Origin of the sequence: Tissierella sp. P1 (genome assembly GCF_002266425.1) — a bacterium.
GTDB classification, from domain to species: domain Bacteria; phylum Bacillota; class Clostridia; order Tissierellales; family Tissierellaceae; genus Tissierella; species Tissierella carlieri.
On sequence record NZ_NPMN01000002.1, the window covers coordinates 1 to 115,343 of the forward strand.

138 protein-coding genes, 6 tRNA genes, 2 pseudogenes, 1 riboswitch and 2 other annotated features (1 of these 149 running past the window's edge) are annotated in these 115,343 nt (G+C 30.3%); of the genes and pseudogenes, 127 read left to right on the forward strand and 19 right to left on the reverse strand.

Features of this window, described 5'->3' with window-relative positions:
• Nucleotides 1-118 precede the first annotated feature (118 nt).
• From CIW83_RS01515 to CIW83_RS23495, 17 genes and pseudogenes are all read left to right on the forward strand, one after another.
• The gene (locus CIW83_RS01515; RefSeq protein ID WP_094898914.1) at nucleotides 119-1,114 is read left to right on the forward strand and encodes an AIR synthase family protein; all 996 of its coding nucleotides are present in this window, start codon (nucleotides 119-121) and stop codon (nucleotides 1,112-1,114) included.
• A 112-nt stretch (nucleotides 1,115-1,226) separates the two neighbouring features.
• Nucleotides 1,227-3,308, forward strand: a complete 2,082-nt coding sequence (locus CIW83_RS01520; RefSeq protein ID WP_094898915.1) for an N-acetylmuramoyl-L-alanine amidase family protein — start codon at nucleotides 1,227-1,229, stop codon at nucleotides 3,306-3,308.
• A 51-nt stretch (nucleotides 3,309-3,359) separates the two neighbouring features.
• Complete coding sequence (locus CIW83_RS01525) at nucleotides 3,360-3,881, forward strand: DUF2179 domain-containing protein (protein WP_201259633.1); 522 nt, start codon at nucleotides 3,360-3,362, stop codon at nucleotides 3,879-3,881.
• A gap of 69 nt (nucleotides 3,882-3,950) precedes the next feature.
• Complete coding sequence (locus tag CIW83_RS01530; RefSeq protein ID WP_158219979.1) at nucleotides 3,951-4,940, forward strand: GerMN domain-containing protein; 990 nt, start codon at nucleotides 3,951-3,953, stop codon at nucleotides 4,938-4,940.
• A 165-nt stretch (nucleotides 4,941-5,105) separates the two neighbouring features.
• Nucleotides 5,106-5,717, forward strand: coding sequence for an XTP/dITP diphosphatase (locus CIW83_RS01535; RefSeq protein WP_094898918.1), 612 nt, complete (start codon nucleotides 5,106-5,108; stop codon nucleotides 5,715-5,717).
• Between the two features lies 1 nt (nucleotide 5,718).
• A complete protein-coding gene (locus tag CIW83_RS01540; RefSeq protein WP_094898919.1) occupies nucleotides 5,719-6,198 on the forward strand; it encodes a metallophosphoesterase in 480 nt (159 codons plus the stop codon).
• 90 nt (nucleotides 6,199-6,288) lie between these two features.
• A tRNA-Gly gene (locus CIW83_RS01545) sits at nucleotides 6,289-6,362 on the forward strand.
• 9 nt (nucleotides 6,363-6,371) lie between these two features.
• Nucleotides 6,372-6,448 (forward strand) — tRNA-Arg (locus CIW83_RS01550).
• 20 nt (nucleotides 6,449-6,468) lie between these two features.
• Nucleotides 6,469-6,545, forward strand: a tRNA-His gene (locus tag CIW83_RS01555).
• A gap of 184 nt (nucleotides 6,546-6,729) precedes the next feature.
• Nucleotides 6,730-6,805: transfer RNA gene (locus CIW83_RS01560), tRNA-Lys, on the forward strand.
• A gap of 23 nt (nucleotides 6,806-6,828) precedes the next feature.
• Nucleotides 6,829-6,912: transfer RNA gene (locus tag CIW83_RS01565), tRNA-Leu, on the forward strand.
• A gap of 47 nt (nucleotides 6,913-6,959) precedes the next feature.
• Nucleotides 6,960-7,035 (forward strand) — tRNA-Arg (locus CIW83_RS01570).
• Between the two features lie 210 nt (nucleotides 7,036-7,245).
• Entirely contained in the window at nucleotides 7,246-7,809 is a 564-nt protein-coding gene (gene dcd / locus CIW83_RS01575) for a dCTP deaminase (RefSeq protein WP_201259634.1), read from the forward strand.
• Between the two features lie 270 nt (nucleotides 7,810-8,079).
• Nucleotides 8,080-8,505, forward strand: a complete 426-nt coding sequence (locus CIW83_RS01580) for a hypothetical protein (RefSeq protein WP_094898921.1) — start codon at nucleotides 8,080-8,082, stop codon at nucleotides 8,503-8,505.
• Nucleotides 8,506-8,585: 80 nt separating this feature from the next.
• Nucleotides 8,586-9,113, forward strand: a complete 528-nt coding sequence (locus CIW83_RS01585; protein ID WP_094898922.1) for a GrpB family protein — start codon at nucleotides 8,586-8,588, stop codon at nucleotides 9,111-9,113.
• Nucleotides 9,114-9,375: 262 nt separating this feature from the next.
• Nucleotides 9,376-10,181: pseudogene (locus tag CIW83_RS23490) on the forward strand (Na/Pi cotransporter family protein); the annotation flags it as partial.
• A 192-nt stretch (nucleotides 10,182-10,373) separates the two neighbouring features.
• The gene (locus CIW83_RS23495; RefSeq protein ID WP_255374253.1) at nucleotides 10,374-10,964 is read left to right on the forward strand and encodes a PhoU domain-containing protein; all 591 of its coding nucleotides are present in this window, start codon (nucleotides 10,374-10,376) and stop codon (nucleotides 10,962-10,964) included.
• Nucleotides 10,965-11,013: 49 nt separating this feature from the next.
• Here the strand turns inward: CIW83_RS23495 and CIW83_RS01600 are convergent, their stop codons facing one another.
• Genes CIW83_RS01600 through CIW83_RS01615 form a run of 4 tightly spaced genes read right to left on the reverse strand, consistent with a single transcriptional unit; the run spans nucleotide 11,014 to nucleotide 15,540 of the window.
• Entirely contained in the window at nucleotides 11,014-12,372 is a 1,359-nt protein-coding gene (locus tag CIW83_RS01600; protein ID WP_094898925.1) for a YjiH family protein, read from the reverse strand.
• 26 nt (nucleotides 12,373-12,398) lie between these two features.
• Nucleotides 12,399-13,301, reverse strand: a complete 903-nt coding sequence (gene rocF, locus CIW83_RS01605; RefSeq protein WP_094898926.1) for an arginase — start codon at nucleotides 13,299-13,301, stop codon at nucleotides 12,399-12,401.
• Between the two features lie 50 nt (nucleotides 13,302-13,351).
• Entirely contained in the window at nucleotides 13,352-14,368 is a 1,017-nt protein-coding gene (locus CIW83_RS01610; RefSeq protein ID WP_094898927.1) for a C-terminal binding protein, read from the reverse strand.
• Nucleotides 14,369-14,379: 11 nt separating this feature from the next.
• A complete protein-coding gene (locus tag CIW83_RS01615; protein ID WP_094898928.1) occupies nucleotides 14,380-15,540 on the reverse strand; it encodes a pyridoxal phosphate-dependent aminotransferase in 1,161 nt (386 codons plus the stop codon).
• A gap of 181 nt (nucleotides 15,541-15,721) precedes the next feature.
• Here CIW83_RS01615 and CIW83_RS01620 point away from each other — a divergent pair, with 181 nt between their 5' ends.
• The 8 genes from CIW83_RS01620 (at nucleotide 15,722) to CIW83_RS01650 (ending at nucleotide 21,942) form a co-directional block, all read left to right on the forward strand.
• Complete coding sequence (locus tag CIW83_RS01620) at nucleotides 15,722-16,489, forward strand: IclR family transcriptional regulator (RefSeq protein ID WP_094898929.1); 768 nt, start codon at nucleotides 15,722-15,724, stop codon at nucleotides 16,487-16,489.
• A gap of 111 nt (nucleotides 16,490-16,600) precedes the next feature.
• The gene (locus tag CIW83_RS01625) at nucleotides 16,601-17,422 is read left to right on the forward strand and encodes a ribonuclease Z (RefSeq protein ID WP_235601190.1); all 822 of its coding nucleotides are present in this window, start codon (nucleotides 16,601-16,603) and stop codon (nucleotides 17,420-17,422) included.
• A gap of 8 nt (nucleotides 17,423-17,430) precedes the next feature.
• On the forward strand, nucleotides 17,431-17,559 hold the full coding sequence (locus CIW83_RS24155) for a hypothetical protein (protein ID WP_255374248.1): 129 nt from the start codon (nucleotides 17,431-17,433) through the stop codon (nucleotides 17,557-17,559).
• A 77-nt stretch (nucleotides 17,560-17,636) separates the two neighbouring features.
• Entirely contained in the window at nucleotides 17,637-18,482 is an 846-nt protein-coding gene (dapF, locus tag CIW83_RS01630) for a diaminopimelate epimerase (RefSeq protein ID WP_094898930.1), read from the forward strand.
• Between the two features lie 19 nt (nucleotides 18,483-18,501).
• Entirely contained in the window at nucleotides 18,502-19,749 is a 1,248-nt protein-coding gene (locus CIW83_RS01635; protein ID WP_094898931.1) for a dicarboxylate/amino acid:cation symporter, read from the forward strand.
• Between the two features lie 264 nt (nucleotides 19,750-20,013).
• Nucleotides 20,014-21,219 (forward strand): cation:proton antiporter, encoded by a 1,206-nt coding sequence (locus CIW83_RS01640; protein WP_094898932.1) that lies wholly within the window; start codon nucleotides 20,014-20,016, stop codon nucleotides 21,217-21,219.
• Nucleotides 21,220-21,241: 22 nt separating this feature from the next.
• Nucleotides 21,242-21,583 (forward strand): hypothetical protein, encoded by a 342-nt coding sequence (locus CIW83_RS01645; RefSeq protein ID WP_094898933.1) that lies wholly within the window; start codon nucleotides 21,242-21,244, stop codon nucleotides 21,581-21,583.
• A gap of 65 nt (nucleotides 21,584-21,648) precedes the next feature.
• The gene (locus CIW83_RS01650; protein WP_201259635.1) at nucleotides 21,649-21,942 is read left to right on the forward strand and encodes a hypothetical protein; all 294 of its coding nucleotides are present in this window, start codon (nucleotides 21,649-21,651) and stop codon (nucleotides 21,940-21,942) included.
• Nucleotides 21,943-21,981: 39 nt separating this feature from the next.
• Here CIW83_RS01650 and CIW83_RS01655 read toward each other — a convergent pair whose 3' ends face one another.
• A complete protein-coding gene (locus CIW83_RS01655; RefSeq protein ID WP_158219980.1) occupies nucleotides 21,982-22,848 on the reverse strand; it encodes a S41 family peptidase in 867 nt (288 codons plus the stop codon).
• Between the two features lie 18 nt (nucleotides 22,849-22,866).
• Complete coding sequence (locus CIW83_RS01660; RefSeq protein WP_094898936.1) at nucleotides 22,867-23,442, reverse strand: hypothetical protein; 576 nt, start codon at nucleotides 23,440-23,442, stop codon at nucleotides 22,867-22,869.
• 249 nt (nucleotides 23,443-23,691) lie between these two features.
• On the opposite strand from CIW83_RS01660, the gene proC reads away from it, so the two are divergent.
• From proC to CIW83_RS01690, 7 genes are all read left to right on the forward strand, one after another.
• Nucleotides 23,692-24,474 (forward strand): pyrroline-5-carboxylate reductase, encoded by a 783-nt coding sequence (gene proC, locus CIW83_RS01665; RefSeq protein ID WP_235601191.1) that lies wholly within the window; start codon nucleotides 23,692-23,694, stop codon nucleotides 24,472-24,474.
• 197 nt (nucleotides 24,475-24,671) lie between these two features.
• Entirely contained in the window at nucleotides 24,672-25,385 is a 714-nt protein-coding gene (locus CIW83_RS01670) for a LiaI-LiaF-like domain-containing protein (protein WP_094898937.1), read from the forward strand.
• A 129-nt stretch (nucleotides 25,386-25,514) separates the two neighbouring features.
• On the forward strand, nucleotides 25,515-25,877 hold the full coding sequence (locus tag CIW83_RS01675) for a GntR family transcriptional regulator (protein ID WP_094898938.1): 363 nt from the start codon (nucleotides 25,515-25,517) through the stop codon (nucleotides 25,875-25,877).
• Nucleotides 25,877-26,170 carry an ATP-binding cassette domain-containing protein gene (locus CIW83_RS23500; protein WP_235601192.1) on the forward strand — a complete coding sequence of 98 codons (294 nt, stop codon included), beginning with the start codon at nucleotides 25,877-25,879 and terminating at the stop codon, nucleotides 26,168-26,170. Before CIW83_RS01675 ends, CIW83_RS23500 begins: the two co-directional genes overlap by 1 nt.
• Nucleotides 26,171-26,223: 53 nt before the next feature.
• Complete coding sequence (locus CIW83_RS23505; protein ID WP_235601193.1) at nucleotides 26,224-26,574, forward strand: hypothetical protein; 351 nt, start codon at nucleotides 26,224-26,226, stop codon at nucleotides 26,572-26,574.
• Between the two features lie 10 nt (nucleotides 26,575-26,584).
• Nucleotides 26,585-27,433, forward strand: a complete 849-nt coding sequence (locus CIW83_RS01685) for a hypothetical protein (RefSeq protein WP_094898939.1) — start codon at nucleotides 26,585-26,587, stop codon at nucleotides 27,431-27,433.
• Nucleotides 27,434-27,609: 176 nt separating this feature from the next.
• Nucleotides 27,610-28,608 (forward strand): 3-oxoacyl-[acyl-carrier-protein] synthase III C-terminal domain-containing protein, encoded by a 999-nt coding sequence (locus tag CIW83_RS01690; RefSeq protein ID WP_094898940.1) that lies wholly within the window; start codon nucleotides 27,610-27,612, stop codon nucleotides 28,606-28,608.
• A 26-nt stretch (nucleotides 28,609-28,634) separates the two neighbouring features.
• Here the strand turns inward: CIW83_RS01690 and CIW83_RS01695 are convergent, their stop codons facing one another.
• Both CIW83_RS01695 and CIW83_RS01700 read right to left on the reverse strand, forming a co-directional pair.
• The gene (locus CIW83_RS01695) at nucleotides 28,635-28,991 is read right to left on the reverse strand and encodes a hypothetical protein (protein WP_094898941.1); all 357 of its coding nucleotides are present in this window, start codon (nucleotides 28,989-28,991) and stop codon (nucleotides 28,635-28,637) included.
• Nucleotides 28,992-29,088: 97 nt separating this feature from the next.
• Nucleotides 29,089-31,275: a hypothetical protein gene (locus CIW83_RS01700; protein ID WP_094898942.1), complete on the reverse strand. Its 2,187-nt coding sequence runs from the start codon at nucleotides 31,273-31,275 to the stop codon at nucleotides 29,089-29,091.
• Nucleotides 31,276-31,415: 140 nt separating this feature from the next.
• On the opposite strand from CIW83_RS01700, the gene CIW83_RS01705 reads away from it, so the two are divergent.
• The 11 genes and pseudogenes from CIW83_RS01705 (at nucleotide 31,416) to CIW83_RS01750 (ending at nucleotide 41,564) form a co-directional block, all read left to right on the forward strand.
• A complete protein-coding gene (locus CIW83_RS01705; protein WP_094898943.1) occupies nucleotides 31,416-32,579 on the forward strand; it encodes a HEAT repeat domain-containing protein in 1,164 nt (387 codons plus the stop codon).
• On the forward strand, nucleotides 32,569-33,984 hold the full coding sequence (locus tag CIW83_RS01710; RefSeq protein ID WP_094898944.1) for a glycosyltransferase: 1,416 nt from the start codon (nucleotides 32,569-32,571) through the stop codon (nucleotides 33,982-33,984). The genes CIW83_RS01705 and CIW83_RS01710 overlap by 11 nt, the downstream gene beginning before the upstream one ends.
• Before the next feature lie 69 nt (nucleotides 33,985-34,053).
• Complete coding sequence (locus tag CIW83_RS01715; protein ID WP_094898945.1) at nucleotides 34,054-35,283, forward strand: M48 family metallopeptidase; 1,230 nt, start codon at nucleotides 34,054-34,056, stop codon at nucleotides 35,281-35,283.
• A gap of 75 nt (nucleotides 35,284-35,358) precedes the next feature.
• Entirely contained in the window at nucleotides 35,359-35,748 is a 390-nt protein-coding gene (locus CIW83_RS01720; RefSeq protein ID WP_094898946.1) for a GntR family transcriptional regulator, read from the forward strand.
• A gap of 15 nt (nucleotides 35,749-35,763) precedes the next feature.
• The gene (locus tag CIW83_RS01725) at nucleotides 35,764-36,879 is read left to right on the forward strand and encodes a DUF1648 domain-containing protein (protein WP_094898947.1); all 1,116 of its coding nucleotides are present in this window, start codon (nucleotides 35,764-35,766) and stop codon (nucleotides 36,877-36,879) included.
• A 277-nt stretch (nucleotides 36,880-37,156) separates the two neighbouring features.
• Nucleotides 37,157-37,273: riboswitch (FMN riboswitch) on the forward strand.
• Nucleotides 37,274-37,460: 187 nt separating this feature from the next.
• Complete coding sequence (locus tag CIW83_RS22565; RefSeq protein ID WP_201259636.1) at nucleotides 37,461-37,775, forward strand: bifunctional diaminohydroxyphosphoribosylaminopyrimidine deaminase/5-amino-6-(5-phosphoribosylamino)uracil reductase RibD; 315 nt, start codon at nucleotides 37,461-37,463, stop codon at nucleotides 37,773-37,775.
• On the forward strand, nucleotides 37,748-38,548 hold the full coding sequence (ribD, locus tag CIW83_RS01730) for a bifunctional diaminohydroxyphosphoribosylaminopyrimidine deaminase/5-amino-6-(5-phosphoribosylamino)uracil reductase RibD (protein WP_235601206.1): 801 nt from the start codon (nucleotides 37,748-37,750) through the stop codon (nucleotides 38,546-38,548). Before CIW83_RS22565 ends, ribD begins: the two co-directional genes overlap by 28 nt.
• Nucleotides 38,549-38,554: 6 nt before the next feature.
• Nucleotides 38,555-39,207, forward strand: a pseudogene (locus CIW83_RS24740) (riboflavin synthase).
• Nucleotides 39,208-39,219: 12 nt separating this feature from the next.
• Nucleotides 39,220-40,419 carry a bifunctional 3,4-dihydroxy-2-butanone-4-phosphate synthase/GTP cyclohydrolase II gene (locus CIW83_RS01740; protein WP_094898948.1) on the forward strand — a complete coding sequence of 400 codons (1,200 nt, stop codon included), beginning with the start codon at nucleotides 39,220-39,222 and terminating at the stop codon, nucleotides 40,417-40,419.
• A 16-nt stretch (nucleotides 40,420-40,435) separates the two neighbouring features.
• Nucleotides 40,436-40,897, forward strand: coding sequence for a 6,7-dimethyl-8-ribityllumazine synthase (gene ribE / locus CIW83_RS01745; protein ID WP_094898949.1), 462 nt, complete (start codon nucleotides 40,436-40,438; stop codon nucleotides 40,895-40,897).
• Nucleotides 40,898-40,901: 4 nt separating this feature from the next.
• Nucleotides 40,902-41,564 carry an HAD family hydrolase gene (locus CIW83_RS01750; RefSeq protein WP_094898950.1) on the forward strand — a complete coding sequence of 221 codons (663 nt, stop codon included), beginning with the start codon at nucleotides 40,902-40,904 and terminating at the stop codon, nucleotides 41,562-41,564.
• A gap of 28 nt (nucleotides 41,565-41,592) precedes the next feature.
• Here the strand turns inward: CIW83_RS01750 and CIW83_RS01755 are convergent, their stop codons facing one another.
• The 4 genes from CIW83_RS01755 to CIW83_RS01770 form a co-directional block, all read right to left on the reverse strand.
• Nucleotides 41,593-41,901, reverse strand: coding sequence for a hypothetical protein (locus CIW83_RS01755; RefSeq protein ID WP_094898951.1), 309 nt, complete (start codon nucleotides 41,899-41,901; stop codon nucleotides 41,593-41,595).
• Nucleotides 41,902-41,977: 76 nt separating this feature from the next.
• Nucleotides 41,978-42,190 (reverse strand): DUF3787 domain-containing protein, encoded by a 213-nt coding sequence (locus CIW83_RS01760; RefSeq protein WP_094898952.1) that lies wholly within the window; start codon nucleotides 42,188-42,190, stop codon nucleotides 41,978-41,980.
• Nucleotides 42,191-42,258: 68 nt separating this feature from the next.
• Entirely contained in the window at nucleotides 42,259-43,179 is a 921-nt protein-coding gene (locus CIW83_RS01765) for a VanW family protein (RefSeq protein WP_094898953.1), read from the reverse strand.
• 155 nt (nucleotides 43,180-43,334) lie between these two features.
• Nucleotides 43,335-43,757, reverse strand: coding sequence for a ferritin-like domain-containing protein (locus CIW83_RS01770; RefSeq protein WP_094898954.1), 423 nt, complete (start codon nucleotides 43,755-43,757; stop codon nucleotides 43,335-43,337).
• Nucleotides 43,758-43,922: 165 nt separating this feature from the next.
• Between CIW83_RS01770 and speD the strand changes: the two genes are divergently transcribed.
• The 19 genes from speD (at nucleotide 43,923) to CIW83_RS01870 (ending at nucleotide 57,099) form a co-directional block, all read left to right on the forward strand.
• The gene (gene speD, locus CIW83_RS01775) at nucleotides 43,923-44,717 is read left to right on the forward strand and encodes an adenosylmethionine decarboxylase (RefSeq protein ID WP_094898955.1); all 795 of its coding nucleotides are present in this window, start codon (nucleotides 43,923-43,925) and stop codon (nucleotides 44,715-44,717) included.
• Nucleotides 44,718-44,740: 23 nt separating this feature from the next.
• Nucleotides 44,741-45,589: a polyamine aminopropyltransferase gene (speE, locus tag CIW83_RS01780; RefSeq protein ID WP_094898956.1), complete on the forward strand. Its 849-nt coding sequence runs from the start codon at nucleotides 44,741-44,743 to the stop codon at nucleotides 45,587-45,589.
• Between the two features lie 117 nt (nucleotides 45,590-45,706).
• The gene (locus CIW83_RS01785; RefSeq protein WP_094898957.1) at nucleotides 45,707-46,189 is read left to right on the forward strand and encodes an AI-2E family transporter; all 483 of its coding nucleotides are present in this window, start codon (nucleotides 45,707-45,709) and stop codon (nucleotides 46,187-46,189) included.
• A 4-nt stretch (nucleotides 46,190-46,193) separates the two neighbouring features.
• On the forward strand, nucleotides 46,194-46,784 hold the full coding sequence (locus tag CIW83_RS01790) for an HD family hydrolase (RefSeq protein ID WP_094898958.1): 591 nt from the start codon (nucleotides 46,194-46,196) through the stop codon (nucleotides 46,782-46,784).
• 115 nt (nucleotides 46,785-46,899) lie between these two features.
• Complete coding sequence (locus CIW83_RS01795; RefSeq protein WP_094898959.1) at nucleotides 46,900-47,994, forward strand: hypothetical protein; 1,095 nt, start codon at nucleotides 46,900-46,902, stop codon at nucleotides 47,992-47,994.
• 176 nt (nucleotides 47,995-48,170) lie between these two features.
• The gene (locus CIW83_RS01800) at nucleotides 48,171-49,088 is read left to right on the forward strand and encodes a GGDEF domain-containing protein (RefSeq protein WP_094898960.1); all 918 of its coding nucleotides are present in this window, start codon (nucleotides 48,171-48,173) and stop codon (nucleotides 49,086-49,088) included.
• A gap of 117 nt (nucleotides 49,089-49,205) precedes the next feature.
• A complete protein-coding gene (locus CIW83_RS01805; RefSeq protein WP_094898961.1) occupies nucleotides 49,206-49,892 on the forward strand; it encodes a hypothetical protein in 687 nt (228 codons plus the stop codon).
• Between the two features lie 178 nt (nucleotides 49,893-50,070).
• Nucleotides 50,071-50,814: an AAA family ATPase gene (locus CIW83_RS01810; RefSeq protein ID WP_094898962.1), complete on the forward strand. Its 744-nt coding sequence runs from the start codon at nucleotides 50,071-50,073 to the stop codon at nucleotides 50,812-50,814.
• A 23-nt stretch (nucleotides 50,815-50,837) separates the two neighbouring features.
• Nucleotides 50,838-51,410 (forward strand): flavodoxin family protein, encoded by a 573-nt coding sequence (locus CIW83_RS01815; RefSeq protein ID WP_094898963.1) that lies wholly within the window; start codon nucleotides 50,838-50,840, stop codon nucleotides 51,408-51,410.
• A 78-nt stretch (nucleotides 51,411-51,488) separates the two neighbouring features.
• Nucleotides 51,489-52,277, forward strand: coding sequence for a glutamate racemase (gene murI, locus CIW83_RS01820; protein ID WP_094898964.1), 789 nt, complete (start codon nucleotides 51,489-51,491; stop codon nucleotides 52,275-52,277).
• A 34-nt stretch (nucleotides 52,278-52,311) separates the two neighbouring features.
• Nucleotides 52,312-52,791, forward strand: coding sequence for a GNAT family N-acetyltransferase (locus tag CIW83_RS01825; protein WP_094898965.1), 480 nt, complete (start codon nucleotides 52,312-52,314; stop codon nucleotides 52,789-52,791).
• 22 nt (nucleotides 52,792-52,813) lie between these two features.
• Nucleotides 52,814-53,413, forward strand: coding sequence for an HD domain-containing protein (locus CIW83_RS01830; RefSeq protein ID WP_094898966.1), 600 nt, complete (start codon nucleotides 52,814-52,816; stop codon nucleotides 53,411-53,413).
• Nucleotides 53,414-53,427: 14 nt separating this feature from the next.
• Nucleotides 53,428-53,895 carry an N-acetyltransferase gene (locus CIW83_RS01835; protein WP_094898967.1) on the forward strand — a complete coding sequence of 156 codons (468 nt, stop codon included), beginning with the start codon at nucleotides 53,428-53,430 and terminating at the stop codon, nucleotides 53,893-53,895.
• A gap of 38 nt (nucleotides 53,896-53,933) precedes the next feature.
• Nucleotides 53,934-54,548, forward strand: a complete 615-nt coding sequence (locus tag CIW83_RS01840) for a non-canonical purine NTP pyrophosphatase (protein WP_094898968.1) — start codon at nucleotides 53,934-53,936, stop codon at nucleotides 54,546-54,548.
• 16 nt (nucleotides 54,549-54,564) lie between these two features.
• A complete protein-coding gene (locus CIW83_RS22570) occupies nucleotides 54,565-55,329 on the forward strand; it encodes a GNAT family N-acetyltransferase (RefSeq protein ID WP_201259637.1) in 765 nt (254 codons plus the stop codon).
• A 44-nt stretch (nucleotides 55,330-55,373) separates the two neighbouring features.
• Nucleotides 55,374-55,682 carry a hypothetical protein gene (locus CIW83_RS01855; RefSeq protein WP_094898969.1) on the forward strand — a complete coding sequence of 103 codons (309 nt, stop codon included), beginning with the start codon at nucleotides 55,374-55,376 and terminating at the stop codon, nucleotides 55,680-55,682.
• A gap of 5 nt (nucleotides 55,683-55,687) precedes the next feature.
• Nucleotides 55,688-56,185 carry an NUDIX domain-containing protein gene (locus CIW83_RS01860; RefSeq protein ID WP_094898970.1) on the forward strand — a complete coding sequence of 166 codons (498 nt, stop codon included), beginning with the start codon at nucleotides 55,688-55,690 and terminating at the stop codon, nucleotides 56,183-56,185.
• A gap of 73 nt (nucleotides 56,186-56,258) precedes the next feature.
• On the forward strand, nucleotides 56,259-56,495 hold the full coding sequence (locus CIW83_RS01865; RefSeq protein WP_094898971.1) for a DUF2164 domain-containing protein: 237 nt from the start codon (nucleotides 56,259-56,261) through the stop codon (nucleotides 56,493-56,495).
• Between the two features lie 175 nt (nucleotides 56,496-56,670).
• The gene (locus tag CIW83_RS01870; protein ID WP_235601196.1) at nucleotides 56,671-57,099 is read left to right on the forward strand and encodes an N-acetyltransferase; all 429 of its coding nucleotides are present in this window, start codon (nucleotides 56,671-56,673) and stop codon (nucleotides 57,097-57,099) included.
• Between the two features lie 249 nt (nucleotides 57,100-57,348).
• Here CIW83_RS01870 and CIW83_RS01875 read toward each other — a convergent pair whose 3' ends face one another.
• Complete coding sequence (locus CIW83_RS01875; protein ID WP_094898972.1) at nucleotides 57,349-57,963, reverse strand: hypothetical protein; 615 nt, start codon at nucleotides 57,961-57,963, stop codon at nucleotides 57,349-57,351.
• 691 nt (nucleotides 57,964-58,654) lie between these two features.
• On the opposite strand from CIW83_RS01875, the gene CIW83_RS01880 reads away from it, so the two are divergent.
• From CIW83_RS01880 to CIW83_RS01915, 8 genes are all read left to right on the forward strand, one after another.
• Nucleotides 58,655-59,452, forward strand: a complete 798-nt coding sequence (locus tag CIW83_RS01880; protein ID WP_094898973.1) for an AAA family ATPase — start codon at nucleotides 58,655-58,657, stop codon at nucleotides 59,450-59,452.
• Nucleotides 59,453-59,559: 107 nt separating this feature from the next.
• Entirely contained in the window at nucleotides 59,560-60,546 is a 987-nt protein-coding gene (locus tag CIW83_RS01885; protein ID WP_094898974.1) for a phosphotransferase, read from the forward strand.
• Nucleotides 60,547-60,741: 195 nt separating this feature from the next.
• Nucleotides 60,742-61,728 (forward strand): phosphotransferase enzyme family protein, encoded by a 987-nt coding sequence (locus CIW83_RS01890; RefSeq protein WP_094898975.1) that lies wholly within the window; start codon nucleotides 60,742-60,744, stop codon nucleotides 61,726-61,728.
• A gap of 115 nt (nucleotides 61,729-61,843) precedes the next feature.
• Complete coding sequence (locus CIW83_RS01895; RefSeq protein WP_094898976.1) at nucleotides 61,844-62,701, forward strand: aminoglycoside 6-adenylyltransferase; 858 nt, start codon at nucleotides 61,844-61,846, stop codon at nucleotides 62,699-62,701.
• 20 nt (nucleotides 62,702-62,721) lie between these two features.
• Nucleotides 62,722-63,747, forward strand: a complete 1,026-nt coding sequence (locus tag CIW83_RS01900; RefSeq protein ID WP_094898977.1) for a hypothetical protein — start codon at nucleotides 62,722-62,724, stop codon at nucleotides 63,745-63,747.
• A gap of 14 nt (nucleotides 63,748-63,761) precedes the next feature.
• Nucleotides 63,762-64,631: a DUF4846 domain-containing protein gene (locus CIW83_RS01905; RefSeq protein ID WP_094898978.1), complete on the forward strand. Its 870-nt coding sequence runs from the start codon at nucleotides 63,762-63,764 to the stop codon at nucleotides 64,629-64,631.
• 168 nt (nucleotides 64,632-64,799) lie between these two features.
• Complete coding sequence (locus tag CIW83_RS01910) at nucleotides 64,800-65,702, forward strand: peptidylprolyl isomerase (RefSeq protein ID WP_094898979.1); 903 nt, start codon at nucleotides 64,800-64,802, stop codon at nucleotides 65,700-65,702.
• A 447-nt stretch (nucleotides 65,703-66,149) separates the two neighbouring features.
• Entirely contained in the window at nucleotides 66,150-66,749 is a 600-nt protein-coding gene (locus CIW83_RS01915) for a DJ-1/PfpI family protein (protein ID WP_094898980.1), read from the forward strand.
• A gap of 55 nt (nucleotides 66,750-66,804) precedes the next feature.
• Here CIW83_RS01915 and CIW83_RS01920 read toward each other — a convergent pair whose 3' ends face one another.
• From CIW83_RS01920 to CIW83_RS01935, 4 genes are all read right to left on the reverse strand, one after another.
• A complete protein-coding gene (locus tag CIW83_RS01920; RefSeq protein WP_094898981.1) occupies nucleotides 66,805-67,569 on the reverse strand; it encodes an ABC transporter ATP-binding protein in 765 nt (254 codons plus the stop codon).
• Nucleotides 67,535-68,434 (reverse strand): ABC transporter permease, encoded by a 900-nt coding sequence (locus tag CIW83_RS01925; protein ID WP_094898982.1) that lies wholly within the window; start codon nucleotides 68,432-68,434, stop codon nucleotides 67,535-67,537. The genes CIW83_RS01920 and CIW83_RS01925 overlap by 35 nt, the downstream gene beginning before the upstream one ends.
• Before the next feature lie 17 nt (nucleotides 68,435-68,451).
• Nucleotides 68,452-69,441, reverse strand: a complete 990-nt coding sequence (locus tag CIW83_RS01930) for an ABC transporter substrate-binding protein (protein ID WP_094898983.1) — start codon at nucleotides 69,439-69,441, stop codon at nucleotides 68,452-68,454.
• Between the two features lie 103 nt (nucleotides 69,442-69,544).
• Nucleotides 69,545-69,784, reverse strand: a binding site (T-box leader).
• A gap of 150 nt (nucleotides 69,785-69,934) precedes the next feature.
• Nucleotides 69,935-70,927: an ABC transporter substrate-binding protein gene (locus CIW83_RS01935; protein ID WP_094898984.1), complete on the reverse strand. Its 993-nt coding sequence runs from the start codon at nucleotides 70,925-70,927 to the stop codon at nucleotides 69,935-69,937.
• Nucleotides 70,928-71,053: 126 nt separating this feature from the next.
• Nucleotides 71,054-71,290, reverse strand: a binding site (T-box leader).
• A gap of 429 nt (nucleotides 71,291-71,719) precedes the next feature.
• Here CIW83_RS01935 and CIW83_RS01940 point away from each other — a divergent pair.
• A complete protein-coding gene (locus CIW83_RS01940; protein ID WP_094898985.1) occupies nucleotides 71,720-72,259 on the forward strand; it encodes a DUF5698 domain-containing protein in 540 nt (179 codons plus the stop codon).
• Between the two features lie 86 nt (nucleotides 72,260-72,345).
• On the opposite strand, the gene CIW83_RS01945 is transcribed toward CIW83_RS01940, so the two are convergent.
• Both CIW83_RS01945 and CIW83_RS01950 read right to left on the reverse strand, forming a co-directional pair.
• A complete protein-coding gene (locus CIW83_RS01945; RefSeq protein ID WP_094898986.1) occupies nucleotides 72,346-73,110 on the reverse strand; it encodes a response regulator in 765 nt (254 codons plus the stop codon).
• Nucleotides 73,098-74,822: a sensor histidine kinase gene (locus tag CIW83_RS01950; protein ID WP_094898987.1), complete on the reverse strand. Its 1,725-nt coding sequence runs from the start codon at nucleotides 74,820-74,822 to the stop codon at nucleotides 73,098-73,100. The genes CIW83_RS01945 and CIW83_RS01950 overlap by 13 nt, the downstream gene beginning before the upstream one ends.
• Before the next feature lie 181 nt (nucleotides 74,823-75,003).
• Between CIW83_RS01950 and CIW83_RS01955 the strand changes: the two genes are divergently transcribed.
• The 56 genes from CIW83_RS01955 to CIW83_RS02215 all read left to right on the forward strand — a co-directional run.
• The gene (locus tag CIW83_RS01955; protein ID WP_235601197.1) at nucleotides 75,004-76,788 is read left to right on the forward strand and encodes a flavocytochrome c; all 1,785 of its coding nucleotides are present in this window, start codon (nucleotides 75,004-75,006) and stop codon (nucleotides 76,786-76,788) included.
• A 389-nt stretch (nucleotides 76,789-77,177) separates the two neighbouring features.
• Entirely contained in the window at nucleotides 77,178-78,200 is a 1,023-nt protein-coding gene (locus CIW83_RS01960) for an SPFH domain-containing protein (RefSeq protein WP_094898988.1), read from the forward strand.
• A 27-nt stretch (nucleotides 78,201-78,227) separates the two neighbouring features.
• Nucleotides 78,228-78,404 (forward strand): Arc family DNA-binding protein, encoded by a 177-nt coding sequence (locus CIW83_RS21895; protein ID WP_143598499.1) that lies wholly within the window; start codon nucleotides 78,228-78,230, stop codon nucleotides 78,402-78,404.
• A 130-nt stretch (nucleotides 78,405-78,534) separates the two neighbouring features.
• Nucleotides 78,535-78,690 (forward strand): hypothetical protein, encoded by a 156-nt coding sequence (locus tag CIW83_RS23520; RefSeq protein ID WP_235601198.1) that lies wholly within the window; start codon nucleotides 78,535-78,537, stop codon nucleotides 78,688-78,690.
• 95 nt (nucleotides 78,691-78,785) lie between these two features.
• Nucleotides 78,786-78,974 (forward strand): hypothetical protein, encoded by a 189-nt coding sequence (locus CIW83_RS24745; protein ID WP_369819347.1) that lies wholly within the window; start codon nucleotides 78,786-78,788, stop codon nucleotides 78,972-78,974.
• Nucleotides 78,975-78,991: 17 nt separating this feature from the next.
• Nucleotides 78,992-80,440: a putative manganese-dependent inorganic diphosphatase gene (locus tag CIW83_RS01970; protein ID WP_369819348.1), complete on the forward strand. Its 1,449-nt coding sequence runs from the start codon at nucleotides 78,992-78,994 to the stop codon at nucleotides 80,438-80,440.
• A 442-nt stretch (nucleotides 80,441-80,882) separates the two neighbouring features.
• Nucleotides 80,883-81,689 (forward strand): sugar nucleotide-binding protein, encoded by an 807-nt coding sequence (locus CIW83_RS01975; RefSeq protein ID WP_094898990.1) that lies wholly within the window; start codon nucleotides 80,883-80,885, stop codon nucleotides 81,687-81,689.
• A 384-nt stretch (nucleotides 81,690-82,073) separates the two neighbouring features.
• A complete protein-coding gene (locus CIW83_RS01980; protein ID WP_094898991.1) occupies nucleotides 82,074-83,150 on the forward strand; it encodes a hypothetical protein in 1,077 nt (358 codons plus the stop codon).
• Nucleotides 83,151-83,371: 221 nt separating this feature from the next.
• Nucleotides 83,372-83,989: a GNAT family N-acetyltransferase gene (locus CIW83_RS01985; RefSeq protein WP_094898992.1), complete on the forward strand. Its 618-nt coding sequence runs from the start codon at nucleotides 83,372-83,374 to the stop codon at nucleotides 83,987-83,989.
• 327 nt (nucleotides 83,990-84,316) lie between these two features.
• Nucleotides 84,317-85,132: a hypothetical protein gene (locus CIW83_RS01990; protein WP_094898993.1), complete on the forward strand. Its 816-nt coding sequence runs from the start codon at nucleotides 84,317-84,319 to the stop codon at nucleotides 85,130-85,132.
• 115 nt (nucleotides 85,133-85,247) lie between these two features.
• Nucleotides 85,248-85,757: a hypothetical protein gene (locus CIW83_RS01995; RefSeq protein WP_143598500.1), complete on the forward strand. Its 510-nt coding sequence runs from the start codon at nucleotides 85,248-85,250 to the stop codon at nucleotides 85,755-85,757.
• Between the two features lie 421 nt (nucleotides 85,758-86,178).
• The gene (locus CIW83_RS02000) at nucleotides 86,179-86,673 is read left to right on the forward strand and encodes a GNAT family N-acetyltransferase (RefSeq protein ID WP_094898995.1); all 495 of its coding nucleotides are present in this window, start codon (nucleotides 86,179-86,181) and stop codon (nucleotides 86,671-86,673) included.
• A 61-nt stretch (nucleotides 86,674-86,734) separates the two neighbouring features.
• Nucleotides 86,735-87,364 carry a nucleotidyltransferase family protein gene (locus tag CIW83_RS02005; protein ID WP_094898996.1) on the forward strand — a complete coding sequence of 210 codons (630 nt, stop codon included), beginning with the start codon at nucleotides 86,735-86,737 and terminating at the stop codon, nucleotides 87,362-87,364.
• A 296-nt stretch (nucleotides 87,365-87,660) separates the two neighbouring features.
• Nucleotides 87,661-87,843, forward strand: coding sequence for a TfoX/Sxy family DNA transformation protein (locus CIW83_RS02010; protein ID WP_201259638.1), 183 nt, complete (start codon nucleotides 87,661-87,663; stop codon nucleotides 87,841-87,843).
• A 154-nt stretch (nucleotides 87,844-87,997) separates the two neighbouring features.
• Nucleotides 87,998-88,555 carry a GNAT family N-acetyltransferase gene (locus CIW83_RS02015; RefSeq protein ID WP_201259639.1) on the forward strand — a complete coding sequence of 186 codons (558 nt, stop codon included), beginning with the start codon at nucleotides 87,998-88,000 and terminating at the stop codon, nucleotides 88,553-88,555.
• 42 nt (nucleotides 88,556-88,597) lie between these two features.
• On the forward strand, nucleotides 88,598-89,389 hold the full coding sequence (locus tag CIW83_RS02020; protein WP_094898997.1) for a flavodoxin family protein: 792 nt from the start codon (nucleotides 88,598-88,600) through the stop codon (nucleotides 89,387-89,389).
• Between the two features lie 62 nt (nucleotides 89,390-89,451).
• On the forward strand, nucleotides 89,452-90,012 hold the full coding sequence (locus tag CIW83_RS02025) for a nitroreductase family protein (protein ID WP_094898998.1): 561 nt from the start codon (nucleotides 89,452-89,454) through the stop codon (nucleotides 90,010-90,012).
• 132 nt (nucleotides 90,013-90,144) lie between these two features.
• On the forward strand, nucleotides 90,145-90,588 hold the full coding sequence (locus tag CIW83_RS02030; RefSeq protein WP_094898999.1) for an MBL fold metallo-hydrolase: 444 nt from the start codon (nucleotides 90,145-90,147) through the stop codon (nucleotides 90,586-90,588).
• A 26-nt stretch (nucleotides 90,589-90,614) separates the two neighbouring features.
• Nucleotides 90,615-90,872 (forward strand): hypothetical protein, encoded by a 258-nt coding sequence (locus CIW83_RS02035; protein WP_143598501.1) that lies wholly within the window; start codon nucleotides 90,615-90,617, stop codon nucleotides 90,870-90,872.
• Between the two features lie 336 nt (nucleotides 90,873-91,208).
• The gene (locus tag CIW83_RS02040; protein ID WP_094899001.1) at nucleotides 91,209-91,934 is read left to right on the forward strand and encodes a hypothetical protein; all 726 of its coding nucleotides are present in this window, start codon (nucleotides 91,209-91,211) and stop codon (nucleotides 91,932-91,934) included.
• A gap of 104 nt (nucleotides 91,935-92,038) precedes the next feature.
• Nucleotides 92,039-92,965, forward strand: a complete 927-nt coding sequence (locus CIW83_RS02045; RefSeq protein WP_094899002.1) for a carboxylesterase — start codon at nucleotides 92,039-92,041, stop codon at nucleotides 92,963-92,965.
• 160 nt (nucleotides 92,966-93,125) lie between these two features.
• Nucleotides 93,126-93,602, forward strand: coding sequence for a GNAT family N-acetyltransferase (locus tag CIW83_RS02050; protein WP_158219981.1), 477 nt, complete (start codon nucleotides 93,126-93,128; stop codon nucleotides 93,600-93,602).
• A 364-nt stretch (nucleotides 93,603-93,966) separates the two neighbouring features.
• Nucleotides 93,967-94,689, forward strand: coding sequence for a hypothetical protein (locus CIW83_RS02055; protein ID WP_094899004.1), 723 nt, complete (start codon nucleotides 93,967-93,969; stop codon nucleotides 94,687-94,689).
• 72 nt (nucleotides 94,690-94,761) lie between these two features.
• Nucleotides 94,762-94,971, forward strand: a complete 210-nt coding sequence (locus CIW83_RS02060) for a class I SAM-dependent methyltransferase (protein ID WP_094899005.1) — start codon at nucleotides 94,762-94,764, stop codon at nucleotides 94,969-94,971.
• 17 nt (nucleotides 94,972-94,988) lie between these two features.
• The gene (locus tag CIW83_RS02065) at nucleotides 94,989-95,441 is read left to right on the forward strand and encodes a class I SAM-dependent methyltransferase (protein ID WP_235601207.1); all 453 of its coding nucleotides are present in this window, start codon (nucleotides 94,989-94,991) and stop codon (nucleotides 95,439-95,441) included.
• A gap of 60 nt (nucleotides 95,442-95,501) precedes the next feature.
• Nucleotides 95,502-95,936, forward strand: coding sequence for an NUDIX domain-containing protein (locus CIW83_RS02070; RefSeq protein WP_094899007.1), 435 nt, complete (start codon nucleotides 95,502-95,504; stop codon nucleotides 95,934-95,936).
• A gap of 269 nt (nucleotides 95,937-96,205) precedes the next feature.
• Entirely contained in the window at nucleotides 96,206-96,898 is a 693-nt protein-coding gene (locus CIW83_RS02075; RefSeq protein WP_094899008.1) for an isoprenylcysteine carboxylmethyltransferase family protein, read from the forward strand.
• A 136-nt stretch (nucleotides 96,899-97,034) separates the two neighbouring features.
• Nucleotides 97,035-97,175, forward strand: a complete 141-nt coding sequence (locus CIW83_RS22055) for a hypothetical protein (protein ID WP_158219982.1) — start codon at nucleotides 97,035-97,037, stop codon at nucleotides 97,173-97,175.
• 151 nt (nucleotides 97,176-97,326) lie between these two features.
• On the forward strand, nucleotides 97,327-98,052 hold the full coding sequence (locus CIW83_RS02080) for an HAD family hydrolase (RefSeq protein WP_094899009.1): 726 nt from the start codon (nucleotides 97,327-97,329) through the stop codon (nucleotides 98,050-98,052).
• A gap of 143 nt (nucleotides 98,053-98,195) precedes the next feature.
• Nucleotides 98,196-98,678 (forward strand): GNAT family N-acetyltransferase, encoded by a 483-nt coding sequence (locus CIW83_RS02085; RefSeq protein ID WP_158219983.1) that lies wholly within the window; start codon nucleotides 98,196-98,198, stop codon nucleotides 98,676-98,678.
• Between the two features lie 283 nt (nucleotides 98,679-98,961).
• Complete coding sequence (locus CIW83_RS02090) at nucleotides 98,962-99,648, forward strand: HAD family hydrolase (protein WP_094899012.1); 687 nt, start codon at nucleotides 98,962-98,964, stop codon at nucleotides 99,646-99,648.
• A 243-nt stretch (nucleotides 99,649-99,891) separates the two neighbouring features.
• On the forward strand, nucleotides 99,892-100,524 hold the full coding sequence (locus tag CIW83_RS02095) for a VanZ family protein (protein ID WP_094899013.1): 633 nt from the start codon (nucleotides 99,892-99,894) through the stop codon (nucleotides 100,522-100,524).
• A gap of 319 nt (nucleotides 100,525-100,843) precedes the next feature.
• Nucleotides 100,844-101,506 carry an HD domain-containing protein gene (locus CIW83_RS02100; RefSeq protein ID WP_094899015.1) on the forward strand — a complete coding sequence of 221 codons (663 nt, stop codon included), beginning with the start codon at nucleotides 100,844-100,846 and terminating at the stop codon, nucleotides 101,504-101,506.
• Between the two features lie 129 nt (nucleotides 101,507-101,635).
• Nucleotides 101,636-102,142, forward strand: coding sequence for a GNAT family N-acetyltransferase (locus CIW83_RS02105; protein WP_094899016.1), 507 nt, complete (start codon nucleotides 101,636-101,638; stop codon nucleotides 102,140-102,142).
• Between the two features lie 104 nt (nucleotides 102,143-102,246).
• The gene (locus CIW83_RS02110; protein ID WP_094899018.1) at nucleotides 102,247-102,795 is read left to right on the forward strand and encodes a GNAT family N-acetyltransferase; all 549 of its coding nucleotides are present in this window, start codon (nucleotides 102,247-102,249) and stop codon (nucleotides 102,793-102,795) included.
• A 159-nt stretch (nucleotides 102,796-102,954) separates the two neighbouring features.
• Nucleotides 102,955-103,620: a hypothetical protein gene (locus CIW83_RS02115; RefSeq protein WP_094899020.1), complete on the forward strand. Its 666-nt coding sequence runs from the start codon at nucleotides 102,955-102,957 to the stop codon at nucleotides 103,618-103,620.
• 234 nt (nucleotides 103,621-103,854) lie between these two features.
• Nucleotides 103,855-104,085 carry a PF20097 family protein gene (locus CIW83_RS02120; RefSeq protein ID WP_094899021.1) on the forward strand — a complete coding sequence of 77 codons (231 nt, stop codon included), beginning with the start codon at nucleotides 103,855-103,857 and terminating at the stop codon, nucleotides 104,083-104,085.
• A 447-nt stretch (nucleotides 104,086-104,532) separates the two neighbouring features.
• The gene (locus CIW83_RS02125; RefSeq protein WP_094899022.1) at nucleotides 104,533-104,853 is read left to right on the forward strand and encodes a hypothetical protein; all 321 of its coding nucleotides are present in this window, start codon (nucleotides 104,533-104,535) and stop codon (nucleotides 104,851-104,853) included.
• A 176-nt stretch (nucleotides 104,854-105,029) separates the two neighbouring features.
• Nucleotides 105,030-105,272 (forward strand): hypothetical protein, encoded by a 243-nt coding sequence (locus tag CIW83_RS02130; RefSeq protein WP_094899024.1) that lies wholly within the window; start codon nucleotides 105,030-105,032, stop codon nucleotides 105,270-105,272.
• Between the two features lie 2 nt (nucleotides 105,273-105,274).
• Entirely contained in the window at nucleotides 105,275-105,442 is a 168-nt protein-coding gene (locus CIW83_RS02135) for a nucleotidyltransferase domain-containing protein (RefSeq protein WP_094899025.1), read from the forward strand.
• On the forward strand, nucleotides 105,418-105,918 hold the full coding sequence (locus CIW83_RS02140; RefSeq protein ID WP_143598502.1) for a hypothetical protein: 501 nt from the start codon (nucleotides 105,418-105,420) through the stop codon (nucleotides 105,916-105,918). Before CIW83_RS02135 ends, CIW83_RS02140 begins: the two co-directional genes overlap by 25 nt.
• Nucleotides 105,919-105,986: 68 nt before the next feature.
• Nucleotides 105,987-106,259: a hypothetical protein gene (locus CIW83_RS02145; protein WP_094899028.1), complete on the forward strand. Its 273-nt coding sequence runs from the start codon at nucleotides 105,987-105,989 to the stop codon at nucleotides 106,257-106,259.
• A gap of 33 nt (nucleotides 106,260-106,292) precedes the next feature.
• A complete protein-coding gene (locus CIW83_RS02150) occupies nucleotides 106,293-106,895 on the forward strand; it encodes a phosphotransferase (RefSeq protein ID WP_304440608.1) in 603 nt (200 codons plus the stop codon).
• Nucleotides 106,896-107,004: 109 nt separating this feature from the next.
• Nucleotides 107,005-107,541, forward strand: a complete 537-nt coding sequence (locus CIW83_RS02155; RefSeq protein ID WP_094899031.1) for a hypothetical protein — start codon at nucleotides 107,005-107,007, stop codon at nucleotides 107,539-107,541.
• Between the two features lie 197 nt (nucleotides 107,542-107,738).
• Nucleotides 107,739-108,347 carry a histidine phosphatase family protein gene (locus tag CIW83_RS02160; protein WP_094899033.1) on the forward strand — a complete coding sequence of 203 codons (609 nt, stop codon included), beginning with the start codon at nucleotides 107,739-107,741 and terminating at the stop codon, nucleotides 108,345-108,347.
• Between the two features lie 49 nt (nucleotides 108,348-108,396).
• Nucleotides 108,397-108,978, forward strand: a complete 582-nt coding sequence (locus CIW83_RS02165; protein WP_094899034.1) for an NUDIX hydrolase — start codon at nucleotides 108,397-108,399, stop codon at nucleotides 108,976-108,978.
• Nucleotides 108,979-109,096: 118 nt separating this feature from the next.
• On the forward strand, nucleotides 109,097-109,621 hold the full coding sequence (locus CIW83_RS02170; RefSeq protein WP_094899036.1) for a GNAT family N-acetyltransferase: 525 nt from the start codon (nucleotides 109,097-109,099) through the stop codon (nucleotides 109,619-109,621).
• A gap of 123 nt (nucleotides 109,622-109,744) precedes the next feature.
• Entirely contained in the window at nucleotides 109,745-110,215 is a 471-nt protein-coding gene (locus CIW83_RS02175; RefSeq protein ID WP_094899037.1) for a hypothetical protein, read from the forward strand.
• Nucleotides 110,216-110,332: 117 nt separating this feature from the next.
• The gene (locus CIW83_RS02180; protein WP_094899039.1) at nucleotides 110,333-110,776 is read left to right on the forward strand and encodes a GNAT family N-acetyltransferase; all 444 of its coding nucleotides are present in this window, start codon (nucleotides 110,333-110,335) and stop codon (nucleotides 110,774-110,776) included.
• 119 nt (nucleotides 110,777-110,895) lie between these two features.
• Entirely contained in the window at nucleotides 110,896-111,414 is a 519-nt protein-coding gene (locus CIW83_RS02185) for a hypothetical protein (protein WP_094899040.1), read from the forward strand.
• A gap of 97 nt (nucleotides 111,415-111,511) precedes the next feature.
• Nucleotides 111,512-112,132 (forward strand): histidine phosphatase family protein, encoded by a 621-nt coding sequence (locus tag CIW83_RS02190; protein ID WP_094899042.1) that lies wholly within the window; start codon nucleotides 111,512-111,514, stop codon nucleotides 112,130-112,132.
• Between the two features lie 48 nt (nucleotides 112,133-112,180).
• Nucleotides 112,181-112,570 (forward strand): DUF6483 family protein, encoded by a 390-nt coding sequence (locus tag CIW83_RS02195; RefSeq protein ID WP_094899043.1) that lies wholly within the window; start codon nucleotides 112,181-112,183, stop codon nucleotides 112,568-112,570.
• 90 nt (nucleotides 112,571-112,660) lie between these two features.
• Nucleotides 112,661-113,302 carry a P-loop NTPase fold protein gene (locus CIW83_RS02200; protein ID WP_094899045.1) on the forward strand — a complete coding sequence of 214 codons (642 nt, stop codon included), beginning with the start codon at nucleotides 112,661-112,663 and terminating at the stop codon, nucleotides 113,300-113,302.
• Between the two features lie 76 nt (nucleotides 113,303-113,378).
• Nucleotides 113,379-114,206: an endonuclease VIII gene (locus CIW83_RS02205; protein WP_094899046.1), complete on the forward strand. Its 828-nt coding sequence runs from the start codon at nucleotides 113,379-113,381 to the stop codon at nucleotides 114,204-114,206.
• 100 nt (nucleotides 114,207-114,306) lie between these two features.
• Nucleotides 114,307-115,134, forward strand: coding sequence for a DUF2785 domain-containing protein (locus CIW83_RS02210; protein WP_094899048.1), 828 nt, complete (start codon nucleotides 114,307-114,309; stop codon nucleotides 115,132-115,134).
• A 120-nt stretch (nucleotides 115,135-115,254) separates the two neighbouring features.
• A protein-coding gene (locus CIW83_RS02215; protein WP_094899049.1) for a DUF523 domain-containing protein crosses the window boundary here: on the forward strand, nucleotides 115,255-115,343 show its 5' end (the start). Its footprint extends 355 nt past the window's final position; 89 of the gene's 444 nt are visible here — the first part of the coding sequence; it begins with the start codon at nucleotides 115,255-115,257; its stop codon lies off the right edge, out of view.

The following is a 115,343-nucleotide window of genomic DNA, read 5'->3' on the forward strand; positions in this document are numbered from 1 at the left end:
AAATTTAAATATGATTAAAATGTATTTTAGAAGTGTATCGAAAGTGTATTAAAAGTGTTATACATATGGTACAATATAGTTAGTTAAAATATAGAAAAGCATTATGGGAGGTAGCAAAATGGAAATAGGAAAATTGCCTAATGATGTTTTGGAAAAAATAGTTTTATCAAATATAAAAAATAAAAGAGAAGAAGTATTAGTAAGGGCAGCAGTAGGGGAAGATAATGCTATTATTGATTTTGAAAATAATTTATGTGTAATGAGTACAGATCCTATTACAGGAGCAACTAAGGATATTGGGAGATTAGCTGTACATATTTCTTGTAATGATGTCTCAACTAGCGGTGCAGAGCCTATAGCAGTACTAATGACCATATTAGCACCACCCAATACCACAGAGAAAGATATAGAAAACATAATGAAGGAAGCAGGAGAAGTAGCAAAGGAAATAAATGTGGAAATTGTAGGTGGACATACGGAAATTACAGATGCAGTAAATAGAATAGTAATAAGTACAACTGTTATAGGGAAACAATCTAAAGAAAAGCTACCAAATTCAAAGAAAATAAAAATTGGGGATAAGGTATTAATTACTAAATATGCTGGGATAGAAGGAACATCTATAATCTCAAAGGAATTAGAAGATCAATTGATTGATAAAATAGGCAAAAATAAACTTGATGTGGCACAAAATATGGACAGCATGCTTAGTGTAGTCAAAGAAGGTATAATTTGTGGAGAAATTGGCGTTAGATATATGCATGATATTACTGAGGGAGGAGTTCTAGGGGCAATTTGGGAGGCTTCTAAGGCTACGGGAAAAGGAATAGAAATTTCGGAAGAATCTATACCAATTAAAGATGTAACTAGGGAGATTGCGGATATTATAGGTATAGATCCTTATAGATTAATATCTAGCGGTTCTATGTTGATTATAGCAGAGGATGAGAAGGTTTCAGTAATTAATGAAGAATTAAATAAGGTTGGAATTAAAGTTACAACTATAGGTAAGATAATAGAACAAGGTATTATACTAGATAAAAATGGAGAGAAAAGCATTATAGAGCCGCCAGAAGCTGATGAGTTATATAGGGCTTTATCACTTCATAAGTAATATTACATTATGGTTACAAAATTCGTAATTCGTTGACATAATAATTGACTAAATGATATAAATAAAATAGACAAACTTTATTAAGGGTGGAAGGACATAAGGAGGTAGATAAATGAAAAAGTGGAAGATAATGCTGTCCTTGTTTGTACTATTATTTTTATTTAGTCAAATAGGACATGCAGCCAGTAACAAGACAATTCAAGTAAGTATGAACGGTGCTAAAGTTTCTGTAACACAGGTACCCATCATTATGGACGGACAAGCAATAAATACTGAGTTTCCCTCCTTTGTTCATACCAATAGGACACTAGTACCTATTAGATTTGTATCAGAAAGCTATGGGGCGGAAGTTAGTTGGGATCAAAAAACTAAAACTGCTACAGTGGCCTATGGAAACAAGGAAGGAAAATTCACCATAGATAGCAATGTAGCTATAATAAATGGTGAAAAGAGAATATTAGATCAATATGCTATCCCAAGAATAGCAAGTCTAGGTGGTAGTAGCGGAAGAACCATGGTTCCGCTGAAGTTTGTTACAGAAATCTTCGGTTACGAAGTTGGCTGGGATAGTGCAAAAAATGCCCCTTACATTAACTCTAAGCAAGATACTAAGCCAGAAGTTCCGCAAGATGGATCAGGTATAATCAGTAATATTTCAGTGGGAAAGGGAAGTACAGATAAAAATAAACTGATTATAAATAGCAGCAAAAGTATTGATTATGAAACTATGTTTTTGCAAGATTCCAATAAGCTGATTATTGATATCAAAGACTCTAAATTATCATTGGAAAATACTAAAGATGCTGAAGGAACAATAGATGTAAAAGATAGTATTATTGAAAAGATTCAATACTCACAGTTTTCTAAAGAACCTAATATTACTAGAATAGTGGTAACATTAAATCAGATAGTAGAACATAATATTTTACTAACAAATGATGGAAAAGACATGGCAATATCTTTTGGTAATAAGGTAAAATCAATTACAAAAGAATTAATTGATGGTAAAGAAGCTATTGTAGTCCATGGTACATCTGAGGTTAAGGTTAATTTCATGAAACTTAAAAATCCAGAAAGAGTAGTAATAGATTTAATGGATTCTGTTTTAGAAGGAAGTACTTACTATAACTATGATTATGATTTAGGATTTGTAAAAGGAGTTAGAGTATCGCAGTTTAATGTTGATAATAACTATAGTCCTATGGATCAAATTGTTAGAATAGTTTTAGACGTAAAAGATGGAATATCAGATCCTAATGTAAAAGTGGATACCTATGGAGATAAGATAGTAATTTATCCTGAAAAATCTTTTTGGGAAAACATTTCTTATACTTCAGAAGGTGATAATAAAATTTTTACTATTAACAATCTTGTGGAAACAGATTACTCCGTAAACTATGAAACTGGAAACAAGTGGATACAAGTAACGATCCCGACAGATAATGTAGAATTAAATGAAGGGATAGTATCTATAAAAGATGGATTGATAGATGAAATTCAAGTTGTTAAAGATGAAATAGAGACTAGAGTTTTCATTAAATTTAGAAAGAGTATAGAATATGTTCTACTTTCCAGAGAGTCAGACAGTAAAGTATCTTTGATGATAATGAAGGATGAAAATGTAAAAACTTCTGACAGGCTTATTGTTATAGATGCTGGACATGGAGGCAAAGATCCAGGAGCTACATCTATAAACAAAAGGAGAGAAAAGGATTTAAATCTTAGCGTTTCACTGAAACTCAATGATGCACTCAAAGCTCAGGGATATAATACAATAATGACTAGAGATACAGATGAATTTATTGATTTATATGAAAGAGCTAGAATAGCAAATGATAATTATGCAGATGTTTTTGTAAGTATACATGGAAATTCTCATGATAATAAGTCTATTGCAGGAATTCAAGTATTATATTGTCCGGCAACTCAGTCAGAGAAAAAAGAAATAGATCAACATCCATTTGCTAAAATCATAATGGACGAGCTATTAAAGGCTACAGGAGCAGTAGATAAGGGTATAATTCAAAGACCTAATCTAGTAGTTCTTAGGGAAACTAAAATGCCTGCAGTCTTAGTAGAAACAGGATTTTTATCTAATTCAGCAGAAGAAAATCTTTTATTTACTGAAGAGTATCAATATAAAATAGTTAATGCCATAATAAAAGGAATAGAAAAATATTTTGAAATGTATTAATATAATAGGCAAGGGCAACCTTGCTTATTTATTTTTAGGGAGGAGAGAATTATGGAGTTATTATATGGATATTTATTTATTTTCTTTGCAAGGGTGGCAGATGTATCTTTAGCCACTATTAGGACACTTATGGTAGTACAGGGAAGAAGGTTACAAGCTGCATTAATTGGTTTTTTTGAGGTAAGCATTTATGTAACAGCATTGAGTAAAGTAGTTAGTAGCTTAGATAATCCTTTAAATCTTTTATCCTATGCACTGGGATTTGCTTGTGGTAATTATTTAGGAATTACAATAGAAAATAAAATCGCTTTAGGAAATTTGGCGACCCAAATTATTTTAAAAACATCAGATAATAAGGAATTAATTGAAATTCTTAGAGAGAATGGATTTGGAGTAACAGTTATAATAGGTCAAGGATTAGAAGGAAGTAAAGAAATATTAAATGTAGCAATAAACCGTAAAGATTTGACTAATTTAAAGAAAATAGTATATGAATACGATAAAAATGCATTTATTACTGTAAATAATATAAACCCTATTAGTGGTGGGTATTTTGCATCTAATAAAAAGTAAGAGATAAATTAATCATAGTCTGACAACTCTTCTAATATAATGTAATAGTATAATCTAGGAGGGTTGATGATGGTAAATAGGAGAATAATATTATTTGGACTAATAATAGTCTTAGGTCTAACGGTATTAAGTATTGGAAAAAACCTTATTAATAACAGGTTATCAGCTAAGGATGACGAAATACAAATCATTAGATCTGATGAAGAAGAAGTAGTCGTAGCTGAAGAAGAAGGCGTAAGAAAGACAGTTATGTATTTTAGAGATGCAGATGGATATTTAGTTCCTGTAATGCGAAAAATTCCTTGGGAGGAAGGAATTGCGAGGGTAACACTTAATAATATGATAGACAGTGCGGAACTTAGAGAAACTTTGAAGCCTACTGGTCTGTTACCAGTTATACCAGCAGGTACAGAGATTTTAGGAATGTCTATAAATGATGAAACTGGTCTGTGTAAGGTTGATTTTTCTGAGAATGCTTTAAATAATCAATCAGAAAAGGAAGAAGAAAGTTTTATTAAAGGTGTAGTATATACACTGACAGAGTTTCCAGCTATTAAAGAAGTTCAAATACTAGTCGGTGGAAAAGCACTACCTTCTTTAAACTATGGAGGGGATATTAGTAAGCCCCTAGCAAGAGAAAATATTAATTTAGTTGGCAAATTAGAAGATGGTCGTTCTAAAGTAGTCGTTTATTATAAGGGAATGAATAATGAAGAATTTGAATATTTTGTACCAGTAACGATACCTACTTTAGCACCAGTAGCAAATGTATATTCTGCATTGGATATTTTATTTGAAGGGCCACCACAGGATATTGGACTATTTTCAGATATCCCAAGAGATGTCATGCTTCATGGAGTAGAAGTAAAAGATGGTACTGCATATGTAGATATATCCTATGAGAGTTACTCAGATTCATCAGAAGATAAAACCTTTAGTGATATAGTAAAAAATATAGGTCTAACACTAAGTCAATTTGAAGAAATTGAGACCGTTGAGTTACTTATAGATGGAGAAACAATAAATACTACAATTCCAGTTTTTGCAAATGAATATTAATTTCAATTAACAGTTAACAAAGAACAATTACAAATTTAAATATTATCGTGGGGGAGAGCTAATATGCTCCCCTTTTCTTTTTTATTTATAGATAAAAAATTCTATATTTGATAAAATATAATAACAGAGTACAAGATCAGAAAAATAAAGGAGTATATAATTAATATGGAAAAAAGAAAACTTGTAGTATCAACAGGCAATCAACATAAAGTAGAAGAAATAAAAAATATACTGGAGGGTTTATCAATAGAAGTAGTTTCTAAAAAAGATGTAGGATTAGGTGATTTAGAAGTAATAGAAGATGGAGAAACCTTAGAAGAAAATAGTTTGAAAAAGGCTAAGGCTCTAGCTGAAAGGTTAGATTATATGGTTTTAGCAGATGATTCAGGATTATTTGTAGATATATTAAATGGAGAACCTGGAGTTTATTCTTCTAGATATGCAGGTGAAGAAGGAAATGATAAGAAAAATAATAATAAACTATTGGAAGAGTTGGAGGATATACCTTTGAAGGAGAGAAATGCTGAATTTAAGACAGTTATAGTATTAATTACTGAGGATAAGGAGAGCATAATAGTTTATGGAGAATGTAAGGGTAAGGTGGGATTTGAGCTAAAAGGTAAAAATGGATTTGGATATGATCCTTTATTTACTCCAGATGGATATGACAAAACCTTTGGAGAATTAGGAGAAGAAATAAAAAATAAAATAAGCCATAGAGCAAAAGCATTAGAAAATCTAAAGGAAGCTCTAAAGAATATATTAGAGGTAGATTAATATGAGAATAGCAGTAGTTAGTGACACCCATGGAAATAATAAGGGCATTATCGAAAAGTTATCAGAGATAGAAAAACCAGATATTTTATTTCACCTTGGAGATTATGTAACTGATGGTGTTGCAATATCTAAAGCACTAGGATTTGAAACTATAATAGTAAGGGGTAATGGAGATCATCTTCATACTGAATACAATGAAGATGAATTAGTGGAGATTAAAGGGAAGAAAATTTTTCTGACCCATGGACATAAATATAATGTGCAGAATGGAATAGTAAATTTATATTATAAAGGCTTGGAATTAGGATCTGATATAGTGTTATTTGGTCATATACATGTGCCTATTATAGAGAAGATAGAAAACATGATTATAATGAATCCAGGAAGCCCTTCCTTGCCCAGAAATGCCACAAAAATAAAAACTTTTGGCATCATAAACATTGGAAATACAATAGAAACGAAAATAATTGAAATAAATTAATAATATGCTATTGACTTTGTATTTAGAACCTGCTATAATTTTAAATTGTTAGCGAATAAAAGATTAAGTGATCACTGAGTATCGAACTATGCGGGTATAGCTCAGTGGTAGAGCACTGGCTTCCCAAGCCAGCTGCGAGGGTTCGATCCCCTTTACCCGCTCCAACTGTGAGAGCACCTATAGCTCAGTAGGATAGAGCAACGGACTTCTAATCCGTGTGCCGGGGGTTCGAATCCTCCTAGGTGCGCCAGCTTAATAATTTAAAATATGGTGGGTGTGGCCTAGTTGGTTATGGCGCCAGATTGTGGCTCTGGAGGTCGTGGGTTCGAATCCCATCATCCACCCCATATTAACATCGAAGTAATAAACCTAATTTTGCTGACAAAACAAATAATCATGAGCCATTAGCTCAGTCGGTATAAGTAGAGAACCAAAATCGTATTTTTCCATTTTGTGTGAATCACTTAATCCTTGACTAGTGAAACTAGTCAAAGTGATGACCTAACTTCTGCCGATAAAACAAATAATTATGATCCATTAGCTCAGTCGGTAGAGCACCTGACTTTTAATCAGGGTGTCCCGCGTTCGAGTCGCGGATGGATCACCACTAATGCCTTATAAAGGGCATATGCGGGAGTGGCGGAACTGGCAGACGCGCTAGACTTAGGATCTAGTGTCATTGACGTGGGGGTTCAAGTCCTCTTTCCCGCACCATACATAAAAATTGGCATGAGCCAATTTTTTATACGTAATATTAATATGCACCAGTAGCTCAATGGATAGAGCATCTGACTTCGGATCAGAGTGTTGGGGGTTCGAGTCCTCTCTGGTGTGCCAGATACAATGGCTAGAATATAAACATTCTAGCCTGTTTTTATAATGAATAGGAAATTTCTAATTTAATAGTCCATATCATTAGCTCTCCTTAGAATTTGCAAAATTTTTTTAAAACAATTATCTCATAAAAATTTACAGATAGATTTTATAGCTGCTTGTAGAGTTTTTATTGCTTATGATATGATGGATACATGTAACTAGAAATACAAATTGAAGGTTAAGGGAGGCAGCAATATGATATTATCAGATAAAACAATTAAAAAACTGCTAGATAATAAAGAGTTGGAAATCTATCCATTAGATGATATACAGATTCAACCTGCAAGTGTTGATATTCGTTTGGGTAATACATATACTATCGTGGAAGATACTTCTTCCAATATAATTCAGCTATCAGGTGAAATTAGGTATAAGACAATACAATCAGACAAATATCTCCTTATGCCTGGACAGTTTGTTTTGGCTACGACCATGGAATATTTTAAGTTGCCCAATAATATGACTGCATTTGTAGAAGGAAGAAGCTCAATTGGTAGATTGGGGTTATTTATCCAGAATGCGGGATGGGTAGATCCTGGATTTGAAGGAGAGATTACTTTGGAGGTATTTAATGCCAGTCGATGTGCCATTGAACTGCAAGCTGGCCGTCGTGTGGGGCAATTGGTGTTCGCACAGCTAGATCAAGATGCTGATAATCCATATCGAGGAAAATACCAGGGACAAAAGGGTGCGACGGGTTCCCGTATTTATTTGGATAATGAATTGCAGATTTAACTCAATTGTAAAATAAATATATAAGATTTATCACCAAATTTTTTCACTATTATTTCAGAAAGACTGCCACCTACAGATAAAAGTAATTTTATCTGTAGGTGGTTTTTGATTTACATGAAGATGCCTGAAACAAGTGATTTTATATTGCTGAGCACCTTGTCTTATATTGTCTTTCGGATTTTAGAATAGTGTTTTTGATACTTTTGATTTTACTCATACAATGATATAATTAATTTATATTATTTATGTAGTCTAGGGGGAGATAAAAGCATGAAACGGAAAAAGCTTCTTATAGGGGTAAATATACTTTTATTAATTTGGTTTTTCTTAGATATGATAGGAGTAACTTTTGACAACAAGGTTCTAGTCTCAAGGGCATGGAGAGATGATGGAATATTTTTTGTGATATATATTGTAGCTATTGTTTGGTTTTTGGTGAAAGAAAAGTCTGGAAAGTTTGTGCTAACTACATGGTTATCTATGTGGTTTGCAACGCAGCTTTATTCCCATTGGTATTTTACTATATTTGGACCTTGGGAAGGTAAAATTAGATATTTTGCTGATGCAGTTAAACTAATCCCATCGACAACTGTTTATATTCCTGATTTGTATCATATAGTTTTACATATACTTATTTTGATTGCACTTTATAGCACTATGATTTATAGTGTGAAATCATGTAAAGAATCAGTATGATAAATAAAAATTGAAAAAATTTAACAATCATATATTGCTATATGCTACAGATTGATTATTATCTAAAGGGAGAGAGTATATTGGTAAGAACAATGGATGTTGTTCCATATGATATGAAATGGTCTTTCTTATATGAGCAAGAAAAGTCAATATTAATAGAAATATTAAGTAAAATTATTTTAGATATTCAGCATTTTGGTTCTACAAGTGTTGTAGGTCTTTCAGCGAAGCCAATTATTGATATCATGATTTTGGTTAAGGACATTAATGATGTTGATAGATATAATTTATCTATGGAAAAAGTAGGATATATAGCAAAAGGTGAAAATGACATTCCGAATCGCAGATATTTTGTGAAAATGAAAAGTGATTATTCAGAAAAGCATACACACCATATTCATATATACGAAAAGGGAAATCAAAAGGCAGAAGAAGAGTTAATGTTTAGAGACTATCTTCGAATTGATAAAGATGCTTTTAATGAATATCAAGATTTAAAGCTTGAATTGTCTAAAAGATTCTATACAAATCCAACTGCATATACTGATGGAAAATCAGATTGCGTAAATCGGATTATGAACAAAGCGAAACTATATTATGGGAAATGATATTGATTTATGGAAATTATATTCATCTAATGTATCAAAAATAACCTTATACACATGTGTGTAAGACCATTATTTTGGAAATCTAAGGATAAAAATAATTAGCATTGTATTTATAAAATTTTACTGCTAAAATTGATATTATGAACTTATTTTCAAATGATAAAAAATTAATTGCTAATTATTAATTGGAGGTAAACAAATGAAAGAGCTAATATTTGGGCTTATTGGTGGAACGGCTTTATTGATGTATGGTGTTGACATGATGGGTGATGGTCTTGAAAAGGCTTCTGGAGAGACTATGAAAAAGATACTTACAGTATTAACTGGTAAGGTGTGGAGTGCCTTCTTAGTAGGTACTTTTGTAACAGCAATAGTTCAGAGTAGTACAGCAGTTACAGTATTAACTGTTGGTTTTGTTAATTCAGGCTTATGAAACTGCCCCAGGCTGTAGGTATTATCTATGGTGCTAATATTGGAACCACAATAACTGCTCAACTTATGGCATTTAGCTTTAAGTTTAAATTAACAGATATAGCTTTACCTGTATTGGGAATAGGTTTTGCAATTAATTATATTGCGAAAAATAAAAAGCTGAAAAATATTGGTCAGGCAATGATGGGTTTCGGAATGATGTTTTTAGGTCTTAAGATATTAAATGATGGAATTCCCTATATGCAACAAAGCGAATCTTTAAAACATTTTTTCGCTGAATATGCATCTATTCCAGTAGTCGGAGTAATTTTAGGAATAGTTGTAACTGCTATGGTACATAGTAGTGCTGCTACAGTTGGACTTGTAATGGTTCTTAGTCAAGCAGGGCTTTTAGACTTACAATCAGCAATTTGTATAATGCTGGGAGATAATATAGGTACATGTTTTACAGCACAGCTTGCAAGTATGACAGGGAACATAAATGCTAGAAGGACTGCATGGGCCCATACTCTTTATAATGTATTTGGAGTTGTATTAACTTGGATAACTTTACCATTATTTATGAAAATAGTAATATTTGCAACTGATTATTTACATGCTAATGCAGATATATCTGTATACATTGCAAACTCTCATACATTGTTTAATCTGTTAAGTGCTCTAATATTTCTACCTATTACAAAATACTATGTTGATTTTCTTTATAAAATTGTAAAGAGAAAAGGAGATCATAGTAATGGAAAAATATATTTAGATAAACTACTTCTAGACACACCAGTAGCGGCCTTAGAGGCATCAAGGTCTGAAATTATTAGGGGTACTGAGGTTTTGAAAGAAATGGTTTTAGATGTTATGGATATAGTGTATACAGATGATAGAAAGAAGATGACTGAGGTAGTAGATAATGAGGCAGATATAAATCAAATGCAAAAGGATTTAACAAGATATATAGTAGAAATCTCAAGAAGGGAATTGACTGAAAGTCAGTCTCTTATGGTTCCAGCTATGATAAGCAGTATTAACAATATCGAAAGATCAGGGGATAGAGTTATTGAAATATCTTCTTTATGTAATAAGAAGATAGATGGTAATCTTTCATTTACGGACAGTGCTATAAATGAATTAAAGGAACTAGAGAAAGTTGTTATTGAACTATTTAATAATACTATTATTGCCCTTAGAAAAAGAGACAATGAAATTATAAAAAGAATCGTTGAGTTAGAAGATAAAGTAGACGAAATGAGCGAAACTTTCCAAGAAAATCATATAAAAAGACTTAATGAAGGTACTTGCAATGTAGATTCGGGGGTACTCTTTATAGATATGATAGGTCATCTTGAAAGAATTGCAGATCATATATATAAAATAGCTATGTATACTAAAGATGAATTATTTGGAGATAAGAGAAAATATAATTAAAATAAACAACCAGTTGAATTTATCATTCAACTGGTTATTTTACTATATCTTAAAATCTTACAAATATTTTAGTCAGTAATACAATAAATGGGATAGCGATAATTGTTCTTTCTAGGAATATAATTAATAATTCTTTAAATTTCAGTGGTACTTTAGACTGAATTATTATTGTACCTACTTCTGTTAAATATATTATTTGAACTAAAGACAAAGCTCCTAGAATAAACTTAGTTTGAACTGATTCCATGGGAGCTAGTATCAAAGCAGGTATAAACATATCAGCAAATCCTACTAAAGCTGCAGGTGCAGCCTGAAAAGCCTGCTCTACTCCCAATAGATTTAAATAATAACCTATGGGATAGGATAATATTTTAAATACTGGAGTATATTCTACTAAAATTAAGGAGATTGTACCCCAAGATATTATTATAGGTGCTAAACCAAATATTACACTAAATAACATGTCATTTCCCTGAGTTACTATATCACTAAAATTTGAATTTTTAGCTCTCAAGGCTGCTGATTCTACTGCAAATTGGAACTTGGATTTTCCTTCTGGAACCTCTTCATTTACCATTTTCCCAGTTTCATCATTATAACTGTCTGGAACTTTATTTAGAGGTGGAATCCTAGGGGTTATAACTGCTAAAGCAAACCCTACTGCTGTAATAATAATATAAAAAGGTGTAAACAAATGTTGAACATCTAAAATAGAAGCAATAATATAGCAAAATGGTACAGAAACTAATGAGAAGTTTGTCATTATTATTGCGGCTTCCTTAGCCGAATAGTAACCTGTATTATATTGTTTTTCTGTTAATAATACTGCTGCATTTGATGCTCCTAACCAAGAGGTTATAAGGTCTACAGCAGAACGACCAGGTACTCTGAATAAGGGTCTAACAAAATCTTTAATGAGTATTCCTACAAACTCCATTATTCCGAAATCCGTTAATAAGGGCATAGTATAAGATATTACTATAAGTATTGATACTAATGATCTAGTTAAATCTACCATAGTACCACCCGTACTAGGTGAGATAATTTGCTCAGGTCCTATTTGGAAAAAAACAGCCAACATAATTATAGCTCCGAGTATTCTACTAATTAAGTATAGTGGAGTTGTAACTAATGTTCGTTTAAGCCATTTATGTTCTATTATAAATTTGGGTTTGAAAATAAAAGCCACCAAAGAAAAAAAGGCATTTACCGTTACTAAAAATAACATTATATGCATTGTATATTGATGGATATAGGATTTAACTAAGTCTATGATTATTCCTACTGGAATATTGAATCCATCTTGATACTTAATGGGAACTAAAAATAAAAATCCTCCTATTAACGATAGAATTGCGAACTTACTTATATTAGAATTACTTATATGTTTTTCCTTACAGTTATTCACAATATCACTCCCAATATATATTTTAATTATGAAATTAATCTAAATATGTGTTCTAGTATCTCTATACAAGTTGTAACTGTTCTTTCATTATCTTCATCAAGTAAAGGATTTAACTCTACAAAATCCATTGATGTTATAAATCCTTCTCCTAAGAATTTAGTGAAGACTTTCTTTCCCTCTTCTAAATTAAAGCCATTTTCTACAGCTGTACCAGTACCGGGAACAATTGACTTATCAAGAACATCAATATCAAAGCTTAGATGTACTCCATCTACATTAGAAAATTTAATCTTTTCTACTATTTCTTTTAATATATTATCAAGTCCCCTTTGTCTTACTGTATTCATAGTATATATATTGAGATTAAGCTCCTCAGCTAGATCAAATTCACCTGCATCAATATCTCTACCACCGAGAATATAGACATTTTCCGGTCTTACCTTTTGTCCATCATAGTAGATATTTGTCAAGGTATGATGTCCTATATTCATTGATGCTGCCAATGGCATACCATGGATATTGCCTGAAGGAGAAGTTTCATAGGTATTTATATCACCATGAGCATCTATCCAAATTACAGCCAGTTCTTTAAAATATTTACTTGCTCCAGCAATACTGCCGATGCCCAATGAATGGTCTCCGCCCATGACAAATGGAAGATAATCTGCATTTAAAGAACAATAAACCTGTTGAGATAGATTATTGCATATTTCAGCTATAGGATTTAGATATTTCATTTTTTCATGACCATTATATTTTTCCTTTGGAGAAATCTTCGGAATATGTATATCTCCCAAATCATATACAGTATGTCCAAATTTTTTAATTAATTCCACAATATTGTTTTCTCTAAGTTTAGATGGGCCATATTGTGCACCTTCTCTATCACATCCATAATTAATTGGTACACCTATCAAATTAATATTCATTAGTAAAAAACCTCCTATATAAATGGTGTGTAAGATTAATATTGATTAACTTATTTATTTATCCAATCGATGTCATCTAATATTTGAGGATTTCTAACATTATTTGGAAGACTTGAATTTAATATTTTTCCAGCTATTTCAGCTGTAATCCGTATTTGTGAATCTGAAGCTTCTTCTGATAAATAAGCAGAATGTGCAGTAACAATTGTATTAGGTAAGGCTATAATCATTTTGTCAATTTCTTTAGGAGGTTCATTTTCTAATACATCTAAACCCGCACCTTGGATATAATTGTTTTTGAGTGCTTCATAAAGATCTTCATGATTTACTAATCCTCCTCTTGCAGTATTGATTAAAAAAGATGTTGGCTTCATTTTTTTAAATACTTCTTTATTGATAATATTCTTTGTACTATCTAATAAAGGAGTGTGTAGTGATAAATAATCTGACTCTTTAAATAAAGTATCTAAATCAACTTTAGTTACATTTAATGATTTCATATCTTCTTCACTTACAAAAGGATCATATGAGATGATATTGGCACCGAAGCCACTTAACTTCCTAGATACAGCTTTAGGGATGCTGCCAAAACCAAATAATCCTACTGTACTATTTTCAAATCTCTTGATTTTTCCTAATATAGATAGATTCCAATTTCCATCCTTAACATAGGGAATCATAGAATAGAGTTTTTTATTACATCCTAACATCAGCATAAGTGCATGAGTAGCAACTTCATCTACACAGTAATCTACTACATTAGTGACTAATACTTTATTTCTAGTGGCAGCTTCTATATTTGCAGCATTGAATCCTGTACTAGCAGCACAATATGCTCTTAGATTTAATTTTTCATAAATCTCATCATCCATTTCTTGATCCCAAGAAATTAAGATTTCAACATCTTGGCATCTCTTAATTAATTCTTCCTTTTTTAAAACATTTTCGGATAAGAATAAAAATTCTATATTTTCATATTCTTCTTTGATGTATCTTTCCATTTTTTCTATATCTTCTTTATTCATGCCTGGTACGCCACATAAAGCTACTTTTTTCTTGATATTCATTAAATCACCTCTTATTTAAATATTTTCATTCTAGCTATTCTGTCAAAAGCTTCATTTATTTTATCTTCACCAACAGTCACTGCTATTCTTATATATCCTTCCCCATTATTACCAAAGGAAGTACCAGGAAGAACTAGGACATGGGCTTCTTCTAAGATTCTATTAGCTACTTCCTGAGAGGTTAATCCTGTAGCTTTTATATTTGGAAATAGATAGAATGTACCCTTAGGTGGTAGTATTGAAATATTCTTAAGTTGTTTTAGTCTTTCATATGCTGCAAAAGTTCTGGCTTTAAATTCTTTAATCATAGGTGGTTGAATTTCTTTTCTAAGTCCTATGGCATGTATTGCTGCTTGCTGAGAAATTGAAGGAGCAGTAAAAACATTATTCTCATTTATATCCTTGATTATATTTATAATATAAGGTTCAGCAAGGACATATCCAATTCTCCAACCTGTCATTGCATAGTCCTTAGAAAAAGATCCAATTGTAATAGTTCTCTCTCTCATACCTTCGAGGCTAGTAATAGGTATAAAAGGTTCCTCATAGCTAAATATGGTGTATATATCATCTGATATTATTAATAAATCATATTTCTTAGCAATAGCTGCTATATCTTCCAATGTTTTTTTAGTTAGGCAAGTGCCAGTTGGATTATTCGGTGTATTTATTATGATGGCTTTTGTTCTATTTGTTATTAAACCTTCTAATCTATCTATGTTAAGTTGAAAATCTTCTTCTTCAAAGGTCTCTAAAAATACTGGTATACCCCTTGCTAATTTCACTTGCTGTGGATATGGTGTAAAATATGGCGATGGTATTATGACCTCGTCACCATCATCTAAAATAGCCTCTAATGTTAACCACATTGCATGGCAACCAGATGTAGTTATCATACATTCTTCTTTTACTAATTTGTAACTATATTCCTCATCATAAAAATTACAAATAACTTCTCTAAGTTCTCGTACACCATAGAAATCTGTATAATGGGTATGACCGTTTAATGCATCTTCAAAAGCTTTTTTTATAATCCTTTCATCTGTAGTAAGGTCTGGATCTCCAAGACTAAAGTTAATTAGGTCATGATACTTTCCTAATGCACTTGTGCTTTCTCCCATGGGTGTAGATATGGAATTCCAATATCTTTTTGAAATATAAGAACTTTTCAAGTCAATCACTCCTCTAATGTTTTATTTTATGAAACGGCGTTTCAAGATTGACTTGATTATATATTAAATCACAAGAAAATTCAATATATTTTTTAAATTTAAATTATTATTTTAAATTAATGTAAAATTTTTCCTCATATGATATAATTTATTGACAACATTTTTAGTAAAGGAGAATTTTATGGAAAATGACAATAGCTATATAATTCCAATGATAGATAGAGCTTTTGAAATAATAAATTTTATGTATAATTCTACTGACAAAGTAGGTATTTCTCAAATATCTCAGGAATTAGAGCTTCCAAAGGCAACTGTCTATAGAATATTATTTACATTGAGTAAATGGGGATTTGTAGAAAAAAGTGATGCTGATAAATATTTCTTAGGTAAGTCCTTTATCAAATATGGTTCAAAAGTAAAATCAGATATTGATATTTCAACAATTGCCACTCCTTATATTGATTCCTTGGCAAAGGAAGTGGGAGAAAGTGTAAATCTAGGTATTCCATATGAAGATTTTGTCATGACTGTATATAATGCAAAAGGTGAAGATTTTTATCTAGTATCAAAGCTTATACCTGTGAGTCCATTAAATTGTTCTGCCATGGGGAAACTATATCTTTCCCGATATTCAGATGAAGAACTGAGACAATATTTTAATAGTAATAAACCACAATCAAGAACTATAAATTCAATAGTTGAGCTAGAGAAATTTTTAGAGTTAAAAGAGAATATAGAAAATGAAGGAGTTTCATATGATAAAGAGGAGTACGAATATGGACTTACATGTATTGCAGCTCCTATAAAGGATTCTGAAGAGAGTATAGTAGCTGCGGTTAGTATTTCAGGGCCAACTTCAAGATTAGATTATAAAGGATTTGATTATCTAAAAGACAATTTACTTAAAACTGTAACAGAGATTGAAAAATCTTGGAATTATCTATATTAAAGTTAAGATAGCTAAAGAAATTAGTCACCTAGGTATTATGATAGGTGACTTTATTATAGGGCATACTAATGAATAATTAAAATTATTTTAGCTATCAAAGGAGAGATTCTATTGCTTGATATAGTTTTATTAGGGAGTGGAGGTGGAATGCCTATGCCCAATAGGTTTTTATCCTCTATGATTATAAGTTATAAGGGGAGAAAAATCCTCATTGATTGTGGAGAAGGAACTCAAGTAGCCATGAGGAATTTTAAAACAGGATTTAAATCTATTGATATAATATGTATAACCCATTTTCATGGAGATCATATATTTGGATTACCGGGGCTTCTTTCAACTATTGGCAATAGTAATAGGACTGAACCTATTATTATAATAGGGCCTAAGGGGACTGAATACGTACTAAGAGGGCTTATGTCATCCATGCCCTATCTCCCCTATAGTATAGATATAATAGAAAATCCTAGGACTTCTTTAGGTATTAATATATTGGCTGAGAGCATGGAAATAAGACAAGATAGTAAAGGATATTCTAATGATGATATTATTATTTCTACCTTAGAGCTAGACCATTCATCTCCATGTATAGGTTATAGTTTTTACGTAACAAGGAAACCTAAGTTTTATCCAGAGAAAGCGAGGTTGAATCAAGTACCTAAGGAGATATGGGGAAGGCTTCAAGAAGGTGAGAGTGTAATATACAACGAAAAAAAATATATTCCCAACATGGTACTGGGAGAGGACAGAAAAGGAATAAAATTGAGTTATATAACTGATACAAGGTCAATAGATACAATTCCAAATTTTATAAATGAAAGTAATTTATTTATATGTGAGGGAACCTATGGTGATGATGAAGATTTGGAAAAGGCTATAAAGAATAAACATATGACTTTTAGTGAAGCAGCAGAACTAGCTCGTGAAGGAAGGTAGAAGAACTTTTGCTTACTCATTTTAGTGCCTCTATTGATGAACCAGAGCTATATAAGTCAAATGCTCTTCGAGTATTTGAAAATACAACTATAGGATATGATGGATTTACTAAGATGTTGATGTTTCCTAAGGAGTAATAGAATCAAGTATAGATACAATATAAAAATTGTGATATTATTATATATATTTATTACATATAAATGGAGTGATATATATGAAATTTGATAAATATGTAGCAGCAGGTAATGACTTTATCTTATTCAATGGGATAAAAGATACTCAAAAAGATTATAATGAATTAGCTTTAAGAGTCTGTAATAGACATTTTGGTATTGGCGCAGATGGTATTATGGTATGTAAGAAAAGTAATATAGCAGATATAAAGATGCTTTATTATAATTCAGACGGTTCTCAAGGAGAAATGTGTGGTAATGGGATCAGATCCTTTACTAAGTATATTTATGATTATGATATATTTAAAAAGAAAATTATTTCTATAGAAACTTTAGCAGGCATAAAATATATTACAATAGAGACGGATGAATCAGGAAAGGCAAATATGATTAAAGTAGATATGGGAGAACCTATATTTGAAGGAAGTAGAGTTCCAATAACGATGGATAAAGAAAAGGTTATAGAAGAAATAATATCCATAGACGGAGAAGACTATAAATTTTCTGCATTAACAGTAGGCGTACCTCACGTAGTTATTTTTGTAGAAGATATAAAGTCAATTGATATAAATGATTTAGGAAAAAAGATAGAAAATTATCCATTGTTCCCTAAAAAAACCAATGTAAACTTTGTGAAAATCATTGATTATGGCAATATAAATATTTATACTTGGGAGAGAGGGGCTGGTAGAACCTTAGGATGTGGTACAGGTTCTTGTGCTTCTGTAGTTGTAGGAAATCTTCTGCATAAGCTAGGTAACAAAGTTAATGTAAATACTGAAGGTGGTAGTTTAATTGTAGAATTAGAGGAAAATTATAAAATTTTCATGACTGGTAGTGCAACTCATATAGCTAGTGGAGAATTTGTAAATGAATTAAACAAATAAAATATTAAGGGGGTCCGACATGGGAAAGAAAAAAAGCAATATTTGGAAAAATTATAAATTTCCATTAATATTACTATCTTCAATTATTTTAGGTAGTATTATTGGTCTGGTTTTAGGAGAAAAGGCTACAGTTCTAAAACCTTTAGGAGATATTTTCCTAAATTTAATGTTTACAATTGTAGTGCCGTTAGTATTTTTAACTATTTCATCTGCTGTATCCAGTATGGTGGATATGAAAAGACTTGGAAAAATTATTGGAAATATGCTTTTAGTTTTTATAATTACAGGAATTATTGCATCAATTATAATGATTACTACAGTTAAGATTTTTCCACCAGCTCAAGGAGTTAATATTGAATTATCCGAGGCTGAAGATATAGAGCCACTAAGCACAGGCGATCAGATAGTTGCAGCCTTAACAGTGACGGATTTCCCATTGCTGATTTCTAGAAAAAATATGCTCCCACTGATTATATTCTCTATTTTCTTCGGAATATGTGTAAGTCTTTTAGGAGAGAAGACAAAAAAACTTGGGGAAACTCTTAATATTTTATCAGAAGTATTTTTAAAGATGGTTTCAATTATAATGTATTATGCACCAATAGGGCTTGGAGCCTACTTTGCTGCACTAATAGGTGATTTTGGTCCTGAACTACTTGGTTCCTATGCCAGAGCAATGATAGTATATTATCCAATTTGTATAGCATACTTCTTTGTAGCATTTTTCGTTTATTCATATTATGCAGGAGGCAAAGACGGAGTAAGAATTTACTTTAAAAATATATTTCCTGTAGTTATTACATCATTGGCGACTCAATCTAGTATAGCAACTCTTCCTGTAAATTTAGAAACAACAGAAAAAATGGGTGTGCCAAAGGATATAAGAGATATTGTATTACCTATAGGAGCTACAGCTCATATGGATGGTTCTTGTTTATCAGCAATACTAAAGATATCCTTCTTATTTGGAATATATGGCAAACCTTTCATGGGTATGAGTACTTATGTAACTGCTATAATTATATCTGTATTATCTGGGGTAGTAATGTCAGGAGTTCCAGGTGGAGGATTAATAGGTGAAATGCTCATAGTAAATCTATATGGTTTTCCAATGGAAGCGTTTCCTATAATAGCAACTATAGGGTATCTTGTAGACCCGCCAGCAACGATGATAAATGTAACTGGAGATACAGTTGCAGCAATGATGGTGACTAGAATATTAGAAGGAAAAGATTGGCTAAAGAAAAAATTAACTATAAGAGCTTAATCAATATAGACATATTTGATTGAAAAGATAAGTAATTAAGTTTACTTATCTTTTTTTGTTATAACAAATAGGAAAGTTCTATTTTTTATTAATATAAACCTGACTTTAAGTGATTTTCAATAAAGGCTTTTTATACTTTGACGAGGCCTTTGTTATATTGTATAATGTGTATGGGTTTAATTTGAAAATTGTATGGATTTAATTTTAACTATCTCGAAAGAGTTTATATAATAAACAAAAAAATAAATGAGGAGGAATGGCTAATTGGATTTGCTTTTTAAGCTTGGTATAATAATTTTAGTAGGTATTGTGGGAGGAAGAGTAGCTAATTATTTTAAGCTTCCTAATGTATCAGGGTACATAGTTGCTGGTTTAATAATTGGACCATCATTTATCAACTTAGTAAATTTAACTGATATTGAATCTTTTAACATTATTAATGAAATGGCTTTAGCAGCTATTGCATTTTCCATTGGAAATGAATTTTTAATAAAGGATATGAAAAAAGTAGGAAAAGATGTATTATTAATAACAATAGCTGAAGTAATAGGAGCCTTTACTGTGGTTTTTTTAATGATGTATTTTCTACTTAATCAAACTATAGAGTTTAGTCTGATGATAGCTAGTATGTCTGCTGCAACTGCACCAGCAGGTATTGTAATGGTTATTAGAGAGTTAAAGGCAAATGGACCTTTAACTAAAACTATTCTGCCGATAGTGGCTCTTGATGATGCTGTAGGTATTATGGTATTTGGTGTTTGTTTATCATTGGCAAAGATGTTCTCAGGGGTGGCGCAGTACTCAATAGTACAAATTATTATGAATCCCTTATTGGAAATAATGGGTTCTATTCTATTGGGATTTGTAATAGGTGTAGTAATGGCTTATGTAGTAAAGAAAGCAAAACATAATGAAGAATTGCTCATTATGACCATAGGATTTATTTTACTGAGCACTGGAGCTGCTAATTATTTTAATGTTTCTCCTTTACTTACATGTATGATGGTAGGAGCTACTTTAGTTAATTTAAAACGAAATGCACATAGAGTATTTAATGAAATTAATGAATTTACTCCGCCTGTTAATCTTTTGTTTTTCACTATTGCCGGAGCCAGTTTAAATATTAAGGTATTGTTTACCGTAGGAATATTAGGGATCGGATATATTATAGCCAGAGCAACTGGTAAATATATAGGGGCAACTTTGGGGGCAAAAGCAGTAGGTTCTGAGGAAAAAATAGTTAAGTATTTGGGTATGAGCTTACTTACTCAAGGTGGAATTTCCATAGGATTATCTATGGTGGTTAGAAAGGAATTGCCCCATCTTAGTGATGGTATAATTACAGTAATATTATTTAGTGTATTAGTATATGAAATAGTAGGACCAATATTAGCCAAAATTGCAATTACAAAGGCCGGAGAAGTAGATGGTATGTCAAGAAAAAAGAGTAAGAGGCAAATAACAGCTTAAACTGGAAAGGATAGGTGAGAATATGAATATTTTATTTTTAGTCCTTAATGAAGTTGAATATTTAGATGAAATTCTAGATGCATTTGTAGATGTGGGTGTAAGGGGAGCTACTATATTAGATAGTCAAGGTATGGGAAGTGCATTAACTAATGGCGGTAAGGATCTACCATTTTTTGGAGCATTAAGAAACTTGCTTGATGATTCGAGACCATATAATAAAACCATATTTACTGTTATTGAAGATGAAAATGTATTAAATGATGCTGTTAAGGCTGTTAAGGAAATATTAGGAGACATGGAAAAGCCTGGAGTAGGATTGATGTTTACTTTACCAGTTGGAAAAATCTATGGAATGAGAGATTAATAGGAATATCCTCTTTATTATAATCATAAAATCATATAAAGATGCAATTCGGGGAGGGGGCTCAATTGTTCAATGATTTTATGAGTGTGGATATTTTAAGGACCTTTGTAGGTCTGACGACTGCGGTGACAGTCATAGTCCAATTTACTAAATCCATAGTAAAAAAGAAATTCGGAGATTCAATGGTGAGATTATATGCATTTGTTGTAGCTTTGATACTTACTTTTATATTTGCAAGAAGTTCTAATGGCATTCAAGGGATAATTGTTTCAATCATCAATGCACTTATGATAACGGCGGCCAGTATGGGAGGATACGAGGTTTTATCAGATCCCATGGCACAAAAAATTAGAAGGTAGAATAAGGATACCTCAGACTATAAAAGAGTCGAGGTATCTTTATATATTATTTATATATTTAACTATTCTATCTAAAGATTGCTCTGGTTTTATCCATAAATCTGGAGAAAGCCCTAAACCATCAATATTAGTAAAATTTTTATTTAAATATATCTTATGAGATATATTTATAGGTATATTAGAATTTGGAAGATAAGTAGAGTTACAGTTTCCTGTCAGCATACAACCATTTGTATTAGTTCCGACTATAGTTACGTTATCTAATTTTTTTAAATAATAGGTAAAAAATTCTGCAGCAGAAGATGTATTTTTATCTACTAGTATAAATATATTTGCTTTATTTTCCACAGGTCTAAAATCTTCATATTCTATAGGACTCCAACCTGGATAATATTCTTCATCTTCATAACTAGATATTTTTTCTAGACATTTATCCTTCACATCATCAGGTTCATTTTTCTTTGATTCAAATTTATCTTTAGATAGACTAATGCTTGTATTCGTATATAGGCCTGACTCAACTATATCTTTTCTAAGCTTTGTTCCAGTAAAGCCTTCATACCATTCCTCCATACTAATTAAGCTGCCGCCATTGTTATTTCGTAAATCTATAATTATATTATCCTTTTCTTTTAACTTCTTACTATCTTCTATAAAATCCTCAATAGTATTATCTTCAGGAGTAACCCTACATAAACAATTTACTTCCAATATAGGAATATTATCTATTTCATAATATCTATAGCTATTAGTCTTATCTTTTGCTACTGGCAGATATTCAAATAGACTTACATTTTCTTTTCTTGTATATCCATTAGATTCCAATAGAAGTTGTAGAGATATTGAAACATCATTTGTATCGGATAGAATTCCAAGTTTATATACTATATTACCATCCTCGTCCAAGGATTTTTTAATATAATCTCAAGGTTCTTTGTCATTGATACTTTTAAGATAAAATAATGTGTCATCTATAATAGTATAAAAGCCAATACCATCCTTATGAAATGTAAATTTTCTGCTACTAAAATATTTAGTATAATTACATAGCTTATAATTTCCTATGTCAAAATGAGCATCTTGTATGAAATTAAGCTCTGAATAGATAATATCTAGAAATTTGTCTACGCATATATCATCACCATCTAAGGCTATTACAGACCAGAGAATATTTTCTTTAGCAGAGATGAAGGTGTTATCTCCTCCAAAAAATTCATAGCCCGAATAACCAAATTTTAACAAGCTAAATAAGTATTCTACATCTTCAACTGCTTTATCTTTGTCTATAGAAGATAGATATTCACAGGGATTATTATCATTTTTATGAATTATTACAGGTAGTTCATCGGTGAAATCATTATATTTATAAAGAAAGTTGTTAAATTGGGATTTTATTTCAGACAAGTATTTATTGTCGAGCTTGATATATTTAATATTGAAACTGAGTACAACAATAGCTAATATAATTAGAAATATAGATAAAAGTTTTATCTTATTCATAAAATCACCTCATTGAAAAGGAAAACTTTCTATTAGCTTTGTTAAAATAGAATATCCTATAAGTTATTATATTCACAAATAGACAACCTTGTCAATGGATTTACAAATTAATAGGACTTAATAAAAAATGGGTCTATAGCTGATTTTCTTACTAAATTTGCTAGAAGTGTGATATATTAGTAGAAAAGGATAGTAAATAGTGAATTTACGGAGGTATTATAGAATGAATAAAATTATTGGATTTATAGGATGCGGAAATATGGCAAAGGCAATGATAGGAGGCTGATAAAATCAAATTTAATTGCACCAGAAAGAATAATAGTGTCAGCGAAAACCAAAGAAACTTTAGAAAAAGTAGAAAAGGATTATGGAATTAATGTTACTTTAGATAATAAAAAAGTTGCTAGAGAATCAGATTATTTAATATTAGCAGTAAAGCCTTATATGCATGAATTAGTATTGGAAGAAATAAAGAATGAGATAGAGGAAAGAGTTATAGTTATTACTATAGCGGCAGGTATTAGCATAGATTATATGAAGAAGAATTTGGGTAAAGATATATTAGTAGTTAAAGCTATGCCTAATACCCCAGCCATGGTAGGAGAAGGAGTAACAGCTTTATCCTTTGATGATAGAATAATAGATGAGGAGATGAGAGAAGAAATTATAAGTATATTTAATAGTTTTGGAAGAACTGAGATTTTGGATGAAAACTTAATGGATGGATTCACTGCTCTTTGTGGTTCTTCTCCTGCGTATGTATATATGATGATAGAAGCCATGGCTGATGGAGGAGTACTGCAAGGTATACCAAGGAAACAAGCATATAAGATGGCAGCTCAAGCGGTACTTGGTGCAGCTAAGATGGTTTTGGATACAGAAATTCACCCAGGTGAATTAAAAGATAATGTATGCTCCCCTAAGGGAACAACAATAGAAGCAGTAGCCAAATTAGAGGAGATGGGGTTTAGGTCTGCAATTATTGAAGCAATGAGGGTATGTGCAGAAAAATCAAAAAAAATCAGTGAATAGTGAATAGTGAAAGTGAATAGTGAATAGTGAATAGGTAAAAGTAGTGAATAGTTAAGAGCGAATAATTAATAGTTGAAAAGATTAAAAGACTTCATAGCTTTTAAGTTCTAAACTATTCACTATTCACCATTAGTTATTAGTTGAATTTAACTATTCACTTTTAGTTATTAATTATTCACTAAAAAGGGGGTTGAAAAATGAATGGTAAGTATTTTTGGGGTATTATTCTAATATTAATTGGTGCAGGGTTTTTGTTAGATCAGTTTGCTATTATCTCTTTTGGTGAGATATTTAGTCTTTATTGGCCTAGTATATTAATTTTAGTAGGCTTATTAGGATTTTTAGATAGAAAATCATCTAAATTTGGTAATACAATAATGATAATTATAGGTGCAATGATTCAAATTGATAGATTAGATTTAGTAGATATAAATCTTTATAGATTAATAGGTCCTATTGTATTAATTTTAGTAGGACTGAAAATTATTTTTTCTAGAAGTGGATTTGTAGAAATCACAACTGGCAATGATTCAAGCGAATCTAGTCATAATTCATGGAGTTCAAACAGAAATATAACATTAGAAGATACCATTGATGCCTTTGTAATGATGTCTGGGATAGAAACAAATAATCAATCACAAGAGTTTAAGGGAGGCAGAGCTACTGCTGTAATGGGTGGTATTGACATAGATCTAAGAGGGGCAAAGCTCTATAACAATGAGGCTCATATAGAAGTAAATGCTATAATGGCAGGAGTAGAAATTTTTGTACCAGATGGCTGGAGAGTTGAAGTAACAGGCTTTCCTTTACTAGGAGGATGGAGTAATAAAACAAGATATAATGGAGATCCAGATGCACCTTTATTGAAAATTAAATGTTTTGTCATGTTTGGTGGAATGGATATAAAATAAGCCTAAAGAGGCTTATTTTTTTGTTGCCAGGGGAATCATAAAATTCTAATAAATAACTCTTGACATATAAAGAAACTTAGTGTACTATGTAATTAATACACTAAGACAATAATGAGTGAGGTGAAATAAATGATATTTAATGATAATTTACCAATTTATACTCAGATTATGAATTTGATTAAAAAGAGAATAGTAGTAGGGGAATTAAAGGGGGGAGACAAATTGCCATCAGTTAGAGAATTATCTACAGAACTTAAAGTAAATCCAAATACTATACAAAGATCTTATCAAGAACTTGAAAGAGAAAATCTAGTATTTACGCAAAGAGGTATGGGTACATTTGTTATAGAGGACAAAGGAGTAATAAAAGATTTAAAAAGGAATATGGCTTCAAATGTGATAAAGTCTTTTATTACAGATATGAAATCCTTAGGATTTACTCCAGAGGAAATTATAGAGTTAATTAATGAAAGTGCAAGGGAGGCGAAATAATGGAAAATATTATAGAAATCAAAGGACTTACTAAATCTTATTTTAATAAAAAGGCATTAAATAATGTATCTTTAGATATTAAAAAAGGAAAAGTTGTTGGGATACTAGGACCTAACGGTAGTGGAAAAACCACTATGATAAAAATTATTACAGGTATACTTCGAGAATCTAAAGGTGAGATACTAATAGATGGAAAGAGACCAGGAGTCTATACGAAATCCATAGTATCCTATTTACCAGATAGAAATTTTCTATACAACTGGATGAATATACAAGAAGCTATTAATTTTTAAAAGACTTTTATAATGATTTTGATGAAAATAAAGCTTATGAATTATTAAAATTTATGAAATTAGATAGAAATATGAAGATAAATTCCCTTTCTAAAGGGATGACAGAAAAACTAAATCTTACTTTAGTCTTATCAAGAAATGCTAAAGTATATGTGTTGGATGAACCTATTGCAGGAGTAGATCCAGTAGCTAGAGATCAGATACTCGATGCAATAATAAAGAATTATAATGAAGAAAGTACAATGCTTATTACCACTCATTTAGTTAGAGATATGGAAAATATTTTTGATGATGTAGTGTTTCTGAGAGAAGGAGAAGTTTATTTAGAAGGCAATGCTGAAACTTTAAGAGAAGAAAAAGGTATGCAAATAGATGACCTTTATAAAGAAATATTTGGAGAATAGGAGGGGTAAAATGAGAAAATATATGAAATATGAAATAAAAGGAAGTTATAAATTTATATTAGGTATAATAGCAATAGTATTAATTGCTTCAACTATTATACAACTTAATATATCTAAACAAATAAAATTTGATATGACGGGTTCAGGAACAGAGATTAGAGGTTTCGGAGCATTTATGTTAGTTATATCTATGTTAGTCATATTTGGAGCTTTTCTAACTGCATTTTTTCAGATTATAGGTTCCTTTAGAAAAGAATTATACGAAGATAGAGGATATTTAACATTTACATTGCCCCTTACAGGTAATAAAATATTAGGAGCAAAGCTAATAGTAGCAATTATTTGGTTTACAACCTTAGGTGTTTCAATAGTTTTATATAATTTATTATTTGCTATGATTCTTTATGGTCCTCAGTGGTCAGACTTTGTAAACTTTATAAAAGAAGCAATTAGAATGGTAAATTCAAGTTTTTTATCTGTAGGAATAGTGTCTGGGTTGTCAGCTATAATGACTTTAATTTTAATTTATTTTTCAATGGCTTTAAGTCGTGTAAGTGTAAGAAACAAGAAAATTGGTGGACTATGGTTTATAATATTTATAATATTAAGTTCTCTATCTAGTTATTTAATGTACAGTGTTAGTGAAGCAATTCCATATTTCTTGAGTTTAGATAGTTTTAAGATATTCCATTCTTATGAATTAAACTTTTTATCAAACGTTACTATGGGTCAAGTGATAGTATTTGGAAATAATTTTGATGCATATATAAATATATTTGGTGTTTTATCATTGATAGTAATTAGCATAGGTGCTTTTTTAACTACAGGATATTTAATAGAAAAGAAAATAGATTTATAGGAGTAGTTTGATATCAGAAATAGCCAATAGACTGACTAAAACAATAGTTAGTTTATTGGTTATCTTTTTATACTAGGTATTAGATTTTTCTATAGGACTAAAGACACTAGTACGTTCCAGGAAAAATATGGTAAAATTAAAAATAGCAGATAAATAGATTCTAAGGAGGACATTTAATGAAAGGCATAAAAATTTTATCAAGTTCAATCTATCATCCAGAAAATAAGATTACAAAAGAAGAGATATTAGAGAACTTTGATTCTAAAGGAATTGATGTCAGAGGATTGATGGAGACTCTAGGAAGAAATCAGCTTTATAAGACAAAGAATGAGAATATTATAGAAATGTGTGTTATAGCAGGACAGCAAGCTATTAAAAAAGCAGGCATAAAACCAGAAGACATTGATATGTTAATTTTTGCTTCTGATAATCCTGAATATTTAGCTCCTTCAAATTCACTAATTTTACATAGTAAATTAGGAACAGTAAATGCAAATAATATTTTTGATTTTAATAATAACTGCTTATCTATGGTTAGCGCAATGGATTATGCAGGAAAATATATGATGGCCTCAAAAGATATAGAAACAACTATTATCTTAGGAGGACAAATGATGAATTTCTTCTCAAGAGAAGATGATGCAGTAATAAGAGCTACATCTGGGGATGGGGCAGCATGCTTAATCCTTAGAAAAGAAGAGGTGAAAGATAATAGTGGAATAATAGATTCTATATATTTAACAGAATCTTTTCTTAATGACAAAATGCGTCTTCCAGTATGTGGAATGAGTAATATATTAAATGAAGATATTGATGTAGAGGATAAGAAAGCTTTGTTTATTTCTCATGATGTTAGCTTTTTTACAGAAAAATGGAGCTATTTAATAAAAGAGCTAGTAAAAAGAAATGGTCTAGAAGTTGGTGATATTAGTCATTTTATATTTTCTCAATTTTCTTTAAAAGATATAGAGAATACGCTGGGACTATTAGAGGTAAAGAATCCTAAAGATAAATATACATTTATTGCAGATAAATATGGATATACTGGATCAGCAAGTCCCATTTTTGCATTAAATGAGGCTTATAATCTAAATAGGATTAATGACTCAAATTATATTATATTTTGTACAGTTGGTATAGGATATTCAATGACAGCTTTACTCTATAGAGTATAAAAATTCCTCCATATGGAGGAATTTTTTTAAAGGATTTCAAGTATTTCACTTACAGAATCTTTGAATGTTACATCAAAGTTTTTCTCCTTTACAATTTTAGAAAGTTGAACTTTTGCTATAGCTGATTTAGGATAAGTTCCAAAGTATCTTTTAAAACCAGTATCCATGTACATGGATATAGCCTGTCCTAGAACTGGAAGCATTTCTTGCTTTGAAACAACTAAATTTTCTCCGCCTATAATCATAGAATATTCCTTAGGATTTACTTTAGAAACATTACTCTTATAGTCTGTTAAGAATTGCATTCCTTCTTCCTCTTGTATAAATCCATCTACTATTACAATAAATGCTTTTTTACTTTCATTTACTTCGATTTTATACAATGAAAACACCCCCTTTATGTATGATATTTTCATTATATATAAAAATACAAAAACTTTCAATATTTTACAGAAATGGGGGAATTTGGCAGAAAGGAAGTTATTTTTCAAATTTACTAAATTTATCTTTCAATATATAATATGATCTCTTAAGTCTTTCTTCCACAATAGGCTCATTCCATTCATCCCAAGTATATAGATATATTTCATTACTAGGTATCTTTCCATCTTTTAGTCTAGGAAAAGAATCAAAGAACTCAGGTTTTTTTGTATCAAATGTAGCTATAGCGACTTTAATTCCATCAATATTCTTTCTTGATTCCAATCCATCTACATATATATCACCCATAATCTCTTTAGTACTAGGATCTGTGAAGCCTATAAGAAGCCAAGGGATTCTTATTTCAATTAAATTCTCTTTTTTATTTACATAATAGTCTGCAAGAGAATCATAATCCTGTGAATCAGGATTCCCATTACCATGTCTTAATAGTCCTGTTTCATAATCATTGAATGGTATTTTTTGTTTTGTTTTTGGTATAACTATTTCCTTATTTAAAGCTAGTTTTATAGGATTATATAATCCATTATCTTTATTTTCGAATAAAGGGTTACTTGGTAACATATTTAATAACTTCCCATATTGATAATAATAGGAATCATAATAGCTATCTACTACAACTCTTGAATCACCTATGTCCTTAATTTGGATTATAAATTCTGAGTCACTTTCCATTAAGATGTTTTGATTGTAGGGATTTGTTGTATTACCTTGTTCAGGATTTGTATCTAAGAAAATCAATGTATCTAAGGAAGTAGAGGTTAAATCCTTATATTCTATGGCAAAATAAACATATCTCTCGTCGTGATCCATATATACGTTTTTGATTTTATCAGTATTTTTTTTATCAGAAGTATAGATTGGCTTGGCTTTATTTTTTTTCCAATCCTTCATATCTCCATCAACCCTGATTTTATATCTATCGAAGCCTAAGATACCAAACTGTTGTTCGCAAGTTTGAGCATTGGACCAGTAAGGTCTTCTATCGGGATTATCAAAATCCATTGTATTCCAAGTTCTTTTAAACCATTCATCTTGCCAAGTAAATATAATTCCACCTAGATAGCCCTCATGGACGATATCTTCAAATAGATTTGCTACTATATTTCCTTGTTCTTCTTCTGATATAAAGCCTTGATTCCAGCCGTGAACATTTACATGAGTCATACCCCTAGAGCTGGGAATACCAAATTCAGCTATTAAAACAGGTATTTCATGGGCTTTGATAAGATCTTGCAAATAACCAGCATAATTATTTGCTTTGCCTCTATGATCTATATGTTTAGTATACTTTGGATCAAAGTTTAAGAAGTCTGGATAATAAGGATATACGTGATAAGAAGCAAAATATCCAGTTTCTATATTTTTAAGTTTAATTACATTGGGATTTATACTAGCTATATCTTCTTGTTCCAAAGGTTCATAAGACTGTTTTAACATATCTGTACTTACCCAATTTGTAAAGCTAACAGGCCTTTGCCATTTATACTTTTCCATTTCATATGTTAGAGTATGATCCATTATATCAGCTAACCAATTTTCGAAAGGTTTTGCACCTTCTGTATATACAAAATTTCCATCATAATCTCCTTTGTCCATTCTAGTAGAATTCATGTTATCTACCATATATGGATACCATTCTATTCCTAAAATCCATCCGATTACATAAGGAGATACATCGGCAGTATATTTCCCGCTGGCATGTCCAGGTCTTTCTGGTAAAGTTATATTTCCATGAACTACATCTACAATTCTATTTATCTCTTCTTTAAAGGGTAGCATATTATCTAATTTAAATGCATCTAATGTCTCTTCTAATGGTTCCTCATCTATCCAAACTCCTTGAAATAAGTAAACTTTATTTTCATGTTTCTCATTATACCTTTTCAATTCTTTATAAAATTCCGGGGGATGGATGGTATATGTACGGATAGCATTGGCATTCATCTCTCCAATAGCTTGAAACCATCTAGAATATTCTTCTTTAGATATTCCAGCTTCTCCAGGCCATTTTCCAGGTCTTGTCATTCCGATATTTACACCTTTGATAAGTATATCTTGCCATTCTCCATCTTTTAACACTTGGAATCTATTTCCACTTACTTTACTAGAGAAATTAACTCCATTATTTAAATATACTTCAGATGGCTGTTTTTTAAGATATTTAAAAGAAAAGATAAGTAGTAAAATAAAGATACTAATTAAAATAATAGATTTTTTCCTCATAAAGCATCCCCTCTTTGCTAATTTTTTTAATATATACCCTTTTACAAACTTGATAATTATTCTGTTTTGAAATATTATTAAAGGGAATATATAATGAGTTATATTTTAACTACATTATATCACATAAGGGGATGAATATTATGAATTTTAAAATTCAATTTGTGATCTATGGAGTATATACATTATTGTTATTAAATATAATAATGTTTATATTTTTACTTATACATAAGATTCTAGATAAGAAGATAGGAAAAAAGGATGAAAAGAGTAGAAGATATTATGAAAACATTATTGAGGACTTCATATCAAATAATATAGAAGATATTCCAGAGATAAGTACAAGAAGAGAACTTTTAATTTTTAAATCAGTTTTATTAGAATCTCTTAATAGAAGTAATAAGAATCAACAAGATAGATTATTAGAAATTGCTAGAGAAGTTGGACTAGTAAAAATTGAGATGGAGTATTTGAATAATGGTTCAGAGGCAAGAAAGGCAATTGCAGCATATTTTCTGGGAGAAATAGGAGCTAAAGAGGCTGCAAAGGAGCTCATAAATAATATAGATAGGTCAAACAAAGAATTATCCTATGTTATATGTAGAGCATTAATACTAGTAGGTGGAATTGATTATATAGACATAATAATTGATATATTAAGAGTTGATGATTTTATCATGAAGTCTAGAATCCTAGGTTTGATATCTCTCATATATGAAGAAGATATTTATCCGAAAATGAAAGAATACTTAGAAGGTACAGATATTTTTAAGAGGGTATTGGCTTTAGAAGCTTTAGGTAATAGAAAGGATAAAAGAGTATTTCCTTATATTGGACAAGCAATTAGCTCTAGCGAAAAGGAATTAAAGATATCAGGACTTAAGGCTGTTATTGAAATTGGTTATTTAGATTGTAAAGATATTATATCTGATATAAAAATGTTAAAAGATGATGATGAATGGGAAGTAAGAGCATTTCTTGCAAAGGCACTTGGTGAATATAATGATTGCGGGCATGAAGAAATTATGATTTTAAAAAAGATGGTAGAAGATTTGAATTGGTTTGTTAGGTTTAATTCGTCTGAGAGTTTATTAAGGTTAGGAGAAAATGGTGTAGTTGCACTTTCAGAAATGTTATATAGCTCTGATAAATTTGCAAAAGATAGGGCTTGGGGTATACTTCAAAGAGAAATCGAACTATATAGCTTATTTGATAGAATCAAAGCATATGTAAAGTATGATTATATTTTTAATAATATAGTTAGTTATGAGAAATCAATAAATGGGGGAGCTTTAGTTGAATCTTAGGATAATCATTACAAATTTAATTTTAGGTTATAATAATTTTGCGTTATATTATTTTATATTCATAAATATCTTTAACACTATATTAATATTATTAGCTGTAAGAGGAATAAGAAAATATAGATATAAGTTACAGAACTGGCCATACTATCAGATGATAGCGTCTATTTATGTACCACCAGTATCTATACTTGTTCCATGCTGTAATGAAGAAAAAACTATAGTAGATAATATAGAGTCCCTATTAAGTATAGAATATAATAAGTTTGAAATAGTTGTTATAAACGATGGTTCAAAAGATAATACATTGGATACACTTAGAAAAGCTTTTGATTTAAAAAAACTAGATAGTCCATATAGAAAAAATATAAACACAAAAGAAGTTAGAGGGATTTATTTGTCTTCTAGAGTACCCAATTTAACAGTGGTTGATAAAGAAAATGGTGGAAAGGCAGATGCATTAAATGTAGGTATTAATATATGTAAATATCCCTTATTTACAGCAATAGATGCAGATTCCATATTAGAAAAAAACTCTTTAATAAAGGTGGTTAGACCTTTTATAGATGAACCCGATAGAGTAGTTGCTACTGGTGGAATTGTTAGAGTAGTAAATGGATCAAAGATAAATAGTGGATTTATACAGGAGGTTTCCTTGTCTAAAAAACCTATAGCAATATTACAAACCGTAGAATATTTAAGAGCATTTCTATTTGGAAGAATGGGTTGGTCTGAGCTAAATAGTTTGCTGATAGTTTCTGGAGCATTTGGGGTATTTAAAAAAGATATAGTTTTGAAGGTTGGCGGTTATGCTGAAAATACCATAGGTGAAGACATGGAGCTTGTTATAAAAGTCCATAAGTATTTGAAAGAAGAAAAAATAGATTATGATATAGTATTTGTACCTGATCCTGTATGTTGGACTCAAGCGCCTGAAAGCTTTAATTCTCTAAAAATTCAAAGGATTAGATGGCATAGAGGTTTAATTGATTCTTTGATTAATCATAAAGATATGTTTTTAAATCCAAGGTTTGGATTTATAGGTATTTTAGCTATACCATATTATTGGCTAGTTGAAATGATAGGTCCTATTATTGAAGTATTGGGATATGTAACGGTTATTGCATCATATTTCTTAGGATTATTAAGCTATGAGTTTGCAATTATATTTTTCATAATTTCAGTACTATATGGAGTATTTTTGTCTTTAGCTTCAGTTATGTTAGAAGAGTATAATTTTATGAAATATAATAGGGTAGGAGATTATTTAAAGATGGTATTTTATGCAATTGTTGAAAATTTTGGATATAGACAGTTGACTACATGGTGGAGAGCAAAAGCATTTGTAGGTTATAAAAGAAAACAAAATGAATGGGGTCAAATTCAAAGAAAAGAGTTTGACAATTAAGGAATCATAAACTAGAGTAATTTAGAATAACTATTATTAAAGGATAAAGATACTGATAGGGGTGATATTATGAATAGTAAACTAAAGTTGATAATTATTTTATTTTTTATATTTTTATTAGCTTTTATTGGGGGTGTTTTAGTTAGTGAATATATAAATATGAATAAAATAAGAACAGAATATCCAGATTTGCCTGAGAATGCTTATAATCTCAGAAAGGACAGCTTAAAAGTATGGGCCATTAGGTTAGTTCTTCAATTCCTTATACCTTTATTATTTTTGACATCTAGATTATCCTATAGAATAAGGTATTATGTAGATAATAATAGATCCTTATTTTTCACAGGATTACTATATGGAATTATTTTTTTTACCATAATGTTTTTAGTAAATCTTCCTTTAGATTATTATAGTTCTTTCTACTTAAAGCATAAATATGGGCTATCTAATCAGACCTTTGGAAGATGGATTGAGGTTGCCCTAAAAAGTTTTTTGATAAACGATTTAGTTATTTCATTTTTCATATTTATTCCATTTTATCTTATGTATAGAAGTCCTAAGATTTGGTGGTTACAACTATCATTTTTAGCTATACCTGTTATTATATTTATGGTATTTATTTCTCCTTTTGTTATAGATCCTATATTCAATAAATATACCTCCATGGAAAATGAAAAATTAGGAAGACAAATAACGGAACTACTTCAAGAGGCAAATATACAAGATGCAAAAATATATAAGGTAGATAAGAGTAGAGATACTAAAACTATGAATGCCTATATGACCGGGATATTTCATTCAAAAAGAATAGTTCTCTGGGATACGACTATCAATAATCTAGAGGAAAAAGAGGTTCTTAGTATAACGGCTCATGAAATAGGTCATTATGTGAAAGGGCATATTTGGAAGAATATTATTTTTAGCAGCTTAGGTACTGTATTATTACTATTTTTAGTTTATATTACTGCTACTTGGATACTCAACTTATCAAATGGAACCTTTGGTATTAGAAAACTTCATGATATAGCAGCAATACCACTTTTAATTTTGGTTCTTAATTTTTATTCTTTTATTGGGTCGCCAATTACAAATTATCTCTCAAGGGAGATGGAAATTGAAGCAGATACCTATGAAATAATGCTTACAAGAGACAGAGAATCAGCTATATCTGCCATGGAAAAATTATATAAGGAGAGTTTAGGATTACCTAGACCAAGTAATATATTTAAGATATGGTATTATACTCATCCTACTTTAGAGGAGAGAGTAGATTTTTATAGAAATTATCCTCTTGATTAGCTCAAGAGGTTTTTTCTTGTATTGGTAAAAGAATCGTTATATAATATATATAACAATTTGAGAGGATGAAAAACTATGTTACTTAAAATAGACTTTGAGTCAGAAATGCCAATATATGAACAGCTAAGACGGCAGATTATAATAGGCATAGCGACTGGTGAAGTAGAATTGGGAGAAGAGCTCCCTTCAGTCAGGCAATTAGGTGGAGATATTGGAATCAATCTTCACACTGTAAATAAGACATATAATATATTAAAAAATGAAGGATATTTGATTATTGATAGAAGAAAAGGGGCTATGATAAAGGATAGATTACCAGAGGTCAATGATGATTATATGAATATACTTCAAAATGAATTAGACTATTTAATAGCAGATAGTAAAAATAGGGGAATCCAAAAAGATGAATTTTTAAAACTTTGTAGTGGATTTTATGACAAACTGAAAGATAAAGAAGATAGATAGTATGGGGGTGACAGCATGTCTGAGAGGATAGTTATGGTATTATTTAATTCAGTTGTATTATTGATATTGCTTATAATGCAAATATTAATGCCTAGAATAACAAGAAAAAATATACTTCTTGGAGTGAAAATACCAGAAGAAAAGATGGAAACAGATGAGGTTAAGAACATTATTAAGGGATTTAAAAGGGAAAATCTTATTGTTGGAATACCTGTTTTGGTTATCATTTCTCTTTTAATATATTATATAGATAATATTCATATATTTACATTGTCTGTATTTCTTTATATAGGAATACTTTTTTTAATATATATAAGATGGAATAAAAAGTCAAAAGAACTAAAGAAAGAAAAAGAATGGGATAAGCTGAAAGGAAGAGTAGTTGTTATAGATACTAAGTTTAGTAGAGATAGGGCGAAAAACAGTACTGTATCTCAAGGATGGTTTTTAGTCCCAGTAATTATGATATTAATAAGTACAGTATTATCTTTAATTATGTATCCATCTTTACCAGAGAAGATTCCAACTCATTGGGACCTTAATGGAAACGTAGATGGATATATGAATAAATCTATGTTTGCTGCATTATTAATGCCTCTTACACAAGCATTGATGGCCGTAATAGTATATATATCCTATTATTTTATGATAAGATCGAAGCAGCAAATAAATCCTAATGATCCTGAAATTTCTTTAAAAAAGAATATTATATTCAGAAAGGCATGGTCTATTTATTTTATTGTTACACTAACTTTAATAGAGATTTTATTTACAGCTTTAAATATGATGACATTAGGATTATTCTCAAATATGAAATTATTTAATATTTACAGTTTTACAATCTATGGAATTATAATAATAGGGTCTATAACATTGAGCATAGTATTGGGGCAAGGTGGAGATAGGATAAAATTAAAAGAAGAGGAAAACACTTCCAAAGGATATGATATCGATGATGATAGGCTATGGAAATTGGGAAATACAATTTATTATAATCCAGATGATTCCTCGATATTTGTAGAAAAGAGAATAGGAATAGGATGGACTGTAAATGCAGGAAGACCTTTTGGAATGTTTTTTATGATTTTACCTTTTGTAATGATTATAGTGATATTATTATTAGTTGAATAGAGAGAGTAATATGTATATATTGCATCTATTAGTTGTATTGTTTAGTTTTGCAGGAATTGGTATTAGATATTTTAAGTAGTATTTCCTTATACCAAGAATTCATGAAAACAAATCACCATATATAATCATTAAGACGAAAAAAGCGTATTTCATAATAAATTACAAAGATTCTAATAAAATAATAGAGTTGCATAATAGATTAAAGTGATGGGGACCATCACTTTAATTATCTGTTGACATAATAAAATAAATCTTATATAATGACCTTGAAAACTAAATAATTCTTCAGGGCAGGGTGCAATTCCCTACCGGCGGTATAGCCGCGAGCCTTAGATAGGCATGATTCGGTGAAACTCCGAAGCCGACAGTAAAGTCTGGATGAAAGAAGAACAATATGAATCTTAGTAAATCAATACTATCAATTTTTAGTGTACTAGGCTCTGAAATATTATATATTTCAGAGCCATTTTATTAAGATTATATTAAGAATATTAGTTATTCCTAATATAAAAGCCCTGATTTTTGTAATCAGGCTTTTATATTAGAAATTTGTTTCAGTTAGTATGAATAGGAGGTGTTTTATGCACGAGAAATACATGAAGTTAGCACTAGAATTAGCTGAAAAGGGTAGAGGAAAGGTCAATCCCAATCCTATGGTAGGTGCAATTATAGTAAAAGAAAATAAAGTAATAGGTAAAGGATATCATGAGTGCTATGGCGAAGCACATGCAGAAGTAAAGGCTTTCCAAAATGCAACTGAAGATGTAGAGGGAGCTACTCTTTATGTAACACTAGAACCATGCTCTCATTACGGAAAAACCCCACCATGTGTAGATAAAATAATTGATAAAAAATCAATAGGGTTTTCATTGGTTCACTTGACCCTAATCCTTTAGTTTCAGGTAGAGGAGTTCAAAAACTCATAGATGCAGGTATAGAGGTTACAACAGGAATCTTACAAAAGGAATGCAGAGAGTTAAACGAAATATTTATGAAATATATAGTAGAAAGAAAGCCCTTTGTCATAATGAAAACAGCCATGTCCTTAGATGGGAAGATCGCAACTAAGATAGGTGAGTCAAAGTGGATCACCTGTTCTGAGTCGAGAAATAATGTACATCGCCTTAGGGATCAAGTGGCAGGAATTATGGTAGGCGTGAATACTGTAATAATGGATAATCCAGAATTAACTTGTAGGATTGAAAATGGTAATAACCCTGTAAGAATAATAGTAGACAGTAGTCTTAGGATACCTATAGATTCTAAGGTTTTAGGTAAGCAGCATATAGCAAAAACCATAATAGCTACGACGCCTCAGGCAGATATAAGAAAGAAAATTGAAATTGAAGACAAAGGGGTTAAGGTATTAATTACTGAAAGTCTAAAAGGAAAGGTAGATTTACAAGAACTTATGTCAAAGCTAGCTATGGAAAATATTGATAGTGTATTTCTTGAGGGAGGTTCTACCCTTAACTTTTCTGCTCTTGAACAATCTATAGTTGATAAGGTCCAAGTCTATATTGCTCCAAAGATAATCGGAGGAGACAAATCAAAAACACCAGTGAGCGGTAGTGGAGTTGAGTGCTTAATAAACGCATTTCAACTTCATAGGGTAAGTTATAGAACTATAGGTGAAGATATATTGATAGAAGGTTATATAAGGCGGTGATTTAAAATGTTTACAGGAATAGTAGAAGAAATAGGTAAAGTTCAAGGGATAAGAAGAGGAGAGAGATCATTTACACTTACAATCTCCGGATCTTTGGTTTTAGACAAAACTTTCATAGGAGATAGTATTTGCACCAATGGAGTATGCTTAACAGTTACAAAGATAAACAACAATAGCTTTGAGGCTGATGTTATGGTTGAGACCCTAAGAAGAAGTAATCTAGGAGTTCTCAAAATAGGGAGTTATGTAAATTTGGAAAGAGCATTGGCCCTGGATAAAAGGCTAGGAGGACATTTAGTAAGCGGTCATATAGATGGAGTAGGAGAAATAATCTCAAGAGAAAAAGAAGATAATGCTACTTGGATTACTATAAAGCTTCACCAGACATACTTAGATATATAATTGAAAAAGGTTCTATTGCAATTGATGGAATTAGCTTAACTGTAGCATATGTAGATGAATATGTATTTAAGGTTTCTATAATCCCACATACTAGTATAAATACAACACTCCTAGACAAAATACGAGGTGACAAAGTAAATCTAGAATGTGACCTTATAGGTAAGTATGTTGAAAAATTATTGGGTCTACAGAAACAAGATAAGGTAGTTAATAGCAGAGTAAATGAGGATTTCCTAGAGATTAATGGATTCATTTAAGGAGGGATTAAGATGTTTGAATTTAATAGCATTGATGAAGCTATTGAAGATATTAAAGCAGGAAAAATGATAATAGTAGTTGATGATCCTGATAGGGAAAATGAAGGGGATTTATTAATGGCAGCTGAAAAAACTACACCAGAGGATATAAATTTTATGGCTAAGTATGGGCGTGGGCTTATATGTATGCCTTTAGATGAACAAAGAATAAAAGAACTTGAAATTCAACCTATGGTTGAGAATAATACTGACAATCATGAAACCGCCTTTACAGTATCTATAGACCATGTAGATACTACTACAGGAATTTCAGCCTATGAAAGGGCTCTAACGATACAAAAAGTATTAGATGAAAGTTCAAAGAAAGATGATTTTAGAAGGCCAGGACATATTTTTCCGCTAAAGGCAAGAGAAGGTGGGGTCCTAAGACGAACAGGTCATACAGAAGCAGGAGTAGATTTAGCGAAGCTAGCGGGATTAAAGCCAGCTGGAGTAATTTGTGAAATAATGAATGATAATGGCACTATGTCAAGGACTCCAGAACTCATGGTATTTGCGCAGGAGCATAGACTAAAAATTATAACAATCGCTGATTTAATTTCTTATAGAAGACATAAGGAGAAATTAATTGAAAGAGTTGTTGAAACAAAAATGCCAACAAAATATGGAGATTTTAAAATATATGGATTCATAAATAAGATAAATGGTGAACACCACGTAGCCCTAGTAAAGGGTGATATAACAACTGGTGAACCAATTCTAGCAAGAATTCACTCAGAGTGTCTTACTGGAGACGCCTTAGGATCAAAAAGATGTGATTGCGGGGAACAATATGCTGCGGCAATGGAAAAAATTGCAGAAGAAGGGAGAGGAGTACTACTATATATGAGACAAGAGGGTAGAGGTATAGGACTTATTAATAAACTAAAGGCTTATGCTCTACAGGATCAAGGATTTGATACAGTTGAAGCCAATATTAAACTTGGATTCCCTCCTGATATGCGTGAATATGGCATAGGAGCTCAAATACTAAATGACTTAGGAATTAAAAAACTTAAGTTAATGACTAATAATCCAAGGAAAATAAATGGTTTATCAGGCTATGATATTGAAATAGTTGAAAGAGTACCAATTCAAATGAATCATAACGAGGTAAATGAATTTTATTTAAAAACAAAACAGAAGAAAATGAATCATATATTAAAATATTAAGGTGGAGGTAATTAGAATGAGAATAATTGAGGGAAATTTAGTCGCACAAGGTATTAAAGTTGGAATAGTAGTAGGTAGATTTAATGAATTTATAGTTTCAAAATTATTAGGCGGTGCTCTTGATGGTTTAAAGAGACATGGTGTAGAAGATGAGTATATTGAGGTAGCTTGGGTGCCAGGTGCATTTGAAATTCCATTAGTAGCTAAAAAAATGGCAAACAGCAATAAATATGATGCAGTGATATGTTTAGGTGCTGTAATTCGTGGATCAACACCGCATTTTGATTATGTTTGTGCTGAAGTATCAAAAGGTATTGCCAGCGTAACATTAAGCTCAGAAATTCCAGTTATCTTTGGAGTATTAACAACAGATAGTATTGAACAAGCTATAGAAAGAGCTGGAACTAAAGCAGGTAATAAGGGATATGATGCAGCAGTATCAGCTATAGAAATGGCAAATCTGTTAAAAAGCTTCTAAAACTATGGATAAGATAAAAAATATTATATTTGATTATGATGGTACATTGCATAATAGCATGATAATATATGGTCAAGGATTTAGACAAGCCTATAAATATCTAGTAGAGTTAGGTTATGCACAAGAAAGATTATGGGATGATAATGAGATAAGTAAATGGATTGGATTTAGCAGCAAGGAAATGTGGAATGAATTTATGCCAGAATTGCCAGAAGATGAGAAGAAGAAATGTAGCAATATAATAGGCTCATATATGATTCAATGCATAAATGAAAATAAAGCCGAACTTTATGAAGGGGCAATAGATATTCTTGAATATTTAAAAGAGAAGGGATTTAATTTAATATTTCTCAGCAATTGTAAAATAGAATATATGGAGGCTCAGAGGAGAAGTTTTAATTTGGATAATTACTTTAAAGATTTCTATTGTACAGAAGAATTTGGATTTATACCTAAATATGATATTTTTCATGCAATAAAGGCAAAATATAATGGAAACTTTTTAGTAGTTGGAGATAGGTATCAGGATATGGAAATTGCTAAGGTCTATAACTTAGTTTTCATTGGCTGTAAATATGGATTTGGAAAAGAAGGTGAACTTAAGGATTCAAATTTTTTAATCCATAATATTTTAGAAATAAAAGAAATAATTGAGGAAATTAATTAAAATAAGACAAAGTTAACTTTGTCTTATTTTAGTTGTGTCTACTTGATAAATCATTTAATAAATCTGAGGTTAATTTATTTATATCTTCCATTTGCTTATTTAGTTTATCAAATTTTTTAGATAATTCTCTATCCTTTGTTCTTCCCAAATCATTGGCATTAAGCAGCATACTTATGCTTGTAAAATGCTCCATATTAGAAAAATTATTTTCTTCTATTTTTTTAGCCTGATTAAGTATCTCGGCAATAGCCTTTGGGTTTTCCATACTACTATCCATATTAGATGCATTGCTTAAATCTCTGTTTTGAGCTTGATCCGAAGCTTTTGGATTTTTCATGACATCATCCTTTCATATATCTATAGGATTAGTATGGCATAATATATAAAAATTATCATAAAAAATAGCCCTTAGGCTACTTTTTATTTATATCATCTACCCATTCTTTTGCCTCTACTACTGCATCATATGTCGGTATTGCAACACCAGAATCTGGTATTTTCTTTTCAGTATTGTAGTATACATCCGTTGGAGAATATCCAAAATTAGGATCTTTATGATTTTTATATGAACCAGTTGCTGATTTATATTCTGTATCAGTATTCAAACTTCTTTTGTCTTCCTTCATTTTAATCCCTCCCTAAAAACATTTCATGGATTATAATACTTATACCCAGTGACTTGAAAAAATCCCAATTAATTAGTCTCTATCACTTTAGGTAATGGCTCATAATGGCTAACTCCCATATTTTTTATGATGTAATGTTCATCATTATAGAATATAGTAATAGTTGATTTGACCGTTGCCCCATCCATTCCTCCTAGGATGGTTCTCATCTCGCCCTGTTTTAAATTTTCGTTTTTAATGTGTTTAACAGGAGGAGTGGTAACATTACTAACCTCATGATTCCATATTACTTTAGGAGGCTTTTCGCTGCCATAGAATCCCATATACAATCTGTTACCAATCATTTCTGCCCAAATCAATATTGAATTTTCTGTAGTATTTTTAAATCTAAGGTCTTTTACACCGTAGGCTACAGTTGCATCCTGCCCATAAGGTACATAATTAACTGGCATAGAGTGATTATGTCTTTCTATTACTTCAAGGTTAGATAATACAGCTAGATTATAAAGAGTTGTGGCAATTTTACATACTCCTCCACCTTCAGTCATTATTATATTACCTCCAATATAGGAGGCTCCCTCTCTAAATCCTCTAAGCTTAGTATAAGGACCTATGGCGGAATTTTGAGAAAATATTTTAGAAGATTTAATTACCTGACCTTTAACTTTTTGACTAGCTAAACTAACATTATATTCCTCTCCAGGCAATGGATTTTTAAGAACGGCACAAAAACCAGCTATAAGGGTATGAGTATCATATTTATCCTTAGCCTTTAAAAATTCCTTATCATTTCTCCAAGGCATATTACTTACTTCTCCCGATACTTCAGGAATATCATAGCGTTCATTCCTTTTATTGATCATAAATTCAGGCTCAGAATTAACAATTGTAAATTTATTATCTAAAATTGGATTACTAATAGCATAAGATTTTGTTGATAATAATATAGCTAGACTAATTGGTAGAATAGTTAATTTAAATTTATCCATAAGAACCTCCATATATAAAATAAGATTTATATCCTAGTAATATAGTTTCTTGATTTTATGGATAAAATATTCTAATGTTCATTGCCATTATCTGTTATGTAAGTATGATTTAAAATTTTTAAAAGCATCTAGAGGTAAGCTAGACGCTTCTAAATTTAAAGAGAATTGTAAAGAGTACTAAATTGAGTAGCATGTTCTAGTTCATCTACCATAGCATAATAAAATGTATCTCTGACAAATTGATCGGAGGTTGAAAGCTGTACATCCCTATAAAATTCGCCTGCTTCCAGTTCACCTTTTAATGCTATTAATATTCCTTCCTTGTAATTTGGATAAATTGTGGGGGTAACGACATATTGTGGCATATAACCTGTAAGATAACAATAAAGTCTAGAAAATTTTTCCAAGTGATCCAATTCATCTTCCATAGCATGTCGAATAAACTCTCTATGCAAATCATTTGGGGCTTCTCTTAACAATCTTCCATAAAATTCAGCAGCTGTGGCTTCATCTGCAATTGAGTCATATACAAATTCAACTATTTGTGGTATTTTATGGCATCCCAGTAATGGTAACATTTTATCCCTCCTTAATTTCTTTTCATAATATTTTATTCAGTTTGAGAAATAATGTGAGTAGGTTATGTAGTGATAGAAAGGATTAACTATAGACATAATGGGACAAATAAAGTAAAATTATATGAAGACAAAAGCCTTATATAATATTTAGAAATGGGGTAAGAAATGGAAAAGCTTATGCTATATGGTTTTAATAACCTAACAAAGACACTTAGTTTTAATATCTATGATGTTTGTTATGCTGTGACACCAGAGGATAAACAAAAGTATATTGAATATATTGATGAACAATATAATTCAACCAGATTAACAGAAATACTCGTAGAAATTACTAAAATGATAGGTGCTAATGTTTTAAACATTGCTAAGCAAGACTATGAGCCTCAGGGTGCTAGTGTGAATTTACTAATTACAGAAGAAGCTATACCAATTGTTTCAATCGATCCATCTTGTAATGCTGGTACTTTAATACCTACACCAAGACATGTATTAGGTCATTTGGATAAAAGTCATATTACAGTTCATACTTATCCTGAAAGTCATCCTGATAAGGGAATAATGACATTTAGAGTAGATGTAGATGTATCAACTTGTGGAGAAATATCACCACTTAATGCACTAAATTATCTAATTGAGAATTTTGACTCAGATATTATAATTTGCGATTATCGAATTAGGGGATTTACAAGAGATATAAATGGAAATAAGCATTTTAAAGATCATCAAATTAACTCAATACAAGATTTTATATCTCCAAAAAACCTAAGTTTATATAACAGTATTGACGTTAATGTATATCAAGAAAATGTATTTCATACAAAGATGATATTAAAGGAACTAGAATTAGATAATTATCTATTTGAGATGCAGGCGGAAGATTTGAGTGATGAAGAGAAAAATAGGATATTAAAGAAATTAAATCAGGAAATGTATGAAATCTATTATGGACGTAATTTCTAGAGTGATTTTAAGGAGGTCAACAAATGGATTTATGGTTTAATGAATGGAATACGGATACTTGTAAATTTTCAATAAAGATTAAGGACCCTATATATTCAGAGAAAACACCTTTTCAAAAAATTGATTTTTTTGAATCCTATGATTTTGGAATATTTTTTACATTAGATGGTATGATGATGGTAAATGAGAAAGACGAATTCATATACCATGATATGATAACTCATATACCCATGTCAGTAAATCCTAATATTAAGAGGGTATTAGTCATAGGCGGAGGAGATGGAGGTACGGTAAGAGAGCTTACTAGATATAATAGTATTGAATTAATTCATATGGTAGAAATAGATGAAAGAGTAGTAAGATTATGTCAAAAATATTTACCTGTAACCTCCTCAAAGCTGGAAGATGAAAGAGTTACATTATTTTTTGAAGATGGTATAAAATTTGTAAAAGATAAAGAAAGTTTTTATGATTTAATATTAGTTGATTCTACAGACCCAATTGGTCCAGGAGAAGGGTTATTTACTACTAGCTTTTATAGGGATTGCTATAAAGCATTGAATGAAAATGGGATTCTTATTAATCAACACGAAAGCCCTTACTTCGATCAATATAAGGAAGAAATGTTGAAAGCACATGGAAAGTTAAAAAAGATATTTGATGTATGCGAAGTGTATCAATTTCATATGCCGACCTATTCATCTGGACATTGGCTATTTGGATTTGCATCTAAGGGACTCAATCCAACTAAAGATCACAAACCAGAGGAATGGGAGAACCTAGGTTTAAAGACTAAATACTATAATTCTCAAATTCATCAAGGAGCATTTATGTTACCGACCTATGTAAGAGAATTATTAGAATCAGTATAATTATAAATTGCTCTAAAATGTTAAATATTTTAGGGCTTTTTTATTTACAAGAAGTATAGCTATGATATAATTTCAAATAATAGAATTATTAATGTAAATGTTTAAGGGGAGTAGCCAATGGATAATAAAAAAGATTTTTTGAAACAAATAATGAATGATACTGGAAAAGGTATTAAGGGGTATATGAAAGCTCAAGTTACTCTAATGATTATAACCTTTATAATACTAGGGATAGGACTAACTATTATAGATGCCAAACATCCTATTCTAATATCGGCAGGAATTGCAATATTAGATATTATTCCTGTTCTTGGAGCAGGTATTGTTATGATACCTTGGGTTGTAATCAATTTTATTATAGGCAATAAAGATATGGGGGCAGATTTAGCAACTCTTTATGTTATTTTGGTTATCTTGAGACAATTTATAGAACCCAAAATTGTAGGTAAAGAAATTGGAGTTAGACCCCTTTATACATTTATTGCAACTATATTAGGCTCTATTATATTGGGACCAATAGGGATTATATTAGGACCTTTAGCAGCTGTAATTATTAGTTCAATTATGAAAACAAAGAAAAAAACAGATAATAGGAGATGAGAACATGATAAAAGAAAGATTATTAAAGGACATAGAATTTATAGTAGAACTAGATAAGATGAAATCCATTTTAAGGCAAACAAGTTTAATTAATGAAGATAGAAGGGAGGATGATGCTCAGCATTCTTGGCATATATCTGTTATGGCAATGATTTTAGGAGAATATTCTAACGAGAAGATTGACATATGCAAGGTAATAAAAATGTTATTAACTCATGATTTAGTAGAAATATTCGCTGGAGATACATTTTGCTATGATAAAGTAGGAAATGAAGATAAAAAAGAAAGAGAAAATCTAGCTGCTGAAAAGATATTTGGAATGCTAGAAGAAGATAAAGGCAGAGAATTGAGAGTCCTATGGGATGAATTTGAGGATGGAAAAACATCAGAAGCATTGTTTGCGGCATCTATGGATAGGCTTCAGCCAATGCTAAGTAACTATTATAATAATGGTGGAACTTGGAAAAAGTTTAATGTGGCTAAAGAAGACATTTACAAGAGAATAGCACCAGTGAAAAAATCTTCAGATGAACTATGGAGTTTTGTAGAGAATATGATTGAGGATGCATATGATAAAGGATTGATATCAAAGTAGTTGCTGGGAGAAAGAACATAAGACGGACATTAAAATATATTAGGTTCAAAATAAAGAAGTTTTTATGCACCAAACTTATAATATACTATTTTGAGAAATAGAGGTGTTTTATAAAATGACAATTAGTTATAATGGAGGTTACTTTCAAAATATTTCTCAGAGGGCAGCATATGAGTATTGCATGGCTTTTTCGGATTATACATCTATGGTATCAGAAGGACTTGATTATGGCATCCAAGAACATGTAGAAAGCTCATATAAAGATTTACATAAATTTTTTGGGGATTTATATGATGAATTATTTTACCATCCAGAGAATTTCTATTTACCTACGACAGAGGATATGGCTTATGAAGATTTTGAGCCTAAGGAATCAAGACCAGAAGTTACTAAAGCTTGGTATAAGCCAAAAACAGAAATTAAAAATGGGTTAGAGTTTTTATATGCAATAGGACAAGTTGGTGTAATTAATCAACAGAATTTACTTCTAAGTAAAGAACAATATAATAATATTGTTAAAAAATCTAAAGTCAAAAAACAGTTTATTAAAAGTATGCAATGCGTTGAACTTCATGTAATAGATGAAGAAGAAAATATAATTATTACAAATACTAGATATCCTAAAATGATGCCAGCGCTAAAGCAGCTAGCAGTTGGATGTCAGCAACATAAGGATGAGATGGGGTTCATTTATTTTTATCAGTGCAATTTTAAGGCAATTAATCCTAATTATGAGATTGATGCTCCTACAATTTTGAAAAAAATTGCAACGATTCAATATGATAAAATAATATTACTTCATAACTATTTAATAAACCAGGGTTATAAGGCTATCTGCAAATATCCCAATATTAGCTATCAAGGCAGCAGAAAATCTAAATCTACTCCCCTACTTGTTATAAGCTTTGATCCAAGAGCAAAGGAAACATTTGGATTTAGTCTTAAATTAGCAAGTATAAATAGACTAATTCCTCATATTTATAATCAGCCAGACTTTCTTCAAGAAGATTTTAATAATCGTACCCGCTTATGCACGGGGTGTGGGTGGTGCAACAGCAGAGACGGTATGAATCCTTCAGTTTTTGAGTATAAAGGAGAAACGAAAACCTTATGCTGTTGGTATTCTTTTATTATACATCATCATTTAGATGACGAATTATTTAGAGTCATCAAACAGTATTCTATTTTGCACCAGATGCTAGCAAGCTAGGTTAAAGTATGTATTAGATAAAATTTATAGGGGATATAAATTAGGGTGGATAGCAGTAAGTATCTACCTTATTTTACTTATAGATTTTAAGTTAAACGACAAATATATTGTTGTAAGTTCATAGAATGGGGTATATTGGAAGTAAATGAGAGCATTACTTATTTAGGAGAGATATTATGGGGCAAAATAGTAATATTGATTTTTTAAAAGATGAGGAAAAATTAAAGCTAATTGCAGCGATTGAACAAGCGGCTGTAACTATTATAATGACAGATATAGATGGAAATATTCAATACTGTAATCCGGCTTTTGAACAGATATCAGGATATTCGTTAAAAGAAGTAATTGGAAAAAACCCAAGAATTCTCAAAAGTGGACTAACCCATAGCAATGTATTTGAAGATATGTGGAATACCATAACTAAAGGAAAAGATTGGAAGGGAGATCTGATTAATAAGAAAAAAGATGGCACAATCTATTATGAAGAGGCTAGAATCACACCTATAACTGACAGTAATGGGAAAATAGTTAATTTTTTAGGAGTAAAACAAGATGTTTCTAGAAGAAAATATTTGGAGGAAAAGTTAAAACAAACATCAATAAGAGATTCATTAACTAACATATATAATAGAGGATATGCATTTGAAAGATTAGGTCAAAGTATAGAACTATTTAAGAAAAAGGAGGAAAATTTTTCTTTAGCATTAGTTGATATAGATTTTTTTAAAAACATAAATGATACTTATGGTCATCAAGCAGGAGACTTTGTGTTAAAAGAATTTGCAGAAATACTTGCTTCAAGTATTAGAACCTATGATGTATTAGGACGTTATGGAGGAGAGGAATTTATCCTAATATTACAGGGAATAGGCAAATCATCTTCAGTAAAGGTAATTAAAAGAGTTTCAGAAAGAATAAAGGAATCTCTTTTTAATTATGAGGATAAAAAAGTAGAGATTACATTTAGCTGTGGAATTGTCGATGCTTCTGAAATTGGGAAAGAAACCATATCATTGCAAAATATGATTTATGAAGCAGATAGGAGATTATATGAAGCTAAAAATACAGGAAGAAATAAGATAATAGTAGATTGATAAGGGATAAATGATCCTCTGATATAGCAAGAGACTCAATCCATGATGAGGACTGAGGATATAAATATTAATTAATCGTATACTATTGTTATATAAATGATGAAAGGTTGAAATGATATGAAGAATAGGATATTGTTAATAATATTATCGATTACAATTGTTTTAATTGGATGTACTCCAAAAAATTCAGTAAATGTAGATTTAGAAGAAAAGATACAGGAAAAAGATACAAAAATATCTGAGCTAGAAGATAAAATTAATGAACTTGAATCTCAACTGAACAATGTAAATCAACCTATGTCCAATAATAATCTGCTATCAATAGTAGTAGATGTGATGGATTCTATTAAAAACAAGGATATGGATAGGTTATCATCCTATGTTCATCCTACAAAAGGGCTCAGATTTAGTCCCTATGGTCACATAGATACTGAATCAAGTCAAGTGTTTACAGTGGAAGAAGTAAAAAATCTTAAAGAAGATAATAAGGCATATTTATGGGGACATTATGATGGGTCAGGGGAACCCATTAAATTGAATTTTAATGATTATTATAAAAGATTTGTTTATGATAAAGACTTTGCAAATCCTCAAATCATAGGAAATGATATATCCATAGGAGAGGGTAATACTGTGGATAATATAAAAGATGTTTATCCCAATAGTCATTTTGTAGAATTCTATTTTAAAGGATTCGATCCCCAATATGCTGGCATTGATTGGAGAAGTTTAAAATTAGTATTTGAAGAGGAAAATGGAAAGATGTATCTAATAGCTATAGCTCATGGTGAATGGACTATATAAAATAAGGAGGATAGTTAAACTATCCTCTCTATTTATTTTTGTGATGGTTGAGATGATAATATTTTGCTTTTTAAGAAGGAATTTCACTTGATATGTAGAATACATAGTATAATATGAGATTATAGAAAATGAATCAATACATTAACAATCAAATAATATATAGACTTAGGAGAATAAGATGAAAAATTTAAACATTAATCAATATATAAGGAGCATTGAATTAAATTCTAATAAAATATCTTCTTTTGTAGAGTATCCTTTCTGCCTTCCTGCTATTAGAAGTTTATCTATTTTAGATTTTCATCCTAAGGTTACGTTTATAGTGGGAGAGAATGGAACAGGAAAATCAACGATTTTAGAGGCAGTTGCAGTGGCTTATGGTTTTAATCCTGAGGGAGGAACAAGAAATTTTAACTTTTCGTCAAATGATACTCACTCAGAGCTATATGAATACCTTAAGTTAATAAGAGGAGCTAAGATTCCCAAGGATGGATTTTTTTTAAGAGCTGAAAGTTTCTATAATGTTGCAACAAATATTGATGAATTAGAAAGAGAGTGTCCAGGGCTTTTAAATTATTATGGTGGAAAATCTTTACATAATCAATCACATGGTGAATCCTTTTTCTCCTTATTTATGAATAGATTTAGGGGTGAAGGATTATACATATTGGATGAGCCTGAAGCTGCATTATCTCCCTCGAGACAAATGTCCATGATTAGTAGAATGCATCAATTAGTTCAGCAGGGATGCCAGTTTATTATTGCAACTCATTCTCCAATAATAATGGCATATCCAGATTCAGTTATTTATGAAATAAAACATGGATTTAATAAGGTGAAATATGAAGAAACAGAGCACTATCAAATTATGAAAGCCTTTCTAAATAATACAGAAAAAATGTTAAATGTTTTAATAGAATAATTTTATACAGGGAGGGTTATTTTATGGAGAAAAAATGGATTGCTATATTGGGTAGTCCTAGGCGTGGTAAGAATACAGAAGGTCTAATGGATTACTACATAAAGGAGTTGGAAAAAAGAGGAAGAAAGGTCGATAAAGTAATACTAAGTGAAATTGAGCAAAATAGCTGTAACGGGTGTGAGTATTGTATTAGGAACAATACTTGTCATCATAAGGATGAAATATCTTCAATAATTGATAAAATTAAAGATGTAGAAGGAATAATTCTAGGTTCACCTTCTTACAACTATAATGTCACTTCGTATATGAAGATATTTCTTGATAGACTCTTCTCATTATTTGATTTTGGAAATGGTAGCTGGAGCAGTCAGTTAGATTCAAAAGGAATAAAGTCAATTGTAATCGGTGTTTGTGCTGGTCCAGATTCTTTAAGTATGGGTTTTACAATTGAAGCAATGAAAAGAGTCATGATGGATCATGGTGTTGAGATATTAATAGAAGAAAGTTATTTTGGAACAAAAAGAAATCCAGTAGATAGAAATGAAGAAATTAGAAGCGAGATTATGAGAAAGTTTAACGAGGTATTTTTATCATAAGTTAATTATTTTGTAGTATAATAAAATTATAGCTATGTTAGATTAGCATATAAATTTTATTTATTTGGAGGAATAGGAATGCAAATAGGTTTTTTTGACTCTGGTGTCGGAGGGATTACTGTATTATATGATACACTAAAAATGTTACCTAATGAAAATTATATATATTACGCAGATACATCAAATGTTCCTTATGGACCAAAACCGAAGGATGAAGTTAAAAAATATATATTTAATGCTATAGAATTTATAATAGAACAAGGAGTTAAGGCAATAGTTATTGCTTGTAATACTGCTACAAGTGTAGCTATTGAAGAGTTAAGGGCGAAGTATAGTATTCCAATTATTGGAATGGAGCCTGCTGTAAAACCTGCTGTTGAAAGAAATAGAAATACAAATAAACGAGTATTAGTGACTGCAACGGCTTTAACCTTAAAGGAAGAAAAACTTCAAAATCTTATTACTAAATTAGATAATGACCATATTGTTGATTTATTACCACTTCCAGGATTAGTTCAATTTGCAGAGGGATTTGAGTTTAATGAAGAAATAGTATTACCATATCTTGAAGAACAGTTACTTAAATATGATTTGAATAACTATGAAACTATAGTTTTGGGCTGTACCCATTTCTCTTTCTATAAAGATATATTTAGAAAAATACTTCCAGCAGATATTGATATAATTGATGGGAATATTGGTACAGTAAAACATTTAAAAAGAATTTTAGAAAGAATGGATGCTATAAATGAAGGGGATGGTAATATCATTTTCTATAATTCGGGGCTGAAGGTGGAGAATAAAGAAAAATTAGCTAACTATGGAGAATTATTTAAAAGACTAGATATTATAAACAAATGCGATTAACTTTTTAAATATAGATAAGGATGGTAAACATAGAATGGAATTTCAGATTATCAAAGCTTCAAAAGAGTATAAGAATATTGTAGGAAATTTAATGCAATTTTATTTCTATGATTTCTCTGAATTTGTAAAATGTGATGTTGAAGATAATGGCTTATATAGGGCCTATGAATACTTAGATGATTATTGGAATGAAGAAAATCATCGTTTTCCATATCTGGTTAAGCAAGATGGGAAGTATATAGGCTTTGTATTAGTAAGACTTATCGAATCAGAAGAAGAAAATTATTTTTCAATTGCAGAATTTTTTATTATGAAGAAATATAGAAGAAAAGGAATTGGACAAGCTGTAGCTAATAAAATATTTGATTTACATAGAGGTCAGTGGGAAGTATTTCAAATAGAGACAAATAAACCAGCTCAAGCATTTTGGCATAAAACAATTGATGAGTATACTAAGGGACAATTTAAGGAAAGAAGTGAGAATGGAAAAAAGGTACAGGAATTTGTTAACTAATTTTATATAAGGGGAATTGGGAATGGAAAAATATTTAAATTTTAAAACAACTGGTGATTTTAAGAAAGATATAGAATCATATTTTTTGATGCATGATAAATTAGATAAATATGAGCATACCCTCGATGTAGTTAGAGAGCTCCATAATATTGAAAAACAATTTGGGCCAATAGAACAAGGAAGTGAGATTGCTTGTTATTGTCATGATTTGGGAAGAGTAGTAGACAATGATGAAATAATAGAATTTTGTATGGAAAATAATATTGAAATTACTGATGAGGAAAAGCAGATGCCTTCAATTTTACATCAGAAAATATCAAGCATTATAGCAGAAACTGTATTTAAAATAAGGGATGAAAATATATTAAATGCAATTAGGTATCATGCAACATCAAGGAGACAACCAAGTAATATGGAAATAGAAGTGTTGTTAGCTGATAAGTTAAGTTGGAAAGAAGAAGGATATGAAAAACTTGTAAATGAGATTAGAGAAACTCTGAAGTATTCAAGGGAAAAAGCAATATTACATTACTTAACAGACCTGGAGCTAAACAAAGAAACATTACCTTTATATCACAAGGATTCAAGGGAGGCCTATGAGTATTTTAAACAAGAGATATAATAGGAGGTAATTAGATGGAAATTATAGATGGGAATATCACACATATCGATGAATGTATTGAAATGACAAGAAACTCTGAAATTGGGAAGCGATATTTTAATGACGGAAGTAAAAAACTATACAATATAATGGAACGTGGTATAAAAAGGGATGAATTGAAGGTAATGATTAGTTCTAATGGTAATTGTATTGGTTTCATTATGGTAACTGATAATGGAGCTTTCGATATGTATCCATATCTTCATTTAATTATAGTTCACGAGGATTATCGAGGTAAAGGGTATGGTTCAATTTTAATGGAGTATTATGAGAATGAATTCTATCCTCAATCAAGGAAGTTATTTTTACTTGTAGGGAAATTTAATAGTGAAGCAGAAAAACTCTATAGTAGATTAGGATATGTTAAATGTGGTGAGATAGAAGGATTTTATAAGCCAAATGAAACTGAAATCATTATGGTTAAAAGTAGAGAGATAGAATAAGATTTATTGAAATACATGATTTTTATAAGAGGTGCAGAATGAAAATATTATATGGAACAACTAATTTAGCAAAACTGGAAAGCATGAGAAAAACATTGAGAGAATTAGATATAGAAGTAATAGGATTGAATTCAATTACTATTAAAAGTGATTATATAGATGAAACAGGAAATAATCCATTGGAAAATGCCAGAATAAAAGCGTTAGAATATTATAAGAAGGTAAAGATGCCTGTTTTCTCTTGTGATTCTGGTCTATATATAAGAGGAATTAAAGAAGAACAGCAGCCAGGAGTATATGTAAGAAGAGTAAATGGGAAAGAATTAACTGATGAAGAAATGATAGAATATTATGGGGAAATTGCAAGGGAAAATGGTGGACAAGTATTTGCTAGATATGAAAATGCAATTTGCCTTGTATTAGATGAGGAACATATATACGAATATCAAGGTAATGAGATATCATCCGATGAGTTTATAATTGTAGACAAGCCTCATCCAAGAAGAAACCAAGGATTTCCACTTGAGTCTCTTTCAGTAGAAAAAAACAGTAAGAAATACTATCTAGATATGGATAGAAAAGAAAAGGGAGATAAAATTGGAGATGGATTTAGGAACTTTTTTAAGAAGTGTTTATTAGGATATAAGGACTAATTTTAGGAGGAATATAATGACTAAAGTTATAGGAGCTTGTGGTTGTATATGTAGTGAATGCAGGATGTTTGAAAAGGAATGTATGGGATGCTATTCTATAGAGGGTAAGGCTTGCTGGTTACATGAAGTAGGACTTGATATTTGTGATTTCTATGAATGTAGTGTAATAGATAGGAAACTAAGACATTGTGGAGAATGTGAAGAAATACCTTGTGAAAGATTTTGGAAGAATAAAAACCCAAAATGGACAGAGGAGCAACACAGAGAGATTGTAGAAAGTAGAGTTGCTTTACTTAAAGAGCTGGCAAGTAGTAAAGATTATTCTATTAAGCTTATAGATAATGAAGAATTAAAATCCAATATTACTGATTCCGTACTTAGACATTTGCCAGACTGGTTTGGGATAGAAGAAGCTATTATGGAATACGTAGATAAAGTAAAAGAAACAGTTTTCTATGTAGCTTTTGATGATGATAGACCAATAGGACTCTTAAGCTTAAAATTCAACAATAAGTGTACTTCAGAAATATATGTGATGGGTATTTTAAAAGAATATCATAATAAAGGAATAGGAAAAAAATTAGTTGAAAGAGCAGTGAGTTATTCTTTAGAAAATGGCTATAAATTTTTAATGGTTAAAACACTCGGGGAAACTCATCCTGATAAGAACTATAAAAAGACCAGAGAATTCTATGGAAAAGTAGGATTTTATCCTATAGAGGAAATTAAAGAAATTTGGGGAGAACATAATCCATGTTTATTAATGGTAAGGAGTCTATAATGGTTCATTAGTATGAAACAAGTTAGTAGAAGGGAAAGACTTATATGATAGGGGCAACTATGGGTATTTCGGGGATTATATTGACAATGTTTCCAGCTGCTACTCGTGAGTTGGAGTTTACCAATCTAGTTAATAAAAGATATAAAAATTATCATTTTAAAGAAATAATTGAAAAGAATGATATAGTTTTTGACTATATTCTTCGCCAAGGTCCATGTACAACTAGAAATGCTATAGCTATTTTAAAACACCTTGGTTATCCTGTAGAGATACATGAAAAAGCTATGATGGTGGGAGCAGAAAGGTATTTGATAAAACAAAATTGGATTTATATAGATTTTATGGAGGCTTAGATAAAATGGAGATATGGGACATATTAGATGAGAATGGAAATAAAACGGGTAGAACTATTATTAGAGGAGAAAAATTAGAAGTAGATGAATACCATTTGGTGGTTCATATATGGATTATTAATAGCAATGGAGAGATATTGATTCAAAAAAGACCAGAGCATTTAGAATTTGCTCCTGGAGTATGGGCAACAACGGGAGGGTCTGCAGTCCAAGGAGAAGATAGTATTACAGCTGCCTGCAGAGAAACAAAAGAGGAACTAGGCATAGAAATTAATGGTAGTTCTATGCTAGAACCTCTGAGACATAAACGTAAAAATGATTTTACTGATATTTGGGTTGTGAAACAAGATATTGAGTTAAGAGATATCATATTACAGAAAGAAGAGGTGGATGATGTTAAATGGGTTAGTAGAAAAGAATTGAGACAAATGATAGATGAGGGTAGTTTTTTTAGATATAGTGACGACTATTTTAAGCTGCTTTCACAATATATAAGGATATAGTCCAGCTAAGAATTGTCAATAAGTAATTTAAAATGCTTGATATACCAGTTGTGCTAAAAAAGGGGTTGATAACTTGAATACTAGAATTAAAATCAGTAAAGAAAATAAAGAAGAAATGAGAAACCGTATAATGAATTACTTTTCAGAAGAAAGAGATGAAGATTTGGGAGATTTAGCTTCTGAGTTATTACTAGATTTTTTTATAGAAGAATTAGGTCCTTATATATATAATCAAAGCATAGAAGATGCCTATGTATATATGAAAGATAAAGTAGATGATTTATTTGCACTTCAAATTATAAGAAGATAACTAAAATGACCCTTAGCGATGAAAGGAGTTGAATTATAATAATTTAAAAAAGGAGTTAATATTCTGTTTTAAAATAGTATACTAGGAAAACTGTTAAAAAAGTATCTATCATTTTATTATGACAATAAAAATAAAAATAATTAATAGATTAAATATTTTTGAATAAGAGGTGAGAATGATAATAAAAGAATTAGAAATATCTAAAATAGACAAGGTTATGAAGATTTGGCTTGAAGAGAATATGAAAACTCATGATTTTGTTTCCCCAAATTATTGGAAGGAAAATTATAATTTTGTAAAAAATATTTTGCCAGAATCTAATGTTCTTATTTATGAGGAAGAGGATGAAGTAAAGGGATTTATAGGTATTATGGATAAATCTTATATTGCAGGATTGTTTGTTTCAGAAGAATATCAGTCAGAAGGAATAGGAAGCCAATTGATTGAAAGATGCAAGGAATATTATCCGATCCTAAAATTGGACGTTTATGCTAAGAATTTGAAAGCTATAAATTTTTATAAGAAGCATGGATTTAAAATAGAAGAAGAGAAAGAAAATCAAGATACTAAAGAAATCGAGTATTCAATGATATGGAAATTATAAAAATAGTGTTAAAAGCAGGGGATAGAAAGACGAGTTTCGATACAAAACAAATCGAAAACCCTAATATAGCAAGAATTTCTACCCTCTATTTCGTGACTGCAGTGAGCCAAAGTGGCCTATTGCGGAGCTGTTTTATAGCAGCAAAATAGCTCCACTCCCACAAACAGCCTTATCCAGACGCAAGTTCGCTATTCGCCTGCTGCAATGCTCTATGCCCCTGTCACCATAAATCTCAGCTAAGCAAAAAGATTATTCAAAATTTACTATTATTTTTTCCATTTCACGGAAGGGAATCATACTGCCGATAACACTGTTACTATCTCCTGTTATGTCAGTTTCTTTACCAGTTTTTTCGTCAGTCACTCTAATGCCTACAGCTCTTATACCAGTTTCTGCTTCATATTCGCTATACACCTGATACTGATAGTCCCCATTGCTAAAATTAAAATGGTCGAAATCCAAGCCTGCATTTTCAAGTCCTCCGCCTCTTAAATAGTAGGAATAGTTAAAATAGCTAAAGGAATTCTCCCTGTCTTCCGGAAATTCTAATTCTATGTTATCCCTTGTACCAAATCGGTAAACAATGTAGCTTTCATCTTCTGCTGTGCAGATTGACATTATTTTTTTAGAATCAGCAACCTGAAAACCGAACAACACCTTCTCACCTTCTGCCGAAAAATCCTCCTGCTTAATCAATTCTTTTCCTTCGGCTATTGTACTGTTGCTTTCAAATTCTTCTGTATTTTTTGTATGCTTGAAATCCGTAGGGATCTCCGATTCCTTTTTATCTTTACACCCTGTAAAAAATAGGCACATTAATAACAAGAGCACTATTAATCCTGCCAACTTCTTAATAACCTTCATAAACAACTCTCCTCTCGTAAAAATAGTATATTTACAAACATTCCCATAACTTCCTCTGTGAGTTTGTTTAAAAACAGAAATTTGTTCCTTGATAGTATCGATGCTCAACCTATTTTGAGCTTCGCTTAATATAAATTTGCTTAGTATCAGCCTTCAGTGTTATCAGAAAGATTATACTACATTACTTGCTATACTTCCACACAATTCTGTAAACTTTGTAATGGGTACATATTTCATAAAATCAAGAGGGTAGCGTCATCTGTGTTGACATTGGATACATTGCCAACAAGCATAAGAGGAGTATAACAAGAAACAAATCGACATGGAGAAAAAACTTTATTTAAGCCACTTTAAGCAATTTGTTATGAACATATATAAGGACTTATAAAGCATTTTTTCTCTATTTAATCAATAAAAAACAGCAGAGTCTATTATAATAGGAGAATGCAAAAAATTGAATGATAAAAGTAGAAATTAATAATACTTGAACCAGAAGGTATAAGAGTATCGTATGCTAATAAGCAATCACTCTTTAAAGAGGGATTGCTTATTAGTTAAAATAAAATTATTGGTATTAGTAAATATATTTTATTATAGGAAGGATTTTGGATAAACATGTAGAATAAATAATATATAGGGATAGTTATTATTAAAAATAGAATAACAAAATCAATTGAAAGGTAGAACTATTATGCATTTAAAATCTGTAAAATATATAAAACCTAAGAATACAAATAAATATCCTTTTAATATTCCACTATTTAAGGATTTTGATATATTAGAATTTAGAACTCCTGTAACAATTTTTGTAGGAGAAAATGGTACAGGTAAATCTACTTTAATAGAAGGGATTGCAGCAGGGGTTAGATCTATAACTATCGGAGATGATTCAATTGATTATGATAAATCTTTGAAGGCAGCTAGGGAGCTATCTAAAAGTTTAAAACTAATATGGAATATAAAAACTAAAAAGGGATTTTTTTTAAGGGCAGAGGATTTTATATCATATACTAAAAGAATAGCGGAGATAAGAAATGAGTTAGAAGAAGAATTAAAGGAAATTGATAATACATATGACGATAGATCAGAGTTATCTAAGAGTTTAGCTAAAATGCCCTATAATAATTCTCTATATGAATTAAAGAAGAAATATGGAGAAGGATTAGAAACTAAATCTCATGGAGAAAGTTTTTTAGAATTATTTAATTCAAGATTTGTGCCTAATGGATTATATATATTAGATGAACCAGAGACACCTCTATCTCCCATGAAGCAGCTTGCATTTATATCTATGATAAAGGAAATGGTAGAAAAAAATGCTCAGTTTATTATAGCTACTCATTCTCCAATATTAATGGCTATTCCAGAGGCTGCAATCATATCCTTTGATGAGTATCCTATTAAAGAAGTAAATTATAATGATTTGGAGCATGTGAATTTAACCAAAGATTTCTTAAACAATCCAGGGCAGTATTTAAGACATTTATAACATTAGTAAAGGAAAATTGCTATGGAATTAGAGGTCAAGATTAGAGAAGTTATATAGATTTTTATGAGAAGTATAAAATTATCTATCATAAATGTAGGAGTTGGCAAATGAAAACAATAATATCAGAAGAAATGATCTTAGATGATTTAATAAAAACATTTCAGCGTTTATTTGATTTGAATGTATTGGAGTCTACACCAGTAAAAAGAGGATGGTTAAATTTAAAGTGGAAAATTACGACGGACTCAGGACAGTTTTTACTTAAGCAATATAATGAAGAAAGATATAAAATGTATAAAAGAGAGAATCTATTGTTTGCATTCACTCAGCAGGTTAGATTGTATAATAAGGGTATCCGGTGTCCAAATTTGTTATCACATAATGAAGATATTTTACTTGAATCCGATAATGGTGAACGATTTATGGCAATGGAGTTTTGTAAAGGGAAAGTGATTTCACCAGGTAAAGCCAATGTTCATCAAATGTATGATTTAGGTAAAGAAATAGGAAAAATGCATGGATTATTAAATGATGGAACACTAGGTATTAAAGATAATCCCAAATTTATTCCTCCATGCCGTAAGGAGCGTTTACAACATTGGAATTCAATGTGGGAACAAGCAAAGGAAACTGATAAAATTCAGCTACTTACTTATATAGAGGTCCAACGTAAGGCAACAGAAGATCTAAATATAGAAATATTTGATTATCTCCAATCAGGATGGGGTCATCGTGACCTCTGGGTTGATAATCTTTTATTTGATAATAACGAATTAACAGCGATTTTAGACTTTGATCGATTAAATTATGATTATCCTCAACTTGATGTTGCTCGTGCTGTTATGTCATGTGCTCTAGACGATAATTTTGATGTATCCCTTGCTTCAGCATTTATTGAAGGTTACAGTGAGGAATGTAACGTAAGTAAGGGGTATTTAACAAATGCATTACAGTTGTTATGGTATATGGAAAGTACATGGTGGACAAATGCTTACATGGATCAACACAGTTTACCACCTGCTAGATTCGCAAAAGAAATGATTTGGCTTGCTGAAAATCAAAAGAATTTATCAGATTTATTAGAAAATATTTAATATACATCAAAACTAATAAAACGCTAATTTTGGAGGGAGTGATCGACATGAAACGTCGAGTAATACGAAATAAAGTGATTTATATTTAAAATGAAACAGTAAATAATACTTTTTCGGTTAAGTTGGCTGATGTTATTTTACTGTTTCAAGGCTAGATAAAATCAATTTAAATTTATTTGAAAGAGGTAGAATAACATGTTAAAACTAAAATATCTTTTTGATAATAGAGATTTGGCAGAAATGATCTTAGAGAATTGGGAATACGATTTATTTTCACTTAAACTCTTTGACTACTATAGAATTTCATCAAATGCGATTTATCCATTTCAATATAATGGTAAAACTCGATTACTGAGATTTTCTCCTGTAGATGAAAAAGACAAGAATAATATAATGGGAGAATTAGAATTCATTAGTTATTTAAAATCAAGAGAATATCCTGTTCTATGCACTGTGCCTTCAAAGGATAATAAAGAATTAGTAGAAGTGAAGACCCCCTGGGGAAAGTATTTTGGAGTTGTTTTTGACAGAGTTGCGGGGATTCAATTAGGAGAAATAGAATACACACAAGAAATATGCAGAAAACATGGTGAATATTTAGGTAAATTGCATAGATTGTCTTCAGAATATAAGCCCGATAAAAGATTGCGTTGGTCATATGAAGATGTCCTTGAGTGGCTTGAAAGGGAATTAGAAGATTTTCCTAATGAAGTTTTAGCAAAACAGGAGGTTAAGATAGTAAGGGATTGTTTATCAAAATTACCTAGAGATGACCAAAATTTTGGCTTAATACACTATGACTTTGAGTTGGATAATGTGTTTTATGACCAATCAGCAGATAGATTAAATGTAATTGACTTTGATGATGCTATGTATCACTGGTATGCTATGGATATAGAGAGAGCACTAGATAATATAATGAATGAAACATCTTGTGAGAATCATTCAATGCTGAGGGAAAACTTTATAATAGGATATAGACAAGAGTTTAATGTTTCCGACGAAATGCTGCTGTATATGCCTATGCTAAAAAGATTTGCAAATTTATATGGATATACTAGAATCCTAGTATCATCTAAGGAAGTTTGGGATAATGAGCCTAAATGGATGCTGGACTTAAGAGCTAGATTAAAGAGTATTATGAAACAAGATTCTATATTTTTTGGGAAACCAATAGAGTAGTAGAGTTTTAGAGGCTGACATTTTGTCAGCCTCTAAAATTAAGATACATTAGTAGCTGGAAAAATATACATTCTCTATTTGTTATGAATTTAAGATTGTAAAAGGAGAGAAGTACATGAGAAAAGAAAATGAAGTAATGAAACAGATACTAGATTTTGCTAACAGTGAAGATAGGGTTAGAGCTGTTATGTTAAATGGTTCGAGAGTTAACCCTAATGCGCCTAAGGATATAATGCAAGATTATGATATAGTATTCTTTATAACAGATATTGAAGATTTAAGTTATAAAATAGATCAAAGTTGGATTAGTGCATTTGGAGAGCTTGTTATTATGCAGCAGAATGATTTTGAGGATGGGGTATATATCTTTTTGATGCAATTTAAAGATGGAATAAGAATAGACCTTAGTTTTCAAGATATTAGAAGAATTGAAGAATCGGTTAGAGAAGATACTCTTAGCAAAATATTATTAAATAAAGATGATATTGAACTTAAATTACCTATCCCCAATGATAGTGGTCACTATGTACTAAAGCCTTCAAAAAAAGAATTCGATGAATTATTAAATGAAGCATGGTGGATTCAAACCTATGTTGCTAAAGGAATATGGAGGGATGAATTGCCTCTTGCTAAATATATGTTTGATGTTATTTTAATGGACTGTATAAGAAAATTATTGTCGTGGTATATTGGAGAAAGCCATAAATGGAATGTAAATGTAGGAAAATGCGGAAAATGGTTCAAAGGATACTTATCTGATGAGATTTATAATGATTTTATTTCAATATATCCAACTATAGATTATGAAGAAATGTGGCAATCACTGTTTAGAGCAGGTAAATTTATTAGGATAATAGGTGAACCATTAGCTGAATCTCTAGGATATTCCTATCCTATTAAAGATGATATTAATGTAACGGAATACATTACAAAGATTAAGGAACTGCCAAGGGATGCTAAAGAATTTAGATAAAAATGAAAGGAGAATATAAAATGATATTAAGGTATTTGAAACAACAGATGTTACTTCCCATAAAAGAATATATTATTAATCAACGTGTGAATATTAGAGGGATAGATGTTTTGATTTTGAGTTTCACTATAGAAAAAGATGAAAATAGTTTATGGATGATGTATGCAAATCAAGAGTTATATGGAGATAGATTTGACGATGAATATATAGTAGAGTTTAGGACAAATCGAGAAAAACTATTAAGAGGTATTAATGCTAGTAGTAAACATAAAGATTTACATATAAGACAAATGGAAATACAAGGACATATTGTTAATTTTAGTTCATCAAGTAGCAGTTCAATCTATAATATGGATTCAGAAGGAATAATGCGATTACAGCATTTTGTTGAAAGTGGTTTGATTTCAAATGAGTGGGACGATGTAAAATTAGAAAATCTTGTAATCGCTCAATATAAACAAATGGATGAGGAAATTGCTCCTAATATAGATAATACTAAGGAATTAGACATTAAATTATATGTTGATCGAGACTCAAGAGAAATATCAATACAACATCCATTTAAAATACAGTTCGGCAAACAAGAAATGGGAACAAAAATCGTGTATTATGATGAAGAACTTGGCAAGGAGAATTACTTTTTTATAAATGAAATCTATTCTTTTGATGTATATGAGGATATCAAAAAGAAGGTTGACAAAATTGAAGATGTAGAAATGCGAGGAAAAAACCTTGAGATTTTTATAGAAGGACTAGAAAGAATTTATCCAAGGGATAAAAATTTAGCTGTTATAAAATATGAAGCAGCAGATAATACCCAACTTAATTTTCATATGAAAGAGTATCTAGAAGCGGAGCCAATATATAGTGACTCTGCCATAGGAATTATATGGGGATCCAAAGAGGATGAAATTGGAATCAATGGGTATAAGCTACGGGAATGTGTACTTCAACCTATAGATAAGGACTTTAGCGGTGAATTGGAGATTGAACTGTTTTCTCGATTTCTTGAAATACCAGAGGAAACTATAGAAAGTATAGGATAGGAGCAAGTTTAGATATGAAAAAGATATTTATTATATTGTTAATCTTAGTGTTACCTATTAGTTGTAAACCTATAGAAGATGATACCAAATTATCACCAGTTACAGACAACTTGCCTAAAAAAGAAGAAAACTATATTAATGTGGCAGGCGAAACCATAGAAGAAAGATATCTAACTTTAGAAGGATATAAGAGAATAGAAACAGAAGAAAACAGTTTTGGAGAATTTTTAAGGAACCGGAGATTGAAACCTTATGGTGAAAAGGTTTTATACTATGATGGCAGAGAGAAAAATAAGAAAGATGTTTATGATAGTGTTTTAGATGTAGAAATAGGAGATAGGGACCTTCATCAGTGTGCAGATGCTATAATGCTTTTAAGAGGTGAATACCTTTACTCAATAGGTAAATATGAGGATATTAGCTTTAACTTCGTATCAGGATTTAAAGCAGAATATAAAAAGTGGATGGAAGGGTATAGGATTAAGATTGAAGGCAACCATGTAAGTTATTATAAAGCAACAGAACCATCCAATACCTATGAAGACTTTAGAAAATATATGGATATGGTAATGGCTTATGCAGGAACTTTATCCTTAGAAAAAGAATTAGAGCCTATTAATATAGAGAAAATAAAAATAGGGGATGTGTTTATTATTGGAGGGAGCCCAGGTCATGCTGTTATAGTTGTGGATATGGCTATAAGTGATGAAGATGATAAAATATTTATTCTTGCTCAATCCTATATGCCGGCGCAGCAAACTCAAATACTTATTAATCCTATGGATAAAAGTATAAGTCCTTGGTATTCACTAAATGACAAAGAGAAACTGATTACTCCTGAGTGGACATTTGAGTTGGATCAATTGAGAAGATTTTTAAATTGAGAAATAGGAAATTAAATAAAGATTTTTTACATCTTTTCATAATTTTATCACAACAATCCCATATTTTTATGATATGATGGATGAAAAGCAATTTTTCAATATATCAATGATTTGAAGAGATATATTAAGAGGCATTTTTTTATTAATTAAACATGGAGGGGTTAAAATATGTTAGGGAAGTTGAGGAACAGAAAAGTTTACAAGTACATAATGATAACAGCTATTATGGTGTTAGTCATAAGTATGGTAGGCTGTAAAAATGAAAAGCTAGTAGATGAGGAGATAGTAGCGAAAGTAGATGGTGAAGCTATAACTAAGAATGAATTATATGATTTAATGGTTGAACAATATGGTACTCAGGCTTTGGATTCATTGATTGGCGAGAAGATTGTTAATGCAGAGCTTGAAAAACAGAAAATTGAAGTTAGTGAGGAAGATATTGAAACTGAACTCAATAAGATTAAACAATACTATGAGAGTGACCAAGCATTTACTGAAGCTATGGCATATTATGGTTACACTTTAGACGATATAAAGAAGGATGTAACTATGAATATTCAAATTAAGAGACTTCTTGGGCCTAATATTACAATAGGAGAAGAAGACATTTCAAGTTATTTTGAACAAAATAAAACTTCATTTGATCAAAAAGAGGAAGTACGAGCACGTCATATACTTGTTAAAACAGAAGATCAAGCGAAAGAAATTAAAGAAAAAATTTCAGCAGGAGAAGACTTTGCTCAATTAGCAAAGGAACATTCTACAGATGAAATGACCAAAGAGTCTGGAGGAGATTTAGGCTTTTTTGGTAAAGGTAAAATGGTAAAGGAATTTGAAGAAGAAGCCTTTGGACTAGGGATAGGTGAAATCAGTAATCCAGTTAAAACTGATTACGGCTATCATTTAATAAAGGTAGAGGAAAAGAAGGAAGCAAAAGAAGCAACACTAGAAGAACACAAGGATGAAATAAAGGATATTCTCGTAGAAGCGAAGCTACCTGAGGTATATCAAAGCTGGTATCAAGAGAAATATGACGAATATAAAATAGAGAATTATCTTATAGAAGAATAATGATATATTAATGCAGTATGCATAGAAAAATTAATAGCATATGATGAACAATAATTAGAAAGTCTTTCCTTTAAGAAAGGTTTTCTAATTATTTATATAGCTTATCACTTGAATTCAAAATTAATCTATGATACAATTTATTCAATTATATTAGAGGGGTGTATCAATGAGCAAAATTCTTGCTAAATAAGAAATTTTAATATGCACAAAAATACATTCTTAAGAATGCTTTGTTTTGGTGCGTAATTTAGCGAGAACTCTCTTTCAAATATTTATTGACATTTGAGGATGATTTTATCATCTTTTTTTGTACTCTTTTTAGGCTTTAATTATGCTGAGGGATTTTCTCTCAGCATTTTTTGTTGGAGGTGAGTGATATGATCAATTTATGCAAGAAAGATAAGTGGCTTTTAAGTCAGAATATTTATTAAACGAGGTGGATAGTTTATGAGTAAAAAGAAAACAGCAGTATTATTATATGATGATTTTAGTAACTATGAGTTTAGTGTAATGTTATCAATGTTTTTTCAAGCTGGTAAACCCTATACAACATTTAGTTTAACTAAGGAACCAGTAAAGAGTGAAGAAGGGCTAAATGTAGTTTGCGATGCATTAGTTGAGGATTTAAATATAGAAGAGTTTGATTCTTTGGTATTAACAGGATGCATGGATCTTGAGCCCATTATCAATGAAGAGAGAATATATTCGTTTTTGAAGCAATTTGATCTACCTAGAATTAAAATTGCCAGTATCTCCAGCACACCCTTTTTACTTGCAAGGGCAGGTTTATTGAAGAATAAGCGTTATTTGGCCGGGATGTTAAAGGAAGAATTATTAAAACATGGTCATACCACCATAGAAGAGTTAGAGGGGATGGTGGATATAGCAGAGTATAGAGAATCCTTTGAAGAGATTGGACATTTTATAAAAGATGGGAATATAATTACCTCTGTAGGCGCATTCTTTATAGAATGGGCAATTGAGTTTGGAAAGATGTTAGAATTGGATTTTGAACCAGGATGGTATGGAGATTTTAACAAAGAATAATGCTGTAATTATAGGCCACTCCTACTAATTAATGTGTAGGAGTGGTCTTATTCATCTATGCCACATTCTGTATGAGTTTTTCCCTATATATATCAATCAATTCTTTTTCCGTCACATTTATACTTGGCTTATCAAATACTATATCACCTTTATCTAACATTATTATTCTATCTGAATACTCTATGGCATCTTTCATGTTGTGAGAAATCATCATAGTTGTCATGGAATATTTGTTTATTAATTCTTTAGTTTTCTGCATTATTACATTTGATGTTTTAGGGTCTAAAGCAGCTGTATGTTCGTCAAGTAAAAGTAAATCTGGATGTTTCATAGCTGCCATTACTAAAGATAAAGATTGTCTTTGACCACCAGATAAAAATTTTACCTTTGTATTTAACTTGTTTTCAAGACCCAAATCCAAATCCTTTAATAGTTCCATATATTTACCTATATTATTTTTTTTTATAAGCTTTCTCAAAGTAAATTTTTCTCCCTTTTTATCTGCTAGGGACATATTTTCCAGTATAGTAAGGGAAGGGGAGACTCCCATAGATGGATTTTGATATACTCTCCCTATATAAGTTGCTCGTTGTTCTTCTCTTAAGCCTGCTATGTCTTTCTCATTCAGTAAAATTTGTCCTTTATCTGCTAATATACTTCCACCAATGATATTAAGGAGAGTAGATTTTCCACAGCCATTAGAACCAATAATTGCTGTACATTTATTTTCCTCAATTTCTAAATTAAAATTTCTAAAGATATTTATTTCATTATCTGTATTCTTGTTAAAACTCTTTGATAGGTTTACTATTTTTAACATTTTTTCTCCCTCCTTGTTTTTTCATGAATCCTAAAAAATCAGCTGCAAAGTTATTGTAGGATAGAAAAACTATTACAATTATTGCGTTTATAGCTCTAAGGTCATTAGGGTTTAAACCTAGGTCTATAGCAATTCCGCCGATAAGTTTATAGATAATTGCCCCTAATATAGCCCTTGTTGTATTTTTTATTCTATTAGAATTCTTTTTAATAGTATCTCCTATTATGATTGAAGCAAGAGCTACTACTATAATGGAATTACCCATGGTTATATCTGCAAAACCTTGGATTTGAGCCATTAAAGCACCACTTAAAGCTACCAATCCATTAGCTAACATTAGCCCTATTACCTTATATTTATTACTATTTTCTCCTAGAGATTTCACTAAAGATTCATTATCACCAGTTGCTATTAGTAAATATCCCGTTTCAGTTTTTAGAAACTGATCTAGTATGATTTTTATTAACAATACAGTTACAGCTAATACTATTAAGGATGAACCTAAATCAAAAACTGAACCATATTTAAACAGCGGAAAATTGGATTTTCCATTTATTTTTAAATTTACAGAATATAGTATAGTCATGGTCAATATTCCTGATAATAATGGCTTTATTCTTAGTTTTGTAAAGAGAGTTGCAGTAAAGAGTCCTGCTAAGGTTCCAAAGAAAAATGCCATTAAAGTACTAATGATTGGATTAGCACCCATAGATATAAATTTAGCAAATACAAAGGCTCCAAAAGGAAAAGTCCCTTCTACGGAAAGATCTGCTATATCTAATATTTTATAAGTTAAGAATACTCCCATAGCTAAAATTGCAAATATTAGCCCTTGTTCTAGAGAAGTAATTATTAGGGAATTCATATATATCACCTCATTGTTTAATCATTTTTTATTGCGTCCTTGAATACATTATTATTTTCATCAAGCCCTAAGGAATTTAATGTTTCTTTGTTGAATACTTTCTTAGTATTAGCTGCAGTCTGGGATGGAATATCAGAAGGTGTTTTTCCATCAACTAAAATCTCTTTAGCCATTTTTGCAGTTTGTTTACCTAGTTCATAGTAGCTAATTCCATCGGTAACAAGAATACCACCACTTACATGAGAATCTTCAGCAGCTACAGTAATTAATTTGTTAGATGTGGCTTTCTCAGAAACTATATTAATTGCAGATGCAACCATATTGTCTGTTATTGTATATATTCCATCTACTTTTTTAACTATAGAATCTACAGCTTGAGAGATATCGGATATACTAGATATTCCAACCTCTACTATTTCAAGTCCCATAGAAGGTGCTAATTCTTTCGCCATTTCAATTTGAATTTGTGAATTTGGCTCGCTAGTATTAAAGACAATTCCAATTTTTTTGATATTGCTATCTAAATCTTTAAATAGTTGCAGCTGTCTATCCATTGGACTGGCATCTGATGTTCCAGTTACATTGCCATCAGGTTTTTCCATTGAAGCCACCAGCTCTGCTTTTATAGGGTCTGTTACTGCACTAAATAATATAGGAATCTCTGAAGTAGCTTGTTTGGCAGACTGAGCTGCTGGTGTAGCTATAGCATATATTAAATCTACTTTATCTTTTACAAACTTTTGAGATATACTAACAGTAGTTGGAATATCTCCCTGTGCATTTTGATAGTCTATTTCTGCATTGATACCAAGTTCTTTTAATCCATCTTCAAATCCTTTCCTAGCATCATCAAGTGCTGGATGATCTGCTAACTGACTAATCCCAATTTTATATACTCCTTCACCAGAAACATTACTTGGTTTACTTACATTTGCATTACAACCTGATAGAAACATCACACTTACTAATACTAAAGATACTAATTTACTAACTTTAGATTTTTTCATTTTATTATCCTCCCTTAAAATAATCTTGCCAGATTGAATGCAATTGGATAATTGGGCAATAAAAAATCTTTCAATCTCTATAAACATAGCTTTTAGCTATACTTATAGGGACGAAAGATTATATATCCGCGCGGTACCACCCTAATTATGACAAAGTCATCACTCAATCAGACCTAACAGTCTTATCCCCTATAACGATGGGCATTCGGATTCACCTACTGGAAGTTTCTTTTAGCGAATCAGCTCAGGAGTGTATATTACATATCTTGTTATTGTTGGTTTTCACCCTTCCCAACTCTCTTTGAATAATCAATGATATCTTTCTCTCCATCAGAGCATTTTTAATATTAGATAAGATAATAATACTTTATTTTAGTAATGTCAATACTTTTTTGAAAAAATGTTTTAAAAATTTCTGATGGTTTGATATAAAGTCTGATAGAGCCTAGTGGTTTAAGTATAGCCAAAAATATTTAGTTTTTGTTAAGGAAGATTATTCTCCTACTTTTACAGCATCTTTAAATAGTGGAAGATTTGAATTTAATTCTAATTCTTCTAAGGTGCTTATATTTACAGTTGTTACAGTTTTTTCTGCTACACCGACTGGTATAGTAGAAACATCTTTTTTATCTACAAGTATTTCTTTAGCCATTTTAGCTGTTTGCTTACCTAGTTCATAATAACTAAGCCCATTTGTTACTAATAATCCGCCTTTTACCTGTGTTTCCTCTGCACAAATAGATATGATTTTTTTATCTATAAGTTTCTTTGATACCAATTCAACAGAAGAGGCTATTAGATTATCACTTAGACCATAAACAGCATCGACTTTATTCAATAATGAATCTATAGCTTGAGGAAGTTCATTTACATTGCTTACTCCAACTGTAACTATTTCTAGACCTTCAGCTGGTGCTAATTTTTTTACTTCTTCTATTTGAATTTCAGAATTTGCTTCAGATGTATTATATAGTATACCTATGGTCTTTATATTAGGATCGATTTCTTTAAACATCTTCAATTGAGAAGCTGTAGGTGCCATATCTGATGTTCCAGTTACATTACCGCCAACATTTTTCCAATCTGCTACTATTTCTGATTTTACAGGGTCTGTTACTGCACTAAATAATATAGGAATATCTGAAGTAGCTTGTTTGGCAGATTGAGCTGCTGGTGTAGCTATAGCATATATTAAATCTACTTTATCTTTTACAAACTTTTGAGATATACTAACAGTAGTTGGAATATCTCCCTGTGCATTTTGATAGTCTATTTCTGCATTGATACCAAGTTCTTTTAATCCATCTTCAAATCCTTTCCTAGCATCGTCAAGTGCTGGATGATCTGCTAACTGACTAATTCCAATTTTATATACTCCTTCACCAGAAACATTACTTGGTTTACTTACATTTGCATTACAACCTGATAGAACCATCACACTTACTAATACTAAAGACATTAATTTACTAACTTTAGATTTTTTCATTTTATTATCCTCCTTGAAATGTAATCAATAGATTTTATAGGATAATTAGCATAGATTGAATGCCATGGAATAATTGGGCAATAAAAAAATCTTTCAATCCCTATAAATATAGCTTTTAGCTATACTTATAGGGACGAAAGATTATATCCGCGGTACCACCCTAATTATGACAAAGTCATCACTCAATCAGACCTAACAGTCCTATCCCCTATAACGATGGGCCTTCGGATTCGTCTACTTGAAAGTTTCGTTTAACGAATCAGCTTAGGAGTGAATATTACATATCTTCTTAATGTTGGCTCTCACCTTTTCCAACTCTCTGTAATTAAGTTAGGATATCTTTCTCTCCATCAAAGCATTTTTAATATTAAAAATATCATAATACTTTAATCTAATAATGTCAATAGTTTTTTTATTAAAATTTTTCTGTAAATAATATAGTGATTTTACATAAGATGTATTTGATTTGAAATGATAAAATGTAAAAAATAGGCCTAGATTTGCAAATAATCAGGAGATGTAGTATAATGATGAAGTTAGATTAATTGTTAGAATGTAGTTAAAGTATTTAAAATAATTTTTATAATAATCTTATCCTTATTTTAAAGTTATGATGGTGATTTAGATATAACCATTTACTTTATACCTATATGCCCCGAAAGGGATTATATTTATTTAATCTTGAATTTTCCCTATGGATTATTTAAATGAATACGAATAATTAATTACTAACTAATATACGATTTGTATATTAGTTTTTTGTGATATAAAATTTAAAAAGGAGGTGTTTAAATGACAACAAATGTTATGTTTGCACTTGTGGGCTTGTTTTTGGTAACTGCTTTTACAAATGTTTTAGCAACACTAAAAACAATATTGATGTCAAAAAAAATTATGAATCCAGTTTATTTGCTGGTTTTTGCGGATGCCATGATCTTTGCAACTATTGTTAGTAAGGTAACTAGTTCTGATGGGATTCAATTTACAATATCATATGCTTTAGGAAGAACAGCTGGAGTTTTTATAGGTGGTAAAATTGAAGATAGGCTAGCCCTTGGTATTTTAGAAGTAGATTTATTTTTGAATAACAAAAATAAGATTATGGAAATAGCAAATAAACTTAGAGAAACAGGATATACAGTCAATACTTTTCTTGTTGGAGGGAATAATGAGGAAAAGAGATATCAAATGGAAGTCGTTATCAAAAGAAAAGAATTTAAAATATTTGAAGATATTATAGCAGAATTTAATGTGGTAAATCCAACCTTAAAAGTTAAAACTATAAGTAAAGTAGACGGCAAAATTACAACCACAAGATTTAAAGAGGCTTAAATACTTTATTAAATGTATATGATGGAATTAGGAAACAACTCAGCTGCATTTAAAAGAATAATTACAGCTGAATTAATTCCACAAATTTAATGATTAAGGGAATTTTTATTTCTATATTGATTGGGTGAAAGTCCCATATAATTTTTAAAAGCTCTGCTAAAATAATGTTGGCTGCTATATCCTACCATGTTTGCAATATCATTTACAGTATAATCCTTATCTTTATCTAATAGAAGTTTTATTGCCATATTGATTCTTAGGTTATTAAGATAATTAGTGAAACTAACTCCTGTTTTCTGTTTGATTATTCTGGTAAGATATGATTGACTTATATGTAAATTTTCAGCTATAAGATTTAAGGTTAGATCATTTTGAGTAAAGTTTTCTTTTATGTAATTAATTGCTTGACTTCCAATACATTTATAGTTTGTATTATCTATTTCCGTTTCTTTTAATTTATTTAACTCCCACATTCTTTCGCAGTAGGAGTCCATGGCTTTAATAATAATATTTTTAAAATCTCTATACTGTATAGGTTTAAGCAAATAACTAAATACTCCAAGTTCTAAAGCTTTCTGTGCATATTCAAATTGATCATATCCTGATATAATTATTATTTTAGAATTAGGATCCAGTTCCTTAATTTTTTCTATTACTTCAAGACCATTTATAAAAGGCATATTAATATCCATTAAAATAATTTCTGGTTGATACATATTGATTAAATGCAGAGCTTCTTCACCGTCTTGTGCTGCTCCTACAACAGATAAATTTAAATCGTAGGATTCTATTAATTTTTTTAAACCATTACGTATTATTTCCTCATCATCAGCAATTACTACTCTAAACATTGGAATCCCTCACTTATCTTTGGTATCTTTAATGAGACTTTAGTTCCTTCTTCAAATTTACTATCAATATTAATACTATATTTATCTTTAAATGTAAGTTTCAAACGTTCGTTGATATTATACAATCCATAATGCTCTGATTCAATAGATTGGTAGAGATTTTCTCTAATTGTAGTAAGTTTTTCATAATTCATACCTAAGCCATTATCTATAACTTCAATAAGTATATAGTCATCTTGAGATAGTATATTTATATTGATAATACCTTTTTTCCTTTTCAACTTTAATCCATGGTAAATAGAGTTTTCAATTAAAGGCTGTATTATCATCTTAGGGACTAGATATTGTGAAATTAGTTCATCTAAATCAATAGTATAACTAATCTTATCTTTATAACGTGTTTCTTGGATTTTCAGATAGTTATGTACATGTTCTATTTCATCAGCAATTGTAATAAATTCTTTTCCATCACTTAGTGATATTCTAAAAAATATGGACAATGAGTTAATCATATCTGCAAGATCAAAGGCATTATACTCTAAAGCCTTCCATTGAATTGTATCTAATGTGTTATATAAAAAATGAGGATTTATCTGTGATTGCAATACTCTCAATTCAGCATTTCTCTTTTGAGATTGTACCCGATATACTTGATTTATTAGTTTCTTAATATCCCTAAGCATTTGATTGAACACTTTACCTAATATAGATATTTCATCATTATTTCTAGTTTCATAATAGGAATCTAGATTCCCATTAGACACTTCTACCATATGATTCTTTAACTTATGTATTGGTTTTACAATAGTTCCAGAGATGATAATTGCAAGTAAAATGGCAAACAATAATAAAATTATTCCTAAAGCAACAACTAAGTTGATAATATTATTAGTTTGGGCATGAATATAGCTATTTTCAATTAGAGTACATAAGATCCAGTCTTCTGTATAAGGGATAGAAGAAAAAAACAAAGTGGAATCTTTGTTGGAGATATTTTTCAAGCTAATAGTTCCTAAATTTTCTTCCTTAGATTTTTTAATTATTTTATCTAGTCCTTCTATGGAAATATAATTATTTGTCAAATTATCTTTTGAAATAGAGTATATATCCATATCTTTGTTCATAATCCAAGAAAATCCATTATAAACATCAATGCCATTTGATATTTCAGAGATTTTCTCCAAATTAACAGCACCATTAATAAATCCTATTTTTTCATTTTCATCATTTACAATTGGATAGCAAATAATAAAAATAGGAGTATTATCAGATTTAGAAATGATTGGCTTAGATATAACATACTCCATATCTGACGACATTAGTTTATTAAAATAATCTCGATTATAGACATGAATGGTTATATTATCATTTATCCATCCATAGCCATCAATAGTTCCTATTGCAAAAGTCTCATTTAAATTTCCATATTGCTTACTTAGAACTTTGTTTAAACGTGTTAAATAAGGTTTTAAAGAAACTAAATTAAACTCCTTAGTTGAAGCATATTCATGAATAATTCTTATTTCGCTTATTCGTTGATTTAACCAGGAACCAATCTCATTTGATTTTGAATCAATGAGTTGTAAAGTTTGATACTCCAATTGCTCCATATTTAAAGATTTTACCTTTGTTTCCAATATGAACAATAAAGGAGAGAAGGTAAGTATTATACATAAAACAAAAACTGTGATAATTTTTAGACGTAAAGACATAGTTTTTCACCTGAATTTTGATTTTTAAGTTCAATAATTATTATATAGGATTTTCTTGTACTTTTAAATATTAGATTTAAAAGTACAAAAATAGACATATAAGTGTAAATACTAAAATAAATGATTGTGTTAAACTAATAACAATATAATCAACAAATTAACAAAATAGGAGGGACAAAATTTGAAAAAGTTTTTAGTATTTTTTCTAGTAATAACTATAGTAGTAGGTTTAGTAGGGTGTAATAAGATGGAAAAAGTAGACTCTAATGAATCTACAACATCTATAAAAGATGGTGTGTATGAAGGGGTTGGCACTGGTAAAGGTGGGGAAATAAAAGTTGAAGTAACAATTGCAGATGATACTATTACTGCTATAAAGGTAGTGAGCCACAATGAAACACCAGGATTCGATACTGCAATGGAAACTTTAACAGAAAGTATTATATCAAAAAATAGCCTTGAAGTAGATGGAGTTTCAGGATGTACCTTTACTTCTAACGGATTTATAGAGGCGGTAACTGAAGCATTAACTGCAGCAGGAGCAACTCCAGAAATGTTGAAAAAAATTGATGTTACATCTTCAAGTGGAGTAAAGGAAGAAGTTACGGAAACTCATGACATCGTAGTAATTGGAGCTGGTGGAGCAGGTCTTTCAGCAGCTATAGAGGCCAAGGCTGCGGGAGCAGATGTAATTGTTTTAGAAAAAATGCCTATGGCTGGTGGAAATACATTGATATCAGGTGCTGAATATGCTGCACCAAACAATTGGTTACAGAAAGAGGAAGGTATTGAAGATAGTATAGATCTTCATATAGAAGATACTTTAAAAGGTGGAGACAATAAGGCTAATGAGGAACTAGTTAGAGTTTTAGCTGAGAATGCTCTTGCAGGTGCTGAGTGGCTAAGAGATGAAGTTGGAATAGTATGGGAAGATGAATTGATGTTTTTCGGTGGACATTCAGTTAAGAGAAGTTTAGTTCCAGCAGGAGCTAGTGGAAGAGAAATCATATCTAAGCAACTTGCAAAAGCCGAAGAAATGAATATTCCTGTTCTTTTAAATACTAAAGCAACAGCTTTAATTACAGATGAGAATGGAAAAGTTATAGGAGTAGAAGCAGAAGGGGAAAATAAAAATTATACTTTTAATACTAACAAAGCAGTAATCATTGCATCAGGAGGATTTGGCTCTAATGTAGAGATGAGAGTTAAGTATAATCCTGATATAGACGAAACAATTCTATCAACTAACTCAACAGGTAGTACAGGTGATGGTATTGTAATGGCTGAAAAAATAGGAGCATCTCTAGTAGGTATGGAATATATTCAAACATACCCAATATGTGACCCACTAACTGGAACATTACTTTACTATGATGATGCAAGATTATATGGACATACAATTATTGTAAATAAAGAAGGCAAGCGTTTTGTAGAAGAATTAGGCAGACGTGATGTAATGTCTATGGCTATCAAGGCTCAAACAGGTCATGTGTGTTATGAATTACTTGATCAAAAAGGATTTGAAGCAAGTAAATTGCAAGAAAATCATGGACCAGAACTTGATTACTTATATAAAAATGATTTATTAGTAAAAGCTGATACTATAAAAGAAGCTGCTGATTTCTTCGGAATTGATGCAGTAGAATTACAAAAAACTGTTGATAAATATAATGGATATATAGCAGATGGAAAAGACCCAGAATTCAATAAAAGAAGTTTACCTTCAACTGTAGAAGTTGGTCCATTCTATATCTTAAAAGCTACTCCAGCTGTTCATCATACAATGGGTGGTATAAAAATAAATACGAATGCTCAAGTATTAGATACAGAAGGAAATGTAATAGAAGGATTATATGCAGCAGGTGAGGTCACAGGAGGAATCCAAGGTGCCAATAGATTAGGTAGTAATGCACTTGCGGACATTACGGTATTCGGTAGAATTGCCGGACAAAACGCAGCTAAATAGGGTTCAAATATAAAGCACAATAAAGGCTCTTCAAGTTTTTGAAGAGTCTTTTTGATTTTGGGAAGTAATCTCCATAAAAATATAAAGCCGACATATATTTTTCATAGAATTTTAAGTACAAGATTTTTTGATAAGATTGTAATTTTTGAGGATAGAAAAATAATTGAATATGAAGTCATAGTAAACTTATAAAGAATAATAATACTCTTTATGTTCAAAGTGTATAATACGCAGGATTAATATTATATAACTTAGTTAAAAAGATTACTATAATAGGGCAGTAGTTTTTTGCCTCGAATTAATAAAAAGATATTGACATTTTAGTAACACTGGCATAATATATAATTAATATCAAAATGATATCAAAAATATATTAAGGGGGTTTTAAAATGTCAAATACAATTAACAAAAATGAAAGCAAACTGCATAGTGAAGAAATCATACCTAGATCAATGAATGGTATGGGTATCCTCCTTTTAAACATTATATTTATAATTGCTGGTATTGCTGCACTTGTCTATGGAATTAATTTGGTTGATTATGGATACGATAAAGGAATATTGCTAATAATTGCAGGAATTTCCTATTCTTTTATAATAGGTCCTATCATGTTTTCTGGATTGAAAGTGTTGAAACCTAATGAAGCAATAGTTCTTACTCTCTTTGGTAAGTATTATGGTACACTTAGAGGTGAAGGATTCTTCTTTGTTAATCCATTTGTTAGTGCTATTAATCCTAGTTCTAAGGGAACAACTACAGGAAAATTAGGTGTTGAACAAACTAAATTAGGTAGTGCAGAAGTCACATTACCTGCTAGAACCAATAAAAAAATTTCTCTTAAGACTATGACGCTAAATAATGAGAAACAAAAGATCAATGACCAGCTAGGAAATCCTATAGTCATAGGAATTGTTGTAATTTGGAGAGTTGTTAATACTGCAAAGGCTGTTTTTAATGTTGATAACTATACAGAATTTTTATCCATACAGACTGATGCTGCCCTTAGAAATATTGTTAGGGTATATCCCTATGATGTATCCAATGAAGATAATGAAAAGTCCTTAAGGGGTAGCAGCCAAGAAGTAGCGGATAAACTAAAGACTGAGATTCAAGCCAATGTAGAAGTAGCAGGTTTGGAAATCTTAGAAGCAAGAATCACCCATTTAGCTTATGCTCCAGAAATAGCATCTGTAATGCTTCAAAGACAGCAAGCTTCAGCAATAATAGATGCAAGGCAGATGATAGTTGAGGGAGCAGTAGGTATGGTAGAGATGGCTCTTGCTAAATTAAACGAAAATGATATTGTTCATTTAGATGAGGAGCGTAAAGCTGCTATGGTTAGTAACCTGCTTGTTGTATTATGTGGAAATAAGGATGCACAGCCTATTGTAAATAGTGGCTCCTTATATTAAAATAAATTGAAGGGAGGGATGTTGTAGATGGAGAATAAAGATAATGGAAAAAAACAGATACTTTTGAGACTATCCTCATCCCTTTGGCAGGAACTGGCTGCTTGGGCAGAAGATGATTTTCGCTCAATCAATGGGCAAATAGAATACCTTTTAACAGATTCTGTGAAGCAGAGGAGAAAAGGAAAAAATAAAACAGATGAGTAGTGGGTTAGGAGAGAATTATATGGATAAAATAATTGTATTTGGAAGCAAATATTGACCGGATTGTGAACCAGCGAAAGAGTATCTTTCAAGTCATAATATTAAGTTCTTATATTTAGATATTTCAGAAGGAATGTTGAATTTAAAAAGATTTTTGAAGTATAGGGATAACTATGAAGAATTTAAAGAGATTAAGGAATCTGGAAAAATAGGATTACCTTGCATAGTTGTAAACGATGGAGAGCAAATTATTTTTGATTATAATGAATTAGAGGTACAGAAAAGTTGATGTTTTTACATCAGCTTTTTGTACTTTAATATTACCATTTTAATGATATAATATCTTTACAGTGAACTAATGATGAACCATAGGGGAGGGATAATATGAAGGAAACGATTTATATTACGGGACATAAAAATCCTGATTCAGATTCCATATGTGCAGCTTTAGCCTATGCAGAGTATAAAAATGGCAATGGGGATGTTAATGCTATTCCTGTAAGGCTTGGAAAGATAAATAGAGAAACAAAATTCATTCTAGAATATTTTGGAGTTGATGCACCTATCTTTTAGAAACAGTAAGATTAAGTGTGGAGGATTTAGACTTTGACAAAATAGCTTCCATTAGTCCAGATATATCACTACGTATGGCATTAGAATTGATGAAGAAAAACAATTTGAATAGTCTTCCTGTGATAGATGGAAATGAGCAATTAGCAGGTATTGTAACAATATCAGATATAATAGGGGCTTATATAGATGTATGGGATAATGGTATTTTAGGAAAATCAGATACTTCTATAGATAATATTATAGATACTCTGTCTGCTAAAATCATTACAATAGCAGATAGAACTAAGTCACTTACAGGAAAACTTTTAGTTTTGGCAATGGAACCTAAATCTGTAGGAAAATACATAGAAGAAAATGACATAGTCATATGTGGTGATAGAAAAGATGCTCAAGAACTTGCAATTAATAGTAATATTTCTTTAATGATTGTAACAGGAGATGTTAAAGTAGATGAAGAAATTATTAATCTAGGAAAAGAAAAGGGTATAACCATAATATCCACACCTCACGATACTTTTACAACCTCTAGACTAATAACTCAATCTGTACCCATTAGCCATGTAATGTCTACAGACAATCTAGTGACATTTACACTTGATGACTTAGTAGATAATGTAAAAGAGCAGATGTCTCAAACTAGATATAGATCTTATCCAGTAATAGATGATGATAATAACAATAAAGTAGTAGGTTTAATATCTAGGTACCATTTAATATCAAGTATGAAGAAAAAGGTAATTCTAGTTGATCATAATGAGCGTAGTCAATCAGTAGACGGTTTAGAGGAATGTGAAATATTAGAAATTATAGATCACCATAGAGTTGCAGATGTATTTACGGGAAATCCAATATATTTTAGAAATGAACCTGTAGGTAGTACATCTACAATAATAGCTTCAATATTATTTGAAAATGGCAGAAGGCCTTCAAAAAAAATGGCAGGAGTATTGGCAGCAGCTATAATTTCCGATACTTTATTATTTAGATCTCCTACATCAACTAATGTAGATAGAATGATATTGGAAAGACTAGCAAGAATTGCAGACTTAGATGTAGAAAAATTCGCAATGGAAATGTTTAAGGCTGGAACTTCCTTAGTTGGAAAAACACCACAAGAATTACTTAGCCAAGATTTTAAAACCTTTACCATAGATGAAGATAAGATAGGAATTGCCCAAGTATATACTATGGACCCAGATAGCTTAAAGGATATGAAATCTGACTTAATATCATTAATGGAAGAAAGAGCAGAAGAACGAGGGTACTCTATATTTATATTAATGCTAACAGATATATTTAAAGAGGCTTCAGAAATGGTAGTAGTAGGACATAATAAAGAATTAGTGGCAAAGGCATTTGGAAAGAGTCTTGTAAATAACTCATTCTATGCACCAGGGGTCCTTTCAAGGAAAAAGCAAGTGGTTCCGCCAATAACCAATACTTTAACAAATATTAAAGAATTGTAAAATTATATAAAGACAATGAAGGGCTATAATAATTAGTTAATTATTATAGCCTTTTTGCGTAGAATTCATTATTACTTGAAGACAATATTTATTGAGGTGAATTCGTTAGCAGTGAAGGATAAAAGAATATTTTGAAAAAAGAAGGAATTTGGAAAACAATGTAGAATAGTATTATGGTAGGAAATGGTAAAGGGGAATGGTATTAAGAAATAAATTTGCCATAGGTCGACTAGACATTGGAATTGATATTAGATGCAGCAAGTTCAAAGACTACAGAATATAGATTCATGTAATTAAGGAAAGAAGATAAAATATTATAGACCTGATTAATGCAATAGTTAGTGAAAATGATGATATCAGGCAGTTCTTTGGGGGTCTATTTGATAGAAAACTAGATGCTGTGAAATAGTAAAATGCGAATTCAAGAAGAAAGGGGTACAAAATGGAAAGAATTTTAATACTTGGAGCAAGTGGATTAGTAGGGAAGGCTTTATCAAAAGAACTAGATAAGAAATATGATGTTTATGGTACGTATAACAATAATAAAATAGTTTCGATAAATTCGATTTATTATGATATGAGCGAAGTTAATAAGATAATTAATATTCTTAATAGTGTTAAGCCTTCAAGAATAGTGTACTGTTTAACGGGGAATTTTAAGACTCAAATAGAACTTCTCAATGAACTTATAAGATACTTAATACCTATCAACGGAAAACTTTATTTCTGCTCTACTGCAAATGTTTTTGATGGCGATACAACTATACCACATCCCAAAACTCATGAACCAATTGCTAAAAGTGATTATGGTAAATTTAAAATAGAGTGCGAAAAAATATTAAGAAAAGATTTAAACGGCAATGGCATAATTTTTAGACTTCCAATGATATGGGGCAAAGACTCACCTAGACTAAATAGTCTTGTAACATCATTAAAGAATAATGAAAAAGTTGATGTTTACACAAATCTATATCTTAATAATAATACAGATGAAATGTTAGCAAAACAGATATATTATATAATTGAAAATGATTTAGAAGGAATATTTCATCTTGGTAGCAGTGAGGTTATTAATCATTATGAATTTATAAAAAAGGTTATTGTCAAATTAGGATATAAAGATACAAAATTTAATGAAGAAACACTTCCAGGAGAAAAATACTATTTAGCTGTTTTGCCAACTATTAAAGAGTTGGCTAAAGATTTTATTTTTTCAAATGAGTATGTTATTAATCATATAACAGAGTAGGAAGTTTACATCAATTATTTAATATAGAGGAGTGTAGGGTGAAAAGCGTTATCACTTCCCATAACAATGTATTTGCGCAAGGGTATTTGGGTGCAATCTTAGGGTGTTGTACACCACATCCCTTCACTGGGAGCAAAGCTCCACCAAGGGGGTTATCTTTAATTTATTGAAAGATAAAGTAGAAATATTATGTAGGGTGTACAAATATAGACGTGGATATGTATAAAGATTTACTATACTTTTGGGAAATTTTTTAACTTGTGATACAAGCGTATAGTGCAAGTAAAATATTATTTATAAAGCATGAAAGAGATGTTTTTTCGTATTTCTTGTTTTTTGAGATAAATTAGTCAACAAAAATAATTTATATTACGAGGTGAGTGTATGAAAAATACAAGACTTTTTATGTTTGCTGTCGCATTAATCATGCTGTTGGCATTGGTTGCTTGTTCATATAGTACCACATCGATGGATACAGCCAGGACTTCAGAACAATCAACGGGGCAGATTTATCTGTATGGAGAACATCATGGTGTTGAAAAAATATTGGAAAAGGAATTAGAGTTATGGAATAAATACTATCATAAGGATAATATGAGACATTTATTTGTTGAATATCCCTACTATTCTGCAGGGTTTTTAAACTTATGGATGCAGTCGGATAGCGACGATATTCTGGAGGAATTATATAAGGATTGGGAAGGTACAGCGTCACAAAACCCTTATATTAAAGAATTTTATAAGAAAATAAAAAGCGAGTGTCCCGAAACTATTTTCCACGGTACGGATGTGGGTCACCAGCACCATACTACTGGACGACGATTTTTGAAGTATCTTGAAGAAAATAATTTGGAAAGCTCCGAGCAATATTTATTGGCACAAGAAGCGATTGAGCAAGGCAAGTATTATTACGAACATTCTGATCATGTATACCGCGAGAACAAGATGGTGGAGAACTTTATCCGTGAATTTGACAAACTAAAGGGCGAGAACATTATGGGGATTTACGGCGGAGCTCATACGGATTTTGACGCTAAGGACTATATGACTAATTCTGTTCCCTGTATGGCAAAACAACTAAAGGAACGTTACGGCGACGCCATTTATTCCGAGGACTTACCTTGGTTAGCGAAAGAGATTGAACCGTCCAGAGTGGATACAATCACAGTCAACGAAAAAGATTACGAGGCGTCCTATTTCGGAAAACAAGATTTGTCAGGATTCAAAGATTACGCATGCCGGGAATTTTGGCGCTTGGAAAATGCTTATGAACATTTTAAGGATAAGAAGAAAACAGGCTATGTGCTACCTTATGACAATTACCCAATGCTGATAGAAACAGGGCAAGTTTTTGTTATAGACTATACAAAAACAGACAGTTCTATAGAAAGGGTATACTATCGCTCCGACGGGTATATCCGGAATGGTCAGCCGTCAACGGAAGAGTTTACGATGAAATAGCCGTAAATTCAAATGTATATAAAGCACTCCCGAATAAAAAGTGACTTAAATTCGATCTTTTAGCTTAGGACTTGCAAAGTCGGCATTTTAAAAACAGTGTGGTATATAAATTATTTGCATAAGATTTAGCCAAATAGTAATTTTAACCATAGATTATTTGATTTTATAATATAAGATGAATTATGTATAGTAAGGACATTTAACTTTGAGAGGAGAAAAAAATGTTAATTGCTTATAAGGATATTATTTTACGTGATTATAAAGAAGAAGACATTGCTGATGACATTCGATGGATGACAGAAGAAATAGCTTGGCATGAATGGGATGCACCTTGGGAAGCAGAAGAAAATTTTAAGAATTTCAATGCAGATAGGTACTATGAAAAAGCAATGAAAAAATTGCAAGACAAGGGAGATGATAATGAATTTCGTTGGAAATTTGAAATTGATACGAAAGATGGGATTCATATAGGAGGCGTGAATTCTTATCTTAACGATATAGAATATAATTGGAAGCCTGCCTCACAAGGTGGATGTTTACATACTCTTGGAATTGATATATGTGAGTCAGCATACTGGTATAAGGGTTATGGTACACAAGCTTTTACTGCTTTCATAAACTATCATTTCTCTAAAGGAATTACTGATATTTATACAGAAACATGGTCTGGAAATTATCCTATGATTGCCATGGCAGAAAAAATTGGCTTTGAAGTATGTAATTATGAAGAAAAATTGCGAGAGCTGCGAGGTCAGTTGTATGATGGTCTTACGTTTAAACTTAATTTGGAAAAGTTTAATAAATTCCATAATAGATATAATCAAAATCAATATTTGTAGTTAAGACGCATTATTTATAAATTGTGAAGCTAATAATGATTTCTAAGGTTTAAGGGAGCGATGTCTTATCTCACTCTGAATAACGAGGCACCCCACTTCGTATAGCAATGCATTCAAGTATGCTTTAGCAATGTTAGGGTCAAGCCTTTGAAGTAGCCAAAGCATATTTTTTCGATAGCTAGGTCTGAATAAGGATCAGGAACATCTCGAGTGCAAAACGTTATGCGGAATTCATGAAAATCTATATAGAGACCTTGAAAATTAATTAAATCAATATGAATCTAAAATTTAATAATGAGTTTATTATATATGATAAGGATGGAGAAAATGAAAAAGACTAAATTAATTATGCTTGAAGGTATACCAGGTTCAGGCAAAACAACCACATCTCAATTGCTATATACATACCTTAAAGAAGTTGGCGTAAATTCAGAAGTTTATATTGAAGGTAGTGAACATCCAATTGATTTGCCTTTTTATGCTTATCTTACGAAGAGTGAATACAATAAATTACTAATAAGATTCCCTCAACAAGCAGAATGGATTCGATTAAACTCTATTATAGAAAATGATTATATCTTAATACCTTATAAAGTACCTGAGCCAAAACCATGGAGTGATGAATTAGCTGAGTATTTATCTTTTAAAGAACTTTGTTATTCAAATAAGGCCATTGTCCCATTTAATATATATAAGAAGGTATTTTATACACGTTTTGAACAGTATGTTACAAGAATGTCTAATACGGACGCAGTAACAATTTTCGAGAGTGTCTTATTTCAGCACCAAATTCATGATATTAATAGATTGTATCCTCAAATCCCAGAAGATGAAATCATGGAATATATAAGAAATCTTGCAGTTATAATTAGCCCATTAAATCCAGTTTTATTGTATATATCGCAAAATAGTGTTGAAGAATCATTGAAACACACGGCTATTATTCGCTCAAAACCAAAATGGTCAAATCCTGAAACAGTAGAATATTACATAAAACGAAAAAATTTGGAACTTAGAATAGTCAAGCTCCTACCTTTTCGTTCTTATATTTTGAATAATACAGATAGAGATTGGAATAAGATGTTTGATAGTATTAAAAGCATTCTCGATTGCGAAATCAAAGATGTCATGAACTCCGTATAACACCGTATCTACGCAGTAAGGGACAAGATCTTATTGGTCTGCCCGAGGACGTAATCTTGAGGGATGTGCACCACATACCTTTACCTGGAGCAAGCTCCATCGGGGAGTCATCCAGTTGAAGAATATCGCAAGGAAACGTTATTTGCCATGCTGGGATATGACAATTGGAAGTTTCAGCATGATAAGCAGGGATATTAAATTATTGGAGTTAAAATTTATGGGGTCAAGAATAATTCATTATTGTGTAGGCAATAAGATACTGAAAAGAGTGAAGCTTGATGAACATCAATTTATGTTAGGTAATCTAGCACCAGATGCATATAGTCCAGAACTTGGTGGATATTTAGTATCTCATTTTCGTATACCTGAAGAGATAATGAAGTTTGAATGTGTTGATTTAGAGAGGTTCAAAAGTAAGTATAAACATCAAATAACCAACGATTTTGTGCTGGGTTATTACTGCCACTTAATAACTGATAATCTGTGGTTAAAGGATGCATATAAGAAGTATGGGCATCTTGGGTTGGATGAACGTAACCAAGCTGTGAAGTTAGTATATAAAGGCTATTGGGTGTTGAATACAAAGCTCATGGATAAGTTTAGCTTGAATCTAGTTAATTTTTAGACTATTGAATATATTCTTATAGAAGAAATTGATGCCACTTTTGTAAATGAGCTTGTTGAAAGCCTCGACAATGATTTCAGTAAGAAGAGTGATATCGGAGAATTGAAAGAGTTGAATTATGATAAGATTTTACAGTTTATCAATGATGCAGCGAATGAATGTATCAGAGAAATCTGTATCCTAAGAGATATATAGATAATAAGTGGTAGTAGAAGATTTTTAGCAAGTGATGCATTCGAAGCCTTAAACTTAGTTCTCTTATATTAACATAGTCTAATATTGTATTCATGCTGTGGCTAAAGTGTTAAAGAGATTTCAGGAACAGTTTTTGAATTGTATAAATCAAGAGAAAAAGAAATACAAAGTAAATATCAAAGATACTTGGTACTAGAATATCATAAATTATACTAGGAGGTTTATAATGAGTAATGATTTAGCATTATCTATAGTAAAAAACAAAGCTGATGTAGCGGCATTTTGGAAGTTGTTTGATAGTTATATTAATGAATTATCTGTAAATATATCTTTAGGAGATGACTTCGATTTAGATTATTTTTATTCGGATGAATATAGAGATGCAATTGAGAAACTGAGAATAAGAGATAAAAATCCATTAAGAATACTCTTCATAAATAAAGAAGAAATTATCATTGGTTTTTTAATGTATGTTACCTATTTTGATGAAGATAGGAAATGCTTTTTAATGGAATACTATATCCAGCCAAATTACCGAAATCTAGGTTATGGAAAATCAGCTTATTTAAAGGCAGAAAAATATATTAATGATGAAGGGGCTTTATATGTTGAACTGACCCCGACAAATGAGTTAAATGAAAGATTTTGGAGTGGTGTTGGATTTAAGAAATCAGAAGATATGGATGAGGATAATAAATATTATTATAGAAAATTATTATAAAGATACTATTGAACGAAAAAGAATATATTATATTATTCTTAAATAAAGAAGGGGTTTTTTAATGATCTTATTAAAGGATGCTGAAAAATTAATAGATATAATTGAAAGTAACTTATATTTGCAAAAAATAATTACAGTATTATATGAACTTGAAATTGAAGATTTTTATATTGGTGCAGGAGCTATCACTCAAACTGTATGGAACATACTAACTAATCGACCGGTAGATTATGGTATAGATGATATTGATGTAGTTTATTATAATCCTCAAAATATAGAAGAAAAATATGAAAGAAAAGTTATGGAATATTTAAATCAAGAATTACAGGAATTTCCTTTTTGGTTAGATGTTAAGAATCAAGCTAGGGTTCATTTATGGTATAGGGATAAGTTTGGATATAATATTGAACCATATAAATCTATAGAAGATGCAATAGATACTTGGCCAACCACGGCTACCTCTTTGGGAGTAAGGAAGTTATCTGAAAAAGACTGGGAAGTTTATGCACCTTTTGGGCTGAAGGATATTTTTCATATGAAGATTGTTGCTAATAATAGACAAATAACAAAAGAGATATATAATAAAAAAACTAAGAAATGGCTTCAAAAATGGCCTGAATTAGATGTAATTCAGTGGGATAATAGGTTAATTCCATTTGTTGATAATAAAAAAATATATATAAGAAAGTAAGGGAATAGCCATGGACGATTTATCAGCTTATATTAGTGTATAGATATTTCAAGAGTAACTTGTATTCAATATCAATTATCTGGTTTACCATCATGTATAATACAACTATTTAATATTTATAGTGGACATGTAGTCGTTGAAGTCTTTAGAAAAAACATATGGGGAAGTTATAGATCCAACAAATAAGCATCTATATGGAACTCCTGCTTCAGCATGAGATATTATGAATAAAAAAATGGGATTTTAGTAAAAAAAGGATAGAGGAAATTATCAAATGTGAATAGGAGGAATTATCTATGGGAGAGTTATCAACATTACTGAACATTGGCAACAAAGTTGAACAACAATTAAATGAAGTAGGTATAAGAACAATTAATCAGTTGATTGAAATTGACAGTAGGCAAGCTTGGCTGAGAATAAAAAGAATTGATGACTCTGCATGTATAAATAGGTTATATGCTTTAGAAGGTGCAATATAGGGAATTCGATGGCATGACCTTTCAGAAGTTGTCAAGGAGGAGCTAAGGGAGTTTTTTAATACCTATAAAAAACTGGAGAAGTAATAATGCTTGAATTAAGATGTGACGTCTGCTGCAATATGCGATTAATAAAGATTGTTTTAGGAGGGGATTAGTGATTGTAAATGATATTTATGAGCAATGTCCAACATATACAAATGATATTATTAAATTAAGACAGACAATATTAGATGATGCAAAGGAATTGCTTAAATGCTATTCCGATGAAAAAGCAGTACCTTTTTTCAACTCCGATAATTGTAATGGTGATAATTTTCATTATATGTCGATAGAAAGAATGAAACAGGCAATCGATTTTTGGGATTATTCTTATAAAAATAAATATTTTGTAAGATGGACAGTTGTCTTAAATGCTACACAAGGAAAAATTGGGACTATTGAAATGTTTCATAGGATTGCAGATGATGAATTTAATCACTATGGAGTTTTGAGAATAGACTTACAGAGCAACTATGAGAAGCAAAAATATATTGATGCTATTTTGGAAATTGCTGATGCAAACTTCTTTAAAGCCTTTAATGTTGAATTTATCATTACAAAAGCTATTCCAGATGCAGTTGAGTGTATTGCATCACTAGAACGAAAAGGTTATTTGCCATTAAATAGAAAGCTTGAGATACATGATCATTATTTTATAAGAGAAAAAAGGTGAAGTAAATAATACATATTTAATAATATTAAGGAGATATGCAGCATGAAAATATTAATGATCAATGGTAGTCCGCATAAAGGGAATACATGGCGTTTAACGGAGAAAGTAAAAGAATTAATGGAAACTCTCGACAACACAGTAATATTTGAGGAAATACATTTAAGTGAATTGGATATTCCATTCTGTACAGGTTGTAGTGTGTGTTTTAGGAAAGGACACATTTTTTGTCCTCATAATCAGTATATTCAGCCTATTATGGATAAGATTGCAGGCTGTGATGGTATAATTTTTGCTGTTTCCTGTTTTCAAGGTGCTGTTCCTGCTCTTACCAAAAATTTTACAGATCATTTAGCTTTTCTACTTCATCGACCAAGATACTTTGATAAAAAGGCTTTAATTATATCAACTACAGGTGGTGTTTCTGCAAATAGTGTTACACAATCTCTTGCTAGTACTTTATCTGGATGGGGATTTAACAAATGTTATCAATTGCCGATTGTTGCATTGAGTTGGAATGATTATAAACCATCGGAAAAGCATATAAAAAAGGCATATAAAATATCGAAGGAATTTTATATAGATTTAAAATCAAAAAAACTTCATTCTCCCAAAATTGGAGTTTTAATTCCTTTTAACTTATTTCAAGCCATGTGTGAAGAATATGCACCTGGAACAGAATATGCTACAAAAGACGGAGTTTTTTGGAAACAGTATGTTGGTATGAGATATGCTCCAGGAATTCCGTTACCGATATATAAAAGGGTACTTGGAAAACTTATCTATCAAATTGGGAAATACCTTTCACAAAAGATGATTGTTACATATAAAAAATGAATATATTTTTATAATAAAAATCATTAAGGATATTATTTTTTCATTATAAGGGGTGAATTATATTGTATGAAAGTGTTCTTGATTTATTCATTCGACGTAGAAGTATCCGCTCATATCTTGATAAACCTATAGAAAAAGAAAAGATAGACACGATTTTAAAAGCTGCATTTGCCGCACCTTCCACATGTAATAATCAACCGTGGGAAATGATAGTTGTAACTGAAAAGAGTATTATGGATGAAATAAGAGCAAAGTTTAGCTTTGCAAATTATAATGCTCCATGTGCTATTATTGTATGTGCAAATACTCATTTATGTAGAAATATAAAAGGTATGTATATTTTTGATTGTAGTGCAGCAATACAAAATATATTGCTATGTGCAACGGCACTAGATTTGGGGTCATTATGGGTTGGGGTCTATGGAGAGCAATCTATAAAAAAGATATCTGATATTGTAGGGCTACCTAAGCATGTTGTACCTTGTGGAATTGCATACATTGGATATGCTAATGAAGTAAAAGGACCCAGAGAACAGTTTAATGATAAAAGAGTATATGAACAAGTATATGATATAAATAGAAAACATAGAGCTAGACCTAAAAATATGAAAAAGTTGACTTGATGTATGAATGAAAGATGTCATTTTCCTTGGCGGTTCGTTCTATGTCATCTAACAGCGTATTTCCGATACTTTGCTATAATGATGGTGTTTTGAGATCCGCTGACAATGTAGGAACCAGTTGAAAGATCATCCTTGTTAATAAGCGATGATTTATTAATTGATTTAGGCTCTGATATTACTACTTCAGCAGCTATGTATAACATTGATTTGACAAAGATAAAGTATATTTTACAAACACATGAACATTCTGACCATTTTGATGCAGGCCACTTAATAACACGACTTAAAGAATATGCAACGGAAAATGTAGGAAATATCAGCTTGTTTGCGTCTAAAGAAACTATTCGTACTCTAGATATGTGGCTTAGAGCTGAAGAATCAAGAGTTGATTTATTTGATTCAAATTGGTTGAATAGGTTATGCATGGATATTAAATATCTAAGACACGGAGAGAATGTGAAGATAGAGAATTATTTAGTTACTCCTCTAGAATATTTACATGATATAAGAGATAATTCTTTGATATTTATTATTAATTATAATAATGTAAATATAATGTATGAACTGATTGCTTGAAGATATCTGATAGAGCATGGAAAATTTTGAAATCATTTAGACTTGATTTGGTTATATTGGACCAGACATATGGAGAAGGTAAGGATGCAGGTAGACACCTGGATTCAGGACAAGTAATTGGTATTATTTCGAAAATGAAGGTGGAAAAAATAATAGATGAAAGTAGCTTAGTTTATGCAACGCACATATCACATGAAGGGAATAGTATACATGATGTTATGGAAAAGGTTGCAATAAATAATGGTTATCATATTGCATATGATGATTTAGAAATAAATATATAGATTACCTTTATACTGATTTTTATCATATTAAAAATTGAATTAATAAGGAATATTTTTATTTTATGTAATAATAATCAGTTTACGTAGAGTTAATTGTAAATTTAATAGTGTGGGACTTTAATTAACATTGCATTCAAGTTTGTTGTAGCTATAGTGAGGCAAGCTTTAGGAGAAGCTATAAAATATCATATCAACCAGTTGACATAGCTATGGAAATCTAATATAAGAGTTATGAAGTGAGTTTCAGAATCCTTATAGTTCTAGCTGATATTTTGGATACACCACGTCAGATAAAATGACTAGTAACAGCTCTTATGTTTGCAAGGGGGAATAAAGGTGTGGAAAATAAGAGAGTCAGAGCATTATATTTTTAATTATCATGAAAATTCTTATGCTGAACAAGACATAGCAAAAATTATTGAGATACAAGAAAATTGTTATGAATATATATGTGAAGTTTTAAATGTTAAATTAAATAAGAAGCTAAATTATTTTCTTTGTAATTCACCAGTGGAGGTAGGTGAACTGTATGGAGATAATGAACCATGTAACGGTTTCACAAGAATGCCTAATAAAATTTATGCGGTTTATAATGAGGATATTAAATGTATTGGATATCATGAAGATGCCCATATGATTTCATATAATACTTTATCAAGACCACCTCAAAATTTTATTCGAGAAGGTTTGGCAATGTTTTTTGATAAAAGCTGGTGGGGGATATCCAATTTTGCTTGGATAGCTTATTTCTTAAAAAAGAATAAGTTGCCTAGACTTTACGATTTAATAGAGAGTTCAGATTTTTATAAACATAGTTATATCATTACATATCCTTTATCAGGGGTGTTTACTGATTATATCATATCTATTTTTGGAATTGAAACATACAAAGAATTTTATAAAAATTTAAATGAAGACTTTAATTATTGTTTCAAAAAGTCGTTTGGAATGTCCTTGAATCAAGTAGAATTAAACTTTATTAAGTATTTAAATAATATTAACATTAGTAATGATATTTTAAAAATAATTGATATAAAACTAGAGAGGGAGGATTTTAAGTGAGATGCAAAAGTCATTTCATCTAACAGAGACTTAATGACATCGAAAAGAAATGATATAGGTTAATTATAAAAAACATTAATATAATTTAATTAGGAGGAAACAACGTGTATAGCAGTAATAACTCTTGGAAAGAGCTGCAGCCATTGCTACCAGATAAAAATCAAATTGATATTAATTCTACTCCATTTGAAAAGTATGTGAATATAGATAGTATGGAAATCCATATTGATGAATATGATAATAACTCAGAAATTACAGTGATCATATTTCATGGTGTTGGAGGTAATGGGCGTCTGCTATCATTTTTTGCAATACCTTTAGTTAGAGCTGGATATAACGTAATATGTCCTGACCTACCAGGATATGGATTTAGCAAATATAGTAAGCAAGTAACTTATTCAGATTGGATTAATGTTGGAAGCAGAATAATTGAGATCGAATTATCTAAATCAAAAAAAGTTTTTATAATTGGATTAAGTGCAGGTGGGATGTTAGCATACAATGTAGCATGTAGACATCAGAATATCTCAGGACTTATTGTTACTAATATACTTGATAATCGAGAAGAGAAAGTAAGAATATATTCGGCAAAAAATAAATTTCATGCTAAATATGGTATAAGATTCCTAAATTTACTTCCATCTTTTTTAAGAACTCTTAAAATTCCTATTAGAATGGTTACAAATATGAATGCACTTGTTAATGATAAAGAAATTTTGAATGTTTTATTGAAAGATAAGTATGGTGCAGGAAGTAGTATAAGTATTAATTTTCTACTATCCTTGATGCATAGTAAACCTTTAATCGAGCCAGACAACTTTAAAAATGTACCAGTACTTATGGTACATCCAGGAAATGATTTATGGACCCCTGTGGAAATAAGCGAAATGTTTTTTAATAAAATTACATCAAATAAACGCAAAGTAATTTTAGATAATGCAGGTCATTTCCCAATAGAGGAGCTAGGTCTAACTCAAATGAAAAATGCAATATATAACTTTATAAAGGAATTATCGTCAACACAAGATTAGGTATATATAATATGCTACACTCACCTCTTAGGGAAAGTCTATGGTGGACAGAGAGTGTTGGAAATGACAGGAATGTTATATATCATCTAAGTATATATATTTGCTAGATAGAATACTTGATAAACGGGAGAAGAAAAAATGAATTTTAAGGACAAAAAATTTGAGTATAAGAGAAATAACAGAAGAAGATATTAATGGAGTCATAGAAGTATATAATTCAAATCAGGATTTTCTCATGTTTCATATTGGAAGGCAAGAAGTAAATATCCAATGGTTAATTCAAGAACAAAAAGAAATGAAAGCGAAAGACTTTAAGATATTAGTAGTTAAAGAAAATGAAAGTAATGCCATAATTGGATTTATAGATATTGGTTTTATGGAAGAATGTTATTTGTCTTTACTTATGGTGCATAATGAGTTTAGGTGTAAAGGATATGGAAAAGAAATATATGATGCATTAGAGGGCTATCTAAGAGAGAATAATTTTAGAAGGATTAGAATTGATGTTGCATATGGTTACAGTGAGGAAGTACTACAATTCTGGGAGAATAGGGGATTTGAAGGAATAAAGAAAATCAAATTACAATGGATGGATAGATTATTTGATACTATAGTAATGGAGAAGGATTTGAATTAGAATTCATAAATTACTGTTATTAATTTATGCTGCATGTTATGGATACCATATAACAGAGTATTTACGTAAAGGTTCCTGTGACAGGTGATATTCAGTGTTATTGTATAATTCAAGCATAACGTACAGAATAAGTATAATCAGAGGGTAGATTACTTCAGGATATTTCTTAAGTGAATATGTAGGTATTACTTGTCAGGGGTATAACAATATGTCTTAATGTGTTTGGGAATCAAGGTAAAATCTTTAGACACCTCTTCACTGAGGAACAAGCACCACTTGCAAAGAAGGTCTTGAGTGTCCACTAGGCTATTGCTTTTTATTTTGCTTAGTTAAATTATGTAATAATAGTACAAGGGAGGACATTATGTCAATTAATTATCAACCAAAAAGGAATCAAAAATTAAATATAGCAATTGATCTAGGTTTGATTTTTATATTTTTACCATTATCGCTTTCACTGTTTATTTTATTTGGAAATTATATTAACAATAATTCGAATTTTATTTCAGTAGTGCTTTTATCAATAATAGAATTTTGTTCTGCAGGTCTTGGAGTTTTTATAGTTATGTTAATAAGAAAAGAGGCTTTTTCTGATTATGGTATAAAAAAAGAGAATATAAAAAAATCAATATTATTTACATTAAGCTTTATAGCAATAATGGTTTTATTAAAGTCAATTGATGCCGGAGGAGTGGTTTATTTTCCAATGAGAAATCATACCAGTATCAAATACTCATTAAACCTATCGTTCCCATTTAATTTGATTGGAATAATGTTAACTTTTCTAATTTGGGGCATAATTGAAGGAATTTACTATGTTGTAATTATTAAAAAAATTGATGATCTTCTTCCAAATACTTTAAATCCATGGCTTTCTTTAGCCCCTATAATTTTTTGTTTATATAATTTTATGATACATTATTTAATAAGAAGATTTATTGAAGGAAGAACTTATGAATTTAGTCTTATAGATACGATAACAGGTCTTTTGTTAGCTTATGCTATGACTATGCCTAGAAAACTAACTAATAACTCATGGGGAAGTCTAATATATCAAACGCTACAAAATGGAATAGGGAAGTTATAATAAATGCATTTGTGTATTTTGAGAGAAATATTAATAAAAATATAGGATTTTAGTAGATTAGGAGTGAGTGTTATGAAAAAATATTATCATGCATATGAAGAACGATATAAGAAAATTCATGGGGAAGGCTTATTGTGGTTTTCTAAAGAGCCAACTCCAGAACTAATTAATTGGATAGAGTATTATGATATTTCTTTAGATGATGAGATATGTGAGGTTGGCTGTGGAGAAGGAAGAGATGCCTTATATCTTGCAGAACAAGGTATAAAATTACAGGTATAGACATTTCAGAAGAAGCTATAAAAAAATGTGAGGAGTTATCAAAAGAAAGAAGAGTTAATGTAAACTGGATAGTTTCTGATGCATTACAACTAAATGAAAAACTCAAAAAGCATTATGATTGGATTTATTCAGTGGGAACGTTACATATGCTAGTAGAGGATGAAGATAGAAAAAGATTTTTAAATACAATAAATTCGTTGCTTAAGCCTAAAGGAAAATTATTATTAATTAGTATGGGTGATGGAGAAATAGAAAGAAAAACAGAAATCGAAACTGCTTTTGATTTACAAGAGAGAAGTCATATGAAGTCAGGCAAAACATTTGAGGTTGCAAGCACTTCATATAGAGCTATCAATTGGAAAAATCACAGAGAGGAATTGGAAGATGCGGGATTTATTGTTGAGAAGATAATGAATACTGAAAATGAAGAATATAGTAAATGTATGACTGTTTATCTAACTAAAGATTAGTTATTGAGGCTATACATAATAGTATAAAAATTTGTAGACTTTTATATCTGGGGAGAAAGAATGATGGAAAGATTTTCAATGCTTGTGGCAGTGCATCTATTTTTAATTAAAGAGGATAAAATATTATTATCCAGAAGGTTTAATACTGGGTATGGAGATGGATGCTATAGTGTTGTGGCAGGTCATGCTGAAGGAAATGAGACTGTTATTAAAGCTATGCAAAGAGAAGCAAAAGAGGAAGTTAATATTACTATAGAAGATAATCAATTGAAAATAGTACAAGTTATGCATAGAAAATGTGTAGGACATGAACGAATCGATTATTTTTTCCTTTGCAATAAATGGAACGGTAATATAATAAATAATGAGCCAAGTAAATGTGATGATTTATCATGGTTTAGTATACATGAATTACCAGTAAATATGGTTGATTATGTAAACTGTGCAATAAATAACTATCTCAATAATGTTTCATTTTCTCTATTCGGTTGGTGATTACATTCGAAATTACCATAAGAGTTAATATTAGAATAGTATAAATCGGAAACATTATGTGACATTGATGAGGTAGTTTTTATTGACCAATAAATGATTATAAAAAGAGTACAGTTAAGATGAATGGTGTAAGTTAAGCTAAAAGATTGAGCTTATAGATAGAGCAAAGTTAGTATCTTACTATATCATTTTACATATCTTAAAGTATTTGTGAAGCACTGCGAATAAAGTAGATTACTCGTTGCAAACTGAATCGGAGAGGTGGTTTTATGTATACAAAATTGGAAAAGAGTGGGGTCGACTATCTAGTGAAAGTCGCTTTCCAAGTTATTATTGGAGCTATTCTGTTTTTTGTTTCTTCTGGGACATTAAAGAATCATCAGGGGTGGATTTATTTTGCTGTTTATACAATTTCGACTATATTAGGAATACTCTATTTATCAAAACACAATCCTGAGGTCTTAAATGAAAGAGTAAAGGAAAGAAATAATACTGAACAGTGGGATAAGATATTGCTTAAGTTATATATATTACTGGCGTTTTTTATAATTTATATTGTTGCTGGTTTTGATATAAGATTCGGTTGGTCTAGTGTACCTATATTTTGTATGTATCCTGCTTTGGCAATTATAATTCTATCTTCTTTTCTTGCAGTATGGGCTATGAAAGAAAATGCGAATTTTGAGGCTACATCACGCATACAAAATGATCGAATACAGAATATTTGCGATTCAGGCCCATATAAAGCTATTCGCCATCCAGGTTACTTGGCTATAATACTATGGGCTATGGCGATACCTTTTGTATTTGGATCAGTATATATGATGATTCCATCATTTCTTATATCTATTATCATAGTGATTAGAACATATTTGGAAGATAAGATGTTGAAAGAAAAATTAGTCGGTTATGTTGAATATTGTAATAGAACAAAATATAGGCTTCTTCCATATATATGGTAGATTGAAAAGAATTGTTCTGTAGCATGGAGTTCATCACATAATACTATATTTTCATAAAGGTACACTAGGGTTCAAGGACGTTGTAAATACTTGGACGTTATATGTCATCTCTAGACTAAATTCATGTGTAAATTGAGTGAAACTATTACTAGAATATGAGATAAACAATATAGAAGACGCCGATAAAGATCTGGCTAATAGAATAGTAACTCCAGAAGAGCATGAAAGGCTATGGATTAATAAATGTCAAACATACTTAAAGAGTATGAGTAGCTAAATACTAGGCGTAACGAAACGACATATAACAGAGGCTTATCGGTATCGGAAGGAAAGAATCTAGGAAAAACCCTACATTGCTAAATCTTGCGACGTTAGCTGAAATTTTTAGCAATGTGTATTGACTATAAAAATAATGTTTGGAGGAAAAGATGATAAAGAGTTCAAAAGTAATTTTCTTTGATATGGGGAATACATTATTACATTTTCATTTTGGAAAAACTGACGAAGAAAAAGATATTATTGGAATAAACCATCTCACAAATTTTCTTAAGCAATATAATTGTCAAGTTGAGTTTGAAGATGTAAAAAAATATTTCTTTGATGAATGGCAAAAGGTTATGCCTCTAAGAAAAATTAATCATACAGAATATGCAGTAGAAGACTATTTAAATGGCTTTTTAAAAAAATATGATGTGGAACTAGATCGAGATATGTGTATAAGAGCATTAGATGTTTTTTATACAGAATATAGGAATAACGTTTGGACTGAAGAAAACATTCATCATACATTAGAAAATATCAAACAAAGAGGATATAGGATTGGTGTTATTTCAAATTCAAGACTTTATGATGAGGTCATGATCAATTGTTTTAAGAAAGTTGGACTAGCTAAGTATATAGACGTGTTTACATTTAGTTACTATTTAAAAATATGCAAACCCAAAAAACAAATATTTGAAATTGCTCTTGATAGGATGAAAGTTAGTCCAGAAGATGCCATAATGGTAGGAGATAATCTTAAAAGTGACATAGAGCCAGCACAAAAATTAGGTTTAACTGGAATATGGTTCAATAAGAATCTTACTTTAAATGATACTGATATTAAGCCTGATAATGAAATATTTAAATTGAAAGAATTGATAGAGTTGTTGTAATTCAAGTTTTATTTTAGACTTCAGCTAACCTTATATCTGCTTAAAGGTGCATGAGGACATAATCTTAGGTGTTAAATTAATTAATAAAAAGTAGTTAAAAAATATGAAGTAAAAATAGTTTATATTTTGTGAGGATGATTTTTATGAACATAATACTAAAAACGAGAACATTAGATCATGTTACTGTTTTTTGGAATAAGACTCAAGATGAAGAAATAAAAAGATTATTCCCTATTGTAAGCAAGTCCCTAGAGGAATCAATAATATTATTTGAGGAATCTCTTAAGGAAAATGCATCAAGCTATGGAAAAGTAATTTATTTTGAAGGAAAGTATATTGGAGATATTTGGTGTTACAGTATAGATGAAAATAGTGAGAAAATGGCTATGCTAAGTATTCTCATCTTTGAAAAAGAACTATGGGGAAGAGGGATAGCGACAGAGGTTACAAAAATTTTTGTCAAAGAGGTTTTTAGTAAGTTTGATATAGAAAAAATAGGAGCATTTACGTATTCCAATAATTATGGCTCGATAAGCTTAATGGTAAAAGTTGGATTCATTGAAATAGAAAAGTTTGTTGAAGACGGAATTGAATCAAAATACTTTGAAATAATAAAAGCTTTATAAATTGTTTGTGAAGCAATAGTATATTGGCAAGATACTTTTACAAACATAGCACTCTAGCTTGCTTTGACTAAGTTAAGGATGAAATTCTAGGCTAGACAAATCAAGTGTTTCAGTTGACTAAGATGGTACCATGTCTATTGAAGATAGCAATTATCTAAGCTAGTAGACAAGCTATATGTAAAGATGATGTATATTTGAAATGCTGAGACTGTTATGTGAAAAAATCATCCTTAGAAAACAGACAATACTAGATATCTAAAAATTTATATAAGAGGTGTAAGTTTTGAAAGAATATAAAGTAATTTGCATAGATATGTTTCAAACATTAGTAAATATAGAATCTAGAGTTGAATATATCTGGAAAAGGATACTAGAAGAAGATTATAATGAAGAATTAAGGGATAAATATGTACAAACTGTTAGAATCAAAATAGTCGATAACTTTCACGTTAGTGAAAGTACTAGTACCAAATTTAAAAGTCTAAAGGAAATATTTTTTGAGAGTTTTAAGGACATTTTTGAAGAAAACCAAGTGAAATATTGCCCAAGCTATGCAACAAGAGTTTTTATGGAAGAACATGATAGAGCAGATTTATATCATGATAGTAAAGAATTTATTAATAGAGCTAATAAAAAATATAAAGTGTGTTTAGTAAGTGATGCTGATACTGAAATGATTGAACATCAAATTAAAAATTTTGATTTTGACAAGATATTTATATCAGAAGACATACAATCTTATAAAGGAGAACCAAATTATAAGATTTTCAAAGAAGTCATAAATCATTACAATATAGAGCCACGAAAAATAATACATATAGGAGATTCTTCATCTGATATTATAGGTGCTAATAGAGCAGGTATAGATACATGTTGGATAAATAGACATAATTATAGAAAAAGATTCCATATAAAGCCAAATTATGAAACTGAGTCTTTAAATGAGTTATTTCCAATACTTAATATATAATCATTTTGATTTTGTTAATGCTCTGAAGAGAGGAGATTACCCCATAAAGGTTCGATGACGCTAAGCCTTATGACGTTATAAGAAATTATAGTATCGTGATTATTTTTTAGGTATTGTTTGATTAAAAGAAAACGTTGTAAAGATGGCGAATATATTTTTAAATGTTATTCCACGATGTAATGGAATTATTCTAAATAAATTAGAATTAGAATATTGAAAAATGATGATAGGAGAGAAGATTATATGTTTAGAATTTTAGCAATAGGAATAGAAACCTTTTCTGGTATTTTGGTTGTGTTTTTTATGTTAGCTTTATTTCAAATATTGATTGAAAAAAATAAAGTTTCTATTGGACACAAGATTGTAACTTTTATATATACCTTTTTTGTAGTTGCTATATTTGCAGCCACTGGAGTACCTTCTTTTAATTCATTGCATTTCGATGCTACAATTAATTATGTTCCTTTTTATGATGTTGTGGGGAACTTTATTCAGTATTTACTGAACTTAATTCTATTTGTACCCTTTGGCTTCTTGCTTCCAGCATTGTGGACAAAGTATCAAACATTCAAGAGAACGATATTTACTGGATTTGGTCTTTCATTGCTAATTGAAATTTCCCAACTATTCTGTTATCGTACAACGGATATAGATGACTTGATTATGAACACTTTAGGCACATCACTTGGTTTTATGCTTTTCAAGATTTTTTCAAAGAAAAAGCCTGAGCTAATAAAAGAAATTTGTTTAACGGAAGATGTTTCAAACGATAAAATAATTAAATTGGAAGGAACTATTCTTTTCGTAATAATAATATTGGTTATGTTTTTTATCCAGCCGGCAATTGCAAGTAAAATTTGGAGTATTATACTGTAGGAGATTATGAGTATAATTTGTAGTTCTGTTTAAGATGCATTCTCTATTTTATGTGAAGAGAAATAGGGGTGGAAAGCGATTAGGGCATATACTTGCACTGCTAGTAAGAAAACTCCACCAAGGAAATCTATCTTTAGGGACCAGTTCAGTGACATCGCAAATGTAAGACGTTATGTGATAGTGGGACATATCAGAGTAATATTTTAGTTCAAATTTCTAAAAGATTTCACTATAACTGTTATTTAAGGAAAATTTTTTTGATTAGATTAACAGGGAAGTAGTTATCTAAGGATTGGGGGGGAGAGCTATAGAAAATAGAATGGAGAAATATCTAATTGAAATTGCTAAAGAAAAAATTGATAATACAGACCCTTCTCATGATATATATCATACCATGAGGGTGCTTAATACTATAAAATATATAAAAGAAAGAGAAGGTGGAGATTTAGATATCTTAGTGCCAGCTGCAATATTTCATGACATAATATGCTATCCTAAGAATCATCCTAAATCTAAATTTTCAGCTAAAGAGAGTGCGGAATTTGCAGTCAATATATTAGAAAAATTAGATTGTTATCCAAAAGAAAAAATTCACAAAGTTTACAAGGCAATAAATGAATGCTCTTTTTCTAAAGGAATCATACCAGAGTTTTTAGAAGGAAAGATTTTGCAAGATGCTGACATGTTAGAGTCAACAGGAATTATTTCTATAATGAGAACATTTAGTTCGACAGGTCAGATGAAAAAAAGCTTTTATCATCCAGAAGATCCATTTTGCAAGAGTAGAGAACCAGATGGTAAAGAATATGCATTAGATTTATTCTATTCAAGGTTATTAATTGTAAAAGATTTAATGCATACAGAAATAGCTAGAAATATAGCAGTTCGAAGAACAAAGATTTTATATGAATTCTTGGAAAATTTTAAAATGGAACTTTACGATGATATAGATCTACAATGTGAGAATAAATCCATCAGATGACAATATGCTCTATGGAAGGATTACAAAAGACAAATGATTACTATTTATGGAATTTTGTGGGATAAAATCTGAGGATTTTCGCTTATATGAAATGCTTATAAACTACTGTAAGTTAATGGGGGAAAAAATATGAATATTTATATCAATGAACTATCAGATAATCTATTTTTAATTACTGCAAAAATGATTACGGGATTAATGAATTATCATAGGAAACTAAATAATGCTCCTAAAGAATACTGGCAGACTGATGAACAATCTCAAGAAACTCTAAGGAATTGGATTGAAGAAGGGACAGTATATAATATATTTTTAGATGATGAACCTGTAGGATTCTTTTATGTTAGATTTGGTGGTCAAAATGTAGCATGGTTAGAAGATTTGTTTATATTAGAACAACATAGAGATAAAGGCATTGGGAAATATGCTATGCAGAAATTAGATGAATTAATGATTGAAAAGAATGTGGTGGCCATATTTGTAGATGTCATACCAAGAAATACTGGAGCAATAAAGTTATATAGGGATTTTGGATTTAATCATCTAAATTTAATACAGCTTAGAAAAAACTATGATAAAATATTGGACAAAGATGAAGATGTAGAAATATTAGGATTTAATTTTAAAAAATATTAGAACATCTCATCTAGAAGCAAATATGGTTTGTGGTGAACTTTATTTAGTAATAGAAAGTGTCATCACGTCATGGAGATGTCATAGGACATAAAGGAGTGAAGTAAATGCAAGTAACCTTAAACTTGACAGATCAAAGTACTAAATTTATTATAAATAACTTATATCCATTATATTTACACGATTTATCTGAGATATGGGAATGGAAACCAAATAAATACGGAGTTTTTGAAGATGACGAAATTTTGACTTTGAATGAGCAAAACAAAGTTTTTGATATATGGTGGTCTAAACAATCAATATTATTCCCATACCTAATAAAAGTAGATGACATTCCAGCAGGTTTTGCTTTAGTGGCAACACCTCCTTATACACCACACGATAGTGATTTTTACGTAAATGAATTTTTTATTTTACGAAGTTATAGGGGAAAGGGAGTAGCAGAAAAAGCAGCAATTAAAGTATTTAATAATCATCTTGGTACTTGGGAATTGCAGACAAACCCTAATGGAGGCAATAAAAGAGCGCAAACTTTTTGGAGAAAAACCATTGAAAATTATACAGAGGGAAATTATCAGGAGGAAGTTTCAGAAACAGAAGATGATGGAAATAGATTAATTTTTAGATTTAATAATAGCAGAAATACTTTAAAATGAAAGCCTATTTAATATAGAAGAGGCTTGTAAATATGAAAATGCTGATGTTATCCCTAGCATAGTGTCCGAGGATAGAGAAAAAAAGAGAAGAGTCTATATTTCATGATTGTTAAATTATATTAAGTAAAATATTTTATATAACAGGAAGGATTGAAGGTAATGGATATATTCCAAAAGTTATTAATAGATATTGAAAAAGAAAATAAAGCAATAAGCTATTTTATTAAACCTGAGGAAGGTAAAAAAATCGAAGTTGTTCTATCAGGAAAAATCGTTGTTCCAGTTCCTGAAAATGAACGAGAACATAAAATTTATAAACTACTTGAAGAAAATTGTGATGTGATTTTTTGTACCACTCAGACATTGGATGATTTTCAATTCTATCCTGTGCCTAAGTTTTCAATTTTTGCTGTTGATAGTAAAGGGAATTATTTTGGTACAATCGAAGGTACAAGTAATATAGTAGATGATGACTATCCAGTTGGATATGTAAATCATGAGGGGGAGTATGGCAAAATTTCGGATAATCTGAAGGATTTTTTAGAGCTTGTTACTTTTTATCCGTATTGGCGAGACATCATTAAGTACGAGCAGATGGAGATACCTTATGATATACATACTATGGAAGCAAAAGAAACGGAGAAAAATTTCCAATATTTTGTACGCCAATCTGAGATTGCAAAAATACTTAAACTTTCTAAAAAACCCAAATCTATTGAATTATTAATATCAAACATTAGAAACACATCAAAATTTCTAGTGTATAGTTCAAAGGATGAGGCTAAAAAAACAAATATATTTTGGGATAGACATAGCCTTGATTAAAGGAGAAGATTAGGAGCACGATTTTTGGTTTATAACCATAAGGCGACAAGATGTTGAGTATTTGTAGAAAATAACAAAGAAAAAGTTTTTTATCTGACCTGCAATATGTAGAAAATGATGATTAATATGAAAATTGAACTTGAAAAGGCTGCTATTGAACATGAAGACATAGTTAAGACATCTACTTTATAAAGTTATATTCAATAAGAGTAGAGATGAAAGGATGGAAACTACATGAAATGCCCATATTGTGGAGAAGAAATGAAACGAGGATTTATATATGGGGATAGGTATTCCCTTAAATGGATTCCAGAAGAGAAAGATAAAGGACTTATATTTCAATGGTTTGCAAGGGGGATAAAACTCTCGGATGCATCTATGAATAATAGTGTGGAATCATTTTGCTGTAAAAATTGTAAGAAAATTATTATTGATGTGGAAAACAAAATTGATCAAAGAAAATAAGTATAATTTGTAATATTATTTGAGACGGAATTTTTATATTATGTGAAAAGTCAAAGAAAAAAAGATGTTACTAAGGATCAAAACTTTAACATAAATGTTTAGTCACTTTATTTGTTTGAAAATAAGTTTCTGAAAATTATTTATAGAGAGGCAACATTAGAGCGAGTTTAATCTATAAAGTCCTTTCAAGTAGAAAGTAAGTAGTGCTACTAATTACAAATACGCTAACAAGTATTTAAAAATTGGAAATGATATAAGGACAATGAAAAGCTATAATAATCATCTGACTATTATAGCCTTTTTGTATTGTACATTACTTAGTATAAGATTATTAAAGAATATTTTGAGAAAAGGAGGAATTTAGAAAACAATGTAGAATAATATTAGGATAGATAGTTATTAGTTGGTTGTCATTATTGATAACCTTAATCGAGGAGGTATTATGTTATGCTTAAGAACTTTTTATCTTTCGAGAAAGATTCTGCTTTTAGTCTTATGGAGAGGATCTTTTATATAGGAATATTTACTTTATTTCTTCCAGCTTTTTGGATAGGAAAATATTTTGCTGTTTTATTTCCAGCAACCCATCAGATTCCAGCAGAGACACCTGGTTGGTTTACTTTTACATCTGGGCCTAATATCATACTTGGTATTTTAATTGGCATAGGTTTCTTAATTATATCGATTTTAATCTGGAAAATCATTTGCCAAGCTCTATTGATAATTCTTCAAGCCTGTGAAACCTATATAGATAATAATGAGAAGTAATAACTAGAGAAAATATTGTGTATTACTATTGGTAATCCAGCTGAAGGAATGTACCATAGAATGGGATTTTTCTCAGGGGTTAAGTTCATAGACATGTATTTGAAATAAGCATAAAGATAATGTTGTAACTTAAAGTTTTTAGAGAGTAAGAACATTTATTTAGGAGGACGATGTAGTTGAATAATATAGATAAACATAATAGACTTCAAGAAGAGTGTTTTTCATATAGAGTATCAAAAGATAACAAAGTATTTATATTCTGGCATGAAAAACAGGTAATGATTCTGAAAGGTAAAGATAGTGAGAAGTTTTTAGCTAAAATAGAAAATGCAGATACCCTAGAGTCACAGTTAATTATGGCTAAAATTACTGGTAATTTCAAACGTGGAAATGAAAAAATAAATAAGGTGAGGAAATAAAAATGAAGCTATTAGATGATTTATGTAATCATTTATATGATATGGACGTGGAGTGGCATCTTTGTGGAGGATTTGCTATTGATGTTTTTTTAGGAAGTATAACAAGGAAGCATAAAGATATAGATATAACTGTTAGTTTGATGATATGGAAGTATGTATTCAGTACCTAAAATCAAAGGGGTGGGAGATAGATGCACCCGTTGGTAATCAAAGATTAGTGCCAGTAGAATTTGCTCTTGAGAATTCAGAATTATATTTTGATAATATTTGGTGTTACAAAAAAAATTCTGATTTTATAAAGACTGAGAAAACCGATGGCGTATTTAGATATGTGAAGTTTATTGATAGAGAACAAACAGAGCTAGATTTTATAGAGGTTTTATTTAATAAAGTAGAAAATGGCATTTTTTATTATCAAAAAAATCACAACATTATGATTAATACAGATAAGGCTTTTATAAAAAAAGATAAAATTAGTATTCTCGCTCCAGAAGTTATATTACTTTATAAGTCAAGAAATTATGAGAATAATGATTATAAACATGACTTTGATGCAGTAATAAATAAGCTTGAAAAAGAAAGATATGATTGGTTTATAAATGCTATGAATATAGTATATCCAGAGGGACATCCATGGATTAAGTAAGTACCTTTCGTCTGCAATTCGTGGTTAAGTTATAGAGATTTTATGTTGTTTTAATGGAGGAAAAAATTATGAATGAAAATATTGAGAATATACTCTATGATTATTCTATTGGGAAAATACTAATGATGCAACCAATAAATAAAGGAAATACTTCAGACGCAAGTTATATCTTATCAAATAAAGGACAATGGGTTCTACGAAAGTTAAAAAATATAGAGCAAGGTGTAACTGAGTATGCTATATCAAATATTTTAGCTAATGATGATATATGTCCCAAAATAGTTACAACTAAATCTAATATTGGATATAGCCATTATTTAGGAAATTACTATAACCTATAGGAATATATACCTTCTCAGCCTATAAAAAATGATTTGGAAACATTTAAAGAATTGGGAAGAGTTTTAGGTATACTACATAGTAAGCTAAAAAATAATACAGATTTGATTGAACAAGAAGATAGATTTAGCTTGGAAGATCTATGGAAACAAACTAAGAATAAATGGAAAGATGTTCAAAAACAATTTGATTGCTCCACATTTACTGCGAGTAATTTTGAAGAATTAATCGATGAGATGGCTACATATCAAAATATAAAGAATACATTTATACATGGAGACTTGGGAAAATGGAATTTGCTATATAATTCACCAAAAGTATACATTATTGATTTTGGCGAGGTCAGAAAGGGAGATAATCATTTAGATATTGCAGCTATTTTAACATCCATGATTAGCTTTGATTTAAGTGAAGAGTTTACTTGTAAATATTTACGTGCTTTTCATGAAGAATATAAAAACTATATGGAGGATTCCAAATGGGAAAAATTACAGAAGAATATTCAGTTGTGGATATTGAGAGGCATGCTTGCATTATTACTTTATTCTAGTAATAAACCAAATTTTATTGAAAGTGTAAAAAAGATGATAGATTTAGAACTAAAATTAAGTAATATCATTTGTGAAAATTTCATATAATACTATTTTTGTGTAGAGGGTACTACATTTTCTCTGACACTAGCCATATTAAATAGTAAACATAATGAAAGAAGTTCTTAAATATATGCTAGTTAAGGATGTGAAGAATATGACAAAAATTGATTTTTATTATTGGGGAGACCAATGTCCACATAATTATAAAATAAAAGAGTTATTAAATATCTTTTCAGGTGATAAGAGATGTAAAATTAATTTATTTGATATATCAAAAAATCATAAGATTGCTCAATATTTAAATATATTTTCTCCTAATATGATTGTAATTGATGATAATTTAAGATGGCATGGACCTATTTCTATGGATAACTTAGAAAGTATTTTAAATGGGATTATACCAAAGGCGAGACCTTATAATGTTAAAATAAGTAATAATATTATTATAGGAGATATAAAAGATTTAACAGAAAAAACAATTACAGATACTTGTGTTCTATGTTCTTCTTCTAAGAAAAATGTTTATTGTAATGAGAAAGGAAATTGGATAAAAACTTTAAGGGAAAAATATAATCTCCCATACATTGGAAAACTCCATTACTTAAATAAAGTTTGTATTGGAGGAGCAGAATTTGTTCCTTCAGTAGCAGTTCCATATCCTATACCTAAGGCTAGAGGAAGAATTACCTGAATTAGGATTTAAATCTATAATAGCCATAGCTTCCGAGAATACCCCATTTCCAAATGGTCCACTTAATTGGTTTTTAGATAAAGGATATATAGATTTAGGTTTTATATATAACGAAGAAAGACATTTTGCTAAGATGCATTTAGTAAAGAAGGATTTGATAGATAGATAGGTCAAATATAAAACGAGGGGGTATAGGCATGACTATTTATCTTGTAAGACATGGAAAGGAAGAGGAAGGATTTAGGGGAGGATGGAGTCAAAGAGGTTTAGCGGACGAAGGAAAGAAGCAAGCTCAGATACTTGCTGAATATTTACATGAAAATAAAGAGAGATTTAATTTTAATAGAATAATTAGTAGTGATTTAAATAGAGCAAAAGAAACAGCATCCTATATTGCTAAAAAGTGTGAAATGAAAGTTGAATTAGAGCAGAAATGGAGAGAACATAACAATGGAATAATGGCTGGCATGTCAAATGAAAAAGCTAAAACAGCATTTCCAGGTTTATACTTTAACACATTGGGAATGGATGAAAGATATCTAGGAGGAGAAAGTCCAAGAGAATTTTTATATAGAATAGAAAGAACGTTTTATAAGTTAGTAGATGAAGTTTCCACCAAAAATGAAGATATATTAGTAGTTACACATGGTGGAGTGATAAATATCATATATCATTTAATAAAAGAGATAGAGTGGAGCAATAAAAATAAGGTTTTCAAGTCTGAAAACACAAGTATACATAAGGTTGAATTGGATGAAGGAAAAATGAAAATAACTTTAAGTAACTACATAGATCATTTGAATTGATTTAATAGATATTTCTTTCATTACCTAGGATGATTTAAGGAGGACATAAATGGATTATATAAAACAAATTGTTAATTTCACTCCTGCCAATGAACAGGAAATTCAAGATAAAAGGATAATTCTTGATTATATAGAAAAATTTCCTCATAATATTTTGTTAAGAGAAAATGAATTTGCACATATTACAAGTTCTGGATTTATAATGAATAAATCACTGGATAAAGTACTAATGGTTCATCACAATATACGAAATACTTGGGCTTGGACTGGCGGACATGTTGATGGTGATGCAGACTTTTTACATGTTGCAATTAAAGAGGCAAAAGAAGAAACAGGGATAAACACATTAACGGCTCTTATAGAAAACATTGTATCTATTGATATTCTACCTGTATTTGGACATGTGAGAAAAAATAAGTATGTTAGTGCACATTTGCACCTTTCAGTAGCATATATTCTTATTGCAAGTGAAGAAGAAACACTTATAGTAAATGAAGATGAAAACAGTGATGTTAGTTGGTTTGCTTTAGATAGATTTACTGAGGATTACTTTGATTCTAATGATGTTTATTTATATAATAAATTAATTCATAGGGCTTTGCTTATTAGAGATAAGATTATAAGCTATTAGTTTAGGAGTAATAAAAGCCATGCAAGCTTTCTTAAATTCTTGTAGCGTTGAAGGATACTTATGCAAGGTAGATTTTATAGATAAGTAGAAATTATTTATATTTTTTAAGGAGGAACTTATGATTAATATTGAAGGAAATAGAATATACTTAAGAACATTTACAAGGGAAGAATATCATCAATTTTGGAAATCGTATATCCCAGATCCAATTATGGATCCCAATCCTTATGTTTATAATAAAGAAGAAGTAGATACAGGATATGATTCTATCACTAAAAAAGAATCATGGTATCCGAGGGTAGGGATTTTTTTATCAGATGAAACCCTAATAGGTGAATTATCTTTTAAAAGGATTAATCATGGAAAAAGTCAATGTGAACTTGGCATTGCTCTTGTTAATGATAAATATAAGGGGTTAGGATATGGAACAGAAGCAGTTGAAATGGCAATAGATTATGCATTTAATGTTTTAGAACTTAATTACATATATGCTGATACAATGGGTTCCAATCTTAGAATGCAAAGGATATTCGATAGGCTTGGATTTGAATTTATCAATAGAGAAGAGCATCGTTATGATATGCATGATAGATGGGAAGACAAATTGAACTATATGTTAAAAAACACAAATAGATTAAAGTAAGGAATATTATCAATAAATTATATTTTAAGAGATGTAAAAGAAGTAAATATTATTTATATAATTGACAGATAAATAAGGATTTATAGCATATAGCAAAATAATAATTTGTTGAGGAGGTACCATATGCTAGGACATTTAGGATTTTCATATATAGGTCTGATATATTTACTAATGTTATTTATTCCAAATATTATTTGGAGTAAGAATCAGCCAATAGATTATGACAATACCCAAGAGAATAAAATATTATTATTACTTGAACGTGCTGGACAAGTATGTTGTACCTGTATCGTATTGATTTTTAGTGATTTTAATATTGTTTCATTTTCATCAAGGAGTTTATGGTTAATATCATCATTTTTACTGATGATTTTTTATGAGATTTGTTGGATTAGATATTTTATGAATGAACATATAGAAGAAAATTTTTATCGTAGTTTTTGTGGGATTCCCGTACCTCTTGCGAGTCTGCCTGTCATGGCCTTTTTACTATTGGGTATTTATGGCAAAGTTATTTGGCTGATTGCATCTGCCATCATAATTGGTATAGGACATATAGGAATACATATTCAACATGTAAAAGCAATAAAATAAGCTTAATAAATTCTAATTTATATGATTGAACAAAATGAACATAGCATGTTGTTTAGTCAATACATATTCTTTTCATCTTGTACAATAAAGATATTTATATTTTGGGAGGATAAATAAATGATACATTTAGAAGAAGTTACGCCAGATAATTGGAGAATTGTAAATGAGTTAAGGGTTAGCAAAGAGCAAGAGAGTTTTGTTTCTCCTAATGTGAGAATCCTTGCAAGGGCATATGCATATAGAGATGAAGTCAGTGAGGCGTTAATTATCTGTAATGATGATGAAATGATTGGGCTGTTATTTTATAGAGAATGGCCGTCTAGTTGCTATATTCTAGATCAATTTATGATTGATGAAGGATTTCAAGGGATGGGTTATGCTAGGGCCGCATTAGAGCTTATTCTTAACAGAATGAAGGAGAAGGGTAAATATAATCGTGTTAAGCTTTGCTATTGTAAGGGAAATGAGGCTGCTGTAAATCTATTTACCAGTATTGGATTTTATCATACGTATGAAGAAGAAGAGGATGATGATGAAATTATCATGGCACTTGACTTTTAAGTGAAGAAAAGGATTATACTTAGTAAACTACGTGTAGTATAGTCTATATTTTAAGATATTATATCCTTTCACGGAGAGCAAAGTTTGGTTAAAGATATGCCTTATAGGAGGAGATAAATATGGCCAATCAAGTATATGCTATTTGGATATTAGATGAAACTACTAATCAAAAATTAGATGAGTTAAGAAAGGCATTAGAACTATTTGACATTGAATATAATCCTATCTATGGACATATTACATTTGCAAGTTTTATAGATATTGATATAGATAAAATTTTGGAGTATACCAAGAAATTTGTAAAGGGAAAAAAATCATTCTATATAAATTGCTCAGCATTGGGTTTTCTAACAACTAATTGTATAGCTTGCATACCTTCTACTTCAGGAAAATTATTAGAATATTATGAGGAATATCATCAAGAATATGATTCTTATTGCAACATGTGGACAAGTGTTGATTCAGGATTATGGTTACCTCATATATCTCTCTATTATAGTGAAATAGAAGACTTAGGTGGGATTATTGGTGAAATGTCAAAAAGATTTATTCAATTCAAAGGGAAAATTGTTCGCATGGAATTATCTGTTGTAAATGAAAAGGACTTTAATATAATATATTCTCACGATTTAGAATGATAAAGGAATATTAGTTAAGTTTCAGCTTAGTAAATCATTAGCATATATCAAAATAATTAAATTAGAGATTTACGAGACATGATAAGGGGGAAGTAGGATGGAAATATTAGTGGTAAGACATGGACAGTCTATTGCTGATTTAGAAGATAGACATGAAGGGCGAGCAGATTTTGAACTTACAGAATTAGGATATAGACAAGCTAAATGTGCTGGGAAATGGATAAAAGATCATTATGAAATTGATATTATTTTAAGCAGTCCACTAAAGAGAGCAGCAAAAACGGCTGAGTTTATAAGTGAAGAAACTGGTATAGACATAATCTTTGATGATGAGTTAATGGAGTGGAATAATGGTTTATTAGCAGGTTTATATCGTTCAGAAGCAAATGAGAAATTTCCTATTCCAAAAGGTGGAAGAAAGCCTCATGATGAATTTGCACAATCAGAGTCATATATTAATTTTAGAGCTAGAGCAGAGATGTTTTGGTCAAAGTTTATATATAAATATGAGAAAGAAGAAAATAAAACTAGGATATGTATAGTGTCACATGGTGGAATGATAAATATGCTTTTTAGAAGTTTTATGATGCTACCAGTTAATACCGATTCATATATAAGTACTGGTGATGCGGGGATGCATTTATGGAAGGTGAGTGGTAACGAAAGAAGGATTATATTTTTAAATAAGCAGGAACATTTATTAAGGCTAAATGAGTAAATTCATTAAAGTAATTAAAGATAAAAAAGAGCTAAAGAGGTGAAAATTATGTATCATCAAGATTGGATAATGAGGCAGATTACAAGCTTTATACATATGATAGGGAAGGTATTATTTAAGAAGGATAGTGTGGAACTAAATATCCACGGTGAAAGTAATTCTGAAAAAGTTCACCTATTATACGAAAGGTTAATAAACCTGATAAATAATCTAAAAGTCAATGAAGCAGAAGACCTATTGTTTGAAAATATAGAAACAAATGATTTAATATACATAAAAATAGCTATGGATTTTTATGATAAAGTAAATAAATTGAGTGATGAAGAATTAGAAGAAGCAGACTTTAGTCGTGAAGAAATAAAATTAGGTCTTGAAGATATATTGAGGTTATATAGTATTAAATTTGAAGGTTTAGGGATTAGCTGGAAGGAATATTGATGAGATATATGCTAACGAGTACAGGGGTTTGGACTTGAGGTGAGGTAAATGAATAGAAAAGAATATTATAGAGAACTTAGGTGATTTTAAATGGAGAAATTACTAGATAAAATAATAGAAAAGCATACTTTACAAAAAAACTTAATCATAGGAATTGATGGCTTAGGGGGAGCTGGTAAGACCACAATAGTTAACTCATTAAAGTTACAATTGAACAATAGAGATTATAATACAGCTATACTACATATTGATGATTTCATACATCCAAAAAATATTAGATATAATGAATCTAAAGAAGAATGGTATTGCTATTATAATATCCAATGGAGATACGATTATTTAATTAAAGAGATTTTGATGCCAATAAAGGAAGGAATCGAAATTGACAAGGAAATTGAAATATATGATAAAGATAATGATATATATACTTTAGAACAAATAAAAATACCTCAAGGTTCAATTATATTATTGGAAGGCATATTTTTACAAAGGAAAGAGATAAGAGAATACTTTGATTACGTAATTTATCTAGATGTGCCAAAAGAGGTGAGATTAAATCGTGTAATAAATAGAGACAAGTATATAGGAAATTCGGAAGAAATAAAATCGAAATATGAAAGACGATATTTTCCAGCGGAAGATAAATATATTGAAGAATATAGCCCTATCCAAAATTCTGACTATGTATTAAATTATGTTAGAAAGGAAGAGGAGAATATCTATATGTTATGAGTCAATAAACTAGAACTATTAGACTGCTATATTTGTTAAATAGACAAGAAGTAACTATATATTAGGAGGGAATTGTATGATTGAAATACCAGAAGCTATCACCTTATCATGTCAAATAAATGAAACTTTAAGAGGCAAAAAGATTAATGATGTTATTACTAATCAATCACCCCATAAGTTTGCTTGGTATTATGGTGATCCTAGTGAGTATAATTCAAAATTAAATGGTAAGATCATAGAGGAAGCTTGTGCATATGCCGGTTTGGTTGAAATCAGCTTAGGTGATATTATATTATTATTAGGTGATGGAGTAAATTTGCGATACTTTGATAAAGGTCAGAAATTGCCACAAAAGCATCAATTGTTAATACAGTTTGACGATAGTTCTTCACTTGTTGCATCTATTCAAATGTACGGTGGAATATGGTGTTTTAAAGATGGAGAATTCGATAATGTATATTATGAATTAGCTAAAGAGAAACCATCTCCTTTATCTAGAGAATTTGATTTTAAGTATTATGAAAAAATTATATCGGATGAAAATTTACAGAAGAAAAGTGTAAAATTTCTTTTAGCTACAGAACAACGTATACCTGGTCTTGGAAATGGAGTATTACAAGATATATTATTTAATGTCAAACTTCATCCTAAAAGAAAGATATCAACACTTTCAAATGAAGAGATAGAGAGACTATATCACTCTATTAAATCTACTTTGAATGAGATGGTGACAAAAGGTGGACGAGATACAGAAAAGGATTTATTTGGATGTTCTGGAGGTTATGCTACAAAATTAAGCAAGAATACCGTGAAAGAGCCATGTAAGATTTGTGGCAAGAATATCATTAAGGAAGCTTATCTGGGAGGAAGTATTTATTATTGTGAAGGATGTCAGTTACAATAAATAAACTTTTATATTAATTACTGTGGTATATAGTGAAATAATTGGATTTTGAGAGCAATGGATTGAATGGAAATAAATGATGAAATGAGGAGATTTATATATGGAAAACAATCTAAAGCAAATATTAAAAGAAATAAAAGAAGATAATTATAGAGTCCCAGCAGAGGTAAATGTTAATGAGCTTGTTACGAAAATGATCTATGATATAGGTAGTACAGATCCAGAGTTACGAGATAAGTTAATATATTCAGTAATGTATCATTGGATTACGAATAATGAGATTGCAACTGATAAATTAAAGGAATTGCTAGCAATTAGTATGGATGATAATCATCTATTCTTTAAAATTGGGGAGACAAATACTGATTCAGTATTTACTCGTTCCTTTTCTATTTTATTGATACCGCTGATACTTATTAATAATAGACAATTTAAATTTCTTTCAGAAAAGGATATTAAAGAAGTCTATATAAAAGTAGTAGATTATTTTATAAAGGAGAAAGATTTAAGGGGATATGTAAAAGATCAAGGATGGGCACATTCAGTCGCACATGCTGCAGATGCACTAGATGATTTAGCTATTTGTTCAGAAATAGGACATGAAGAGTTATTATACATGCTAGAAATAATTAAAAATAAAATCTGTATTAATAATTATGTATATATTAATGAAGAAGATGAAAGATTAGTAACTACAATAATAAGTATATTCAATAGAAAAATAATAACAGATGGAGAATTTTGTGAATGGATAAAGAGTTTTAATGTATTACAAAGGACAGGAATATATCCAGAAGATGATAATCTATTAATTAATGTAAAAAATTTATTAAGAAGTTTATATTTTAGATTAATCAGATTAGATAATACTGAAATTCTAACCGAGCAAATAAAAGATACCTTAACAAAAATAAGTAGCTTTAATTAGAAATCATTGTTACCTAAGTTTGTCGTGATAGTTGTCATATTATTACTTGTCGAGGTATCAATGATAGTCTAGAATTTAAAATTGTATTTTATTTAAAATGATAAAAGGAGTTATTAAAGTATGTATTTAGTGAGCTCATGTTTAGTAGGAATTAATTGTAGATATAATGGAGGAAATAGTGAACATAAAGCCATAGTGGGATTGGTTAA

What these genes read in the sequence shown, in the direction of transcription:
- CIW83_RS01785 (WP_094898957.1), top strand. Translation starts at nt 45,707, where the DNA reads ATGGATAATAAAAAAGATTTTTTGAAACAAATAATGAATGATACTGGA.
- CIW83_RS01975 (WP_094898990.1), top strand. Translation starts at nt 80,883, where the DNA reads ATGGAAAGAATTTTAATACTTGGAGCAAGTGGATTAGTAGGGAAGGCT.
- CIW83_RS01720 (WP_094898946.1), top strand. Translation starts at nt 35,359, where the DNA reads ATGTTACTTAAAATAGACTTTGAGTCAGAAATGCCAATATATGAACAG.
- speE (WP_094898956.1), top strand. Translation starts at nt 44,741, where the DNA reads ATGGATTTATGGTTTAATGAATGGAATACGGATACTTGTAAATTTTCA.
- CIW83_RS02080 (WP_094899009.1), top strand. Translation starts at nt 97,327, where the DNA reads ATGATAAAGAGTTCAAAAGTAATTTTCTTTGATATGGGGAATACATTA.
- CIW83_RS01525 (WP_201259633.1), top strand. Translation starts at nt 3,360, where the DNA reads ATGGAGTTATTATATGGATATTTATTTATTTTCTTTGCAAGGGTGGCA.
- CIW83_RS23505 (WP_235601193.1), top strand. Translation starts at nt 26,224, where the DNA reads ATGAAATTAGATAGAAATATGAAGATAAATTCCCTTTCTAAAGGGATG.
- CIW83_RS02095 (WP_094899013.1), top strand. Translation starts at nt 99,892, where the DNA reads ATGTTTAGAATTTTAGCAATAGGAATAGAAACCTTTTCTGGTATTTTG.
- CIW83_RS02160 (WP_094899033.1), top strand. Translation starts at nt 107,739, where the DNA reads ATGACTATTTATCTTGTAAGACATGGAAAGGAAGAGGAAGGATTTAGG.
- CIW83_RS01985 (WP_094898992.1), top strand. Translation starts at nt 83,372, where the DNA reads ATGTTAATTGCTTATAAGGATATTATTTTACGTGATTATAAAGAAGAA.
- CIW83_RS01635 (WP_094898931.1), top strand. Translation starts at nt 18,502, where the DNA reads ATGGGAAAGAAAAAAAGCAATATTTGGAAAAATTATAAATTTCCATTA.
- CIW83_RS01675 (WP_094898938.1), top strand. Translation starts at nt 25,515, where the DNA reads ATGATATTTAATGATAATTTACCAATTTATACTCAGATTATGAATTTG.
- CIW83_RS01950 (WP_094898987.1), bottom strand. Translation starts at nt 74,822, where the DNA reads ATGTCTTTACGTCTAAAAATTATCACAGTTTTTGTTTTATGTATAATA.
- CIW83_RS01910 (WP_094898979.1), top strand. Translation starts at nt 64,800, where the DNA reads ATGTTAGGGAAGTTGAGGAACAGAAAAGTTTACAAGTACATAATGATA.
- proC (WP_235601191.1), top strand. Translation starts at nt 23,692, where the DNA reads ATGCGGAAATATGGCAAAGGCAATGATAGGAGGCTGATAAAATCAAAT.
- CIW83_RS02175 (WP_094899037.1), top strand. Translation starts at nt 109,745, where the DNA reads ATGCTAGGACATTTAGGATTTTCATATATAGGTCTGATATATTTACTA.
- CIW83_RS01685 (WP_094898939.1), top strand. Translation starts at nt 26,585, where the DNA reads ATGAGAAAATATATGAAATATGAAATAAAAGGAAGTTATAAATTTATA.
- CIW83_RS02000 (WP_094898995.1), top strand. Translation starts at nt 86,179, where the DNA reads ATGAGTAATGATTTAGCATTATCTATAGTAAAAAACAAAGCTGATGTA.
- CIW83_RS01860 (WP_094898970.1), top strand. Translation starts at nt 55,688, where the DNA reads ATGGAGATATGGGACATATTAGATGAGAATGGAAATAAAACGGGTAGA.
- CIW83_RS23500 (WP_235601192.1), top strand. Translation starts at nt 25,877, where the DNA reads ATGGAAAATATTATAGAAATCAAAGGACTTACTAAATCTTATTTTAAT.
- CIW83_RS02135 (WP_094899025.1), top strand. Translation starts at nt 105,275, where the DNA reads ATGAAGCTATTAGATGATTTATGTAATCATTTATATGATATGGACGTG.
- CIW83_RS01800 (WP_094898960.1), top strand. Translation starts at nt 48,171, where the DNA reads ATGGGGCAAAATAGTAATATTGATTTTTTAAAAGATGAGGAAAAATTA.
- CIW83_RS01610 (WP_094898927.1), bottom strand. Translation starts at nt 14,368, where the DNA reads ATGAATATCAAGAAAAAAGTAGCTTTATGTGGCGTACCAGGCATGAAT.
- CIW83_RS02140 (WP_143598502.1), top strand. Translation starts at nt 105,418, where the DNA reads ATGGAAGTATGTATTCAGTACCTAAAATCAAAGGGGTGGGAGATAGAT.
- CIW83_RS01580 (WP_094898921.1), top strand. Translation starts at nt 8,080, where the DNA reads ATGAAACGGAAAAAGCTTCTTATAGGGGTAAATATACTTTTATTAATT.
- CIW83_RS01925 (WP_094898982.1), bottom strand. Translation starts at nt 68,434, where the DNA reads ATGAATTCCCTAATAATTACTTCTCTAGAACAAGGGCTAATATTTGCA.
- CIW83_RS23520 (WP_235601198.1), top strand. Translation starts at nt 78,535, where the DNA reads ATGTTGAATTTAAAAAGATTTTTGAAGTATAGGGATAACTATGAAGAA.
- CIW83_RS01805 (WP_094898961.1), top strand. Translation starts at nt 49,206, where the DNA reads ATGAAGAATAGGATATTGTTAATAATATTATCGATTACAATTGTTTTA.
- CIW83_RS01645 (WP_094898933.1), top strand. Translation starts at nt 21,242, where the DNA reads ATGAATATTTTATTTTTAGTCCTTAATGAAGTTGAATATTTAGATGAA.
- CIW83_RS02115 (WP_094899020.1), top strand. Translation starts at nt 102,955, where the DNA reads ATGGATATATTCCAAAAGTTATTAATAGATATTGAAAAAGAAAATAAA.
- CIW83_RS01840 (WP_094898968.1), top strand. Translation starts at nt 53,934, where the DNA reads ATGAAAATATTATATGGAACAACTAATTTAGCAAAACTGGAAAGCATG.
- CIW83_RS02085 (WP_158219983.1), top strand. Translation starts at nt 98,196, where the DNA reads ATGAACATAATACTAAAAACGAGAACATTAGATCATGTTACTGTTTTT.
- CIW83_RS01790 (WP_094898958.1), top strand. Translation starts at nt 46,194, where the DNA reads ATGATAAAAGAAAGATTATTAAAGGACATAGAATTTATAGTAGAACTA.
- CIW83_RS01895 (WP_094898976.1), top strand. Translation starts at nt 61,844, where the DNA reads ATGAGAAAAGAAAATGAAGTAATGAAACAGATACTAGATTTTGCTAAC.
- dapF (WP_094898930.1), top strand. Translation starts at nt 17,637, where the DNA reads ATGAAATTTGATAAATATGTAGCAGCAGGTAATGACTTTATCTTATTC.
- CIW83_RS02005 (WP_094898996.1), top strand. Translation starts at nt 86,735, where the DNA reads ATGATCTTATTAAAGGATGCTGAAAAATTAATAGATATAATTGAAAGT.
- CIW83_RS02120 (WP_094899021.1), top strand. Translation starts at nt 103,855, where the DNA reads ATGAAATGCCCATATTGTGGAGAAGAAATGAAACGAGGATTTATATAT.
- CIW83_RS01915 (WP_094898980.1), top strand. Translation starts at nt 66,150, where the DNA reads ATGAGTAAAAAGAAAACAGCAGTATTATTATATGATGATTTTAGTAAC.
- CIW83_RS01660 (WP_094898936.1), bottom strand. Translation starts at nt 23,442, where the DNA reads ATGAATAAGATAAAACTTTTATCTATATTTCTAATTATATTAGCTATT.
- CIW83_RS02195 (WP_094899043.1), top strand. Translation starts at nt 112,181, where the DNA reads ATGTATCATCAAGATTGGATAATGAGGCAGATTACAAGCTTTATACAT.
- CIW83_RS01540 (WP_094898919.1), top strand. Translation starts at nt 5,719, where the DNA reads ATGAGAATAGCAGTAGTTAGTGACACCCATGGAAATAATAAGGGCATT.
- CIW83_RS02180 (WP_094899039.1), top strand. Translation starts at nt 110,333, where the DNA reads ATGATACATTTAGAAGAAGTTACGCCAGATAATTGGAGAATTGTAAAT.
- CIW83_RS01765 (WP_094898953.1), bottom strand. Translation starts at nt 43,179, where the DNA reads ATGGATAAATTTAAATTAACTATTCTACCAATTAGTCTAGCTATATTA.
- CIW83_RS01620 (WP_094898929.1), top strand. Translation starts at nt 15,722, where the DNA reads ATGGAAAATGACAATAGCTATATAATTCCAATGATAGATAGAGCTTTT.
- CIW83_RS01875 (WP_094898972.1), bottom strand. Translation starts at nt 57,963, where the DNA reads ATGAAGGTTATTAAGAAGTTGGCAGGATTAATAGTGCTCTTGTTATTA.
- CIW83_RS01870 (WP_235601196.1), top strand. Translation starts at nt 56,671, where the DNA reads ATGATAATAAAAGAATTAGAAATATCTAAAATAGACAAGGTTATGAAG.
- CIW83_RS01930 (WP_094898983.1), bottom strand. Translation starts at nt 69,441, where the DNA reads ATGAAAAAATCTAAAGTTAGTAAATTAGTATCTTTAGTATTAGTAAGT.
- CIW83_RS02205 (WP_094899046.1), top strand. Translation starts at nt 113,379, where the DNA reads ATGATTGAAATACCAGAAGCTATCACCTTATCATGTCAAATAAATGAA.
- CIW83_RS02100 (WP_094899015.1), top strand. Translation starts at nt 100,844, where the DNA reads ATGGAGAAATATCTAATTGAAATTGCTAAAGAAAAAATTGATAATACA.
- murI (WP_094898964.1), top strand. Translation starts at nt 51,489, where the DNA reads ATGCAAATAGGTTTTTTTGACTCTGGTGTCGGAGGGATTACTGTATTA.
- CIW83_RS01670 (WP_094898937.1), top strand. Translation starts at nt 24,672, where the DNA reads ATGAATGGTAAGTATTTTTGGGGTATTATTCTAATATTAATTGGTGCA.
- CIW83_RS01890 (WP_094898975.1), top strand. Translation starts at nt 60,742, where the DNA reads ATGTTAAAACTAAAATATCTTTTTGATAATAGAGATTTGGCAGAAATG.
- CIW83_RS01795 (WP_094898959.1), top strand. Translation starts at nt 46,900, where the DNA reads ATGACAATTAGTTATAATGGAGGTTACTTTCAAAATATTTCTCAGAGG.
- CIW83_RS01935 (WP_094898984.1), bottom strand. Translation starts at nt 70,927, where the DNA reads ATGAAAAAATCTAAAGTTAGTAAATTAATGTCTTTAGTATTAGTAAGT.
- CIW83_RS02020 (WP_094898997.1), top strand. Translation starts at nt 88,598, where the DNA reads ATGAAAATATTAATGATCAATGGTAGTCCGCATAAAGGGAATACATGG.
- CIW83_RS02070 (WP_094899007.1), top strand. Translation starts at nt 95,502, where the DNA reads ATGATGGAAAGATTTTCAATGCTTGTGGCAGTGCATCTATTTTTAATT.
- CIW83_RS22570 (WP_201259637.1), top strand. Translation starts at nt 54,565, where the DNA reads ATGACTAAAGTTATAGGAGCTTGTGGTTGTATATGTAGTGAATGCAGG.
- CIW83_RS02060 (WP_094899005.1), top strand. Translation starts at nt 94,762, where the DNA reads ATGAAAAAATATTATCATGCATATGAAGAACGATATAAGAAAATTCAT.
- CIW83_RS01880 (WP_094898973.1), top strand. Translation starts at nt 58,655, where the DNA reads ATGCATTTAAAATCTGTAAAATATATAAAACCTAAGAATACAAATAAA.
- CIW83_RS02125 (WP_094899022.1), top strand. Translation starts at nt 104,533, where the DNA reads ATGCTTAAGAACTTTTTATCTTTCGAGAAAGATTCTGCTTTTAGTCTT.
- CIW83_RS01990 (WP_094898993.1), top strand. Translation starts at nt 84,317, where the DNA reads ATGAAAAAGACTAAATTAATTATGCTTGAAGGTATACCAGGTTCAGGC.
- CIW83_RS01900 (WP_094898977.1), top strand. Translation starts at nt 62,722, where the DNA reads ATGATATTAAGGTATTTGAAACAACAGATGTTACTTCCCATAAAAGAA.
- CIW83_RS01530 (WP_158219979.1), top strand. Translation starts at nt 3,951, where the DNA reads ATGGTAAATAGGAGAATAATATTATTTGGACTAATAATAGTCTTAGGT.
- CIW83_RS22565 (WP_201259636.1), top strand. Translation starts at nt 37,461, where the DNA reads ATGCACGAGAAATACATGAAGTTAGCACTAGAATTAGCTGAAAAGGGT.
- CIW83_RS01700 (WP_094898942.1), bottom strand. Translation starts at nt 31,275, where the DNA reads ATGAGGAAAAAATCTATTATTTTAATTAGTATCTTTATTTTACTACTT.
- CIW83_RS01705 (WP_094898943.1), top strand. Translation starts at nt 31,416, where the DNA reads ATGAATTTTAAAATTCAATTTGTGATCTATGGAGTATATACATTATTG.
- CIW83_RS01535 (WP_094898918.1), top strand. Translation starts at nt 5,106, where the DNA reads ATGGAAAAAAGAAAACTTGTAGTATCAACAGGCAATCAACATAAAGTA.
- CIW83_RS01830 (WP_094898966.1), top strand. Translation starts at nt 52,814, where the DNA reads ATGGAAAAATATTTAAATTTTAAAACAACTGGTGATTTTAAGAAAGAT.
- CIW83_RS01885 (WP_094898974.1), top strand. Translation starts at nt 59,560, where the DNA reads ATGAAAACAATAATATCAGAAGAAATGATCTTAGATGATTTAATAAAA.
- CIW83_RS01515 (WP_094898914.1), top strand. Translation starts at nt 119, where the DNA reads ATGGAAATAGGAAAATTGCCTAATGATGTTTTGGAAAAAATAGTTTTA.
- CIW83_RS02010 (WP_201259638.1), top strand. Translation starts at nt 87,661, where the DNA reads ATGGGAGAGTTATCAACATTACTGAACATTGGCAACAAAGTTGAACAA.
- CIW83_RS02155 (WP_094899031.1), top strand. Translation starts at nt 107,005, where the DNA reads ATGACAAAAATTGATTTTTATTATTGGGGAGACCAATGTCCACATAAT.
- CIW83_RS01855 (WP_094898969.1), top strand. Translation starts at nt 55,374, where the DNA reads ATGATAGGGGCAACTATGGGTATTTCGGGGATTATATTGACAATGTTT.
- CIW83_RS01740 (WP_094898948.1), top strand. Translation starts at nt 39,220, where the DNA reads ATGTTTGAATTTAATAGCATTGATGAAGCTATTGAAGATATTAAAGCA.
- ribE (WP_094898949.1), top strand. Translation starts at nt 40,436, where the DNA reads ATGAGAATAATTGAGGGAAATTTAGTCGCACAAGGTATTAAAGTTGGA.
- CIW83_RS24745 (WP_369819347.1), top strand. Translation starts at nt 78,786, where the DNA reads ATGAAGGAAACGATTTATATTACGGGACATAAAAATCCTGATTCAGAT.
- CIW83_RS01755 (WP_094898951.1), bottom strand. Translation starts at nt 41,901, where the DNA reads ATGAAAAATCCAAAAGCTTCGGATCAAGCTCAAAACAGAGATTTAAGC.
- CIW83_RS01825 (WP_094898965.1), top strand. Translation starts at nt 52,312, where the DNA reads ATGGAATTTCAGATTATCAAAGCTTCAAAAGAGTATAAGAATATTGTA.
- CIW83_RS01815 (WP_094898963.1), top strand. Translation starts at nt 50,838, where the DNA reads ATGGAGAAAAAATGGATTGCTATATTGGGTAGTCCTAGGCGTGGTAAG.
- CIW83_RS01725 (WP_094898947.1), top strand. Translation starts at nt 35,764, where the DNA reads ATGTCTGAGAGGATAGTTATGGTATTATTTAATTCAGTTGTATTATTG.
- CIW83_RS02055 (WP_094899004.1), top strand. Translation starts at nt 93,967, where the DNA reads ATGTCAATTAATTATCAACCAAAAAGGAATCAAAAATTAAATATAGCA.
- CIW83_RS01905 (WP_094898978.1), top strand. Translation starts at nt 63,762, where the DNA reads ATGAAAAAGATATTTATTATATTGTTAATCTTAGTGTTACCTATTAGT.
- CIW83_RS02185 (WP_094899040.1), top strand. Translation starts at nt 110,896, where the DNA reads ATGGCCAATCAAGTATATGCTATTTGGATATTAGATGAAACTACTAAT.
- CIW83_RS02075 (WP_094899008.1), top strand. Translation starts at nt 96,206, where the DNA reads ATGTATACAAAATTGGAAAAGAGTGGGGTCGACTATCTAGTGAAAGTC.
- CIW83_RS01980 (WP_094898991.1), top strand. Translation starts at nt 82,074, where the DNA reads ATGAAAAATACAAGACTTTTTATGTTTGCTGTCGCATTAATCATGCTG.
- CIW83_RS02145 (WP_094899028.1), top strand. Translation starts at nt 105,987, where the DNA reads ATGAATGAAAATATTGAGAATATACTCTATGATTATTCTATTGGGAAA.
- CIW83_RS01520 (WP_094898915.1), top strand. Translation starts at nt 1,227, where the DNA reads ATGAAAAAGTGGAAGATAATGCTGTCCTTGTTTGTACTATTATTTTTA.
- CIW83_RS01920 (WP_094898981.1), bottom strand. Translation starts at nt 67,569, where the DNA reads ATGTTAAAAATAGTAAACCTATCAAAGAGTTTTAACAAGAATACAGAT.
- CIW83_RS02165 (WP_094899034.1), top strand. Translation starts at nt 108,397, where the DNA reads ATGGATTATATAAAACAAATTGTTAATTTCACTCCTGCCAATGAACAG.
- CIW83_RS02170 (WP_094899036.1), top strand. Translation starts at nt 109,097, where the DNA reads ATGATTAATATTGAAGGAAATAGAATATACTTAAGAACATTTACAAGG.
- CIW83_RS02190 (WP_094899042.1), top strand. Translation starts at nt 111,512, where the DNA reads ATGGAAATATTAGTGGTAAGACATGGACAGTCTATTGCTGATTTAGAA.
- CIW83_RS01715 (WP_094898945.1), top strand. Translation starts at nt 34,054, where the DNA reads ATGAATAGTAAACTAAAGTTGATAATTATTTTATTTTTTATATTTTTA.
- CIW83_RS02110 (WP_094899018.1), top strand. Translation starts at nt 102,247, where the DNA reads ATGCAAGTAACCTTAAACTTGACAGATCAAAGTACTAAATTTATTATA.
- CIW83_RS02200 (WP_094899045.1), top strand. Translation starts at nt 112,661, where the DNA reads ATGGAGAAATTACTAGATAAAATAATAGAAAAGCATACTTTACAAAAA.
- CIW83_RS01835 (WP_094898967.1), top strand. Translation starts at nt 53,428, where the DNA reads ATGGAAATTATAGATGGGAATATCACACATATCGATGAATGTATTGAA.
- CIW83_RS01960 (WP_094898988.1), top strand. Translation starts at nt 77,178, where the DNA reads ATGTCAAATACAATTAACAAAAATGAAAGCAAACTGCATAGTGAAGAA.
- CIW83_RS01810 (WP_094898962.1), top strand. Translation starts at nt 50,071, where the DNA reads ATGAAAAATTTAAACATTAATCAATATATAAGGAGCATTGAATTAAAT.
- CIW83_RS02105 (WP_094899016.1), top strand. Translation starts at nt 101,636, where the DNA reads ATGAATATTTATATCAATGAACTATCAGATAATCTATTTTTAATTACT.
- CIW83_RS01690 (WP_094898940.1), top strand. Translation starts at nt 27,610, where the DNA reads ATGAAAGGCATAAAAATTTTATCAAGTTCAATCTATCATCCAGAAAAT.
- CIW83_RS02210 (WP_094899048.1), top strand. Translation starts at nt 114,307, where the DNA reads ATGGAAAACAATCTAAAGCAAATATTAAAAGAAATAAAAGAAGATAAT.
- CIW83_RS01750 (WP_094898950.1), top strand. Translation starts at nt 40,902, where the DNA reads ATGGATAAGATAAAAAATATTATATTTGATTATGATGGTACATTGCAT.
- rocF (WP_094898926.1), bottom strand. Translation starts at nt 13,301, where the DNA reads ATGAATATTAATTTGATAGGTGTACCAATTAATTATGGATGTGATAGA.
- CIW83_RS21895 (WP_143598499.1), top strand. Translation starts at nt 78,228, where the DNA reads ATGGAGAATAAAGATAATGGAAAAAAACAGATACTTTTGAGACTATCC.
- CIW83_RS01945 (WP_094898986.1), bottom strand. Translation starts at nt 73,110, where the DNA reads ATGTTTAGAGTAGTAATTGCTGATGATGAGGAAATAATACGTAATGGT.
- CIW83_RS01770 (WP_094898954.1), bottom strand. Translation starts at nt 43,757, where the DNA reads ATGTTACCATTACTGGGATGCCATAAAATACCACAAATAGTTGAATTT.
- CIW83_RS01940 (WP_094898985.1), top strand. Translation starts at nt 71,720, where the DNA reads ATGACAACAAATGTTATGTTTGCACTTGTGGGCTTGTTTTTGGTAACT.
- speD (WP_094898955.1), top strand. Translation starts at nt 43,923, where the DNA reads ATGGAAAAGCTTATGCTATATGGTTTTAATAACCTAACAAAGACACTT.
- CIW83_RS01760 (WP_094898952.1), bottom strand. Translation starts at nt 42,190, where the DNA reads ATGAAGGAAGACAAAAGAAGTTTGAATACTGATACAGAATATAAATCA.